Origin of the sequence: Nonomuraea sp. NPDC049504, assembly GCF_040676845.1 — a bacterium.
Classification (GTDB): domain Bacteria; phylum Actinomycetota; class Actinomycetes; order Streptosporangiales; family Streptosporangiaceae; genus Nonomuraea; species Nonomuraea salmonea.
Map to the genome: position 1 here is coordinate 55,775 of NZ_JBFAPT010000014.1, position 109,211 is coordinate 164,985.

The following is a 109,211-nucleotide window of genomic DNA, read 5'->3' on the forward strand; positions in this document are numbered from 1 at the left end:
CCGGCCCCATGGCGGCGGAGTCGTAGTGGGCGGCGATGAGCACGGTGCCGGTGGAGCCGGTGCCGGGCAGGCGGGCGATGATGTTGTCGACCTGGCCGAACGTGGCCAGCCCCGCCGCGGAGCGGGCGCCGACGGCGTGCTGGACCTCGACGTCCAGCCCTGCGGCGCGCAGCTGGGAGGTGAGGTAGGTCCTGGCTCTGGCGGAGGCGGCGCTGCCGATGGGGCGGGGTTCGGTCGCGAACTTCTCGAGGTGGGCACGGGCGCGTTCGGCGCTGAACCGGTCGGCCGGCGCACTGGCCGGCACGGGCTGCATGGTGCTGTCCGCCATGGCCGTCAGCGCGATCACTGCGGCGAGGACGAGGAGGGCGGCGATCCCGGCCACACGTGGCCGTGGCGCGTCGAACAACGTTCCGATCATGGTGAGGAACGGTAGGCCGGGTCCCTCGCCTGGCGGAATGAGGTGCTTACCCGGGCCGGCCTGTGGTTTTCCGCAGGGCCGACCGGGTGAGGCGGTCGGCGAGCGCGATGACGAGGTCGCGGAGCTCGGCGGGCTGCTCGACGGCGAAGGGCAGGTCGAGTGCGGCCAGGACGGGAGGCAACCGGTCGAGGTGGTCGGCGTGGAGCTCGACGCGGGACCAGCCGTCCTGCGGGGGTTCGGTGACGAGGGCGAAGCCGGGCGGCAGGCGGGTGTGGATCTGGGCGGCGGTGCCGTGGATGTGCAGGATGACGTGGTGCCGGTGAGGGGCGGTGGCGAGCCTGGTGAGCAGGTCTTGGGCCGGGTCCTGGAGGCCGGCGGGCGGGGTGAAGGTGCCGGGCCGGGTGGTGGCCTGGGTGATGCGGTCGAGGCGGAACGTGCGCTCTTCGCCGATGGCGGGGTCGGTGCCGGTGACGTACCACTTGCGGTTGTGGGTGACGAGGCCGTGGGGGTGGAGGGTGCGTTCGCTGCGGTGGCCGTCGGCGGCGGTGTAGCGGATGGTGACGGGGCGGTGGTGGCTGACGGCGTCGGCGACGGTGAGCAGAACGCCGGTGTCGGGCGCTGCGTCGGGTGCGGCGGCGGGCCGGGCAGGGGTGGTGAAGGCGAGCGTGCCGAGGAGGGTGTCGAGCCGGTCGGCGAGGCGTCTGGGCAGGACGCGGCGGATCTTGGCGGTGGCGGTCTCCGAGGCCGTGCCGGTGCCCTGTGCGGTGATGAGGCCGAGCAGGACGGCCAGCGCCTCGTCATCGGTGAGCATGAGAGGCGGCAGGCGGTAGCCGGGGGTGAGGCGGTAGCCGCCGTGGCGGCCGCGGACCGATTCGACCGGGATGTCGAGGTCGATGAGGTGGTCGATGTAGCGGCGCACGGTGCGTTCGTTGACGCCGAGGCGGTCGGCCAGCTCGGTGACGGTGCGGGTGCCGCCCGCCTGGAGCAGCTCCAGGAGGGTGAGGACGCGGGTGGTGGGTCGCGGCATGTTCTCAAGTCTGCTGCAGATACCGGGCGGATTCTGCCCGGTATCGGGTCTAGCTTGTAGGGCGTTCGCGATCGACTGATCAGCAGGGAGTTGTCATGGATTTCATCTCGACCCGGATCATCACCGCCGACGTGGCGCGGCTGGTGGGTTTCTACGAGCACGTCACGGGGGTGCGGGCGGCGTGGGCGAACGAGGAGTTCGCCGAGCTCAGGACGGCCACGGGGACGCTGGCGATCGGCGGGGTGCCCACGGTCGCGTTGTTCGCCCCCGGCTCGGCGCGCCCGGCCGAGAACCGCAGCGTCATCGTCGAGTTCCTGGTGGACGACGTGGACGCGACGTTCAAGGGCCTGCCTGAGGACGCCGACGTGGTGAACGAGCCGAAGACGATGCCGTGGGGCAACCGTTCGCTGCTCGTCCGGGACCCCGACGGCAACCTGGTGAACTTCTTCACCCCGGTCACCGACGCCGCCCGGCAGCGGTTCGGCCGGTAGCGGTCAGGGGGTGGCGAGGCGGCGGGCGGCGTGGACGACGGCGGCGCGGCGGCGGGCGGCCTCGGCGCCGTCATCGGGGTCGTCGCCGGAGCCGCCGGGGCCGCCGGGGCTGCCGGTGAGCATGCGGGCGATCTGCGGGGCCGCCGACCAGTAGCTGGCCAGGGACATGACCAGGAACATCAGGTGGGCGGGGTCGAGGGTGGCGTCGATGCGGCCGGCCCGCTGGGCGGCGGCGATGGCGGCGGCCTTGTCGGCATAAAGGGTGGTGCGGGCGAGCTCGTCGGGGATGGCGCCGGTGTCGGCGAGCCCCTCCCACAGGACGAGGCGGGCGAGGTCGGGGTGGGCGCGCTGGTAGTCGTAGGCGCGTCCGGCGAACTCGCCGACGTCGTCGGGGCCGGTGATGTCCAGCGGCACGGCGGCGGCCAGAGCGTCGACCTCGCCGCGGACGATGGTGGCGAACAGGGCGGTCTTGTCGCCGTAGTAGTTGTAGACGCGTTCGCGGTTGACCTGGGCGCGTCTGGCGATGCGGTCGATGGTGGTGCCGTCGGGGCCGTGGGCGGCGAATTCGGCCAGCGCTGCCTGGTAGATGCGGTGTTTGGTGCCTTCGACGTCCCATGCCATGGGGTTCATGATAGTTCCAACACGCGTGTTGCTTTTGGCGCGCGGGCGGGGTTATGGTCGGCGTATCGCCAACACGAGTGTTGGAGTTTGGGGGATCACGCATGACCGCGAAGACCGTACTGATCACCGGCGCCACCAGCGGCGTCGGCGCCCACGCCGCGCGGCTGCTGCTGGAGCGCGGCCACCACGTGGCCGTCACCGGCCGCAACGAGGCGCGGATGAAGACGTTCCTGGAGGAGACCGGTCATCCCGACCGGCTGCTCGGCCTCATCGCCGACGCCGCCGACTGGCAGGACACCCGGCGGGCGGTGGCCGCGACCGTGGAGCGGTTCGGCGCGCTGCACGGCGCGGTGGCCAACGCCGCGTTCACCTCGGCCGACCACGTCCACGGCGGCCGCGTCCCGCTGGCCGAGGGCGACCCCGAACTGTGGCCGCCCATGGTGCTCACCAACGTGCTCGGCCCCGCCCTGCTGGCCAGAGCCGCCCTGACCCACCTGGAGGCGAGCCGAGGGCGGCTGGTGCTGGTCGGCAGCGTGGTCGGGGTGAAGAACAGCCCGGGCAACCTCTACTCGGCCACCAAGTGGGCGGTGACCGGGCTGGCGGAGAACCTGCGCCTGCACGCCACCCACCGCGGCGTCGGCGTCACCCTGGTCAACCCCGGCATCATCGACACGCCGTTCTGGATGGACGGCGAGGTGCCGCCGTTCGCGCTGCCGCCCGGCCCGGTGGCCGAGGCGATCTGCCACGCGCTCGGCCAGCCGGACGGGGTGGACCTCAACACGATCACCGTCCGGCCGATCGGCCAGCCGGCTTGATCAGCTCACGCCAGTTCCCCACCTCCTGCGCGGTCAGGGCGCGAGCGATGATCGCGGCCCGGTCGACGCCGCCGGTCAGGCGCTGGCCGCCGTTCTGGTCGGCGCCGAACCGCAGCGGCCTGGCGGTGCAGCCCGCGATGCCCCCGGAGGTGCCGCCGGAGGTGACCTGGCCGGTGGCGGCGCGCTCGCCGTCCACGTAGAGGGTCAGCGCGCCGGTGCGGTCCAAGGTGACCACCACGTCCAGCCACCGGCCGGTGGGCAGGGCCGCGTCCAGGGTGACGCCGGCGCCGGCGCCGATGAAGCGGACCTTGCCCTCGGGCGTGAGGTCGATGAGCACGCCGTCGGTGCCCGGGTCGCCGGACGGCTGCGAGTCGAACAACCGCCGGTAGCCGCTGCCGCCCACCTTCACCTCGGCGGCGAAAGTGGCCTCGCGCAGCAGGCCGAGCGTGGTGGGCTCGGTGGTCAGGTAGGCGCTCCCGTCCAGCAGCAGGCCGCTGCCCGACGGCGCGGTGGCGTCGTAGGCCGGGTCCCCGCCGGCGATGGTGGCATGGCGGCCGTTGCCCGAGGCGTCCTCGACGGTGGCGCCCTCCCGGGGATCCCAGGCCACCACGGCCGAGCCGCCGGGAGCCGGGGCGCAGGGGTCGAGGGCGAGGACGGCCGTGGCGGCGCCCTTCCACGAGCCGCCGGTGACCGTAGCGGACAGCACGGCGGTGCGCCGGCCGTCGGCGGGGCCCGGCGTGACGGTGAACGCGGCGGTCCGCTTCCCGCCGCCCGGCACGCCCGGCAGGCTGCGGGTGGCCGGCGTGACCGTCCAGCCGCTCGGGGCGGTCAGCGTGACCTCGGCGGCCGGTACGGCCCGCCGCCCCGGCGCCTGCACGCTCACCCCGGCCTCGAAGGCGACGCCGGGCTGGGCGGCGGCGGGCGCCTCCAGGGAGACGGCCGCCTCGTTGCGCAGCGTGTAGCTCTGCCCCGCGCGGGCGTCGAAGGTGAGGGTGTCGCCCTCGCGGCGGGCGTTCACCTCGCGGCCACGCCCGTCCACCAGCCGGTAGCGGCCCTCGACGACCGCGCTCTTGAGCCTCAGCCGGCCGGTCCTGCCCGGATGCAGGGTGACCGTGGCCGGGGCGCCGCCGGACCAGGTGGCGTCCACGGTGACGTCGCCGCGGGCGCGCAGGCCGCGCACCGAGCCGTCCTTCCACGCCGACGGCAGCGCGGGCAGGACGTGCAGCACGTCGTGCTGGCTCTGCAGCAGCATCTCGGCCATGCCCGAGGTCGCGCCGAAGTTGCCGTCGATCTGGAACGGCGGATGGGTGTCCCACAGGTTGTCCAGCGTGGAGCCCTTCAGCTGCTCGGCCAGCATGGTGTGGGCGTGGTCGCCGTCCAGCAGCCGCGCCCAGAAGTTGATCTTCCAGGCCTTGGACCAGCCGGTGCCGCCGTCGCCGCGCGCCTTGAGCGACACCTTGGCCGCCTCGGCCTCCTTCGAGCCCGGCTCGATGCCGTTGCCGGGGTGCAGCGCGTACAGGTGCGAGACGTGCCGGTGCGTGTCGGCCGGGGAGTCCCAGTCGCTCTTCCACTCCTGCAACTGGCCCCACGAGCCGATGCGCAGGCCCGGGTCGAGCTTCTTCAGCGCGGCGCGCGCCTCGGCCTTGAACTCCTCGTCCACGCCGAGCTTCTCGGCGGCGGCCACGGCGTTGCCGAGCACCTCGCCGACGATCTGCTGTGACATCGCGGCGCCCGCGGAGAAGTCGCCGTGCTCGGGGGAGTAGCTAGGGGAGACCACCAGGCTGCCGTCGCGCGGGTCGGTGTGCAGGAAGTCCAGCCAGAACTCCGCCGCCCCCTTGATCACCGGGTACGCCCGCTCGCGCAGGTAGGTCACGTCGCCGGTGAAGCGGTAGGTGTCGTACAGGTGCTGGGTGGTCCAGGCGGCGGCCTCCGGGAACCAGAACGCGGTCGCCCAGTCGTGCACCCCGGTGAAGCCGAACGGGTTGGTCTCGTTGCCGACCACCCAGCCGCCCGCCCCGTAGATGCCGCGGGCGCTCTCGCGGCCGGGCGGCATCAGCGCGGTGATGTAGCGGTCGTACGGCGCGGTCGTCTCGTGCAGATTGGTCTGCTCGGCTAGCCAGTAGTTCATCTGCAGGTTGATGTTGACGTGGTAGTCGGCCGACCAGGGCGGGCTGGTGGAGTGGTTCCACACGCCCTGCAGATTGGCGGGCAGCACGTCGTTCTCGCGGGAGGAGGAGATGAGCAGGTAGCGGCCGTAGGCGAAGAACAGCTTCTCCAGTGCCCGGTCGGCGGGGTCTGCGCCGCCGGTGTAGTTCCTGCGCAGCTCGTCGGTCGGTACGGCGGGCATCGTCCCGCCGAGGTCGAGGCGGACCCGGTCGAACAGGGCCCGGTAGTCGGCGACGTGGGCGCGGCGCAGCGCGGCGTACCCGGCGCCGTCGGCCTCATTCACGGCCTCATTCACGGCCTCATTCACGGCCTCATTCACGGCCTTGTCCACTGCCTTGTCCACTGCCTTGTCCACTGCCTTGTCCACTGCCTTGTCCACTGCCTTGTCCACTGCCTTGTCCACGGCCGCGGTCACCCGTTCGTGCGGGTCCTCGCCGCGGTAGGAGGGGTAGGCGTCGGCGTAGTCGGTGCCGGCCGACAGCACCAGCACCGCGCTGTCGGCGCCCTCGACCCGAACGGCGTCGCCCTGGTCGCTGCGGGTGCCGCCGGTCGTGATCACCTGCACCTGCGCCTCGAAGCGCATGCCGTTGTCCGCCAGCCGGCCCCGGATGGTGAGCCGGCCGCCCGCGGCGGTGACGGTCTTGTCGTCGCGCGGCGAGGTGTGGCGCAGCGTGAACGACACCTGGCCGGGCCGGTCGGCGCCCAGCCGGGCGACGATGACGTTGCCGGGGTTGGAGGCGAAGTACTCGCGCTGGTGCCGGACACCGCCCGCGGTGTAGGCGACGCGGGCCACCGCCTCGGACAGGTCCAGCTCGCGCCGGTAGTCGCTCGCCTCGGCGGCGGGCAGATCGAGGTGCAGGTCGCCGAAGGTCTGGTAGGCGCCGAAGCCGGTCTTGCGCTGGCCGAGCTTGGCGGCGACCTGCTCGGGGGACATCTTCCCCTCGCGGTCGATCTGCTCCTGGACCTCGGCGATCGCGCCCGGGCGTGGGCCGGACCAGTTGCCGAAGTCGTAGCCGGGTGAGCCGGGGCCACCGGTCCACAGCGTCTTCTCGTTGAACTGGATGCGCTCCGACGACACCCCGCCGAAGATCATCGCGCCCAGGGGGCCGTTGCCGATGGGCAGGGCCTGGGTCTCCCAGTCGGTGGCGGGCTCGTCGTACCAGAGGGTCAAGTCATCGGGTGTCTGCACGGTGCTCGCTTCGGGTGCGGGGCCGGCGTGCGCGGCCGCCGGGAGTGCCTGTGGCCACAGCAGCAGCGACAACGCGGTGACGAGTGCGGTGGCGTGTCGTCGTAACGGGGGGTGTGCCACGCGGGGTCCTCCGATCACATGCGGGCTTCCCCGAAGAGATAACACCGGTAACGCGCTCGTCACAAGGGCGGCATCCGATGTTTCACCCGCCGAAGACCCGCCACGTGCGCGGTGACCTGCGCGGTTACCGAGGTCGCCGCTGCAGAGATCCGATGTCAGGAGGATGCGTACGCGGCGGCTTCGCGTCCCTCATCCAGGCCGGCCTCGCCTCGCCCGAGCCGCCGGCTCGAGGGCGTGGTCAGAGCCAGCGCGCAGAGCAGCAGGATCGCACCTGCCGCGATCATCACCCACCGGTAGTCGACGACGGCCACGAGCGCGGCGCCCGCCGCGATGGAGGCCATCTGCGGCACGGTGACGGCGACGTTGCTAGCGGCGGCGGCGCGTCCCTGCAGCCGGGCGGGCGTGAGCCGCTGCCGGGTGGTCACCATCGCGACGGACAACCAGGGGATCGCGACGCCCGCCGCGAACAGCGCGCCCACCGCGACGGGCAGCAGGGGGACGCCGGCCAGGTCGGCGGTCATCGCCAGACCGGCGGAGCCGAGCAGCGCGAGCGCGGCCGCGATCATGGCCACCGGTCCCAGGCGGCGCAGCACCGGCGCGGCGATCAGGCCGCCCAGCACGCTGCCCGCCCCCTGGACGGTCATCAGCACCCCGAAGAACGCGGCGTCCATCCCCAGGCCCTTGTCCACGAGCTCGAACAAGGACGAGTCGAAGACGCCGACGACGCCGAAGGCCGCCGCGCTCACCACCACCATGCGCCACAGCAGCGGGACGCTCCGCAGATGGAGGAGACCGGCGACCGTCTCCCGCCGCCTGCTGTGCTCCGGCCGGCGGGGCTCCGGGGCGGACTCGCGTACCTGGACGGTGCGGAGCACGAGCGCCGTGAGGATGAGGCAGGCGGCGACCCCGACGGCGAGCGCGCCGCCGCCCCAAGCGGCGTACAGGGCGCTGCCGAGGACGGGGGAGAAGATGCGCAGGCCCTGGTCGATCGTGGTCAGCAGGCCGTTGGCCGTGTCGAGGTGGCGGGCCGGCAGCATGTCGCGTACCAGGCCGGTCTGGGCGGCGGAGTTGACCAGGCCCAGCGCGCCGTACGCGAAGGCGACGCCGTACAGCAGCCACAGCTGCCCGGCCGTCTGCACGGCGAGCAGTGTCATGGCGACGACGGCGCCCGCGAGGTTCGCCCAGATCAGTAAGGGTTTTCGGTGCACCTTGTCGGCGAGCAGCCCGATCAGCGGGAAGAGCACCACCGGGGCGGCCAGGGCGAGGAAGACCAGGCCGGCGGCGCTGCTGCTGCCCGACAGGTCCTTGGCCCACACCCCCAGCGTGAGGTAGAGGGCGCTGTCGGCGAGGTTGCCGATGGTCCAGCCGCCGAGCAGCCGCCGGAACGGCGGGTCGGCCAGCGCGGCCCTCACTGCTCCTCCTGCTCGGGCAGGAGGTAGGCGTTGTGGAAGATCCGGACGGGACGTCCCTCCGCGGGGCGCGCGTCCGGTTCCTGCCAGCGTCCGACGTACGGTTTGATCAGCTGGGCGAAGGCGTGCCCGAGCTGTTCGGCCTCCTGCGGTGTCAGCCAGAGCGTGGCGCCCCAGCCCGGCAGCCTGCCCTTCCACTCCTCGGGCACTTTCGCGGTGACGGCGGCCTTCATCCGTGCGGTCTCCCATTCGAGGAAGGCCTGGCTCAGCTCGGAGGCGGCGGAGCGGCCGTCCTCGTCCGGCTGCTCGGCGTCCCAGGTCTGCTCGATGTCGACGAGCCGCCAGGGGCGATCGCGCCTGCTCTGGCCAGGCGCGCGCTCGATGTAGCCGAACTTGGCCAGGACCCGCAGGTGGAAGGAGCAGTTGGACGGGCTCTCCGCCACGAGCTCGGCCAGCCGGGCGGCCGTCGCGGGGCCTTCGATGGCGAGCAGTTCGAGCAGCCGGATGCGCAGAGGGTGGGCGAGCGCACGCATCGCCTTCGGATCCTTGATCTCCACGTCGCCACGCTATATTCGAAAGAACCGTTTCGCAATAGCTCTTTCGAATCGGCCCGGGCGTCAGGTGAGGTCGGTCAGGAGGGCGTCGAGTGCCTCGCGGAGGGCGGTGGCGTTGGCGGGGGAGAACCACGTCGTGCGGATGCGCTCATTCGTGCCGCCCGGTGTCTCGTGATCGGCGGCCAGCCGCTCGAGCGAGCGGGTCTCGTCGGACAGGGAGCGGCCGAGGTCGGCGAACAGGCCCCGTACGTAGCGCTCCGCCTGATCGGGCGCGATGCCGTGGCCGGACGCCCAGGAGCTGAGCGTGGCCAGGTAGGCGTAGTGGGTGGTGAGCGTGGACGTCAGCGCGGAGAAGACGTTGAAGGCGTCCTCGTCGTCCACCGGCAGCGCCCCGCCCAGCCGGTCGAACAGCGCGTCGGCCACCGGGTGCGGCGGGCAGGTGACGGTGACCGAGCGGCGCTCGCGCACGGCGGGCAGCGGGATGGCGCGCACCAGCGGCGCATCGGTGGCGAGCAGGCGGCGCAGCTCGGCGAGGGAGACGCCGGCCATCAGGCTGACGACGACCGTGCCGGCGGCGACGGCCAGACCGGCCAGGGCCTGCCGGTCCTGGGGGCGCACGGCGACGATCAGCACGTCGCAGCCGTCGGCCACCTCCTGGTTGCCGCCGCACACGCGCACGGTGCCGTGGCGGGCGGCCAGGTCGGCGGCCGTGGCCGCGCCGCGCGGCGACAGCAGCACCTCGGGCGGCGGGCCGTCCCCCTCCAGCAGGCCGGTGACGATGGCCCGGGCGATCTCGCCGACGCCGATGATGCCGATGCGCACTACTGCTCCTCGCGGTACGGGTGATGAGGGTGAGGACCATCATCGCGTACGCTCGGCCGGGGTCAGTCGTCGTCGGTGAAGACCACCTCGCGGCGGCGGCGGATCGCCGGCAGCACCGCCACCACCAGCGCCAGCACCGTCAGGGCCAGCAGGGTCGCCGAGATCGGGCGGGTCACGAACACCGACGCGTCGCCGCGCGAGATGATCAGCGCGCGGCGCAGGTTCTCCTCCAGCAACGGGCCGAGCACGAAGCCGAGCAGCAGCGGCGCCGGCTCGCAGCCGCACTTGATGAGGACGTAGCCGAGCAGGCCGAACAGCACGATCGCGTACACGTCGAAGGCGTTGAAGCCCAGCGAGTACGTCCCGATCGCCGCGAACAGCACGATCATCGGGAACAGCACCTGGTACGGGATCCGCAACATCCGCACCCACATGCCGATCAGCGGCAGGTTCAGCAGCACCAGCAGCACGTTGCCGATCCACATCGAGGCGATCAGCCCCCAGAACAGCGCCGGCTCCTCGACGATGACGTTCGGGCCCGGCGTGATGCCGTGCACGATGAACGCCCCCACCATCAGCGCCATCACCGGATGGGCGGGCAGCCCCAGCGTCAGCAGCGGGATGAACGAGGTCTGCGCGGCGGCGTTGTTGGCCGACTCCGGCCCCGCCACGCCCTCGATGGCGCCGTGCCCGAACTCCTCCCGCCGCCGCGAGATCCGCTTCTCCACCGCATACGAGGTGAACGAGGCCAGCACGTGCCCGCCGCCCGGCAGCACGCCCAGCGCCGACCCCAGGCCGGTGCCGCGCAGGATCGGGCCGGCGATGCGCCGCCAGTCCTCCCGGGTCGGCCACAGGTGCCGCACCCGCGACACGATCGCGGTACGGGCCTGCCCGCTCTCCAGGTTGCGCAGGATCTCGGCCACGCCGAACATGCCGACGGCCACCGAGACGAAGTCGATCCCCCCGTACAGCTCGCGCTGGCCGAGCACGAACCGGGGGGTGCCGGTGTAGAGGTCCTGGCCGACCGTGCCCAGCAGGACGCCGAGCGCGATCATCGCCAGCGCCTTGAGCGCCGTGCCGCGGGCCAGCGCGATCGAGACGATGAGGCCGAGCAGCACCAGCGAGAAGTACTCCGCGGGCCCGAACTGCAGCGCCACCCTGGCCAGCGGCGGCGCGGCGACGGCCAGCACGACGGTGGCGACCGTGCCGGCGATGAACGACCCGATCGCGGCCGTGGCCAGCGCCGGGCCCGCGCGGCCCTGCCGGGCCATCTCGTGGCCGTCGAGCGCGGTGACCGCCGCCGACGACTCGCCCGGCAGGTTGATGAGGATGGCGGTGGTCGAGCCGCCGTACTGGGCGCCGTAGTAGATGCCGGCCAGCATGATCAGCGCGGTGACCGGCTCGAACGTGAACGTGATCGGCAGCAGCATCGCCACCGTCGCCGTCGGCCCGATGCCGGGCAGCACGCCGACGGCGGTGCCGAGCAGCACGCCGACGAAGCAGTAGAGGACGTTCTGGATGAGGAGGGCCGTGGAGAAGCCCAGCGCGAGATTGTCGAGAAGGTCCATACCCCAAGATCCGGTTGCGCGTCAGGCGCCCAGCCACGGGCCCACGAGCGGGATCCGCAGCTGCAGTCCGACGACGAAGATGAGGGTGGCGGCCACCGTCAGACCGGCCGCCACCGCGACGGCCGTCAGCAGCCGTACGCGGCCGGCCAGCGCGGTCAGCAGCGCGGTCACCGCCGCCGTGGGCACGAAGCCGAGCCCGCGTACGGTGAAGCCGAAGAACACCAGCGCGATCGTGATCGCGGCGATGGCCCGCCACGGCACGCCGCCGAAGGCGATCACCTCGCCCGCGATCAGGCCCTTGACCACGATCGCCAGGCCGAGACCGGCCACGATGACGCCGACCAGCAGCGGGAAGGCGCCGGGCCCCATCCGCAGCGGGCTGCCCAGCTCGTAGCCGAGCGCGCCCGCCGCGAACACGGCGCCGATGACGACGAAGATCGCGCCGGCCAGGACGTCCGGCCAGGAGCGTCGTGCCCGCATGCTCAGCCGGCCTTGACGCCCGCGTCGGCGATGACCTTGGCCCAGGTGCCGAGCTGCTCCTGCAACTTCGTCCTGTGCGCCTCAGGGGTGGCGTCCTCGGCGGGGACGGGCGCGGTGCCGAGCTTGGCCATCTGGTCGATGACCTTCTGGTCGGCCAGCGCCGTCTTCAACGCCTCCGACAGCTTGCTCACCACGTCGGGCGGGGTGCCCTTCGGGGCGTAGAGGCCGTGCCAGACGCTGACCTCGAGCTGCGGCAGCCCGGCCTCGGCCGTGGTGGGCACGTCCGGCAGGCTGCCGACCCGCTCGGGGGTGGTGACGGCGTACACCTTCACCTCTTTGGCGGAGATCTGGCCGCTGGTGTTGGTGGTCTGGTCGCACATGAAGTCGACCTGCCCGCCGACCAGGTCCGTCAGCGCCGGGCCGGTGCCCTCGTACGGGACCTCCTGCAGCTTGACGCCCGCGGCCGTCTGGAACAGCAGCCCGCACAGGTGGGAGGCGGCGCCGATGCCGGCGTTGGCCAGCGTCACCTTGCTCGCGTTGGCCTTCACGTACGTCACCAGGTCCTGCAGCGTGGCGGGCTCGAAGTCCTTGCGCGCCACCACCGTCATCGGCACCTCGGTGACCAGCCCGACCATCTCGAAGCTCTCCAGCGGCTGGTAGCCGAGATCCTGGTAGAGGGCGGGCGCGGTGGACATGCCGATGTGGTGCATGAGCACGGTGTAGCCGTCGGGCTCGGCGCGCGCCACCTCGCCCGCGCCGACCGTGCCGCCGGCGCCCTCCACGTTCTGCACGACGATCTTGCCGCCGAGCTTGGCGCCCATCGGTTCGGCGATCATGCGGGTGACGGTGTCGGTCGGCCCGCCCGCGCTGAACGGCACCACGAACGTGATCGTGCGGTCGGGGTAGGCACCGCCGCCGCCGCTCGCCGTGCCGCCCGTGCCTCCCGCGCCGCCGTTCCCGGCGCAGGCGGAGACGAGCGCCGCCGCGCCGATCACCGCGATCGCCCGCGCGGCGGTCCGGTACCTGCTGGTCCATGTCATATCGCGACCTCCTCGTCAGCGCATGCCCGTGGGTCGTGTGCGTGCGCGGCCCCGCAGGCTCCTGCGAGGACGCGTCCAGGGGGTGGAGAGGAATGGTTTGTTGAATGCGCCGGATGGGAGAAGAATCGCAAGATTAACGGTTCAACACAAGCGTTGATTTAGGACGTGCCGTGAGCCGCCGGCGGCGCCTTGACGGCGACATCATCCCCGGCGGCGCCCGGCCAGGCAATACGGGCCGTGAAACGATCCGGAAACGACTTCCGGCAATGTCGGCACGGGATTGTGCGGCGCCGCGAACTCTGACAGGCTGCCGAAAGACGCCGACCCGTGGCCGCCTTTCGCCCCGGGGCCCGAAGGGGGACGCAAGGACGATGCCGCGCCCGTACGAAGCCGAGCCCGCGGCGCCGGCCGGGCCCGCGCCACGGCGGGTCGGCGGCCTGCTGGCCGCCTACGTCGTCGCCCACGGCATCCTCATCGTGCACGGGCTCGGGCTGGCGCTGGCCGCCGTCATCGTCAACGCCAACCCCGCGCTCGGCGGCCTCAGCGAGCCCGCGCCGTGGGGCTCCATCATCTTCTACGTCGTCAGCAACGTCTTCCTCGCCGCATACAGCGTCGTGGTGATGCGGCTCATCCTCAACAAACGCAAGTCCGCCGTCGTCAACAACGCCGTCTGGGCCATTTCCACGGTCGTCTTCCTGCTCATCTGGTATTTCCTCGGCATGAAGTCACCGATCGGCGTCGTCATCGATTCGCTGCCCGGCATCGTGGGCATGGCCTATCTCGCGCGGTCGCGCCGGGTGCAAGAAACCCTCGTCCTTTCCTGAGCCCGGCCCCCCCGGAAAATGCGTTGCCCCCGCTCAGGGCCGGATCGTAGGGTTGTGCGCTCGTGGTCACAGTGATGGAACGCGTGCTGCCCGCACGCCTCGGCACAGGTTTTCGATGGTTGCTGGCCTCGAGCTGGCTGACGAATCTCGGCGACGGGCTCGCCGCCGCGGCCGGGCCGCTGCTGATCGCCACGCTCACCCGTGACCCGCTGCTCATCTCCCTGTCGGCCCTGGTCAGCTGGGCGCCGCCGCTGCTGTTCGGCCTGTACGCGGGCGTGCTGTCCGACCGGTACGACCGGCGCACGATCGTCCTCGCCGCCAACGCCGCCCGCGCGGTGGTGCTGGCCGTGCTCGTCGTGTTGCTGCTGACCGGCACCCTCACCGTGACGACGGCGCTCATCGCGCTGTCGCTGCGGTCGGTCGCCGAGGTGTTCGCCGACAACGCCACCTCCACGCTGACGCCCATGCTGGTCGCCCGCGACGACCTGACCGTCGCCAACGCCCGCCTGGGCACCGGGTTCATCACGCTCAACCAGCTCGCCGGGCCGCCCGTCGGCGCGGCGCTGATCGGGCTCGGCCTGACCTGGCCGTTCGCCGGGCAGCTGCTGCTGGTGCTGGCCGGGATGGTGCTGGTCTCGCGGGTCACGCTGCCACCCCACGGCCACCGCGCCCGCACCCTCGACTCTGAGCCAGGTCCCGCGGCCGACCCTGCGGTCGACGCTGAAGCCGATACCGCGGCCGGCCCTCTGGCAGGCGCCGATGCCCGGTCCGGGGGTGGCGTCGTGCGCGAGCTCCTCGACGCCTTCCGGTGGACGATCAGGCACGCCGCCGTCCGCACCCTCGCGCTCACCATCCTGATCTTCAACTTCACCTTCGGCGCCGCCTGGTCCGTGCTCGTCCTCTACACCCAGGAGCAGCTTGGCCTGGGCCCCATCGGCTTCGGCCTGATGACCACCATCAGCGGGATCGGCGGCCTCATCGGCACCAGCCTGTACGGCGCCATCACCCGCAGGGTGAGCCTCGGCGCGCTGATGCGGATCGGGCTCGTCATCGAGACCCTCACCCACCTCGGCCTGGCCCTGACCCACTCGCCGTGGGTCGCCGGCGGCATCTTCCTCGTCTTCGGCGCGCACGCCTTCATCTGGGGCACCACGTCGGTCACCGTCCGCCAGCGCGCCGTCCCCCAGGGGCTGCAGGGCCGGGTGGGCAGTGTCAACACCATCTGCGTCTACTTCGGCCTGGTCGTCGGCTCGCTCATCGGCGGCACCCTGGCCACTCACCTGGGGGTGGCGGCGCCGTTCTGGTTCGCCTTCGCCGGGTCGGCGGCGTTCGTGGTGCTGCTGTGGCGGCAGCTCCTGCACATCGCCCACGACTGAGCGGACGGGCCGCGTTCTCAGGCGTGGTCTCAGGCGCGTTCTCAGGCGCGGAACAGCGCGACTGCGCGGGTGCCGATCTTGAACGCGGTGTCCGGGCGGCGGCCACCGTCCACGGGCACCTTGCGGCCCCGTACCGTCACCGCGAGCACACCGCCCCGCGGCAGCACAGCGGTCAGTGCCTCCACCATGCCGGGGACGCCCGCCGCCGCGCCAGGGCCGCCCCAGTGGGTCTGCTCGCCGTAGGGGACGTCGGTGATCGCGATGTCGGGTGCGCAGGAGCCGAGCGCCTGCCTGAGCCGGCCGGCGTCGAACACGTCCGCCTGGCGGGCCGCGTACGGGACGTCGCCGCCGCCGGTCTCGAGACCGGCGGCGAGCCGGTCGGCGGCCTGGGCCGCGTCACCGTACGCCGGCTTGCCGAACCGGGCGGAGCGCTCGCGCAGGTCGGCGGCACGAGAGGCCAGCCCGGACCCGCTCAGCAGGGCGAGGTTGCGCCCGGCCAGATCGACCGCCCGAGGGTCGAGGTCGGAGGCCAGCACCGAGGCGATGACCGGCCGGTGCAGCAGCGCCGTCACGGTCAGCAGGTAACCGCTGCCGCAGCACGGGTCCCACAGCGTGGCCGGATGCCTGCCGCCGCGCAGGTCCAGCGCCCGCTGAAAGATCTCGCTCGCCAGCCGGACCGGGAACGCGGGAAACCCCGGCGCGGAATGCAGCACCGACCCGCTGGCCAGATCCTGGTAGTCGCGCGCAACGGTCGCATACCGGTAACTCATAGGGACGACCGGCTCTCCCCGCCACGGCACGAGCGGGACCGCTCGACCTCGCCGCGGCGCCGGCGGGAGGTCATGCGGGGCCGGTCCCGCCGGTGCGCCGCTGGCGGGCGGCCTCGTACAGGGTGACGGTGGCGGCGCTGGCGGCGTTGAGCGAGCTGGCGGCGCCGGCCATCGGGATGCGCGCCATGATGTCGCACGCCTGCCGCCACCCCGCGCTCAGCCCGCTGGTCTCGTTGCCGATGACCAGCAGGGTCGGGCCGGTCAGGTCGAGGTCGGCGAGGTCGCGCTCGCCCTTCTCGTCGGTGCCCACCACCGTGAGCGGCAGCCCCCGGGCGCGCAGGTCGTCCACCCAGGCGAGCACCTCGCGGTGCGAGGAGCAGCGCACGACCGGCAGCGCCAGCAGCGACCCGGTGGAGGCCCGCACCGAGCGGGGATCGTAGGGGTCGGCGGCGTGCCCGGTGACGATCAGCCCGGTGCCGCCGAACGCGTCCAGCGACCGGGCCATCGTGCCGATGTTGCCGGGGTTGTTGGGCCGGTCGAACACCGCGCCCAGGAAGGCGGGCCCGACCTTGATGCGCGACAGGTCGTCGTCGGGCAGTTCGGCGACCGCGATCAGCTCGGGAACGTCCTCGTCCTTCTCGCCCAGCTGCCGCAGCAGCTCGGGGGCGGTGGCCACCCGCTCGGCCCCGGCCGCCTCCAGCATCTCCCTGGCCCAGCCCGACAGCGGCCGCTCGGCGTCGAACAGCAGCGCCCGCACCGGCCAGCCGAACTCGACCGCCAGGCTGATCGGCCGTACGCCCTGGACGACGAACTCCCTGGCCCGCTGCCGCTTGTTCCGGTTGCCCAGCAGGGCCTGCCACTGCTGGAAGCGCGCATTCGCCCGCGTGATGCGTACATGCGCCGGCACCGGCTGCCCCCGATCGATCACGCCGTACAGGATAGGAGCAGTTCCACCCGGCACGGCAACTCGATGACCGGACGGCCGGGCGTGCGGGTGTCAGCGCAGGACGGTGCGCAGCTCGCCGAGGACGTCCTGCATGATGGCGTCGAGCGGGCGCTCCTCGTCGATCCAGCGCAGGAACGCGACCCCGAACACCGTGATGCCCGACTGCGCGGCGAGCGTGGCGGCCGGCTCGCCGACGCCACGCGCGCGCAGCGCCTCGGCGATCGTGGCGGCCAGCGACGCCAGCTTGTGCCGCTCGCGCTCCTGCAGGGCGGGGTTGCGGTCGATGACGTCCTGGCGGGTGCGCGACAGGGAGCGGCGCTCGTCGGGGAACGACGACGACACCGCACGCAGGGCGGCGCTCACCATCTCCAGCGGCGACGCCTGCTCGGGCGCGGCCGCCACGCCCTCGAGGAACGCCTTCTCCAGCAGGTCCTGGCCGTGGAAGAGGGCCTCGCGCTTGTCCTTGAAGTGGCGGAAGAACGTGCGCTCGGTCAGCCCGACCGCCTGCGCGATCTCCGCGGCCGTCGTCTCCTCGTAGCCGCGGGTGGCGAACAGCTCGAGCGCCGCACGCTGCAGTCGTTCGGGGGTTCCCGGTTCCCAACGCACCATGCGCCCGAGTCTAGTGATGACAGCGACCGACATGAGGGTTAAGCTATGTCAGTCACTGACGTCAGTCGCTGACATGACTTTGCGAGGAGTACACCCATGCACGTTTTCGTCACCGGAGCCACCGGCTGGATCGGCTCGGCCGTCGTCGACGACCTGCTCGCCACCGGGCACAAGGTCACCGGCCTGGCCAGGTCCGACGCCTCCGCCGCCGCGCTGGAGGCCAAGGGCGCCCACGTCCACCGCGGCGACCTCGACGACCTCGACGGCCTGCGCGCCGGCGCCGAGGCGGCCGAGGCCGTCATCCACCTGGCCAACAAGCACGACTGGAGCGACCTGGCCGGCACCAACGCCGCCGAGCGCGCCGCCGTCCAGACCCTCTGCGACACCCTCGAAGGCAGCGACCGGCCGTTCCTGCTCGCCTCCGGCATCGCCGGCTTCACCGACGGGGTGCTCACCGAGGACGTCCCCTCGCCCTTCCACGGCCCCGACTCGCCGCGCGGCGGCACCGAGAACCTCGCCTTGGGGTACGCCGAACGCGGCGTCCGCGCGGTGAGCCTGCGCTTCGCCCCCACCGTCCACGGCACCGGCGACCACGGCTTCATCTCCGTCATCGCCGGCGTCGCGCGCGACAAGGGCGTCTCCGGCTACCCGGGCGACGGCGCCAACCGCTGGTCCGCCGTCCACGTCTCCGACGCCGCCCGCCTGGTCACGCTCGCACTCGACAAGGCGCCCGCGGGCAGCCGCGTCCACGCCATCGCCGAGCAGGGCGTCACCACCCGCGAGATCGCCGAAGCCATCGGCCGCGTCTTCGGCCTGCCGGTCTCCTCCATCGACCCGGACGACGTCCCCGGCCACTTCGGCTGGATCGCCGCCTTCTTCTCCGGCCACTTCACCGCGTCCAGCGCCATCACCCAGGACCTCCTCGGCTGGCACCCCACCGGCCCGACCCTCATCGAGGACCTGAACGCGGGAGCATACGGCCGGGGCTAGAACCGGGCACGAGCCCGGATCACCACGTACGCCACCCCGACCAGCGCCATGGCAAGCACCAGGTGCACCGCGGTCTCGGCCCACTGCAACGGCCAGAACGGCAGCTCCGACCGCGCACGCAAGGCCCGCGCCACCAGCTGCCCGGCCCCCACCAGCAGCACCGACAGCGGCATCGCGATCCGGGTGTGCCGGGTGGCCGCACCGAGTGCGACACCGAGCGCCAGCGCCAGCAGCGACCTGCCGAACGGGACCGGCCCGTGACTCTCGTAGTACGGCCACGCCATGACCTCACCCCCCACCTCCGGCAGGAACCAGCCCAGCATCCCGGCCAGGACGGCGTTCGCCGCCACGGCCCCGGCCGCCGCCACCGCGACGACGGCCAGCAGCCAGCGCCCCCGCGACACGCTCTGCGTCCAGGCCAGCTTGTGGGTGCCGGCCTCGAACTCGCGGGCGACCAGCGGCGCACCCCAGATCAGGCAGATCGCACCGGCCAGGAAGCCCGACAGCTGGAAGGTGAGCCCGGCCAGGCCCGGTTCCAGCCGCTCGGCCGCCACGCCGGCGCCGTACAGCACGAGCAGCGCCGCGATGGCGGCGGCCTGGGCCCGCTGCCCGCGCCAGGCCACCCACAGCAGCCCGCTCACCGGACCTCCTCGGGATTGCGCAGGTAGTGCAGCACGAGGTTCTCCAGGCCGGTCGCGGGGTGGTCGCGCAGCAGGTCGCCGAAGCCGCCGCACAAACGCACGCGGCCGGCGCCCAGCAGGATCAGGTGATCGCACACCTCGGCCAGGTCGGCCAGGATGTGCGAGGACAGCAGCACGGTGGCGGGCAGGTCGCGGACCACGCTCATCACCTCCATGCGGGTCAGCGGGTCCAGCTCGGCCAGCGGCTCGTCCAGCACCACCAGCCCGGCCCGCTTGCCGACGGCCAGCGCCAGCGCGACCAGCGTGCGCCGGCCGCCGGACAGCCGGTCCACGCGCTCGCGCGAGCCGATGCCGTGCCCGGCCAGCAGCGACCGAGCGGCGGCGCCGTCCCAGCGGGGGTTGGTGGCGGCGCCGAAGCGCAGCAGGTCGGCGACGCTCCAGCGGCGGTAGAGCGGCTTGTCCTGCGCCACGAACGCGACCGCCGCCGGCTCCAGCGGCCCGCCGAAGATCTCGATCCGGCCGGTGGTGGGCTCCAGCAGGCCCGACACCAGGTTCAGCAGTGTCGACTTGCCCGCTCCGTTGGGTCCGACCAGCGCCGCCCTGGCCCCCTCCGGCACCGTGACGCTCGCCTCCCGCAGCGCCCACCGCCGCCCATGACGTCTGCCCAGGTCGTGCGTCTCCAGCGCGTTCACCGCTCCTCCCGTTCGGTCAGCTCGTGCAGGCGGCGCAGTAGTGCCAGGGCCGGCCAGGCGGCGATCAGCCGGTCCGTGGCGAACAGCGCCACCCTCCGCGTCTCCAGCCGGCCGCCGTACCAGGCCGGCAGCGCCGCCACCGCCCGTGCCCGGGCGGCGCGCGACCGCGCCGGCCGGTCCGTCACGTCCCGCGCCGGCAGGCGCGGCTCCTCGGTCTCGGTCATCTCGTCCTTCCGTCACCCAGCACAGTCGGGCGAGCGGCATGAACGGTTCGCGCCAGGTGAGGATCCGGCGGCGTGGTCAGGTCGGCGTGGACGTCGTTGGCCGCCGCCGGCGACCCCGGCAGGCCCGCCTACCGGCCGGACGAGCGGCTCACCCGCACTTTCGCACCCACCCTTGCCCCCGTTCGCGCACGAGACGTCCAGACGCCTCCGGGCCGGCTCCGTTCGACCTCTGAGCGGTCAGGGGCGGGTCAGATCCTGCAAGCCGACCACGCGCAGCAGCTGCAGCCGCTCGTGTGCCTCGGTGCCCGGACGGGCGGTGTGCACGATCAGCCGCTGGTCGTGCTCGGGGCTCAGCATCACCTCGCAGTCCAGCTCCAACAGGCCGACCACCGGGTGGGCGAAGAGCTTGGTGTCGCTGCGGCGCACCGCTACCTCATGATCGCCCCACAGCGCGGCGAACTCCGTGCTGCGGGCGCACAACCGGCGCGCCAGCTCGGCCGCCCGCGCGTTGCCAGGGCGGCGGGCGCAGGTGGCGCGCAGATCCGCCACCGCCGTCCGCGCCGCCCGCTCCCGCTCCTCGGGCGGGAACAGCTCACGCGCGGCGGGCACGGCGAAGAAGCGCCAGATGAGGTTGCGCTCAGCCTCCGGCAGGGCGGACACGTCGCCGTGCAGCGCCTTGCCCATCGCGTTCTGCGCCAGCACGTCGCCCAGATCGTTGACCACCTGCGCCGGCGTGTCCACCAGCCGGTCGAGGATGAGCAGCAGGCCTGGACGCACATGCTCGGTGGCCGGACGGTCGCGTGGCGGCTCCTCGCCGGCCAGGAAGAACAGGTGGTCACGCTCGTCTCGCGACAGCCGCAGCGCGCGGGCCACGGCGGCGAGCATCTGGCGCGACGGCCGCGACCCCCTGGCCTGCTCCAGACGCGTGTAGTGGTCGGTGGACATGCCGGCCAGCTGCGCCACCTCCTCGCGGCGCAGCCCCGGCGTGCGGCGCCGCGCGCCTCGCGACAGGCCCACGTCGGCGGGCATCAGCCGGGTACGGCGATGGCGCAGGAAGTCGGCCAGCTCCGCTCTGTCCACCCCTCCACCATGCCCGATGCCGTGGTGGCGTAGCCAGGGACGGCACGTCCCCGGATAAGGACGTCTCTTCCGCCGCCGCCCGACCCGCCCCAAAGTGGATCCCGGTTCATCCACCGGAAGAAAAGGTTCGTCATGCAGTACCGCACGCTCGGCCGTACCGGCATCAAGGTCAGCTCGTACGGGCTCGGTGCCCTGATGTTCGCCACCTCCGTCGGCAACCCGGATCCGGCCGAGTCCGCCCGCGTCATCCACAAGGCGCTCGACGCCGGCATCAACCTCATCGACACCGCCGACGCCTACGGCGACTCCGAGGAGGTCGTCGGCGGAGCGCTCAAGGGGCGGCGCGATGACGTCGTGCTCGCGACCAAGTACGGCCGCCCCATGGGCGAGGACCCCAACCGGCAAGGGGCCTCCCGCCGCTGGATCCGCACCGCCGTCGAGAACTCCCTGCGCCGCCTCGGCACCGACCACATCGACCTCTATCAGCTGCACGTCCCCGACCCCTGCACCCCCATCGAGGAGACGCTGTCGGCGCTCACCGACCTCATCCGCGAGGGCAAGATCCGCGCGATCGGCACCTCCAACATGCCCGCCTCCGACCTGGTCGAGGCCCAGTGGGTGGCCGAGCGGCGCGGCCTGGCCCGCTTCCACACCGAGCAGCCGCCGTACTCGCTGCTCAACCGCGCCGCCGAACGCGAGGTGCTGCCCGTCGCGCAGCGCCACCACCTGGGCGTCCTGGTGTGGGGGCCGCTCGGGCAGGGCCTGCTGACCGGCCGCGTCCGCCGCGGCCGGCCCAACGAGCTGCGCCGCGCCGGCATCTTCAAGCACCTCAACGACGAGCGCCGCATCGAGGCGGCCGAGCGGTTCGCCGAGCTGGCCGGCGAGGTCGGCCTGCCGCTCCACCACCTGGCGCTGGCGTTCGTGACCGCACACCCCGGGGTGAGCGCCGCGATGGTCGGCGCGCGCACCATGGCCCACCTCGACGACCTGCTCGCCGGCCTGGACGTACGGCTCAGCGCCGACGTGCTCGACCGCATCGACGAGATCGTCCCGCCGGGCACCGACGTCGGCAGGCTCGACCAGGCCTACCAGCCGCCCGCCCTCCAGCAGCCGTCCTTGTGCCGCCGCGCCGCCTGAGCCGGTCAGGGTCGCTGGCGGGCCAAGAGCGCACCGAGAGCCGCGGCGATGAGGGGGAGGCCGATCACGATCGCCGCGATCGTGAGCCAGGGCGTCTCGAACGGGACCCGCGGCGGGTCCTCCCACGAGGTGCTCGCCGTCAACGGCCACAGCAGCGACATCCCGGCGGTACAACCGGCGACCGCGCCGAGCACCGTGCCGCACACGGCGGTCACTCCCGCGCGGGCGGCGCCGAACCACCGGAACGCGATGCCGGTCCGCCGCATGACGCGGGCCTGGCGGACGTCGGCCGCCGCGCCGAAGCCCGCCGCCAGCGCGCACGCGATCGCGGCGACGAGCGACGCGGCGGCGAAGGGCGCCCAGCCCATGGGCGCCTGGAAGCCGCGCTCGACGTGGATCTCGGCCAGCTCGTCGTCGAGTGCGTCGTCGAGACGCCGCTGCTCGCCGGGCGTGGCCCGGTGGACGGCGGGGTCGACGAACAGCTCGCTCGTGGCCAGGGAGTAGCCGAGGTCGCGGACGAGTTCCGAGGGGACGAAGATCGTCTCCACGCCCGGTTCCGTGGCCCGCACGAGGAGCGCGGGGACGGTCTTGGTCTGCGTGCTCTCGTCGTTCTGGTCGAGCTTGTAGCCGATGTCCACCGAGCCGACCGGCACGTCGGCTGACGTGATCACCACCGGCGTGCCCTCGTCGTAGGGCGTCGACGGGTCGCCTGTGAGGTAGCGCAGGAGCTTCTCGTCACCGATGGCCAGGGTCGGGAAGAAGGCGTCCTCAGGAATCTCTACGTTCTTCGCTTCGGCGTTGAAGTACCAGTCGATGTCCGCGATGACCTCGCTCTGGATGATCGGCACGCCCGGCAGTGCCCGCTCCATCGCCGCTCGGACGGTGGCCGTGTCGGCATCCGAGAAGGGTCCCAGCACCGGAGGATTCGACCGGACCAGCAAGGTGCCCGGCTTGCCCAGGGGGACGTACTCGGCTCTGCTCTGCGTCGTCTGGCCGGCCACGACCACCGTCACCCCGATGCCGGCGGCGGTGGCCATCATGGTCAGCGTGATGGCCACCGCCGCCACCGCTCGGCGCTGGGCCAGGTCGCGGACGGCCAGGCGTAAGGGGACCGGCAGCCGTTCGGCGGGCGGGCCGAGGAGCTCCAGGAGCCGCGAAGGCAGCAGGCCGAGACCGGCGACGAGCAGGCCCGCACCGAGGAGGGTCATCACCAGCATCCCGGCGAACTCCATGATTCCGTAGCGGGAATCCTCACGCGCCAGCCACGCGCCGAGCCCCATGGCGGCGACGCCCGCCGACGAGACGATCAGCCCCAGGGTGACGGCCCTGCGGCGGATCCGCTCGTGGCGGTGACGCGGAGCGGAGAACAGCGCGGCAGGAACGGCCAGCGTCGCGATCATCAGCGGAAGAGCCACGAGGATGACGTACATCATCACCGTGGTGAGATGAAGAGCAAGATCGAAAGACATGGCGGAATGGTAGTGGCGGACCGGCCAAAGGCCGGGCAGGCGTCTCCGACCGCCGGGGCCACCCATCCGGCCGACCTGGACCCGCCACTCCGACCGGCGAGTCTCACGGACGGTGACGAAAGGCTGCTTATAGTGTCGATCTCCGGGGTCCGGACAGGGGTGAAGAGACGACATGAGCGGCACGATCACAGTGCTGGGCGCGATCGACCAGGAGTACCTGTTCCAGGCGCGGCAGATGCAGGCGCTGTCGCTCGCCGTGCACATCCCGCTGGTGTGCTTCGGCATCGCCTTCCCCGCCATGGTGCTGTTCTGCGAGTGGCGCCACCTGCGTAGCGGCGACCCGCTGTATCGCACGCTGGCCCGGCGGTGGGCCAAGGTGATGCTGGCGCTGTTCGCGATCGGCGTGGTCACCGGGACGATCCTCAGCTTCGAGCTGGGCCTGCTGTGGCCCGCCTGGATGGCGGGCTTCGGCGAGGTGTTCGGGCTGGGGTTCACGCTGGAGGGCTTCTCGTTCTTCACCGAGGCGATCTTCATCGCGATCTACGTGTACGGCTGGGACCGGCTGCGCCCGCTGCCGCACTTCCTGTCCGGCATCCCCGTGGCGCTCGCGGGCGTCGCAGGCTCGCTGTTCGTCATCTCCGTCAACGGCTGGATGAACCACCCGGCCGGCTTCACCCTGCGCGACGGCCGGGTGGTCGATGCCAGGCCGTGGGAGGCGCTGTTCGGCAACGGGTTCTTCTGGCACGAGTTCGTCCACATGTACGTCGCCGCGTTCGTCGTCGCCGGTTTCCTGGTCGCCGTCCCGTACGCGTGGGGCTTCCTGCGCGGCCGCCGCGACCGCTACCGGCGTACCGCGCTGACGATCGCGCTGTCGGCGGCGGCGGTCGCCGCGCCCGTGCAGGTGATCGTCGGCGACTGGGCCGCCCGCGAGGTCGCCCAGCACCAGCCCGTCAAGCTGGCCGCGCTGGAAGGGCTCGGCCGCACCACCAGCGGCGCCCCCGAGCACCTGCTCGGCTGGTACGACGGCGAGGAGGTCAGGTACGGCGTCGCCATCCCGCGCCTGCTGTCGCTGCTGGCCTTCCACGACCCCGACGCCACCGTGACCGGCCTGAACGCCGTGCCGGTGGCCGACCAGCCGCCGGTCAACGTCGTCCGGCTGGCCTTCCAGGCCATGGTCGGCATCGGCCTGCTACTCAGCCTGCTCAGCGTCATCCACCTCTACACCAGGCTGCGGCACGGCCGATTGCCCCGCTCCCGCTGGTTCCACCGCGCGGTCGTGGCCGCGGGCCCGCTGGCGGTGGTCGCGCTCATCTGCGGCTGGGTCACCACCGAGGTCGGCCGCCAGCCCTGGATCGTGTACGGCGTCATGCGCACGAGTCAGGCCGTCACCGGCGCGCCCGGCATCCCGCTCGGCTACGGCACCCTCATCGTGGTCTACCTGGGGCTGGCCGGCGGCGTCGCGTGGCTGCTGCACCGCTTCAGCCGCGTCCCGATCGAGGCGGACCACCGTGACTGAGCTGCCGATGATCTTCATCCTGGCCGGTCTGGCCGCCTACACCGTGCTCGCCGGCGCGGACTTCGGCGCCGGCCTCTGGACGCTGCTGGCCGGCCGGGGCGAGACGGGGCACCGGGCGATGCGGCACCACGCCAGGCACGCGATGGGGCCGGTGTGGGAGGCCAACCACGTCTGGCTGATCTTCGTGCTGGTGGTGTGCTGGACGGCGTACCCGGTGGCGTTCGGGTCGATCACCTCGACGCTGGCGGTGCCGCTGTTCGCCGCCGCGGTCGGCATCATCCTGCGCGGCGCCGCGTACGCGCTGCGCGGCCGGCTCGAAGGCGCGCCCGGCGAGCGGCCGATCGAGTACCTGTTCGCGCTCTCCTCGATCCTGACCCCGTTCGCGCTGGGCACGGTCGCGGGCGCGATCGCCACGGGACGCGTCCCGGTGGGCAACGCCGCGGGCGACCTGGTCACCAGCTGGCTGAACCCCACCTCGCTGCTCATCGGCGCGCTCGCCGTCGCCGCCGGCGGCTACCTGGCCGCCGTCTACCTCGCCGCCGACGCGCGCAGGGCCGGCTCGCCCCGCCTGGAGCACGACTTCCGCGTCCGCGCGCTCGCGGCGGGCGGCTGCGCAGGCGCGCTGGCGCTGGCCGGCCTCATCGTGGCCCGCTTCGACGCGCCCGCGCTGTTCACCGGGCTGACCACCGGGTGGGGCGCCGTCATGGTCGCTCTTTCCGGTCTGGCCGGCATCGCGACTCTGCTGCTGGTGTGGCGCGAACGCTTCGAGCCGGCCCGCGCGTCGGCCGCGCTCGCGGTGGCGGCCGTCATCGCCGGGTGGGCGCTGGCGCAGCGGCCCCGCTTCCTGCCCGGCCTCACGCTCGACCAGGCCGCCGCGGGGACGCCGACGCTGCGGGCGATCGTCGTCGCGGTCGCGGCGGGCGCGGTCGTGCTGCTGCCCTCGCTGATCCTGCTGTTCCGGCTGTTCCTGCGCGGCGACCTCGACCACGGCGCCCCGGGAGAGGCCGAGCGCCGTACCGGGTTCGCCGCCGAGCGCCGCGCGGGCCGCCGCCGGCTCGGCGGGTTCGCCGTCGTCACCCTGGTCGCGGGCCTGGTCCTGGCCCTCCTCGCCGAGCCCGGCCTGCTGCTCGGGCTCGGCGTCGGGTGTCTCATCGCGGGCGCGGTGGCGACGTTCGCCCTCGCCACCGCGGAGCCGGAACGGCCGTGAGTCAGCGCGGGTCCCGCCGGGTCACGGCGGGCCTGACGGCCCAGTAGCCCGCGCCGTACATGGCCAGCCCGAGCAGGATGAAGCCGCCCGCCACGGGGTAGCGCAGCCCAGGCTCCATGTACGTCGCCAGGAACCAGCTGTGGCGCACCGTGCCGCCGGCCACGAAGGAGGCGGCGACGATGCCCTGGGGCACCAGCGGGACGGCGCCGAGGCCGAAGCACCACCCCGCGATCGTCCTGCGGGTCATGGACAGCCCCTCGAAGCGGGACGTCATGCTCGTCCGCGCCCGGCGGCCGGTCCGCATGACGTCGAGCAGCTCGGTGCCGCGCGAGCGCAGCCGCCGCTCCGCCAGCCGGCCGAACCCCCACCAGCACAGCACCCCGGTCACGACACCGACGGCCAGGCCGGCCCACCCGTACCAGTAGGCCACCAGCCCGGCCGGCAGCCCGGCGAGCAGGACCAGCACGAGCATCAGGTAGGCCAGCCCGGTCAGCCCGCCGTCGTCCTCGCTGATGCGCAGCGGGTTGCCCGCGCGGCGGTGCGGATCGGTGCCGGGCACCAGCAGGTGCACCGACACCAGCGGCACCAGTCCCGCCGCGCCGCCGAGCAGCGCGGGCAGCAGCGCCAGCACGAGCGGCCACGGCCCGCCGGCCACGGCGGTGAACGCCACGGTCAGCACGATCGCCACCGGCGCGTGCGCCGCCAGCCAGGCCAGCTGACGGCCCCGCACGTCGCTGACACCGGGCATCATCAACGTCAGCCACAGCGCGGTGCCGTCGGTGCCGTAGACGTTGGCGGTCATGGCCGCCGCCATCACGACGAAGATCGGCCCCGCGTACGGCAGCAGGTCGTACCAGCCGAGCAGCAGCGGGCTGGCGGCGAAGCAGACGCCGTAGGACAGGGCGAAGGTCAGCTGGTGGTTGCGCACCAGGTCGCGCGACCACGTACGCAGCTCCTTGGCGACGACGGCGCCGGTCGCGCCGCCTGCCGTCATCGGCCGCCTGGCCCGCCCCGACCGCCGCACGGCGCCGGCCCGCTCACCGAGCAGCGCGGCCCACGCGCCCAGCAGCAGCACCACCAGCACGGCCAGCGCCACGAGCGCCCACCACCGGCCCTGGACGGCCAGCAGCCCCCACCCGGAGGGCATGTACCACACCGCGGCGGGCACGCCGGTCTCGTCGAAGAGCACCATGAACACCCAGACCTGGCCGAGCGCCGCCAGGACCGCGCCGTTGAGCAGTCCCGAGGCGATCGCGCCAGGACGCGTCCGCACCGCCAGGCCGACCAGCGCCACGATCACCTTCGACAGCAGCACGATCACCGCCAGCTGCAACGCCATCGCCGGCACCGCCACCAGCGCGTTCGCCACGCCGAGCCGCGCTCCCGCCACCACGAGCCCGGTCAGGGCGACCAGGCTGACCAGCGGCGCGATCCCGACGAAGGCCGCCACCAGCAGGCCGCCCGCCAGCCGGCGCGGCGGCAGGCCGAGCAGCGAGAAGTACTCCGGACGCAACGTCTCGTCCCCGCCGCCCATGAAGACAGGGCCGAGGATCCAGCCGAGCAGCCAGGCCGCGTAGGCGGCGGCCAGCAGGTCGAGGTCGGTGAGGGCAAGGTAGACCGTGCCCGCCGCGAGCAGCAGGCCGAGCGTCGCGCCCGTGCCGGCCGTCTGGGCCCGCTGGCCGCGCAGCTCGTGCCGCAGCAGGGCGACCTTCATGCGGGCCATGGTCAGCTCGACAGCCACGACAACTCCTTGACGCCGTCGCCCGGGTCGCCGACGAGCTCGACGAAGGTGTCCTCCAGCGTGCGCGCGCCGCGTACCTCCTGCAGCGTGCCGGCCGCCGCCACCCGGCCCTTGTCGATCACCGCGACGCGGTCGCACAGCTGCTCGACCAGCGCCATCACGTGGCTGGACAGCACGATCGAGCCGCCGCCCGCCACGAAGCCGCGCAGGATCGTCTTGATCGTGGCGGCCGAGACCGGGTCCACGGCCTCGAAGGGCTCGTCGAGCACCAGCAGCCGCGGCGCGTGCAGCAGCGCCGTCGCCAGCCCGATCTTCTTGCGCATGCCGGTCGAGTATTCGATGATCAGCGTTTTGTCCGCGCCGTCCAGCTCCAGCACGTCCAGCAGGTCGCCGGTTCGCCGCGCCACCACGTCCTTGTCCAGGCCGCGTAACAGGCCGAGGTACGTCAGCACCTCACGCCCCGTCAGCCGCTCGGGCATGGCCAGCCCGTCGGGCAGCACCCCGACGAGGGCCTTGGCCCGCTCAGGCTCCGACCAGACGTCCTGGCCGAAGATGCGGGCGCCACCGGCGTCGGGCCGCAGCAGGCCGACCGCCATGGACAAGGTGGTGGTCTTCCCCGCGCCGTTCTGGCCGACCAGGCCGAAGAACGAGCCGGGCGGGACGGTGAGGTCGATGGCGTCGACGGCGAGGGTGTCGCCGAAGCGCTTGGTCAGCCCGCTGATCTCGAGGGCCGGCGTCATGGTGTTCTCCGGGGGGTGAGGAGGCGTGGCCGGCGTGACCACGTGGTCGCTCTCGGCCATGGACGGCTGCCGGTGGCCTGGCGGGGACGTCGACGTGATGCCGGCGCACGCCGCCTCCCCTCGTGAACGCACAGCCACCCGATGGCGAGAACATGATCCTATGCGGTCGAGCAGGAGAAACTCGATCCCTCAGCGGCGGCTCCTGCTCACCACGACAGGGCGCCGGCGTCCTCCATGAACGTGCCGGCGAAGTGGCGGCCGGTGACGCCGCTGTCGCTGCTCACGTCCAGCGGCACGCCGAACGCGTCCGTCATGCCGACGATCCTGCCGAGCGCCCGCTCGGCGTCGCCCTCACCGCCGTCGGTCATCAGGTGCTGCCGCGTGAGGGACGTACCGCGTTCGACCCCGTCACCGCCGCACCCGCCGCGCCGCCGCAGGGCCGGGGGAGCGGCTGGTGCCGGTCGCCAAGGCCGGCACCTCCAGCGACGTGCTGAGCCGGCTTCTCGACGCGCACGCGGCGGAACCCGGCGCGGCCGAGGCCGAGGTGGTGCTGTGCGGCATCGGCGAGCAGCCCCGCCACCTGCGCGACGACCCTGCCGACGTGGCGCTCATGCACCGGCCCTACGCGTCGCCGCACGCCTCCAGGAGGCCGGATAGGCCGCCCACGGGAGTCCGTGAAAGCGAGGGGGCTGCCGACTATACCCACTGACACAGCCCACCTCGTCGAGAGGCGATCGATGACCAGGCCCCCCACGTGACGGCCCCCGTCAGCTGGACGACTCCACCGAGCTGCTGCTCAAGTACGGGTCGTTCCGCGGGCTGGGGCCGGGCACTCCCTTGGCGCAGCTCGTCGTCCACTCGGCGGGCTGGACCGACGAACAGCCCCACCACGACTGACCGTCCAACGACCGACCGCCCCCAGGCTGACCGCCCCAGGCCTGACGCCCCCAGGCTGACCGCCTCACGACCGACGGCCCGCAGCCCGCCACGCCGCAGCCCTCGCGCGCGTCCGTTCACCCCGCAGGGGTCTCGTCGCCGGTCGGTTGCAGGCCCTTGGCCGGGCGGGTGCCGGGCAGCAACGGGGCCTTGCCCAGGAGCCAGTCGGCCAGGTGGTCGCGTTCGACGAGGATCAGGGGCTCGCGCGCGCCTAACGCCTCCTGCCTGGCCTGGCGGGTGAGGGTGCTGGTGGTGACCAGGACGCCTTTGTGGCCGGCGAAGGTGTTGGCCAGCGCGCCCAGGAAGTTGCGCACGTCGGGCGCGCCGACCGTCTTGGCGTACCGCTTGCACTGGACGGCGATCCGGCCGTGTCCGGGGGCGACGGCGGTGATGTCGACCCCGCCGTCGCCGGCGCCGCCGCGCTCGCGGACCTGGCGGAACCCGTCGGCGATCATCCGCTCGGCGACGAGGTGCTCGAACGCGCGCCCCGTCATGCGATCGACGCGCTCAAGCTCGGCGTTGGCGGCCAGGAAGCGCCGCCGTTCCGCCTCGATCATCCGGTGCCGCAGCACCAGCCCGCCGACGAACAGCACCGCCAGCAGGCCCCCGATCGCGACGGCCCACCCGGGATGCTCCCGGGCGAACCACACGACCGCGACGCCCACCGCGCCGGCCGCCGCGATCGACCCCTGCCGCCGCCCCGCGCCCCGCTTCCTTCGCTTGGAGCCCCTCGCCATGACGCCTCCCCGCATCAGCACCAGCACCAGCACAAGGCGATTGTGCGCGGCGGGACCGACAGAAAGCAGGGCTCACTCGCCGCGGGCCGGGCTCGTCTTCGCCCTCAGCGCCAGCCGAGCGCCGGGGCGACGTGGGTCAGCAGGGAGGACAGCAGGTGGGCGTTGTAGTCGACGCCGAGCTGGCTGGGCACGGTCAGCAGGAGCGTGTCGGCGGCGGCGATCGCCTCGTCGCCGGCCAGCTCCTTGACCAGCACGTCGGGCTCGGCGGCGTACGTGCGCCCGAAGATGGCCCTGGTGGTGGCGTCGATGAAGCCGACCTGGTCGGAGCTGGTGCGCTCGTGCCCGAAGTACGCGCGGTCGGTGTCGTTCACGATCGGCATGATCGACCGGCTCACCGACACGCGCGGCTCGCCCTCGTGCCCTGCCTCCTTCCACGCCTCACGGTAGGCCTGGATCTGCTCGGCCTGCTGGACGTGGAACGGCTTGCCGTTCTCGTCGTCCTTGAGCGTGGAGCTCATGAGGTGCATGCCGAGCCCGGCGGCCCAGCGCGCGGTGGCGTTCGAGCTGGAGCCCCACCAGATGCGCCGCCGCAGCCCCTCGGAGTGCGGTTCGAGGCGCAGCAGGCCGGGCGGGTTGGGGAACATCGGCCGCGGGTTCGGCTCGGCGAACCCCTCTCCCTCCAGCACCTTCAGGAAGACCTCGGCGTGCTTGCGGGCCATGTCCGCCTCGGTCTCGCCCTCGGCCGGGGCGTAGCCGAAGTAGCGCCAGCCGTCGATGACCTGCTCGGGTGATCCGCGGCTGATGCCGAGCTGCAGTCGCCCGCCCGCGATCAGGTCGGCGGCGCCCGCGTCTTCCGCCATGTAGAGCGGGTTCTCGTAGCGCATGTCGATGACGCCCGTGCCGATCTCGATCCGGCTGGTCCGCGCGCCGACGGCGGCCAGCAGCGGGAACGGGCTGGCGAGCTGCTGGGCGAAGTGATGCACCCGGAAGTAGGCGCCGTCGGCACCGAGCTCCTCGGCGGCCACCGCCAGCTCGATGGACTGCAGCAGGGTGTCGGACGCGCTGCGCGCCTTCGAATACGGCGACTCCGACCAATGCCCGAAGCTCAGAAAGCCGATCTTCTTCATGCAGGCTTCAACCTTCCCCTGGTCAAAGACATTCCTGTTAGCATATTTGAACGATCGATCCAGATAGGCTACGGTGGATCCCATGGCAAGGACCAGGGGGTTCGACACCGACGCGGTGGTGGCCCGGGCGATGGACCTGTTCTGGACGCGGGGATACGAGGCCACCTCCATCCGCGACCTGACCCGGCACCTCGGGCTGGGGCAGGGCTCGATCTACGCCGCCTTCGGCGACAAGGACGGCCTCTACCGGGCCGCGCTTGAGCACTATCGCATCACGTACGCGACCGCCGCGCTGCGCACGCTCGAACGCGAGTCCGACGTCCGCGCGGCCGTCCGCGCGCTGCTGACCGAGCGGGTCCGCGTCGCCGTCGAGGGCGGCGGCCGGGGCTGCCTGCTCATCAACGCCGCGACCGAGCGCCTGCCGCACGACCAGCCGACCGGGCGCATCGTCCGCGACGTGCTGGCCGCCAACCAGGAGGCGCTGGCCACCCTGTTGCGGGCGGCGGCGGAGCGCGGCGAGCTGGCGTCGCGGCACGACCCAGAAACTCTCGCGGCTTTCCTGGTGACGTTCCTCAACGGGCTGCTGGTCGGCTCGAAGGTGACCCCCGACGCCCGTGCCCTTGAGCCACTCGTGGAGGTCGCCCTGGGCGTCCTCGAGTGAGTTTTTTCTGCCCTGAATCTGTAACATACGATCCAGAAAGGCTTCATCGACGATGATGTACGACCACCGCGGCGACCCCGTCCGTACGGGCCGCGCCCCCGCCAACGGCACGAGCCTGCACTACCGCACCGCGGGATCAGGCCCCGCCGTGGTGCTCCTGCACGGCGTGCCCAAGACGGGTTACCACTGGCGTCACCTCGTCCCGAAGCTGACGCCCCACCACACCGTCGTCGTCCCCGACCTGCGCGGGCTCGGCGACTCCGCCCGCCCCGCCGGCGGCTACGACTCCGCCACCATGAGCGACGACATCGCCGCCCTCATGGCCCACCTCGGCCACGACGCCTACGCGGTGATCGGCGAGGACTGGGGAGCGGTGATCGGCTACCAGCTCGCCGCCCGGCACCGCGACCAGGTCACCTCCCTGGTCTTCGCCGAGGCGCTGTTCCCCGGGTACGGCTTCGAGGACCACACGGCGCTCACCCCCGAGAACGTCGCCAGTGGCCTGCACCTGTGGCACCTCGGCTTCTACTTCCAGCCCGACGTGCCCGAGATGCTGATCGCCGGGCACGAGCGCGAGCTGATCACGTACATGATCAAGAACGAGCGCAGTCGGCCCGACAGCGCCACCCCCGACGCCATCGAGGAGTACGTGCGCTGCTACTCCATGCCCGGCGGCATCCGCGCGATGCTCGCGATCTACCGGGCCATGCTCGTGGACGCCGAGCAGAACCGGCAGGCGGCGCGGCGCAGGCTCGACATCCCGGTGCTGGCGCTCGGCGGCTCCGCCTTCATCGGCGAGCGGAACGAGACCCAGCTGCGAATGTTCGCCGACGACGTCACCGGACACGTCTTCGACGCCGGGCACGACCTCGCCGAGGAGGTCCCCGACGAGATGGCCGAGGTGGTGCTGCCCTTCCTGGCCCCGGCGGGGCGGTGACGTCAGCTCCAGTGACGGTCCCCGAGCAGCGTCGCCTCGGCGCCGCCGTCGGCGAAGACGATCTGGCCGGTGACGAACCTGTTGGCCGGCCCGGCGAGCCAGCAGATCAGCTCGGCGACCCACTCGGGCCGCCCGGGGAAGCCGCCGTAGGGCTGCGGCGCCACGGCCTGCACGGCGCGGCGCACCTCGTCGTTCTCCGTGATGTACGCGGCGGCGGGCGTGTCCACGACGCCCGGCGCGACGGCGTTGAGCGCGATGCCGCACCCCGCCCACGCGGGTGCGGGCGCGGCCCTGCGCACCCAGCCGTTCAGCGCCCGCTTGGCGATGCCGTAGGCGCCGGACGGGCCGCCCATGTCCGGCTCGGCACGCAGCAGGGCGAGCGCGGCGTCCTCGTCCCCGTCGAGGCACGCCTTCATGATGCGCCCGTCCGCGGGCTCCAGTGAGGACGTGGACGACACCGCCACGGCCCTGGGCGCCGCGCTGCGCGCCAGCAGCGGGCGCAGCCCTTCGAGCGTCGCGACGGCGCCGAAGAAGTTCGTCTCCAGCAGCCCCGTCTTACCGCCGCCCGCCACGGCGAGCACGGCGTCGATCGGCCCGCGCGCGCTCACCTGCTCGACCAGCGACCGCCGCCCCTCGGGGGTGGACAGGTCGGCGCGGACGCCGGCGCCGTCGAGGTCGCAGCCGATCACGGTGGCGCCGCGCTCGCGCAGCAGGGCCGCGGTCGCTGCGCCGATGCCCGACGCCGACCCGGTGACGACGTACGTCCGCCCGGCATGCTCTGTGGTGGTCATCGTCAGGCCCTTCCGTTCTGCCGGGTGCTGCGGTCGAAGTGCTCCACCAGTTCGTTCGCGCAGAGGCCGGGGTCCACGCCGTCGGCGATGAGCGGCGCCACGCCGTCAATCGAGGCCCGCAGCGCCGCCGCCATGATCCGTGTGTCGAACGGGCGGAAGGCGCCGGTCTGCTGTCCCATGTCGAGCAGGCGGGCCAGCCGCTCCTGGGAGTGGACGTCGTGGCGCTCGTAGTCGCTCAGGCCGCCGTTGAGCAGGATCTGCCGCAGTGCCTCCACCTCCTGGGGGTGGTCGGCGATGAACCGCACGTTCGCCCTGATGACGGCGGCGAGCAGCTCGCGGGCGCCGGTCACGCCGTCCAGCGCGGCCAGCATGTAGCGCTCGCTGTCGGCCACGATCTGGTCGGCCACGGCCGCGAGCAGCTCGTCCTTGCCGGAGAAGTGGTAGGTGATCAGCCGCTTGCTGCTGAGCCCGGCCTCGGTGCGGATCGCCTCGAAGGTGGTCGCCCGGTAGCCGCGCCCGGCCAGCAGGGTGATGGCGGTGCGGGTGATCTGCTCCTTGCGCGCCGCTGTCGCCGCCCGGTGCTTATCCATGCGGATAAAGTTATCCCTCCGGATAACGTGCGTCAAACAGCCGGCAGCCCCACGGCGTTGGCGGCGTCCGCCTCGAAGTACTCCGTGGTGGCGTAGGGGCCGACGTGCCGCTCGACGAAGCTCCTGACGCCGTGCCGGCGACCGCTACCGTCCACGCGGCGCCGCGCGGGAGCTGCCCGTACGCCGACTTCAGTGCGTCCCAGAACCGGTCGGCGTCGCTGACCGTGGAGACCGCCACGACGTGCACGCCCGCGCCCTTGTCCGGCGCGCGCGGGAAGACCCGGCAGTCCGCGTGCAGGTACTGCGGGACGCCGTCGCGGACGTCGAACAGGGCGATGGTCCAGGGGTCTTCGACCGGGTCGATGACCAGGAACTGCGTGTCGTCGACGGGGAGCAGCTCGCAGATGCGCTGCTCGGGCTCGGCGGTGAGCGCCGGGTGCACCGTGTACGTCAGGCGCGGCCGCCCGTCCTCCGCCGAGAGGGTGTAGCGGGTGCCGGGGCGCTCGTAGACGCCTTCGTACCGTGACGGGCTTTCCGTCGTCGGACGGGGCAGCTCCGGGATGGCGGGGCCGCCCAGCTCGGGGAGGATGGCGTCGCACACCTCCCTGAAGAACGCCTCCCGCGGACCGGCGTTGGTCAGCAGCACCAGGGCGAGGCCCGCGTCCGGGATCATGCGCAGCCGGGCGCTGTGGCCGACGGTGCTGCCGTCGTGTCCGTAGACCGTCCGGCCGTGCCAGTCGCTCACCATGAGGCCGAGCGCCCATTCTGGCCCGAAGCCGTACGCGTCGGGCACGGGGACACGTGACTCCAGCATCGTCGTGATGGCCTGCTCCGACAGGACGCGGGTGCCGTCCGGCGCCCTGCCGCCGTCGAGCAGGACGTGCGCCATCGTCAGCACGTCCCTGGCGGTCGAGCTGATGCCGCCGCCGGGGCCGAACGCGCGCGGCAGCCGGGGCACGGGCGAGATCACGGGGCCGTCGGGGCCGACCAGGTGGCCCGTCGAGGCGCGGTCCGGGTCGGCCGGCCCGGTGCTGGTGCCGGTCAGGCCCAGGGGGGCGAAGAGGCGGCGCCGCATGACGGCGTCCCACCGCTCGCCGTCGATGACCTCCATGACGCGGGCGAGGATCGCGTACCCGAGGGCCGCGCTGTAGCCGTGGGTGTGGCCCAGGGGGAAGACCTGGGGGGCTCCGGCGATGTTCGCGACCATGCGCTCGTAGACGTCGTCGTCCTCGCCCGGGTCGCCGTACGCCTCCTCGATGCCGTTCGTGTGGTTGAGGAGGTGGCGAGGGGTGAGACCTTCGCTGACCTCCGGGTCGGCGACCCGGAAGGCGGGCAGATGAGTGCGTACCGGCTCGTCCAGGTCGGCCTTGCCTTCGTCGACGAGCTGCATGAAGGCGAGGGCGGTCCAGGTCTTCGTCATGGAACCGCACTGGTAGACGGTGTCGGGCCGCGCCGGCTCGCGGGTCACCGCGTTCCTTACGCCGGCCGCGAGGTCGGTGATCTGCCCGTCCTGCCAGACGCCGATCGCGGCGCTCGGGATCCGGTAGTCGGCGAGGAGCTCTTCTATCCTCGCCCGCACGCTGTTCCACATGGAGCCTCTCCTTTCGAGATGGAGAAAGGCTACGTTGCATTTGCTCATCAATGAAATCAGATAGGCCGTTTTCTGGGAATCGTTGCAGTAGTACTGCTGGTGAATGCAATCGCACCGTTGCCTTCGTTGCAATGTAGGGTGAGTGAACGCAAGGGAGGAGGAGCCTCGATGGCCGGAGGCAGGCTGACCCACGAAGACCGCAGGAACATCGCCGCCTGGCTGGCCGGCGGTCTCGAATACGCCGAGATGGGGCGGCGGCTCGGCAGGGCGACCTCCACCGTCACCCGCGAGGTGGCCCGCAACGGCGGCCCGTCCGGCTACGACCCTGATCGCGCCCAGCAGGACACCGAGCGGCGCATCCGGCGGCCAGGAAAACGTTCCGTCGCCGCGCCCGACGTGCGGCAGAGCGAGGCGGCGCGGCACTTCGCCGACGAGTTCGGCGTCCTGCTGGCCGGCACCGGTCTGCCCCGGATGGCCTCCCGGGTGTTCGTCAGCCTGCTCCTCACCGACTCCGGCAGCCTGACCTCCGCCGACCTCGTCCGCCGGTTACGGGTCAGCCCGGCCTCGGTGTCCAAGGCGATCGGCTACCTCGAAGCGGTCGAGCTGGTCGAACGCGGTAAGGACCCGGGCGGGCGCCGCGAGCGTTACCGGGTGGACGACGACGTCTGGCACCGCGTCTGGCGCGCCGACACCGGCGCCCACGCCCGCGTCGCCGAGGCCGCACAACGCGGAATGCACCTGCTCGGCCCCGAAACCCCACCCGGCACCAGGCTCCGCGCCATGGGTCGGTTCTTCGCCCGGATCAGCCACCACATGGACGGCGACGACCAGCAGCACCATGACGGCGGTCACGGCGGCGGTCACGGCGGCGGTCACGGCGGCGGCCACGGCGCTGACCACGGCGCTGACCACGGCGCTGACCACGGCGCTGACCACGGCGCTGACCACGGCGCTGACCACGGGGGCCGCCCCGGTCGCGGTTTCGGCGGCGCCGCGGTGAGCGACGCGATGACGGTGATCGCGGCCCTTGTGCATGCTGCTCGGCCGCTCACCGTCGACGCCCTCGCGGAGGCGCTGGGCTGGCCTGCTCAGCGGGCCGCCGATGCACTGGACGTGGCCGGGCGGCGTCCTGACCTCTCCTGGCCGCTCGTCCTGAAGCGGCCGGGGTGTGGGACGTATGCCGTCGAGGCGGCGCCTGACCGGCTCAGCGCCGCTCAGCGTGCGGCGCTCGCGGTCACCTCGGGCAGGTCCGGGGGTCCACGGCCGGTTCGGCGTCCGCGACCGTGATCTCGCCGTCGCCGCCCGGCAGCAGGGCGGCGACCGTGCACACGATCTGACCGACGGCCAGCTCCGACAGCTCGCCGGACGAGCCCAACCTGGTCACCACCAGGCGGCCGCCCGGCTCGGAGACGACCGTGAACGGGGCCGCGTCCAGCGGGATGTCCGTGGTGTAGCCCTGCGCCTGCTCCTTCGCCGTCGGGCCGTCGGCGAGCACCGCCAGGACGTCCGCCGGATGCCACCGGCCCCGGGAACGGGTCACCGCCTGCAGCTGGTCGTCCTTCACCAGGTAGAGCCTGGTCGCCCTGGCCGGCGCGACGGCGCCGCTCGGCGGCGGGCCCACGGGGATCACGTCACTCGGCCGCACCCCACATCCCGCGACGGCGACCAGCACCAGCGCCGTCGCCAGTCTCCTCAGTGTCCTGGTCACTCGGCACCGCCATCCTGTTCGGCAGGGGTGCGGGGAAGATGGAGGGTGAAGCGGGCGCCGCCGTCCTGGGCGTTCACGACGGTCAGGTCGCCCTGGTGGAGGCGGGCGTTCTCGCGGGCGATCGCCAGGCCCAGGCCGCTGCCCTCGGATCTGGCGCGGGCCGCGCTGGCCTTGTAGAAGCGGTCGAAGACGTGGGGGAGCACCCCCATGTCCAGGCCGGGGCCGTGGTCGCGGACGTCGAGGGTGACGGACGAGGGATCGGCGGACAGGCGTACCGACACCGGGGGTTCGCCGTGGCGCAGGGCGTTGCCGACCAGGTTCGCGAGGATGACGTCCACGCGGCGGGGGTCCAGGCGGGCCGTCACCCCGGCGGGCAGGTCGGTCTGCACGGACTCGGTCCAGCCGCGCGTCCGCAGCGTGGCGTGGACCAGTTCGGCCACGTCCACGTCGTTCAGCGCGAGAGCCGCGACGCCTGAGTCGAAGCGGCTGATCTCGATGAGGTCGTTCACCAACCCGGTCAGGTTGAGCGTCTCCTGGCTGACCAGCCGCGCGGCCCGCCCGGCGGGCTCGGGCAGCCCGGCCGCCTCCTCGTCCAGCACGTCGGCGACCGCCGTCAGCGCGGCCAGCGGCGTCCGCAGCTCGTGGGAGACGTCGGCCACGAACCTGCGGGCGTCGGCCTCCATCGCGCGCAGCTGCTCGACGTGCCGTTCCAGCTCGGCGGCGGTGTCGTTGAACGTACGGGCCACGTCGGCCAGCTCGTCGGAGCCGCGTACCGCGATCCTCGTCCGCAGCTCGCCCTGGCCCAGCAGCCGCGCCGCCCACCCCAGCTCGCGCACCGGGCGCAGCACGCCACGGGTGGCCACCATGCCGAGCACGACCGCGAACACCAGCGCCGCCGCGCCGGTGAGCCACGCCCACAGGGCGAGCCCGTCGATGCTGCGCTGCTCGGGCAGCAGGCTGTGCGCGGTGTAGACCTCGATGCCGGAGTTGCGGGTCGTCCCGTCCGGCTCGGCGATCAGCAGCGGCGCGCCGATGATCAGCAGAGGCCGGCCCCGCCAGGTCACCCGCTGCCACGCCATCGTGCCGGCGGCGACCGTACGCCGCAGCTCGGCAGGAATGTCCGCCTCATCCAGGTCCGGTTTCGGCGGCGGCCCGCCGGACCGCCATCGTCCCGGCGGGGGGACAGGGCGGCCCGGCGAGCGCTGCCCGCGGAAGAAGGCGACCGCCGAGGAGTTGGTGTCGTGCAGGCCGGCGGCGATCCTCGCGAGGTCGTCCTGGCCGGGCGTGTCGGTGACCAGCGGGAACAGCGTCGCCAGCCGGTCGCGCATCGCGTCCACGGCGGCGTCCTGGGCCCGCTGCAGGATCTCGTTGCGCGCCTTGACGTAGCCGATGCCGGCCACCGCCGCCGCCGTCACCACACACAGCAGCACGAACGCCGACAGCAGCCGGGCACGCAACCCCAAGGACGCCACCGCCATCTACACGGGCCCGAACCGGTAGCCGAACCCGCGGACGGTCTGCACGTACACCGGCGCCGCCGAGTCGTCCTCGATCTTGGCGCGCAACCGCTGCACGCACGCGTCCACCAGCCGCGAGTCGCCGAAGTAACCGTGCTCCCACACCGACTCGAGCAGCTGCTGGCGGCTGTGCACGCGTCCTGGCGTGCCGGACAGCTCCAGCAGCATGCGCAGCTCGGTCGGAGCGAGGCTGACCGGTTCGCCGCGCTTGGTCACCACCAGCCCCGCGCGGTCGATGGTCAGGTCGCGGTAGCGCTCGAGCTCCGCCTGCTCGCGGCCGACGCGCCGCAGCACCGCCCGCATGCGCGCCTCCAGCACCCGCGGCTGCACCGGCTTGACCACGTAGTCGTCGGCGCCCGCCTCCAGCCCGGCCACCACGTCGAAGTCGTCGCCCCGCGCGGTCAGCATGATGATCGGCAGGTCGCCGGCCGCCCTGATGCGGCGGCACACCTCGAACCCGTCGATGCCGGGCAGCATCAGGTCGAGCACGACGACGTCCGGAGGATCCGCACGTAGCCGCTCCAGCCCCTGCTCGCCGGACTCCACCGCGCGCACCCGGTGGCCGTGCCGGCTCAGAGCCAGCTCAAGGCCCTCCCGCACGGCGGGATCATCCTCGATCAGCAACACGCGCGATCCGCCGCCCTGTCTCAAAGGCACACTCCGTCATCCCACCTGCCGGTCAACCCCTCCACTATCGACCGGTCGTGTGCCCGCACGGTCCGCGTCATGTCATGGTCGTGTCACGATCCGGCCGGCGCTGACCAGCCGACACGGGCGTCGTCGAACCATGACATATGACGGACGGCGCGCGCACATTCGCCGCCCATGGTAAGTCGCCATGGACGAACCACACACCCTCCCACCTCGGCTCCGAGACCGGCTGTACGCGGTGGCCACGCTGGTGCTCGCCGTTCTCCTGCTCCCCGTGGCCTTCGCCCGCCGCCCCGGCCGCGCCCGCGAGCTGGCCTGCGGCTGGGCGCTGGGCCTGCGCTTTCCCGCCGAGAACCTGGCCGGGCTCACCGGCGGCGCCAGAGCGGCGTTCAGCGCGGCCCGCACCGAGGCGCTCTGGCGGCACGGCCAGCTCATCGGCCTCACCTCGGGCTACCGCGACCCCGCCGCCCAGCAGCGGCTGTTCGACGAGGAGGTACGCCGCTCCGGCTCCCCGGCCTCGGCGCGCATGCTGGTGCTGCCGCCGGCGGAGTCGTGCCACGTCCAGGGCGTCGCGCTGGACATCAGGCCGCGCGAGGGCGCGCGCTGGCTGGAGGAGCACGGCGCCCGCCACGACCTCTACCGCATGTACGACAACGAGTGGTGGCACTTCGAGCACCACCCCGAGTTCGGCGGCCACCCGCCGCGCCGCCGCCCGCACCCCGGCGATCATTCCGAGACGTCCCGATAGGGTGGGCCGCATGTCGTTGCAACTCGTTCAGGTGAACCTCAAGGCCATGGACGACGCGGCGCTGGGCCGTTTCTGGGCGGAGGCGCTCGGCTGGGGCATGGACAGCGAGGCGCCCGGCGTGACGAACCTCGAGCCCGTCGGCTTCTCCTGGCCCGACCCGTCGGCCGTGTGCATCGACCTCGTCGCCGTCCCCGACCCCGCGACGGTGCGCTACCGCGTCCACCTCGACCTCGCCACCACCTCCGACGCCCACCACGCCGAGCTGGTCGCCCGCCTGAAGGAGCTCGGCGCGACCCCCGCCGACGTCGGGCAGGGCGACGTGCCGTGGACGGTGCTGGCCGACCCCGAGGGCAACGTCTTCTGCGTCCTGGAGCCCCGCGAGATCTACCGCGACACCGGGCCGATCGCCGCGGTGGTCGTCGACTGCGAGGACCCGCGGGCCATGGTCGGCTTCTGGGGCGAGGCGATCGACTGGACCGTGCACGAGCTGACCGACGTCTACGCCAGGCTGCGCTCGTCCAAGGGGGTCGGGCCGTACCTCGAGTTCATCCGCACGTACGGCGAGCCCGCGGCGTGGCACCGCTTCCACCTCGACCTGGCGCCGTACCGGCGCGAGGACAAGGCGGCGGAGGTGGCCCGGCTGCAGGCCCTCGGCGCGACGCTCGCCGACGTGGGGCAGGGCGAGGTGACGTGGACGGTGATGGCCGACCCGATGGGCAACGAGTTCTGCGTCCTCGGTTAGGCGGAGCGCAGCCGGGCCGCCCGCCTGATCAGGTGGTCGCGCTCCGCGAGGCTCGGCGCCGACCTGGCGGCCTCGGCGTAGAGCCGGGCCGCGGTCGCCGGGTCACCGTCGCGTTCGTGCAGGTACGCCGCCACGGCGGTGTAGCGGGGCAGAGCCGGGTCGAGCTCGGCCAGGGCGGCCAGCCCGGCGCGCGGCCCGTCCGCCTCCCCGACCGCGACGGCCCTGTTGAGCCGGGCCACCGGGCTGCCGGTGAGGCGGACGAGCTCGTCGTACCACTCGACGATCTGCACCCAGTCGGTCTCCTCGGCCTTCTGCGCGTCGGCGTGCAGCGCCGCGATCGCCGCCTGCGCCTGGAACTCGCCCAGCCGGTCGCGGGCGAGCGCCGCCTGCAGCACCTCGACGCCCTCGGCGATCATGCGGGTGTCCCACAGCCTCCTGTCCTGCTCGGCGAGCGGGACGAGGCCCCCGCCGCTGTCCGTCCTGGCCGCGCGCCGCGCGTGGTGCAGCAGCATCAGCGCGAGCAGGCCCGCCACCTCCTCGTGGCCGATCATCGCGGCCAGCTGCCTGGTGAGGCGGATCGCCTCCTCGGCGAGGTCCACGTCGCCCGAGTAGCCTTCGTTGAAGACCAGGTAGAGCACGCGCAGCACGGTGGCGACGTCACCCGGCCGGTCGAAGCGGACGTTCGCGACGGTCCGCTTGGCCCTGCTGATGCGCTGCGCCATCGTCGCCTCGGGCACCAGGTACGCCTGTGCGATCTGCCGCGTGCTCAGCCCGCCGACCGCGCGCAGCGTGAGCGCCACGGCGGACGACGGCGTCAGCGACGGATGCGCGCACAGGAAGTACAGCCGCAGCGTGTCGTCCAGCGCCGTGCCCGGGCCGGGCGGCGGCTCGACCTCCACGCGCGCCTCGCGGTTCCTGCGCGAGGTGTCGGCGCGGGCGGCGTCGAGGAACTTGCGCCAGGCCACCGTGACCAGCCACCCCTGCGGGTCGCGCGGCGCGCCGTCCGGCCAGGCGTGTACGGCCTCGACCAGGGCTTCCTGCACGGCGTCCTCGGCCGCCGCGAAATCCGCTCCGCGACGGACGAGGATGCCGATCACGATGGGGGTGAGGGTGCGCAGCAGGGCCTCGTCCACCATGCGATCACTCCGTGATGGTCTCGGGCTCGGTGAGGAACGGCCGCACCTCAAGCCACTCGTGGATCGGCTCGCCACCCGCGCCCGGCGCCGCCGACAGCTCGGCGGCCAGCTCGAGCGCCCGCTCCTGGCTGTCGACGTCGATCACCATCCAGCCGGCGATCAGGTCCTTCGTCTCGGCGAACGGGCCGTCGGTGACCGGCGGCCGCCCCTCGCCGTCGTAGCGGACGAACGTGCCCTCGGGGGAGAGCGCCTGGGCGTCGACGAACTCGCCGGTGCTCTCCAGCCGGGCGGCGAAGTCACGCATGTACTGGATGTGGGCCGTGACCTCCTCCGGCGTCCACTTGTCCATCGGCACGTCGTTGACCGCCGCCGGAGCGCCTCGGTAGTGCTTGAGCAGCAGGTATTTGGCCATCGTGGTCTCCTTCGTCCGTCCGCGTCGTCGCGGTGTTCACAGCGGGGACGGAGCCGCCGCCGCGTTCTCGACATCCCGCCGCGAACTTTTTCGAGGGTGCTCAGTGCGGCAGGTCCTCGCGGACGAGGGCGCGGGCGAGCGGCTCTCCCGTCGCCCGCGCGTACGCCTGCCGGGCGCGTACCTCGGAGAGGGTGCGCGGCCGGTAGCCGGGCCCGGTGCAGCAGCTCCTGTGGAAGCGGACGCCCGCGTGCAGCAGCACCGACAGCACCCGCCACCCCTCGGTGTCCCGCCTGGCGGGGGCCGCGAACGCCGACCCCGCATGAATCAGCTCGCCGCCGCATCCCGGGCAGCTGCGCGGCTCGCTCCCCCGGGGCGGGTAGGGCTGCTTGTACGAGGCGCGGCACGGCAAGCAGACGAACGACGTCTTCCCATGGCTCATGCGCCCACCCTAGGCCCCGCCGACGGCCTTGATCGCCCCAACTGCCGCAGCCCGGGCCCCGGTCAGGTCGGGAGGGACATCAGCAGGTGCTCGGCGGTCGGCCTCATCCGCGGGTCCTGATCGAAGCAGGCGGTCATCAGGGCGCCGAGCGGCTCGGGAATGTCGTGCAGGCCGGGCCGGTGATGCAGGATCGCCTGGTAGATCTGCACATCGGTCGAGCCACCGAAGGCCAGACGGCCGGTGGCCGCGAAGTACATCGACGACGCCCAGCTGAAGACGTCCGACGGGAAACTGATCTGACCGCCGGACACCTGCTCAGGCGACATGTACGGCGGCGTCCCCTTGAGCCCGCCGGACGTGATCGTGATGTGGTCCAGGGCCTTGGCGATGCCGAAGTCGATGACCCGCGGACCGTCAGGACCGAGCAGCACGTTGGCGGGCTTGAAGTCGCGATGGACGACCCCGGCGGCGTGGATGGCCTTGAGCGCCGCCGACGTCGCGATGGCGAGCCGGATCAGCCCGCCGCCGTCGAGCGGGCCGTCGTCGCGTACGCGTTGCTGCAGCGACCGGCCGGGCACGTACTCGCTGACGATGAACGCGGTGTCGCCCTCGATGCCCATGTCGAGAATGGGGGCCGTGGAGAACGGCGGGACCCGCCGGGCGGCGTCCACTTCCCGCATGAACAACAGCCGCTCCCTGTCACCTCCGTGGAACCGCTCCGCCTTCACGGCGACCTGCCGGCCGTCCGGCGCCCTGCCGAGGTAGACGACGCCCTGGCCGCCCTGGCTGATCTTCTCCAGCAGCGTGTACGACCCGACCCTGCCGAGGCCGACAGACGATCGGGTACGCGTGGCGGTCGCCCACGGATCGCTCGCTGGAGCAGAACCGGTGGTCTCCGGGCTCTTCACCTTGGGAAGGAAAACCTCCTTGCGCAGGAAGAACGCATGGACGGTCCCGCCGACGCACATTCCGAGCACCCAGAGCCACATGGCGATCGTGTCGCGCAGCCGATCCTCCGGAGGCGGGTTCACTCCAGGCGCGAGGATCATGACGAGGATGAAATAGCCGAGATAACCACTCGCGGCCAGCCACAGTTTCTGCCGCGCCAATCGTGCGGCCGCCGAGCCGATGACAAAGATCGTGCCGATGCCGAAACTGAGCAACGGCACAAGAGCCCACGCAATGCTGAGCGCCTGCCGGAGAGGGGTCAGCGTGTTCGGGGTAAGCTGCGACGACACATTAAGGATGATACGGAGACGTCAGCGGGTGAGCGCCCCGGATGCTGGTCATCGACAATCGGTATGAACTCGATCCCGAATCGTGCCGCGAAGGTGGCATGGGGGAAGTGTGGACCGGCTATGACAAGCGCTTGGATCGTTCGGTAGCTGTGAAAATCATTCGCGTTGACCGGCTTTCCGAGGGACAACCGAAACGCGAGCTCATTCGCCGCTTCGTACGAGAGGCAAGGGCGACGGCACGACTGGAGCATCCCGGCGTTCCAGCGGTATACGACTGCGGCACATGGGGCGAAGACCTTTATATGGTGTTGCAACTCGTCAACGGTCGTTCGCTTGACGAGATCATGCACGCGGCGGGCGCGGTGCCCGCGCCTTGGGCCGTGGCGATCGCCGCACAGGTGTGCTCGGTGCTCGCCGTCGCGCACGACCATCAACTGGTGCACCGCGACATCACGCCCGCCAATCTCATGCTCTGCCGTGACGGCTCGGTCAAAGTTCTGGATTTCGGCGTCGCCGCCTTGTTGACGCCCTCGGCCACCCAACTCACCGAAACCGGAATCGTGCTGGGCACGCCTCGCTACATGGCTCCTGAACAGGCGAGGTCGGGCACGACCAGCCCGCAGAGCGACCTCTATTCGCTGGGAGTCGTCCTGCGGGAGATGCTGACCGGGCCGGCAGGGGCCGCCGGCCCGACCGAGCCCGCCACCCATGACGACTCCCTCCTGGCCGGCTCCGTGCAAGGGCTGCTCACCACGCTGCTCACCAAGCTGCTCGCGACCTCACCGGCCGAGCGGCCGCCCTCCGCGACGGCCGTCCACGAGATCCTGGCCGGGCTCTGCGGCGACCTGCCGCCGTTCCCCGGCTACGTGGACACCGGCAGCCCGCATCCGCTGCGGATGTATGCGGCCGCCCTCGGCCGCCTGACCTGAACAGGCGTCAACCCCCGTTCGTGGTGGACGTGGCGAAGCCTCCGCCGTCGTCCAGATCGGGAGCGAGCGGGCTGCCCGAGAAGAACCGCTGACCCGACTGGCGCACCACGACCCCGCCGGCGAGCACGAGCTCGTCCTTGTCGCCGACGAAGACCTGCTCACCGTGAGCCAGACGCCGTTCGGCGGGCGATCCGAAACGTTTGACCGCCGTACCGTTCTTCGACCCGAGATCGACCGCCGTGACCCGCGCCCCCTTCGCCGACGCGGTGACCTGGAGCTGCACATGCTGCCTGCTCACGCGCCCGGCGGCACGCGAGAAAGGCAGGCCGCTCGCGGCGAGGTTGATCCCGTACGGCAGGCTTCCGCGGCCGATGACGATCGCGCCATTCTCCCCCATGGGAAAGCGGAGGAGCTCCTGCCCGGTGTCACGATCCGCGATCACGATCACCACGGTCAGACCGCGCGATCCGAGCTCTTCCAGCGGCTGCGCGCAGGACGGGCACAACACCGCGCCTCCGGGGCCGAGCTTCGGCCAGGACAGCAGCCGGTCGGGTGACGACATCGCTTCCAGACAGGAGAGCGTCGTACAGCGCCATTCCGAGCGCAGAACACGCTTATGCGAGGATCTGCGGACATCTATCTTGAATTGGTAGCCGAGTTCCTTGGCCTCCTCGCGGCGCGACATCTCCTGCTGCGGAACTGCGCGAATGCCGCTCGGTACGAGGCGCAAGCCGTCACTTTCCTGAGTCCAGGTGAGAAACCGCTCAGGCGCGGTCACGATCCAAGGGTGCGCACGGCGGTGATCGATGAACTGGTCGGCGCTGATGACGTGGAGCCCTTTGTCCTGAGCGAGCGCGAGAATGTCCGGGTCGGCGTAGGAAACCAGGTTGAGGTCACCCGAATCGACCAGCTGAAGGCATCGATCAGCGTCCTGCTGCGAAAGCTGGTGCAGAAGTGAGAGGTCACCGATCAAAGTGAGAGGTGCGGTATCCCCATGCAGGCGCTGCCACGCTTGCCGGACCAGATCCAGTCTCGACAGCAGCGGTTCTTGCCGGCCGAGAGGATCGATGCGCGGCGACCAGCAGACGTTCGACACATCGACGGCAGCGCCCACAACCTTCATTTCGAGGACACCTCACGTCTTTGGGGGTGTTATTTCGGCTTGCCGCCCCCTATTTTTCCGGTGTCACGGGCTGTGCGAGGGCTTTTTCCAACCATTGCGTCGCGGATTCGACGTAGCGCTCGATCACGTCGGGCGGCTCTCCGGCGGCGAGCGCGGCGGCGACCTGCTCGATGCCGAACGTCGCCGCCCAGGCGCGGGCCCTGCGGTAGGTGGCGGCGTCGACGGCCTGCCGCAACGTGTCCCAGCCGTGCCAGGCCAGGCAGGCGGCGTCGATCGCCGGGTCGAAGGGCTGGGCGAGGTCCCAGTCGAGGACGCCGATGAGCTCGCCGCCGGCACTCCAGTGCATGTTGCCCGCCGCCAGGTCTCCGTGCACCAGCGACGGCGGCACGTCGTCGAGGCCGAGAGCGGCGTCCACCCTGCGCCGTGCCTCCGTGCGGAGGCGGGCCGGCAGGCGGGGGACGACCTCCTCGGTGAGGAGTTCCGCCCAGCGGTCCCGGTCCGCGTACGCGTGCGGCTCGTCGAGCACGTCCGCGAGGCGCGTCACGTCCACGGACGCCAGCGCCTCCAGGACGTGCCTGAGCTTCGCCGGGTCGCCGCTGCCCTTGGTCAGGGAGGGCGGGTCGGGGAGGGCGGGGTCGGGGCAGGTCATCGGGCAAGGTTAGCGGCGTACCTTCACCGCGGTTTGAGCGCGAGGAAGGTGACGGCGGCCAGCGCGGCGGCGAGCGCCAGGGCCGGGAGCAGGAGCGGGGCCGCGTCGGCGAACGTGACGCCGCCCGAGCCGGCGACCGCGTTGGAGCCGAGGTTGATGGTCCGCGTGTTGAGGCCCTGCGGCAGCACATGGCTCAGCGGGCGGAGCGTGACCGAGGTGACGGTCGCCACCCCCGCGACGCAGCCGAACAGGCAGATCGCCACCGGTGCGGCGAACGATCTCAGCAGCATCGACAGCAGCGACTGGAGCGCGATCAGCGGGAGCGCGGCGACCACCGTCAGCGCCCCCGCCAGGACGAAGTCCACGGGCATGACGCCGTCGAGGCCCACCACGAAGGCGCCGGAGACGAAGATCCCGGCCACCAGCACGACCTGCATGAACGCCACCGGCACCGCGATCACCGCGATCTTGGCCAGGACCAGCTCCAGCGGGCGGCGGGTGGCGGTGAGGAGCAGGTTCCAGTTCGTGCCGCGGTGTTCCACGCGCCAGGCGGTGGCGGCCAGCACACCGACGCCCATGGAGAAGAACAGCAGGCCGTAGAACAGGGTGATCTGGGACGCCAAGGTCGTCCAGTCCCGCTGGAACACCTCCTCGTTGTTGCGGAAGTTGATGGTGCCGGTGGTCACGGCCAGCAGCGGCAGGATGAGCGCGATGAGCCAGCTGCTCGAACGCTTGAGCTTGCGCAGTTCCGCACGGAGCACGAGGGTCACCTTTCGACGCGGTCGAGGCCGCGCGTGGCCAGGGCGAAGACGAGGGCGACGAGGATCAGGAAGGTGGCGATCCAGGCGTACGGGGGAGGGGCGTAGACGACGTCGCCGCCGCGCTGGGTGGCGTACGAGATGACCGCGTAATAGCCCCACGGGACGAACCGGGCGAACGGGCCGGGCGCCAGCAGGCTGAACACGGCGAGGAAGGCGCCGAGCAGGCCCACGCCGACGCTGACGAGCTGGTTCTCCACGACGGCGGCGAGCCAGACGTGCAGCGCCACGAACGCGAGGTCCACGAGGAACAGCAGGACCGTGTACCCGAGCCACGGACCGAGGTCGAGCGGCCCCCGGATGCCCGCGACCAGCCCTGCCCCGACCACCAGCAGCGACTGCGCGGCGACGGCGGGGAACAGCACCAGTCCGAGCGCGGCGAGCTTGGCCCGGCACAACGCGCCGGGGGAGTGGCCCGCGGTGGCGGCGAGCGTCCAGCCCACGCCCGCGTGTTCGATGTCGGTCAGCCGGCTGGCCAGCACCGCGGCGAGGAGCGGCGAGGTCATCGCGGCCATGAACGTGTAGCTGAGCAGGAGTGACGCCCACGGCATGGCCGCGGGGTCGCCGGAGAACAGTGAGGCGCTCGACAGCGCGACCACGGCGATCACGAGGACGATCAGGGTCGGCGCCGTACGCAGCCGGCGCATCTTACGGAACTCGAGGCGGATCACAGCAGGCCGTCCCGCCCGGTGAGGTCCATGAACACGTCCTCCAGGCTCTGCGCGACGCGCCTGACCTCGTGGATGCGCACGCCGGCTGTGGCCAGGCGGTGGACGATCTCCGCCGTACGGTCCTTGCCGACCCCGCTCAACCTGATGCCCCCGTCGACGAGCGTGCCGGTCACCCCCTCGGCCAGCGCCTTCCGCGCGTCGGGGGTCTCGATGACCAGGTCGGGTACGGAGTGCTCGAAGAGCCGGTCGCGGGTGCCTTGGAAGATCATCCGGCCCTGGCTCAGGATTGCCAGCACCGAGGCCATCTTGTCGATCTCGTCGAGCAGGTGGCTGGAGACCATCACCGTGATGCCCTCGCCCGCGAGCCTGACCAGCAGCGTCCTGATCTCCTCGATGCCGGCCGGGTCGAGGCCGTTGGTGGGCTCGTCCAGGATCAGCAGGGCCGGGTCGCGGGCCAGCGCCATGGCGATGCCGAGGCGCTGCTTCATCCCGAGCGAGTAGGTGCGGACGAGTTTGTGCTGGTGCTGGGTCAGCCGGACAGTGGCCAGCGCATGGTCGATCTGTTCGGTGGACAGGCCGAGCATGTCCTGGACGATGCGCAGGTTCTCCCGGCCTGACAGGTGCGCGTAGCCGGGCGGCGCCTCGATCATCGAGCCGATCGACGGCAGCAGCTTCGTGCGGGAGGCCCTGGTCAGCGGCCGGCCGAACAGGCGGATGTCGCCGCTGGTCGGCTGGGTCAGGCCGAGCAGCATCTTCATGGTGGTGGACTTGCCGGAGCCGTTGGGGCCCAGGAAGCCGTACACGACACCCTGGGGGACGCGCAGATTGAGCCCGTCCACCGCCACGTGTCCTTTGAAGGTCTTCGTCAGGTTCTCGGTGTGGATGATCGTGTTCACGGGCGGCTCACTAGGTTGATCATGGTGTCCACCTTTCCGGGGGTGTGGCCGGGGCGGATCATGCCGTGGCCTGAAATATCGGTTCATACCGTGGCATGAACCGGGTTGTGGCCTGCGTCGATACGGTGGGCACCGTGAGTGCCACCATCACCGCGTCCCGGCCGGGCAGGACGCAAGCCCGGCGTCCCTGGGCGGCCGACGGCGTCGTGGCCGCGGCGGCGGGGGTGGCCGGCGTGCTCGGCAGCCCGACGGTCTCGTTCGCCACCCCGACACAGACGGCCTACACGCTGCTGGTCATCGGCGGGTGCGCGGCGCTGCTGCTCCGCCGCCGGGCGCCGCGGCTCTGCCTCGGGCTCCTCGTCCTGCTGCTGGCCGTGCACCTGCCGCTGGTCCAGATGGGCCCGTACGCGGGCGTCGTCTGCCTCATCGGCGCCTGCACCACGCAGACGCGGCTCGACGCGGGCTGGCGATGGGGGTTCCTCGCCCTGTTCTACGCGGTGGCCACGGGCGGCATCGTCACCGCGCTGTCGGCGGCCGATGGTGCGGTGCAGCCCGTTCCGCTGGTGGCGGCGTACGCCCTGCTCACGGTCGCGGCGCTGATCGGGGCGACACGACGGAACGCCGCCGAGCGGTACCGCCTGGCCGTCGAGCGGGCCGACATCCTCGAGACCCGGCACGAGATCGAACGGCGGCTCGCGGCGCTGGAGGAGCGCAGCAGGATCGCGCGCGAGATGCACGACATTCTCGGACACTCGCTGAACGCCGTGGCCGTCCTGTCCGAGGGCGCCCGCCACGCCGTACGGTCCGATCCTGAGCGCGCCGACGCGGCCTTGGCCGACATCGGCAGGCTCAGCCGGTCCGCCGTGGACGAGGTACGCGACCTCATCGACGTGCTGCGTACCGAGGACGATCACGCGGACCGCGCGCCTGCGCCCTCGCTCGCGGACCTGCCCGAGCTGGTGAGCGGGTTCCGTTCCACCGGGACCGTCATCAGGACGCGGGTGGACGGCGACCCCGGCTCGCTGCCCGGGCATCTCGGGCGCACGGCGTACCGGATCGTCCAGGAGGCGATCACGAACGCCGTCAAGCACGCGCCCGGGGCGGCCATCACGATCCGCGTCACCATCGGCGACGCCGACGTGGACCTCCTCGTCACCAACGCCCGCCCGGCCGCTCCAAGGAGGGCCGGCGACGGACAAGGGCATGGGCTCATCGGCATCCGCGAGCGCGTCCGCGCCGCTGGCGGCACCGTGGAAGCCGGCCCCGACCCCGCCACCGGCGGCTGGCGACTTCACGCCCGCCTGCTGAGGAGGCGGCCATGCTGACCAGCGCTAGCCTGCTGAGGAGACGGCCATGCTGACCATCGGGCTGGCCGACGACGAGGCGCTGTTCACCATGGGGCTGTCGATGATCATCGACGCGCAGCCCGGCATGCGGGTCCTCTGGCAGGCGATCGACGGCGCCGACGCCATCAGACGCCACGACGCCCAGCGGCCTGACGTGCTGCTGCTCGACATCCAGATGCCCGGCACCGACGGACTCGCCGTCACCGAGCGACTCGTCAAGGCCGGCACCACCACGAAGATCATCATCCTGACGACGTTCGAAGCCGACGCCTACGTCCTCACCGCGGTAGAGTCGGGCGCCGCCGGGTTCCTGCTCAAGAACACCCCGCCCGACCAGCTCATCGCCGCGATCCACACCGCGCACCGCGGCGACGCGGTCATCTCGCCCGGCCCCACCCGCCGCCTCTTCGCCGCCTTCCGCGACCCGGCGCCCGCACGCGACGATGCGGCCCGGCACGATCGTCAGGCGGCGGAACAGCTGACCGCGCGCGAGCGCGACGTTCTGACCCTGATCGCCGCCGGACTCACCAACAGGGAGATCTGCGACCGGCTCAGCCTGTCGATGCCGACCGTCAAGACCCACGTCGGCAACCTGATCGCCAAGACCGGCGCCCGCGACCGCGTCCAGCTCGTGCTGTTCGCCCTGAGAACGGGGCTCGCCACGGTCTAGCGCCGGGAACCCCTGCCCGTCCATGACGGCCTCGAACAGCGCCTCCTGGGTGGGGAAGTGCCGGTAGACCGTGCCTGCGCCGGTACGAAGGTGTCCGGGCGACTCCTACCTCGACTACCCCAACCCGCTCGGCGCCACGGTCGTCGCCACCGGCGAGCCGTTCGCGTCGGCGTACATCATGGTGATCACCGTCCGCGACGGGCTCATCGTGCGCTCGCGGGACTACGGCATCCCGGTGGCCGCGGCCTGACGTGCACGGGGAGCGGCGGCGAGGTCGGCGAGGAGGCTCAATGCCGCCGCGTCGGGTGAGCCGGGGACGGCGGTGAAGACCGCCAGGCGCTGGCCCTCGTCCTGCGGCAGCTCCATCACCTCGTTGCCGAGTGTCATCGAGCCCACCAGCGGATGCCGGAACGTACGCGCCGGCGGATCGCACCGGTGAACGGGGTGAGCCGCCCACAGCGCGGCGAACTCCGCGCTCTTGACGGTCAGCTCGCCGATCAGCTCGGCCAGCTCGGGATCGTCGGGGTAGCGGGCGGCGGTCATGCGCAGCTCGGCGACGGTGTCGCGGGCCTTGGCGCGCCAGTCGGCGTACAGCTCGCGGGTGTGCGGATCGAGGAAGACCAGGCGCGCGACGTTGGGACGGTCGGGCGCCTGGTAGGGCAGGTGGCCGGCCAGCAGGGCGTGCGCGGTGCGGTTCCAGGCCAGGACGTCGGTGCGGCGGCCGATGACCAGGGCGGGCACGTCCCCGAACGCGTCGATCATCAGCCGGACGTTCGGGCGCAGCCGCTCGGGACGCGGGCGGCGGCGCCGCCGCGGCCGGTGGCGGGCCAGGTGGTGCAGGTGGGCGCGTTCGGTCTCGTCGAGCCGCAGGACGCGGGCGATCGCGTCGAGCACGGCGTCGGAGGCGTTGGGGCTCAGGCCCTGCTCCAGGCGGGCGTAGTAGCCGGCGCTGACGCCCGCGAGCTGGGCCAGCTCCTCGCGCCGCAGCCCGGGGACGCGCCGCCGGCCGCCGTAGTCGGGCAGGCCGACGTCCTCGGGACGCAGCCTGGCCCGCCTGGCCCGCAGGAATTCGCCGAGTTCCGTTCCCATGCCTCCAGGATGCCGCCTGCCGCCGCGCGCCGCCTGCACCTGGCAGGTGTACGCACGGCAGGGACTGGGTCGCGGACCGCCTCCAGGCCCAGGCTGGGCGGGTCCCCGTATCACCCGCTGGAGGCGAACCCATGGCAGTGACCGGACGTTTCTCCCGGCTCGACTGGCTGATCCTGAGCACCTTGTGCGGTGCCACGTTCATGACAGGTCTGGATTTTTCGGTAGTTACCGTGGCCCTTCCGGAAATCGGGCGCGATTTGCGCTTTGGGAGCGCCGGCTCGCTGCAATGGGTGGCCACCGCCTGCCTGCTGCCGACGGCGAGCCTGCTGCCCTTCTTCGGCCGCGTCGCCGACCTGGCCGGACGCCGCAGGCTGTTCATCACAGGGGTAGCCCTGTTCACCGGCTGCTCGCTGCTCGCGGGCCTGGCGACCGGCCCCGCCATGCTGATCGCGGCCCGCGTCGGCCAGGGCACGTCGGCGGCCATGATCGCGCCGACCGCCATCGCGCTCATGACCACCCTGTTCCCCGAGGGCCCGCAGCGGGCGAAGGCGCTCGGCGTCAACGGAGCGGTGCTGTCGCTGGGCTTCGTGCTCGGCACGCTCGGCGGCGGCGTGATCACCAGCGGCCTGAGCTGGCGCTGGACCATGGTGATCCTGGTCGTCATCGGCACACTGGTGCTGGCAGGCGCGCTCACCCTGCTGTCCGGCACGCCCGACCCGCGCGTCCCCGCCCACCTCGACGTGCCGGGCGCGGTGCTGGCGAGCATCGGCCTGTTCGCCCTGGTGTACGGCGTCACCACGCCCGCCGGCTGGGCCGTCGGCCTGGCGGTGGTGTGCCTCAGCGCGTTCCTCGTCGTGGAGCGGCGGCACCCCGCACCCCTGATCCCGCTGCCGCTGCTGAACCGGCCGACCGTGAAATGGAGCATGCTGGCCGGGCTCATCACGCTCGGCATGTGCGGCGGCACGACGGTCCTGCTCAGCTTGTACATGCAGGACGTGCTGGGCTACTCGCCCCTCGCCACCGGTACGGGCTTCCTCGCCGAGGGCCTCACCGCGCTCGTCGCCGGCCTGCTCGCGGCCCGGCTGATCGGCGCGTACGGCAAGGTCCGGATCCTGGCGGCCGGCCTGGCCGTCCAGGGGCTCGGCACCGCCGCGATGGTCCTGCTCCCGGCGAGCGGCGGCCTGGGCCTGCTTCTGGTGACGTCCGGCGCCATGGGCTTCGGGCACGTGCTGGCCGTGGTCGCGTTCATCTCGACCATGACCTCGGGCCTGCCGGACGGCGAGCAGGGCGTCGCGGCCGGCCTGTCACAACTCCCGCAGTTCCTGGGCGCCATCGGCACGGCCGGCCTGGCGGCGATCGCCGAACGCGTCCGGCGAGGCGCTGTCGGCGATACCCACGCTGGGCGGCCTGCACGCGGCGATGCTCACGGCAGGGCTCGTCTGCATCGCCGGCGCCGTCCTCGCGATGTTGCTCCTGCACCCGAACCCGGCGACTGTCGAGCGCTCCCACGCCACCTTCTGAATGGTAATTTCGGTTCTCAGGTGTGCGTCGGCAATTCGCTGCGTGAGCTCTGACAGCCACGCCGACGAAAGGTCCCTTCGTGAACCCTCTCTGGCCGGACAACTTACACGAGCCCGTTGTGGCCCTCGTCACGTTCCTCGTCATTCTGTTCGTCGTCGGAAAACTGCTGGTTCCGCGCTTGCAGAAGACGCTGGCCGAGCGGGCGGACGCGATCGGCGGTGGAATCAGGAGGGCGGAGGAGATCCAGGCCGAGGTCCGGAATCTGCAGCGGCAACACCACGAGCAGATGGAGGAGGCCCGGCGCGAAGCGGCGCGGCTGCGGGAGGAGGCCCGCGAGCAGGGCGCGCAGATCAGGGCCGAGCTCCGCGCGCAGGCCCAGGCCGAGGCCCGCCACCTCATAGAAGCGGCACACGCCCAGATAGCGGCCGACAGACAGGCGGCATTCACCGACCTCCGCACGGACCTCGGCCGCCTGTCGACCGACCTGGCAGGCCGCATCATCGGGGAGTCATTAGAGGAGGCCGTGCGGCGTACCGGCGTGGTGGAGCGATTCCTGGACGAGCTGGAGAATCGCTCGGTCTCGTGAGGACGGTCACCGAGAAACCAGGCCTGACCAGCCAGTACGCCAGCACCGGCCCGGCCGCCCCCGCGCCGGAGATGAGCACGCGCACGAGGAACCACCCCTTCGGAACGACAGATGCGGGGGTCCAGCGTCACCGGCCCGGCGCCCGGGAAGGATTGGACGATCGTTCCTCAGTCGGCGGGCGTCAGGAAGTCCTGCAGCTCGCGGTGCCTGAACTGGTACGTCGCGCCGCTGACCCGCAGCAGCCTCGCCTCGCACGCCCAGTCGAGGAAGCTCCACAACCGCAGCGGCAGCAGCCCCCGCGTGGCCGCGACGATGAGGCCGATCATCGTACGGGTCCACGCCACGGCGCCGAAGCTCAATCCGAAGGAGGCACCCCCGACGACCGCGCACAGCAGCGACACGACCAGATCCTGGCTCATCACGAACACCAGGAACGCCGCGATCCCGCCGGTCAGCCCGAAGGCCAGCCCGATGGTCGGGTTGCGGTGCAGGGCCTCGCGCGGGTGGGCCAGCTCGGCGTCCATGCTCCACCCACCAGTAGTGATCTTGAAGACGACCCCGAGCGCGAACGCCAGCACGAACGCCCCGCCCAGCCCCGCGACCAATTCCACCGGCCCGGCGCGCGCCAGCCGCAGCGGCGCCAGCCCGGTGAGCGCCCCGCACAGCCCGAAACCCATCAGCGTGATCGGCTCGGCGCGGATCGCCTCGGCGACCGTCATGCGCCCGGCGCCGACCCAGCCCGCGGCGGTCAGCCCGATGACCGTCCCGAGCGCCAGTCCGCCGGTGCCGCCCGCGACGACGGCGAACAGCGGCCCGAACACCGTCCCGCCGGTGAGCAGCAGCCCGGCCAGCCCGCCCAGCACGCCGACGGGCAGCCCGGCCAGCGCACCGAGCAGCGCACCGATCAGCCGCCGCCGTCGCGGTACGTTGGCCCGCCCGCCCGCGGCGGCCGGCCACGCCGACAGCGACAGGCCGGTCACGATCGCCACCCAGGACGTCATGAGCGCCAAGGTGAGCGCCTGCTCGGCGCCCCCGCCCACGCCCCCGCCAACGTCACCGCCAACGTCTCCGGCCGCCGAGCCGGTCCAGAACGCGACCATGGCGACGACCGCGAGCGTCACCGCGCACACGCCGTGCAGCGCCCGCACCAGGAACCGGCCGCCGATCGGCCACAGCAGGTGGGGGACGAGGTCGATCGCCGTCAGCCCCGGCGGCGGCCGGTCGGCGCCCGCGCTGTGCCCGGCCTGCCGGCGCAGGTGCGCCGCCATGTGCTCCAGCCACGCCCGCACCTGCTCCGGCTGGTACGCGGTCCCGTACGCGGCCCTGGGCGTCAGCCGGGTCGCGGCCGGCACATACGCCTCCAGCAGCCGCCGGGCGATCACCTCGGCCCCGGCGCGCGAGTCGGCGTGCGGGTCGACCCGCAGCAGCTCGTACGGGTCCGCGCCGGACTCCACGGCCGTCGCGGTCAGCAGCAGCCGCCACGGCGTCGCGAGCGCGAGGTGCACGGCCCGGCCGTCAGGCCCCGACAGCGCCGCCTGGATGCCGTCGCGATGGTCGGCACACGGGTGGCCGTCGGGCCAGCGCGCCTTCAGGTAGACGGCGATCTGCTCCACGCTCAGGTCGTGCAGCCGGATCACGGTCGCGTTGTCCAGCCACACGCCGGCCGCGCGCAGCTCGGCGTGCCGGTCGGCGCGGCAGGTGACGACGACCGCCCCTGCCCGGCGCCCGGACAGGTCGCTGTAGCGGTTGAGCTCGGCCAGCAGGCCCATCGCGCGGCGGGGCGGGCCGGCGGGCGGGCCGGGGTCCAGCTCGTCCAGCCCGTCCACCACGGGCAGGACCCGGCGGTCGCGTACGAGCCGGTGCGCGTCGCCGGCCGCGAGCCCGAAGTCCTGCACGAGCTGCTCGGCCAGCCAGCTCTCGAAGGGCCTGCCCGGGGTCCAGCGGGCGGCGTTCAGGCGGACCGGGACCGTACGCGGGGGGCGGCCGGTGGCCAGCGGCGACTCCAGGAGCTGCAGCACCAGCTCGATCGCCAGGACCGTCTTCCCGGCGCCCGACTCGCCGACGACCAGCAGCCGCTGGGGGTGCAGGGCGGTGAAGAACCGGCCGATGGTGTGCAGGTCGTCCAGGCTTGGGCCGAAGGAGACGGGTGCGATGTCGTAACCGCCCAGCAGCCCCTTGCGTGCCCTGTCCTCCTCGCGCAGCACCCGGCGTACGAGCAGGTCGACCGCCGGGTCGCGGTCGGAGCCCGCGTAGGGGGCCACCGGCGAAGGGGCCTCCGGCGTAGGGGCTTCTGGGGAAGGAGCATCTGAGCAAGAGGCCGGTGGGGGAGTGGCCGGTGGGGGAATGGCGGGGCCGGCGAGGGCGGCCCTGGCCGCGCGCCAGCGTTCCAGCTCCCCGCCGATCAGCTCCTCGGGATGCTCGCAGGACCGCAGGCAGGCCGTGACGAACGCCCGAACGAACTCCCAGCGCGGCAGCCGATCGGTCTGCCGCAGCACGTGCGAGGTCGTGCTCTTCGGCAGCGCGTCCACCAGGGCGCCGTCCGCCGCCGCGACCTGCCCGCCCAGCGCCCGTAGCCGGCTCAGCGACGGCTCGCCCGCCCACTGCCTGAGCCGTACCAGCGCCGCGACGAACTCCGCCGCGTCACCCGCCTGCGCCGGATCGGGCGGGAGGGGACGATCCTCGCTCACTGCTCTCCCGTCCTGACCAGCGCCCACGTGAACGTCGCCCGCCCCCGCCACCGGCCGGGGACGCACACCCCCTCCACAGTCTGGACGTGCCGCGCCTCCATGAGGAAGTTGCGCGCCTCGTCGGCCTCCACCAGGTCACGCCCCACCGCGATGGGCACGAACCCGTGCCGGGGAATGTAGACCCAGCGCCCGCGGTCCCAGTCGTAGGGGTCGAACCAGCGGTGCCGTACGGTGCCGGACACCCGCACCTCCCGCCCCTCCCTGGTCAGCACGAACGAGCCCTGCGAGCGCAGCAGGCTCATGCGGCTGACGTAGAACAGCTCGGTGCCGATGAAGGCGTTGATACGGGCGTCCCAGTAGTCGTGCAGCCAGGCCGACCCGTGCTCCTCCAGCGTGCCGGCCCGGCGCAGGAGCTGGCGTTCGAAGCGGCGCTGGTTCTTGCGCTCGGCCTTCTTGATCACCTTGAACGAGCGCAGCCAGCGCAGCGACATCGTCCGCGACTCGCCGACGCCGTCCATGAAGTGTTCGAGGAAGTCGGAGGCGATCGGATGGAAGTCGCGGCCCCCGTCGATGATCGACCGGAACAGGCCCACCAGCTCGGGCACCGGCCTGCCCGTCCGCCGTCTCAGCCCTCGCAGGAACATGCCGGCCCTTCCCCTGATGTGATGGGTGCGATCGAGCGTCACGTACACGTCGGGCGGAACTCCTCCTCGGGCACGAGCGTCGCCCACTCGCCACGGGTGAGCCAGCGGCCGGCGTTGGCGCAGGCCGCGGCCACGAGGTCGGCGGGCGTGCGGGCGTCCCACAGCCGCGCGGTCCCGTCGCCGGAGACCGAGGCCACCTTCGTGCCGTCGGGGGAGTAGGCGAGCGCGGCCACGCCGCGCGTGTGGCCGGTCATCGGCTGGCCGAGCGGCCGGTACACGCGCAGGTCCCACAGCAGCACGTCGCCGCTCTGCAGCCCGGTGGCCAGCACCTGGCCGTCCGGGCTGAACGCGACCGTGGTGGGCGCGGCGTCCTTCGGCACCAGGGCGACGCCCTTGGTGCGGCGGCGCGGCACGTCCCACAGCCGCACGGCGTTGTCGTCCGCCGTGTACGCCAGGACCGTGCCGTCGGGGCTGAAGTCCAGGTCGTTGACCAGCCCGCCGGCGACCGCGGGCGGCGTGCCCTCGATCTGGCGGCGGGTGGCGACGTCGAAGAGCCGTACCCGGGCGTCGAAGCCCGCGCTGGCCAGCGTCCTGCCGTCGGGGCTGATGGCCATGCCGGTGATGACGTCGGTGTGGTCGTCCACGCGGATGCGGGGCCCGAACTCGCGGCGGGTCGCGACGTCCCAGAACGCGATCTCCTGCTCGTGCTGCACGGCCACGAACCTGCCGTCGGGGCTGAACGCGGCCACGCCCTTGAACACGGGGTCATGGGCGAGCACCCGGCGGCTCGCGAGGTCCCAGATCCGCAGGCCGTCCATGGCGGACGTCAGCAGCGTGCGCCCGTCGGGCGTGAACATCATGCTGATCACCGGGCCGCGGGCGCCGGGCGCGCGCAGCGGCGGGCCGATGGGACGCTGGGTGGCGACGTCCCGCAACAGCACGTCGGGGTCGCGGGCGCCGGGGCCCGCGGTCGCCAGCGTCCGTCCGTCGCGGCTCAGCGCGACCGCGTGCTGCGCCCGCACCGGCGTGCCGACCTGCAGGTGGACCTGCGGCTCCGCGAGGCGGACGACGCCGTCGGCGCTCGCGGCGGCCAGCAGCCTGCCGTCGGCGCTGAACGCCACCCGCCCCACGCCCGCGTAGTTGGCCTGCAGCGCGGTGACCTGCTGCCGGCTGGCCGTGTCCCACAGCACGGTACGGCCGGAGGTCCCGCCGGTGGCGATCCTGGTGCCGTCGGGGCTGAAGGCCACCGAGGAGAAGCCGCCTTCGCGGTCCTTGAGCGCGCCCGTGCGCCGGCCCGACGCCGTGTCCCACAGGAACGCGCCGTCGCCGCCGGCGGTCGCGAGCGTCCTGGCGTCGGGGCTGAGCGCGATGTCGTAGAGGGGACCCTCGTCCTGCTCGGCGAACGGGGCGCCGAGCGGGCGGGCGGTGACGGGGTCCCAGAGCCGTACGGTCAGGCCCCGGGCGACGGCCATGGCGCTGCCGTCCCGGGTGAACACCACCCGCTGCACGATGCTCGCCAGCTCGGGCCCGTGGTCGGGGCGTCCCATGGCGGGGCCGCTCGGGCGGTGGGTGACGGGGTCCCACCGCCGGACGACGCCGCGGAAGTCGCCCGTCACGAACGTCCCGCCGTCGGGACTGTAGGCCAGCGCCGACACGACCGCCTCATGCTTCAGATCGGGGCCCAGCACGCGGCGGGTGGCCACGTCGTAGAAGCGGACGGTGCTGATGCACCCGGTGGCGAGGGTCCTGCCGTCGGGGCTGAGCGCCACCTGGACGCCGGAGCACTCGAACTCGGCGCGGGTGATCGGGGCGCCGAGCTGTTTGCGGGTGGCGACGTCCCAGATGCGGGCGGTGCCGTCGTCGCCGCCGGTCACCGCGATCCTGCCGTCGGCGCTGAGCGCGAGTGACCTGATGCCGCGCGCGTGCCCGGTGAGCTGGCCCCTGCCGGTGCCGGTCGCGGCGGTCAGCAGGCGGTTGCGCGCCTCGTCGGTCGGAGCGATCTTCCAGGCTGCGACGGCCAGCATCGAGGCCAGGGCGACGTCGCCGGTGACCTCGCTCTGCGCGGCGAGCTGGCGGGAGAGCGCCACTCTGCGCTGGCGTCCCGCCTCGTCCGCGGCGCCGGCGGCGAGGGCGGCGGCGATGAGGGCGAGCACCGACAGCGTCGCGAGGCTCGCTACGGCGAGCCTGCGGCGGCGGCTCGTGCGCCGCTCCTCCTTCTCGGATGCCGCGACGAAGCCGTCCACGACGGGCCCGGGAGGCGGGAAGCTGTCGGGATCGCGCTCCCAGCGGGGCCTGCTGTCCTGCACGGCGAGCAGCCGCGCCCCCCGATAGAGGAACGCGGGGTCACGATGGTGGTCGGCCCACTGGGCGGCGGCCTCCACCAGCCGGTCGTAGACCCCCTGCGCGGCCAGGTCGGGCTCCAGCCACTGCCGCAGCGTGGGCCAGGCCGTCAGCAGCGCGTCGTGGGAGATCTCGGCGCCGTCCTCGTGCAGGGTGAGCAGCCGCCGGTCGGCGAACGCCGACAGCAGCGCCCCTACCTGCTCGCGCCGCTGCGGGGTGTGCGCCGAGGCGGCGGCGTGGATCTCGGCCAGCCGCGCCCCGCGCCGCGCCACCCGGCCGCCGGCCGTGATGAGGGTCAGCCGGCGGAAGATCCGCAGCGCGGCCTTGCGGTCCTCCGGTGACAGCCGCCCGAGCACCTCGTCGGCCGTGCGGCGCACCGAGTCGCGGACCCGGCCCGTCTCCTCGTAGCCGCGCAGGGTCAGCGTGCCGTCCGTACGGCGTTCCCAGGTGTTGCGCAGCGCCTGCGAGAGCAGGGGCAGCGCGCCGGCCGGCGGACGGTCGCCCGAGCCAGTCCGCAGCTCGGCGAGCATGGTCTCCACCAGGCCAGGCTCGATCCGCAGCCCCGCCGCGGCGGCCGGGCCGGTGATGGCGAGGCGCAGGTCGGCCTCCGTCATCGGCTCGACGATGACCTGCCCGTCCTGGATGGCCTCGGCGAAGCGCGGGTAGGCGGCGCAGCGGTCCCAGTGGTCCGCGCGGACCCCGACGATCACGCCGGCGCCGTGCGGGCCGCCGGTGAGGGCGTGCAGCGTGGCCACGTACGCCTGGCGCTCGTGCTCGTCGCCCACCAGCGTGAACAGCTCCTCGAACTGGTCGGCCACCAGGAGCGGCCGCCCGTCCACCTCGTCGAGCAGCCGCCACGGCTCGGCGCGCAGCCGCGCGGCCACCGTCTCGGCGTCGCCGCCGAACTCCTTGGCCCAGACCTCGGCCAGCGTGCGGAACGGCGTCGCGGTCGGCGTGGTGAGCAGGCACCGCCACTTTCGCGGCCCGGCGGCCGGGAGCTCGCCCTTGTCCACCGCGGGGAGCAGGCCCGCGCGTAACAGGGACGACTTGCCGACGCCCGAGGCGCCCGAGACGAGCAGGACGGAGCCGCGTCCTGTCAGCCGCCGGCCGAGCCGGTCGAGAAGATCGCGGGTCGCCCGCGTACGGCCGAAGAACAGCTCGGACATTCCCGCTTCGAACGGAGCGAGACCCTGGTAGGGGCAGATGTCGTTGGGATGACCGCCCCACTCGCCCATGGCGGTCATTCTGACAAAGGGGGCCACCGGCATCAAACGGGTTGCGTCCGATTTCGTCCAATGTCGTCCCATCCGTGGTCTGAACGGCTCGAACGCGGTTCTGATGGACGTGCTGCCACTTGATCGAGGGGCCCGGCCCGGCGCCGGAGCCCTCCATGGGGGATCGCGGGAGACGTCTTGTACTCGGCACGATGCACTCTGCCCGGCGCCGCAGGGGAGACCGGCGACGGGCACGCGGCGGGCGCGCTGCTACGGGGATGGCGCAAGCGCGCGCTGCTGACCCAGGAACAACTCGCCGAGAAGGCGGGACTCAACGTCAGGACCGTGCGGCGGCTGGAGAGCGGGGGGCTCCAGCCGCGCAGCAGGTCCGTGCTGCTGATCGCGCAGGCGCTCGGGCTGTGCGGCGAGGAGCGCGAGCAGCTGGCCGCCGCCGCCCGTGGCGCGCCCGCCGCTCCGGCCGACGAGCCGGCCGTCAGCCCGATCGTCCCCCGCCAGCTGCCCGCCGGCCTCGCGGCGCTGGCCGGCCGCGAGCACGAGCTGACGATCGTCGAGAACGCGCACCGCGCGGAACCGGCGCCGGTCGTCGCCATCGACGGTATGGCGGGAACGGGCAAGACGGCGCTCGCGGTGCACGCCGCCCACCGGCTCGCGCCCGGCTTCCCCGACGGGCAGCTCTACGTGGACCTGCACGGCCACACGCCCGGCACCGCCCCGGTCGAGCCCGCCGAGGCCCTGGCCAGAATGGCGCGCGCACTCGGCGTGCCCCGTGCGGACGTCCCCGACCAGCTCGACGATCGCGCGGCGCTCTACCGCAGCGTGCTGGCGCGGCGCCGGGTGCTGGTCGTGCTGGACGACGCCGCCGACGAGGACCAGATCCAGCCGCTGCTGCCCGCGGGCCCCGGCTGCCGGGTCATCGTCACCAGCCGGCGGCGGCTGGGCGGGCTGGGGGACGTCCGCGCGCTGTCGCTGGACGTCCTGCCCCCTGCGGCGGCGGTCGCCCTGTTCGCCGAGGTCGCCGGGCGGGAGCGGGTGGCGGGGGCGCCGCGCGGCGAGCTGCATGAGGTGGTGGCCCGGTGCGGGGCGCTGCCGCTGGCCGTCCGCATCGCCGCCGAGCGGCTGCGGGCGCGCCCGACGTGGCGGGTGCGGGACCTGCTCGACCGGCTCGCCGGTGACCGGCTGGCCGCACTGAAGGCGGGACGGCACGACGTCGCCGCCGCCCTCGACCGGTCCTACGACCGGCTGCCGGCCGACCTGCGGCGCGCGTACCGGCTGCTGGGGGCGCGCACCGGCGCCGGCGCGAACGTGGATCCGCGCACCGCCGCCACCCTGCTGGGCACGAGCGCGCCGCACGCCGAACGGCTGCTGGAGCGGCTGCTGGACGCGCACCTGCTCCGCGAGGCCGCGCCAGGGCGGTACCTGTTCCACGACCTCGTCCGTGACCACGCCTGCCGGGCGAGCCGCGTGGCGTGACCGTCAGCGGGGGCGGGGTTCGCGGCCGGGCGGCTGGCGTACCTGCCGATCCGGCTCCTCGCGCGGCGGGTTGGGCCGGGTGACCTGCTCCTCGCCCAGCTCGACCCGCTCGCCGCAGTGCAGCACCGTGATCGGCGGGCCGTCCAGCAGCCGGTACGTCGTCGCCTCCCGCGTGGCGCTGACGCACACCAGGCTGCCTCGGTACCGCAGCCGGAAGCCCAGCCGGGTGATGCCCGCGGGCAGGCACGGCGCGAAGCGCAGCCGCCCACCGCCCGCGCGCATCCCGCCGAACCCCGACACCAGCGCGATCCACGCCCCCGCCAGCGAGGCCATGTGCACGCCGTCCATCGTGTTCTTCTCCAGGTCGGCGAGGTCCATCAGCGCCGCCTCGCCGAGGTAGCGGTAGGCCAGGTCGAGGTACCCGACCTCGGCGGCCATGACCGCCTGCGTACACGCCGACAGGGACGAGTCGCGCACGGTCAGCGCCTCGTAGTAGGCGAAGTTCGCGGCCTTCTGCTCGGCCGTGAAGGCGTCGTGGCGCAGGTGCATGGCGAGCACGACGTCCGCCTGCTTGACCACCTGCCGCCGGTAGAGGTCGAAGTACGGGAAGTGCAGCAGCAGCGGGTAACGGTCGCCGGTGGCGTCGAAGTCCCAGAGCGCGTGCTGGGTGAAGCCCTCGCTCTGCTGATGCACGCCGAGCCGCTCGTCGAAGGGGACGGTCATCGCCTCCGCCCCCGCGCGCCAGGTGCGGATCTCCTCCTCGGTGACGCCGAGCCGCCCCGCAGGGCCGGGATGGCGTTCCGCCGCGTCGGCCGCCGCGCGCAGGTTCTGCTGGGCCAGCAGGTTCGTGTACACGTTGTTGTCCACGACCGCGGTGTACTCGTCGGGCCCGGTCACGCCGTCGATGCGATAGCGCCCCGACGCGTCGTGGTGGCCCAGCGAGCACCACAGCCGGGCCGTCTCGACCAGCAGCGGCAGGCCGGTCTCGCGGTCGAAGACGGCGTCGTCGAGGGCGTCCACGTACTGGGTGACGGCGTGCGCGATGTCGGCGTTGACGTGGAAGGCCGCGGTGCCCGCCGGCCAGTAGCCGGAGCACTCCTCGCCGTGGATCGTCCGCCAGGGGAAGGCGGCGCCGCCCAGCCCGAGCTGCGTGGCCCGCTCCCTGGCCAGGGGCAGCGTGGAGCGCCGCCACGACAGGACGTCCGCGACGGCCGGGGGATAGGTGTAGGTGAGCACCGGCAGCACGAAGATCTCGGTGTCCCAGAACGTGTGCCCGTCGTACCCGGTGCCGGTCAGGCCCTTGGCCGGGATCGGCCGCGACTCCAGCCGCGCGGCCGACTGCAGCAGGTGGAACATCCCGAAACGGACGGCCTGCTGCACCTCGTCGTCGCCCTCCACCTCGACGTCGGCGCCGTCCCAGAAGGCGTCGAGGAAGCGCCGCTGGCCGGCGCGGAGGCCGTCCCAGCCGGTCAGGCGGGCCGCCGCCAGCGCCGCCGCCACCTGGTCGTGCAGCGCGGCCCGCGAGCGCCGGCGCGACCAGCCGTAGGAGAAGAGCTTGACCACCCGCAGCGTCTGGCCGGGCGACAGGTGGGTGGCGACGGTCAGGCGGCTGACGTCGTCGCCGCCGCGCCCCTCGGTCAGCGTCTCGTCGGGGCCCTCGATCTCGTGCCACATGCCGGCCGCCAGCCGCAGCCCGCTCTCCCTGGTGCGGTGCACCATGATGCCCAGGCCGTCGTCGCCGGTGACGTTCTCCTCCTCGATGAGGGGGGAGCGCAGCGGAGCCGCGGCCCGCGGGTCGCCGGAGGCGGCCGTGCGGGTCTCGTTGGCGATCAGCTCCGACTGGACGACGACGCGGATCGGGCGGTCCACGGCCTGGACCTCATAGTTGATCGCGGCGATCGCGCGATGGGTGAACGACACCAGCCGGGTCGAGGTGATGCGTACCGGGGCGCCGGTCGGGGAGCTCCAGTGCGCGGTGCGGGTGAGCGTGCCGGCCCGCAGGTCCAGCACCCGCTCGTGCTGGTGCAGGGTGCCGTAGCGCAGGTCGAACGGCTCGTCGCCGACCAGCAGCCTGATCACCTTGCCGTTGGTGACGTTGACCACCGTCTGGCCCGACTCCGGGTAGCCGTAACCCGCCTCCGCGTACGGCAGCGGGCGCAGCTCGTAGCAGCCGTTGAGGTACGTGCCCGGCTCGGCGTGCGGCTCGCCCTCGTCCAGGTTGCCGCGCAGCCCGATGTGCCCGTTGGACAGCGCGAACAGCGACTCGGTCTGCGCCAGCACGCCGAGGTCGAGGCGGTGCTCGCGCAGGGCCCACGGCTCGATCGTGAACGCCGGATGCCGGATCATCACGCGTCCTTCAGCAGCTCGGCCAGGTCGGTGACCACGATGTCCGCGCCGTTGTCGCGCAGCTCGTCCGCCTGTCCCACGCGATCGACGCCCACGACGAAGCCGAACCTGCCGGCCCGGCCCGCCGCCACCCCCGCCAGCGCGTCCTCGAACACCGCCGCCTGCCCCGGCTCCAGCTTCAGCGCCTCGGCCGCCGCCAGGTACATGTCGGGGGCCGGCTTGCCCGCCAGCCGCCGCTCCCGCGCCACCACGCCGTCGACCCTGGCCTCGAACCGCCCGGCGATGCCCGCCGCCTCCAGCACCTGCGCGGTGTTCGCGCTGGACGACACCACCGCCGTACGCAGCCCCGCCCGCCGCACCTCGTCCACGTAGCGGACCGAGCCGGGGAACACCTGTACGCCGTCCCGCTCGATGACGGCCTGGACGAGCTGGTTCTTGCGGTTGCTCAGCCCCTGCACGGTCATCGCGTCAGGCGGGTCGTCGGGCGTCCCCTCCGGCAGCTCGATGCCGCGCGATCGCAGGAAGCTGCGCGCGCCGTCCGCGCGCTTCTTGCCGTCCACGTAGCGGTCGTAGTCGGCGGCGGCGTCGAACGGCACGAACGGCGCCCCCGTCCGGCCGGCCCACTTGTGCAGGAACTCGTCGAACATCGACTTCCAGGCGGCGGCATGGACGGTGGCGGTGCGCGTCAGCACACCGTCCATGTCGAACAGGCATCCGCGAACGCCCTCAGGCAACCCCAGCATGCATCCTCCACCTGCGCCCCTACCCGCCCGACCTGCGAATATCCGGGACCACGCCGGCCTCGTAGGCCGCGATGACCAGATGCACCCGCGTGCGCGCGCCGAGCTTCAGCAGCAGGCTGCTGACGTGCGTCTTGACCGTGCTCATCGAGAGGTGGAGGGTGCGGGCGATCTCCGCGTTCGACAGGCCGCGCGCCACCAGGACGAGCACCTCACGCTCGCGCTCGGTGATGTCGAGCCGGCGGGCCGGCGGGCGTACGTGCCGCTCGATCAGCCGCCGGGTGGCGCTGGGCGCGAGCAGGGCGTCGCCGGACGCGATGATCTGCACGCTCCTGGTCAGCTCCGCCGGCGGGGTGTCCTTGAGCAGGAAGCCCGCGGCGCCGGCCTGGAGTGCTCCGTAGACGTACTCGTCGAGGTCGAAGGTGGTCACGATGAGCACGCGGGCCCGCGGGTGCGCGGCGCAGATGCGGCGGGTCGCCTCGATGCCGTCCATCTCGGGCATCCGTACGTCCATCAGCACCAGGTCGGGCGGCTCGCTCGCGGCGACGGCCACGGCCTGCGTGCCCGTCGCGGCCTCCGCGTACACCGTGAACCCCGGCACGCCGTCGATCAGCCGGCGGAAGCTCGTCCTGATGAGCGGCTGGTCGTCGGCCACCAGCACCTTGATCACAGCGGTAGCCTCGCCCTCACCTGGAATCCGCGCACGGGGCGGACGCCCGCCTCGAACTCGCCGCCGAAGGCGCGCACGCGCTCGCGCAGTCCCGTCAGCCCGTGGCCGTAGGGCCGCTCACGCGCGTTCCCGCCGTCGTCGGCGACCTCCACGACCAGTTCCTCGTCGCGCCGCTCGATCAGCACCGTCGCCCGCCCGGCCATGGCGTGCCTGAGCACGTTGGTGAGCGCCTCCTGCACGATCCGGTAGACCGTGAGCTCCATCTCGCCCTGGACCTCGCCGTTCACGCGCAGCTCGACGTCCAGGCCCGCGGCCCTGGTCTTCGCGACGAGGTCGTCGAGGTCGGCGAGCCCAGGAGCGGGTGTCAGGTCCGCCGGGCCGTCGTCGCGCAGCACGCCGAGCAGGCGCCTGGTCTCGCGCAGCGCCGACCTGCTGGTCTCCTCGATCGAGCCCAGCGTGCGGCGCATCTCCTCGGGGTCGCCGACGTGCCGCTCGACGCCGGCCTGTACGGCGATGGTGCTCAGGCCGTGGCCGATGACGTCGTGCAGCTCGCGGGCGATGCGCAGCCGTTCGCGCGCCGCCTCCGTACGGGCCCGCTCCTCGGCCTGGGCGGCCAGCTGCTCGGTGTAGAGCCGGCGCTGCCGTACGGCGGTGCCGGTGGACCAGGCCGCGACCACGATGGCCGGCACCAGCCCGACGTGGTCGAGGCTCTGACTCCCCAGAGGGAGCTCCACCACCCCATGGAGCGTGACCGCCACCGCCACCAGCAGCTCCGGCACCGCCCTGCGCCGGGTGGCGAGCGTGTAGAGCACGAGCGGCAGCCCGAACGGATCCGCGTGCGGGATGAGGAACTCCTGCATCCCCAGCCCGCCGGCCAGCACCACGGCGAACACCGCCCGCGGCCACCGTCGCCGGACCGCGAGCGGCAGGCTGGTGGCCAGCGCCACCGCGAAGTCGAGCAGGCCGGGCGGCACGGGATTACGCCAGTGGATGAGCCCGAGGAAGCCGGCCGCCAGCAGCAGGGCCGCCACGGTGTCAACGGACACCCAGACGAGGTCCGGTATCCGGCTCAGCAGGGGCAGCCGGGGCTGATCACGCACATCATCGACCCTAACCAGCGGGCCTGGAAGCGCGTATCGGTCTCAGGACCGATACGCGGGCCGGGTCTCCCGGGGGATCGTGGTCGGCATGATCGAAGTCATCGGGTTGACCAAGCGCTTCGGAGGGAGCGCCGCAGTCGACGATCTCTCCTTCACCGTGACGCCCGGGAAGATCACCGGGTTCCTGGGGCCGAACGGCGCGGGCAAGACCACGACCCTGCGTGTCATCCTCGGGCTCGACCGGCCCACCTCCGGCCTGGCCACCGTGCACGGCGTGCCGTACGCGCGCCTGAAAAGACCCCTCACCCACGTCGGCGCGGTGCTCGACGCCACCGCCGTGCAGGGCGGGCGGCGCGCCGAGGAGCACCTGCGGTGGCTGGCGAGGACCAACGGGATCTCCCCCGCGCGCATCGGCGGGCTCATGGAGCTGGTCGGGCTCGCCGGCGCCGGGCGCAAGCGGGTGGGCGGCTTCTCCCTCGGGATGAAGCAGCGGCTGGCGCTGGCCGCCGCGCTGCTCGGCGACCCCGAGGTGCTGCTGCTCGACGAGCCGCTCAACGGGCTCGACCCCGAGGGCATCAGGTGGCTGCGCGGGCTGCTGAAGTCGCTGGCGGCCGAGGGACGGACCGTGCTGGTCTCCAGCCACCTCATGCACGAGATGGCGGTCACCGCCGATCACCTCGTCGTCATCGCGGGCGGGCGGCTGCTGGCCGACATGGAGATCGGCCGGTTCGTCCGGCCCGGGATGTCGCTGGAGGAGACGTTCATGCGGGTCATCGAGGGGAGCACGGCGTGAACGCGGTCGCCGCCGAATGGATCAAGCTGCGCTCGTTGCGTTCCACCTGGTGGTCGCTCGGGGCGGGGGTGCTGACGGCGCTCGCGCTCACCGTGCTCGGCGCCTACGCGGTGATCTCACGCTGGGACCCTGGCCAGGCGGGCGAGCAGGCCGCGATGGGGATCGTCGTGGCCGTCTACGTCGGAGTCGTGCTGGCCCAGCTGCCCCTCGGCATGCTCGGCGCCATGTCGATCACCGGCGAGCACGCCTCCGGCATGATCGACACGACGTTCGTCGCCACGCCGTCGCGCTCGCGGGTGCTGCTCGCCAAGGCGTGCGTGCTCGGCGGGCTCGCCGTCGCCGCCTCGCTGCTCATCGCGATCCCCGGCTACCTGTACGGGCAGGCGGTGGCCGCCGAGTTCCACCCGACGTCGCCACCGGCCGGAGCCTGGGCGGTGGTCGCCGGCGGTACGCTGATGATCGTCATGACCACGCTGCTCGGGCTGGCGCTCGGCGCGCTCTTCCGCAACGGCGCCGTGGCGATCTCCGTGCTGGTGGTGCTCCTCGGGCTGGTCCCCTTCGCCGGTCAGGTGCTGCCGGGCGGTGACGTGGCCAATCGCGTCCTGCCGGGCTATCCCGCGCTCCAGCTCATCGAGCAGGTGCCCGACATCATGCCGGACCCGGCCGCCTTCGCCCTGCTGGCCGCCTGGACCATCATCCCGCTGCTGCTCGCGATCCGCGCCAATGTCGGTGGGCGTCTGTACCGTCCCCGATCATGACCTGGTCCACCTTCTTCCCGGAGAAGTTCCCGCCGCACCCGCCCGCCGCCGAGACGGGGAGGAGCACCTGCCCGACCTCCTGCTGGTCGGGCACTGGGACGAGGGGTGGGTGCTGCTCAACCCGCGCGTCAGGACCGCGAGGGGGAGCGGGAGGCGTGGTTCCACGTCCCCTGGCTGCCCGGCGCGAACCGCTACCGGACGTTCCTGGAGCTCATGGAGGACGAGCATCGCAGGGCCGGGGCGGCGTGGCCTGATCGGCTTGCCATATCGTTTTTCGATGCTATCGTTTTTCGATAGCATCGAAAAACGATATGGAACGGAGTTCAGCTGATGGCTGCACTGCATGGCACCCTCGGTCGAGCGGCCCGGCGACCCGCGGTCTTCGCGGTTCTCGTCGCGGTGACCGGGGTCATCACGGGGATGGTGCTCTACTCCAGGGCCGGCCTCTTCGGCCTGACCTATCCGCACGTGGTGGCCCAGTCGCCCGCCGGTTACGGCATCGGCCTGGACGAGCCGGCCTTCGCCGCGGAGGCCCTGCCCGGTGTCAAGGCGATGGCGGGCGATCTCCACTTCGTGGACGGCACGCCCGACGCCGGCCAGTACATCCTGCAGGCCCTGACCACCCTCCCCGGCTTCGTCGTGACGGCCGTCGCGTTCTTCCTGCTCTGGCGGCTGCTGTGGCGGGCGCGCGAAGGCGCCTACCTGCCGCAGGTCGCGCGCCAGGTGCGAGTTCTGGGCTGGTGGCTGCTCGCCGGTGGCCTGCTGGCCCCGCAGATCGAGCACGTCGCGATGATGGCGCTGCTGGACACGATGGCCGCGAACGAGTCCCACTATCTCCCCCGGGAGATCCCCGTGATCGTGCCGCTCGTCGGGGTCGGGCTGCTGGCGCTGGCGAGCGTCCTGCGCACGGGCGTGCGCATGCGGGACGACCTGGAAGGCACCGTCTGATGCCGGCCGAGACGGACCCCCACGACACCCACGACAACCACGCCATCACGGTCCACCTCGACCGGCTCCTGGAAGAGCGCGGCATGACGCTCACCGAGCTCGCCGACCGGGTGGGGGTGACCGTGGCCAACCTGTCCATTCTGAAGAACGGCCGGGCCAAGGCCATCAGGTTCACCACCCTGACCAGGCTCTGCGAGGTCCTCGACTGCCAGCCGGGCGACCTGCTGAGCCACCGCCGGGCGGAGTGACCGCCGCACCACGTGGAAGGCCCTTTTCCGGACGGTGCCCGTTGCGCGAGGATGCCGGGGTGACGTCCATCAAGGCGCGGCCCAGGATGATCCTGCTGTGCGGGCTGCCCGGGTCAGGGAAGACGACGCTGGCCAGACGGCTGGCGCGGGAGGTGCCCGCCGTACGCCTGTCTCCGGACGAGTGGCTGGAGGCCCTCGGCATCGACCTGTTCGACGAGCCCACCCGCGCCCGCCTCGAGCGGCGCTTCGCCGGGCACGCCCAGGAGCTGTTGCGGCTCGGCCAGAGCGTGGTCATGGAGTTCGGCTTCTGGACACGGGGCGAGCGGGACGCGATGCGGGCGGTCGGGCGTGCCGCCGGCGCGCCCGTCGAGCTGCGCTACCTGTCGGCGCCGTTCGACGAGCTGTGCCGCCGCGTCGAGGCCCGCAACGGCCAGCCGGGGGTGGCCGTGATCAGCCGGGCGCGCATGGAGAGGTACGTGACGCTCTTCGAGGCCCCTGACGACGCCGAGCTCGCGCTCTACGCCCCGCCGCTCGCGGGCTCACCTGCTCGCGAGGGCCTCGCCGGCGCTGATGATGCCGCTCAGCGCTGAGCGTACGTCATTGGGCTCGGTGATCTTGGTGTCGATGCGGCGGCGTTCGTCCTCGAAGGCGGCCCTCCGGCCACGTGGGTCGTCGTGTTGGCGGAGCTGAAGCAGTTCCAGACCTCGGCTTGTGCGGGGGTGGGAAGGGCATCTCCAGGTCGTTTGTCAGGGCCTGCTTCTTCGGGGGAGGAGGAGCGGGGTCGCCAGCAGGAGGACGCCGGCCACGGCGATGGCGGGGCGGGGGTCGATGAGGCCGCCCAGCACGCCCCAGGCGGCAGTCAGCAGCGCGGTCGTGACCCTGGTCGTCACCGACCAGGCGGACAGCGTACGGGCGATGCGATCGGACGGGGTGCGGGCGAGCCGGTGGGTGGCGAGGAGGGGGTTGAAGACGGCGCAGCAGAAGATCAGCCCGAGCTGGACGCCCATCACCAGCAGCAGCCCGCCGGTGCCGGGCCCGACGAAGGCCAGGCCCAGGGGCCAGAGCGCGCGCAGCGTCCCGGCCGCGACCATGACCCGGTGTGCCCCGTACCGGGCGGCGAGCGGCCTGGCCAGCCGCGCCCCGAGCAGCCCGCCGATCGCGGGCGCGGCGAAGGCGAGGCCGTACTGCCAGGACGTGAACCCGAGCGGGCCCAGCATCAGCACGGCGAGCAGCGCGTCCATGGCCATCAGCAGGCCGTTGAACAGGGCGGTGTTGAGGAAGAGCGGACGCAGCGCCGCGTCGGCGAGGATGAACCGCCACCCCTCCAGCAGGTCACGGGCTCGCGGCGCCGCACCCGGCCGGGGCTCCGGGCGCGGCTCGCCGCCGCCGGTCGCGCGCAGGCACAGGGCCGAGAGGAGGTGACTGACCGCGTCGGCCACCACCGTCGCCACCGGTCCGAGCAGGGCGATCGCGGCGCCGCCCAGGGGCGGGCCGGCGATCGTGGTCGTCCAGGTCGTCGACTCCAGGCGGGCGTTGGCGGCCAGCAGGTGCTCGGCCGGGAGCAGGGTCTTCAGGTACGCGCCTGAGGCCGCGCGGAAGGTGAGGTCGGCCGCCGCCACGACGACCGAGACCAGCAGGAGCTGGACGAAGGAGAGCACGCCCAGCGCGTACGCGGCAGGGATCGTCAGCAGGGCCGCGAACCGGACCAGATCGGTCCCGACCAGCACCGGCCGCTTGCGGCGGAACTCCACCCACGGCCCCAGCGGCACCGCCAGTGCCGCGCCCGCCAGCGCGCCCACCGAGGACAGTGCCGCGACCTGCGCCGGTCCCGCGTGCAGCACCTGGATCGCGATCAGCGGGAACGCGCCGAAGGCGAGCCACGTGCCGAGCGCGCTGGTGCCGTACGCGGCCCAGAACCACCTGAACTGCCGCATGACGCTCCTTGCTCGTTGGATGATCGCCAGCAGCAAAGCGCGTGCGGGACAGGAAGATCAAACAACTCCGGGTACAACGCTGGGTTGTACGGTGACGGCATGGACCTCGACGCCGTACGCACCTTCGTGACCGCCGCCGACGCGGGCCAGTTCCAGGAGGCCGCCGCCTAGCTGAGGGTCACCCAGCAGGCCGTCTCCAAGCGGATCGCCGCCCTGGAACGCACCCTCGGCGTACGGCTGTTCATCCGCGCACCGCGCGGCGCCGAGCTCACCATCGACGGTCAGGCGTTCCTGCCGCACGCCCGTGAGTTGTTGCGGGCCGCCGAGCGAGCGGTCGCGTCCGTGCGCACCGGCCGCCGCCCGCTGCGCGTCGACATGCTCGCCTCGCGCAGCGCGGCGTCGGGCGTGATGCGGGCGTTCCATCGCGCGTACCCGGAGATCGAGCTGGACGTGGTGATGCTGTTCGGCATCGACGACGCCGTCGCCGCCATCAGGTCGGGCGCCATCGACGCGTCGTTCCGCGCCGTCACGATGCCGGGCCGGCCCCTGCCGGACGACGTGACGGCGGAACGCGTCCTCGACGAGCCGCTGCAGCTGCTCGTCGGCCCCGCCCACAAGCTGGCCGGCGCGAGATCGGTCACGGTCGCTCAGCTCGCCGGGCACCGGATCTGGATGCCGGGCATCGTCCCCGGCACCGAATGGGCCACCTTCTACGACGACCTCGTCGCGGAGTTCGGCCTGACCATCGAGGTGACCGGGCCCAACTTCGGCTCGGACGCGCTCCTCGACACCATCGCCGACACCCCGGCCCTGGCCACGTTCATGGGGGAGCGCACCCGCCTGGTCTGGCCCGAGGGCCACGGCCTGCGCCGCATCCCCGTCACCTGCCCCACCCCCGTCTACCCGCACGCGCTGCTGTGGCGCCGCCACGACCCCCACCCCGCGCTCGCCACCCTGCGCGTCTACCTCGCCACCACGGCGGCCGGCCAGGACACGGCCGGAACCTGGACGCCGAGCTGGGCGATCCCGCGCTGACTTCTCAGGGCGCGCCGAGGACGTCCGGGGTGACCAGGGCGCGGGCGGCGGCGGCGAAATAGTCGTCGGAGGCGGCGTCGGCCAGGCCGAGGATGACGCCCTGGCTCAGCCCGACCAGCAGCGCCCGCAGCGCGGTGGCCAGCCGTTGCGCCTGCCGGGGCGTGAGGGTGCCGCCGTCGTGGGAGCGGCCGGACAACAACCCGGTCAGGCGTTCCTCGTGGGCTCGTACGGAGGCGGCGAGCTTGGGCCGCAACTCGGGATCGCGCAGCGCGAGGTCCTGCAGGCTGATCTCGAACGACAGCCGGCGCAGCGCGTCGGGGTCGTCGCACGTGCGGCGGTAGTGGCGGGCGAAGACCTCCACCGCCTCGATCGCTCCGAGCGAGGGGGAGACCGCCTGCTCCAGGCCGTCGTAGTGCGGCGCCAGGTAGTCGGTGACCAGGGCGATCAGCAGGCCGTTCTTGCTGCCGAAGAGCGAGTAGACGGCGCCGGTGGTCAGTCCTGCCCGCTCGGCGATCTCGTCCAGCCTGGCCCGATGGCCGTCGCGGGCGACGAGGCGGTGCGCGGCCTCCAGCAGGGCCTGCCGGTTCCTGTCCTTGGCCTCCGCCCTCGTTTTTCTCATAATCCCATTATTACCGTAATCTCGTTACGAAAGTCAGCCGACAAGGAAGAAGTGCCACGTGGACATCACCTCCGCCATCGCCGCGGAACGTACGGAACTGGCGGCGCTCCTGGACGACCTGCCGCCCGAGCAGTGGGACGCGCCCACCCTGTGCGCGGGCTGGCGCGTACGGGAGGTCGCGGCGCACATGTCGATGGGCTTCCGCTACCCGCTGCCCAAGATGCTGTGGGAGCTGGTCAAGGCGGGCGGCGGCGTCAACAGAATGGCCGACCGGCGGGCCCGCCTCGACGCGGCCGCCATGTCCACGTCCGAGATGGCCGCCGCGCTCCGCGACAACGCCCGCCACCCCTGGCGGCCACCGGTCGGCGGCATCGCGGCGGCGCTCGGCCACGACGTCGTGCACGGCCTGGACATCACCGTCGCCCTCGGCCTCGGCCGCCGCGTCCCAGAAGAGCGCGTACGCCTCCTCCTGGAGCAGGTCACCCCCAGGACCGCGCGGTTCTTCGGCGCCGACCTCGGCGGTGTGCAGCTGCGCGCCGACGACCTCGACTGGTCCTTCGGCACCGGCGTCCCGCTGACCGGCTCGGCGCAGGACCTCCTCCTGCTGACCTACGGCCGCAAGCTGCCGCCCGGTCACCTGCGCGGCGAGGTGAGCGACCGCTACGTGGCCGCCTGAGCGTCGAAGGTCAGGAGCAGAGCCGGCGGGCCACGCGCAGGTCGGTGACGAGGATGTTGACCCAGCCGCCTTCGAGCGCCGCCCTGATCGCGGGCAGCTTCCGCAGGCCGCCCGCGACGGCGATGCGCCGCCCGACGGCGCCGAAGGAGGCGGTGTCGATGCCGATGACGCGCCGGTCGAGGTCGGAGGCGACGGGTTTGCCGGTGGCGTCGAAGAAGTGCAGGCAGACCTCGCCGACTCCGCCGACGGCGCGGAGCTCCTCGCGGTCGGTGTCCCTGACGGGCGCGGAGGCCGGCTCGCCGATGCCGACGAGGGCGACGGTCACCTCACGCCACTGCGCCTGCACCTCGGCCAGGTCGGGGTCCTGGAGCAGCGCCTCGCGCGTCGCGGCGGTGGCGACCAGGCCGGGCAGCGGCACGAAGACGGGGTGGGCGTAGGTGAGGTCGGCCAGGCGGGCGATGAGCCGGGTGGCGCGCACCTGGTCGCCGGCGGTGCCGACGCCGCCCACGAGCTGGATCACCCGGTCGGCGACCTGGACGTTCTTCTGCGGCAGGCGCTGCACCACCGCCTGCAGCGTCTGGCTCCACGCGGCGAGGCCGATCACGTCGCCGCCGGTGAAGGTGACGTCGAGGTAGGCGGCCGCCGCCGTCGCGAGTGAGGGGACGACGTCGTCCTGGTAGTCCTCGACGTCGACCACCACGGCGTCGCGCAGCGCGTAGCGGCGCTGCAACTCCTCCTCCAGCTCGGTGTGCACGCCCTCGGGGAGCGTGACCACCGTGCGGACCAGGCCCCGCGTGACCGCCTCCTTCAGCAGGCGGGACACGCGCGGCTGGGAGAGGTGGAGCGCGGCGGCGATCTCCGGCTGGCGGATGCCCTGTTCGTGGTACATGCGGGCGACGCGGGCAAGGAGCCGCAGATGATCCTTGGAGACGTCGCCCACTCCATCCGAGTCCCGGACCACCGTACCCGCCCTTCACGCCGCTGATCGTCGCTCCAAGTTTAGGGGCGGGCGGGCGTGCGGTCGTGACGCCTACTTCCTGGCGAACACCCCGAACTCGTCGGCGTTGCCGGCGGTGACCGGCTCGCAGTCGATCGCCTGCCTCTCCTCCTGGCCGGTGATGTGGCCGGCGGCGTCGAACGTCTCGGGCGCGGCGGCCGCCGTGGTCATCCGGCGTTCCTCTCCTGCGCGGGTAGGGCTCTGCGGACGGCCTGGTGCCAGGCGCGCTTCCTGGCGCGGCGCTCCGCCTCGCCGAGCTCAGGCTCGTAGGTGTCGGCGGGCCTGGGCCGGCGTTCGAGCTCGCCGAGGGTCCAGAGGCCGGCCGTCAGCCCGGCGGCGTCGGCCGCGCCCAGCGCGGACAGGTCGTGCTCGCCCGAGCGGGCGACGACGCGTCCGCTCAGGTCGGCCTGGAGCCGCATCAGCCGGTCGCTGTGGGTGAGCCCGCCGTCCGTCATGAGCACGCGGACCTGCCCGACGGCCTGCTCGATCGCGGCCAGGACGTCCTCGATCTGGAAGGCGACCGCCTCCAGGGCGGCGGCGGCGAGCTGGGGGCGCCGGGTGCCCAGGGAGAAGCCGGTGATGACGGGGGTGGCGCCGGGGTCCCACCAGGGGGCGCCGAGCCCGCCGAAGGCGGGGACGAAGTGCACGCCGTCGGCGGACTCCGCCTCCTTGAGCAGCTCAGGGACGGGGACGCCGAACAGGTCGGCGAGCCAGCTCACCATCCGGCCGGTGGCGCGGATGTTGCCCTCGACGCACAGCGCGGGGCCGTCGCCGAGGTCCCAGGCGATGCTGCGGCACAGGCCCCGCACCTCGCCGACCTCGCCGACCTCGCCGACCTCGCCGGTCCGGCCGGTCTGGCCGGTCCGGCCGGTCTGGCCGGTCCGGCCGGTCTGGCCGGTTCGGCCGGACCGGCTGATGGCCATCACCGACGAGCCGGTGCCGTACGTCGCCTTGACCACGCCCGGCCGCCACCCGGCGTGGGCGAACATCGCGGCGTGCGAGTCGCCCATGACCGCCAGCACCGGCACCCCGTCCGGCAGCGGCGCCAGCCCGCGGGCGGCGGGGAAGGTGGCGCACGAGGGCACCACCCGCGGCAGCACCTCGCGCGGCACGCCGAACAGCTCGAGCAGCCGGTCGTCCCAGTCGCCGGTGGCGACGTCGAGGAGCTGGGTGCGCGAGGCGTTGCCGGCCTCGATGAGGTGCTCGCCGCCGAAACGGCTGAGCAGCCACGAGTCGACCGTGCCCAGGCACAGCTCGCCTGCCCGCCGCCGGTCGGGGTCGTAGGTGTCGAGCAGCCAGCGCGCCTTGAGCGCGGAGAACATCGGATCGAGCGGCAGGCCGCTCACCGAGCGGACCAGCTCGGCGGCGCCGGCCAGCTCGTGGCAGCGGCCGGCGGTGCGCTGGTCCTGCCAGCTCAGCAGCGGCCCGACGGGCTCGCCGGTGCGGCGTTCCCAGAGCACCAGCGACTCGCGCTGGTTGCTGATCCCGATGCCCGCGACGCGTCCCGCGCCGGCGGGTGTGACGCACTCGGCGACCGCCCGCCGCACGCTCTGCCACAGCTCGGCCGGGTCCTGCTCCACCCAGCCGGGGCGCGGCTGCGACTCGGACAGGGGAGCGACCGCGCGGGAGACGACCCGGCCGCGCGCGTCTACCAGGAGCGCCTTGGTAGAGCTTGTGCCCTGGTCGACGGCCAGGATGAGCGGATCAGCCATGGCGCAGCAGGCTCCGTGCGGCATCGGCGATGCCCTCAGGCGACATGCCGTAGCGGTCGAGCAGGTACGCCGCCGAGCCGGTCGGCGCGAACTCGGGGATGCCGAGGATCGCGACCCGGGCCGGATGGTGCTGGACGACGGTCTCGGCGACGGCGCCTCCGAGGCCGCCGGCGATGGTCGACTCCTCGATCGTCACGATGCCGGCGGTCTCCCGCGCCGCGGCCACGACCGCCTCCGTGTCCAGGGGCTTGACCGTCGGCATCGACAGCACCCGGGCCGAGACGCCCTCGCCTTCCAGCCGTTCCGCGGCGACCAGCGCCCGCCACAGCACGGTGCCGTTGGCGATCAGCGTGACGTCTCCGCCGTCGCGCAGGGTGACCGCCCTGCCGGGGACGAAGGCGTAGTCGTCGGGGTTGACCTGCGGCACGCTCATGCGGCTGACCCGGACGAACACCGGCCCTTCGACGGCGGCGGCCCAGCGCAGCGCGGCGCTGGTCTCGACCGGGTCGGACGGGACGATGACGGTGAGGTTGGCGATGGCCCGCAGCCAGGCGATGTCCTCGATGGAGTGGTGCGTCGGTCCCAGCTCGCCGTAGGCGACGCCGGGGCTCATGCCGCACAGCTTGACGTTGTGGTTGGAGTAGGCGACGTCGGCCTTGATCTGCTCCAGCGCGCGGGCGGTGAGGAAGCAGGAGGCGGCGGAGACGAACGGGATGCGCCCGCCGTTGGCCAGCCCGGCGGCCACGCCGACCATGTCCTGCTCGGCGATCCCGACGTTGATCAGCCGGTCGGGGAACGACCGGCGGAAGCCGGCCAGCTTGCTGGAGCCGACCGAGTCGTTGACCACGCCGACGATCCGCTGGTCGGCGCCGGCCAGCTCGGACAGGGTCGCGACGTAGGCGTCCCTGCAGTCGAAGCGGGGCAGGTCGGCGACCGAGGTGCGCGGCATCAATGCTCCTTCTCCAGCTCGCTCAGCGCCTGCCGGTACTGCGCCTCGTCCGGCACCTTGTGGTGCCAGGCGACGTTGCCGCTCATGAACGAGATCGGATGTCCCTTGTTGGTGTGGGCGATCACGAACGTGGGCCTGCCCGGCCGGTACGGCACCGACGACAGCACGTCCAGCAGCTCTCCGTGGTCGTGCCCGTTGACCTCGGCCACGGCCAGGCCGAACGCGGCCGCCTTGTCCGCGAGCGGGTCGAGGTCGTTGGTCTCCTTGACGGTGGCGCCCTGCTGGAGCCGGTTGCGGTCGACGATGACGGTGAGGCGTTCGAGCTGGTGCTGGGAGGCGGCCATCATCGCCTCCCAGTTGCTGCCCTCCTGCAGCTCACCGTCGCCGACCAGCACGTACGTCCGGCGCAGCGACACGTCCAGCTTGGCCGACAGCGCGTGCCCCACGGCCACCGGCAGGCCGTGCCCGAGCGGCCCCGTGTTGGCTTCCACCGCGGCGACCTTCGTGCGGTTGGGATGCCCGTTCAGCGCCGACAGCGGTTGCAGGAACGTCGCCAGCTCGGCCACCGGCAGGAAGCCGAACGCCGCCAGCGTGGTGTAGAGCGCGCCCGCGACGTGCCCCTTGCTGAGGATGAAGCGGTCGCGCTCGGGGTCGGCGACCCGTTCCGGGCTGATGTCCAGCACCGCCCCGTACAGGGTGGTCAGGATGTCGATGGCGGAGAAGTCGCCGCCGATGTGCCCCGCTCCCGTGTGGTGGATGAGCTTGAGGTCCTGGATCCTGATCTGCCTGGCCGCCTCGGCGAGATGCGCGATCTGCTCCGCGCGGCCGGCGCGCCGGTCCACCCTGCCGAACACCGGCAGCGTGACGTGGCCGCGCACGGCCTCGGCGAGGTCGGTCATGCCTCCTCCAGGCCCGCCATCGAGGTCAGCAGCGCGTTCTGGACGAGCCGCTGGGCGGCCAGCGCGTCGTGCGCGGCCTGTGCCTGGGCGAGCGCCTCGTCGTCCAGGACGCCGAGCGCGCGGTCGATCGCCTTCAGGAAGCGGATGGCCTGCTTGGCGGCCTGGACGCTGTCCTCGCGGAAGGGGAACTGGTCGAGCTGCCAGACGCCGTCCCAGTTGTTCCTGCGCAGCGTGTGGAAGAACTCGAACGTCTCCACCAGGTGCACCGAGCCGACGACCATGTCGTCGTCCCAGCCGCGCATGTTGTCGTTGACGTCGATGGCGAACAGCCGGCCGTGGTCGATGGCGAGCTGGGCGGCGTCGGCCGGGGTCTCCTGGCCGTAGAGCGAGTGGCCGAAGTCGAGCAGGATGCCCAGGTTGGGCAGGCCGATGCGCTCGATGCCGAGCAGCGTGCGGGCCACGCCCGGGAAGATGATCTTCACGCGGGGCTCGCGCGGCTTGTACTCGATCACATAGTTGATCTCGGGGTGCGCGGAGCACAGCTCGGTCAGGCCGTCGAGGGCGAGCTGCCAGACGTCGTGGTAGTTCACCTGGAACGGGTAGTCCCAGCCGTCCTGGCCCGGCCACAGCTTCACGTACGAGCAGCCCAGCTCCAGGGCCACCTCGGTGGCGTCGTGCATCAACGCGATGGCCTTCTTGCGCACGGCCGGATCGGGGTTGGTGAACGAGCCCTTGACGAAGTCGCGCGTATAGATCTCAGGGGTGATCGCGATCGCGCTCAAATGGTTCGTGGCCAGGGCGGCCTTGACGTCGTCCAAAGTGCCGTCGAACCCGGCGAACGGCCAGTTCAAGTCCACCACCGACAGCTCGCCCACGGCTCCCGCCCGGTCGATCTGCTCCAGCAGCCCGACCGGCGGCCCGTAGCCGTCGGTGGCGTAACGGTCCTTGTAGGTGGCGAAGTGCCAGATACCCGCGCCGAAGGTCGGCATGGTCATCACTCCCTTATCCCTTGGTGGCGCCGGCGGTGAGGCCGGCGACGATCCACCGCTGCAGCAGCGTGTACGCGATGAGGATGGGCACGACCGCGATGAGGATCCCCGCGGCCAGGCCGGTGTTGTTGTTGGAGAACTGGCCCTGGAAGTTGAGCAGCCCGACGGGCAGGGTCTTGTTGGCGTCGGAGTTCAGCAGGATCAGGGCGAACAAGAACTCGTTCCAGGTGGCCACGGCGTCCAGGATCAGCACCGTGACCAGGGCGGGCGCCGACAACGGGAGCACGATCCGCCAGAAGATCCGCCAGTCGCCCGCGCCGTCCACCCGCGCCGCCTCCACGATCTCGTCCGGGAGCCGGCGGAAGAACGACTGCAGGACGAGCACCTCGAACGGGATGCCGAAGGCTAGGTAGGGGCCGATCAGGCCGAGCACGCTGTCGGTCGCGCCGGTGGTCTTCATCATGATGAACACCGGCACGATTGCGATGTAGATGGGGATCGTCAGGCCGAGGAAGACCGTGAACATCACGGTCCTGCGGAACTTCATCCGCAGCTTCGCCAGCGCGAACCCGAGCATCGCCGAGATCAGCACGCCCAGCGGCACCTTCAGGATCAGCAGCAGGGCGCTGTTGCGGTAGGTGGTGGCGAAGTCGCCGATGTCCCATGCGTCGGCGAAGTTCGCCCACGTGAACTCCGACGGCCAGGCCAGCGGGCCGTTGCCGATGAAGTCGGCCAGCGGCCGGACCGCGGTCACGACCAGCAGCGCGAGCGGCGAGATCCAGAACACGGCCGCCGCGGCCAGCACGACGGTCAGCGCGAGACCGCCCTTGCCCTTCTTCTTCGCCGGCGGCGCCGCCGGGGCGACGGCCCGCGCCGCCGGCGCGGAGACGATCGAGGTCATGCCGTGGGCTCCCTCGTCTGGGACCGGACGTACGGGATGCCGACCGCGATCGCCACCAGGGTGATCACGACGGCGATCGCCGTGCCGTAGCCGGTCTGGTAGTACTGGAAGACGTTGGCGTACATCCAGGTCCCCATCACCTGGGTGGCCGTGCCAGGGCCGCCGTACGTCATGGCGTAGACCAGGTCGAAGACCTTGAACGAGTCGATCAGCGACAGCGCCAGCACGATGTAGTGGGCCGAGCGCAGGCCCGGCATGGTGACGTGCCAGAACTGCTCCCAGCGGCCGGCCCCGTCCACGCGCGCGGCCTCGTACAGCTGGCCCGGGATGCCCTGGAGGGCGGCCAGGTAGAGCAGCATCGGGAAGCCCGTGCGCAGCCACACCGCCGGCACCATCACCGCCCACAGTGCGGTGGAGTCCTGCCCGAGCCAGGGCTGGGCCAGGCCGCCGAGGCCGATGACCTCCAGGAAGGAGTTGATGGCGCCGTGCTGGGGGTTGTAGAGCCAGCCCCAGATCGAGGCGATCGACACCAGCGGCAGCACGCCGGGCGCGTAGAAGATCAGGCGCAGCACGGGCTTGCCCCGCACCTTGCCGTTCAGCAGCAGCGCCAGCGCCAGGCCGAGCGTCACGGGCACGACGATCGTGACCACGGACCACAGGAGGTTGTTCCTGGCCGCGGTGAGCACCACGGGGTCGCTCAGCATCTGGGCGTAGTTGTCCAGGCCGACGAGGTTGTAGCCGGGGCTGAGGCCGTCCCAGTCGGTGAAGCTGAACCACAGCGACGACGCGGCCGGATAGATGAGGAAGATCAGGTAGACGGCGAGCGCGGGGATGGCGAACAGCCAGGGCCGCCAGCTCCCTTTGCTGCTCCCTCTCTGGGGGGTCACGGTGGTCATGAGCCGTCCCTGATCAGTTGCGGGCCCATGCGGAGACGATCTCCTGCATCTTCCTGGCCGCCTCGGCCGGCGGCGTCTTGCCCTGCAGCAGGTCGCTCTGCACGCTGAAGTACTGGTCCGACTGCTGCTTGGGGAACGCCTGGTCCTGGATCGTGTAGAAGGGACTGTCGCCGTACTTCTCGCCCCACTCCGCCGACAGCGGCAGCTCGGCGGCGTCGGGCTCGGCGCCCTTCACGGTGGACGAGGTGACCTGCATGGCCTTCTGGCTGTCCGGCTTGAGCAGGAAGTCCAGCAGCGCCGCGGCCCTGTCCTTGTTTCCCCTCGCGTTGACCATGTAGCCCTCGACGAAGCCGGAGTGGCGGGCCGGGGTCTGGTCCGTGGGCAGCTGGAAGGTCCCGAACTGCTCGGGCTTCTTCTTCGCCGCCAGGATGGCCGACACCTCCGTCCACTGGCCCTCGATGTCGTAGGCGACCTTGCCCTGGACGTACCAGGTGCCGACGTCCGCCGGGTCGAGGCCCAGCGCGCCCTCGGGCAGCCACTTCTGGTCCTGCCACTTCTTGAACAGGGTGAACGCCTCGACGACCTCCGGCCGGTCCCAGCTCTCCTGGCCCAGCAGCAGCTTGTCGTGCAGCTCGGGTCCCGCCGTGTGCTCCAGGAGGTATTCGAACAGGCGCATGATGTGCCAGCCGTACTTGCCGCCCAGCCCACACGGGGTGATGCCGGCGGCGACGAGCCGCTCGTTCATCTCCTCCAGCTCGGCGTACGACGTGGGCGGGGCCTCGACCCCGGCCTTGGCCAGCAGTTCCTTGTTGTACCAGGCGCCCAGCCCGCGCGCCACGAACGGCACGCCCGCCTTGACGCCGTCGAACGTCATGCCCGCGATCGCCGCGGTGTTGAGCGTCGCGTCCCAGCCGTACTTCTGGTAGTAGGGCGTGAGGTCGGCGGCCTGCTTGGCCTTGGCGAAGGGCGCGCCGAGCTGCCCGCCCCAGATCCGCCAGAGGTCGGGGCCGCTGCCGCCGAGCAGCTCGGTCCGCAGCTTGTCGGGGAACTGGGCGGCGCCTGAGCCGGGCAGGTTGTCGACCGTGGTGGTGGTGCCGTTCTGCTCGTCGAACTTCTTGACCTGCGCCTTGATCAGGCCGATATTGGCGTCGTCGTCGTAGGTGAACAGGCGCAGCTTGTCGGACGGAGTGGCCGCCGTGGTGCCGCCGCCGACCGAGGCGCCGGTGCAGGCGCTGACGGCGAGTCCGGTCACCGCGACGGACGACAGGGCGAGGAATCCGCGGCGGGTGTACGAGGTGGGGGTCATGTCGGATCTCCCTTGTGCAGCAGGACCTAGGGGCGGGTTCCGCCGAAGGCCCGGATCTTCGCGAACATGTCCGCCAGCAGGAAGCGCACGTCGACCTCCTCACAGACCCGGATCGGGTGGTTCGATCCGGGCAGGTAGGAGCCGTCGGCGCCGAAGCGGGGAGCGGGCCGTACGCGCAGGTTGCCGCTCTGCGGGAAGAGCATCAGCGCGATCGCCGGGGAGTCGCCCAGGGAACGGGACTCGATCGGCCCGGGATGGTGGGTGGCGTTCCACTCGCGGAGCTGGTCGATCAGGTAGCGGCCCAGCGGTCCCGCAGCGCCGATCTTCTCCTCCAGCTCGGCGTAGCTCACCGAGACCTTGGTGTAGACGTCGCGGGGCACCTGCCACAGCGTGATGCCGGAGCCGAACACCACGTTGGCGGCGTGGATGTCGTTGGAGAGGTTGAACTCGACCTGGGCGCCCTCGTCGTAGCCGCGGTACCCGGGCCCGCCGATCCAGATCACGACCACGGGACGGCTGACGAGCTCGGGGTCCAGCAGGATCGCGCTGGCCATGTCGGTCAGCGGGCCGAGGAAGGACACGTAGAGCGGGTCGTCCTCGCTCGCGAGCTTCGACTCCTCGATGATCAGCCGGGCGCCGGGGGAGTCCACCGGGGTCCGCTCGTCCGGCAGGGCGGTCGCGGCGCCGTTCGCCACGGGGACGGAGCCGGTCATCTTGAGCAGGTCGAGCAGGAGGTCGATCTCCTCGCGCGACTCCTCCATGCTGCGCGGCGAGCGCCGGGTGCCGAAGTGGGCCGGAATCAGTCCTCGAACGTCGAAGGTGGGGGACAGGAGGCCGTGCACGATGGCGAACTGGTCGTCGGCCTCGTTCTTGGCGTCCGTGTTGATGATGACTCTGCGCTGGCGCATCGCAGTCTCCCGGTAGTGCATAATTATGCGGTAGTGCATAATTTCCCGTGCTCGTAGATTGGCTGATCCGCGCGATGCGTGTCAATAACGTTGAGCAACCTTCGGCGGTGCGAACTGCTTCTTCTCGCCGTAACCCGCGACGGCGTGCCGCGAGCCACCCCTGCTCGGGATCACGAAGTGACCTTCCGGATGGACAATGTCAGGCGACGAGACCGCACGACGGCGAGGGGGACGGGTCCTGATGGCTGTGAACGCGGGCGGCGCCGGCCGGTTCGCCACCGACGGCCGGGTGCGGCTGATCACCAAGGTCGCGCACATGTACCACGAGCTCGGCATCCGGCAGGCCGACATCGCCGACGCGCTGCACATCTCGCAGACGAAGGTCTCCAGGCTGCTCAAGCGGGCCGGCGAGATCGGCATCGTCCGTACGGTGGTCGTCGTCTCCCAGGGCGTGCACCTGACCCTGGAGCAGGAGCTGGAGACCCGCTACGGGCTGCGCGAGGCGGTCGTCGTCGACGTCGAGGGCGACGAGTCGGAGATCATCGCCGGCATCGGCTCCGCCGGGGCCGCGTACCTCGAATCGACCCTGGCGGGCGGCGAGCGGATCGGCATCTCACCGTGGAGTCAGACCCTGCTGTCGGTGGCCGAGCGGCTGCACCCCCTGCGCGTGCCGGGCGCCGACCGCGTGGTGCAGCTGCTCGGCGGCGTCGGTGAGGGCGCCGTCCAGGCCAAGGCCAACCGCCTGCTCGGCCACCTCGCCGAGCTGATCGGCGCCGAGCCGCTCTACGTCCAGGCTCCCGGTCTGGTCGGCAGCCCCGAGATCCGCCAGAGCCTGATCGGCGACGCGGCCATGCAGCCGGTGGCCGAGGAGTGGCAGCGGCTGACGATGGCGCTGGTGGGCATCGGCAGCGTGCAGCCCTCGCCGCTGCTGCGCGACAGCGGCAACGCGATCGCCCCCGCCGACCAGGACCACCTCATCGCCGCCCACGCGGTCGGCGACGTCTGCCAGCGCTTCTTCGACGCGACGGGCGAGCTGATCCACAGCGACCTCGACAGCCGCGTCGTCGGCATCGACCCGGAGGTGCTGCGCGCGATCCCGCGCCGCATCGGCATGGCGGGCGGCGAGCGCAAGCACGCGGCCATCCGCGCGGCGATCACCGGCGGCTGGGTCAACGTCATCATCACCGACGTCACGACGGCCCGCGCCCTGCTCGACGGAGACCCGCCGGCCTGACGGGGACGTACGGGGGTGTACACCGTAAACCCGCATGGTTTACGGTGTACACCATGACGACTGCAGCGGAGCGGATCGCCGACGCCGCGCGCGGCATCCTCGTCGGCGAAGGCGCCGAGGCCGTGACCATGCGGCGGGTGGCCGGGCTGGCCGGGGTGTCGCCCATGGCGGCCTACAAGCACTTCCCGAGCCGGCAGGCGCTGCTCGACAAGGTGGCCGAGCGGGCCTTCCGCGAGCTGGCCGAGGGCTGGGGGAGCCGGGCGCCGGGCGGGCCCTGGGAGGAGCGGGCGTTCGGGCTGCTGGAGGACTTCCTCGACTTCGCCCTGGGGCAGCCCCATCTGTACACGTTCCTCATGACCGACCGCCGCGAGCGGGCCAGGCGCTTCCCCGAGGACTTCCGCGGTGACGTCCCGCCGTTCGGGCTGCTCGTCGCGCTGGTCGAGGAGGGCATGCGGGAGAAGGTGCTGCGCGAGGACGACCCGCTGGAGGTGACGCTGACGCTGACGGCCTCCGTCCAAGGGCTCGTGCAGCTCTATCTCGGCGGCCGGATCGGCCTGGCGGAGGACGGCTTCCGCGAGCTGTGCCGGCGTACGGTGCGCAGGATCTTCGATGGCGTCCGTTAAGTGGTGGGCGGCGTCGGCCGTCCTGGCGCTCGTGGTAGTGGCGGCGGGGGCCGGAGCCTGGTACGGCAGCGACCAGTCGATCAAGGTCGTGCACTACGGCACCGGCAACGCCCAGGTGCTCGCCGTCCAGGGCGGCACCGTGACGCTCGCGAGGACGCCGCAGACCGCCGCGCCCGGCACGTACTGGTTGGAGTGGAGCGGCGCGCACACGATGCTCGGCGACGTCGTGTCCGAGACGCCGGGCCGCGTCACCCGCGAGGTGCTGCGCGGCCCCGTCCCCTCGGCCGGCACCCCCGGCCACTTCGGCAACGTGCCGCCGGGCGATCCGAAGGTCGCCTGGGGGATCGACTACACCGAAATCATGGTGCCCACCGAGCTGGGACCGGCGCCCGCCTGGTACGTGCCGGGCGACGGCACCACGTGGGTCGTCGCCGTGCACGGGCAGAACGGGCGGCGCAAGGCCGAGCTGAAGATCCTGCCCGTGGTGCACGAGCTGGGGCTGCCGTTCCTGGCCATCACGTACCGCAACGACGAAGGCGCCCCGCCCTCGCACGACGGCCTGCTGCACCTGGGCGACGCGGAGTGGCGCGACCTGGAGGCGGCGTTGCGGCACGCCACGACCATGGGGGCGCAGCGCTTCATCCTGTACGGCACCTCGATGGGCGGCCAGATCGTCGGCCAGCTCCTCGGCCGGTCACCGCTCGCGACCCTGGTCGACCGCGTCATCATGGACGCGCCCATGATCGACGTACGGATGACCGCGGAACAGGGCGCGCGCAACGCCGGCCTGCCCGCGTTCGTGGCCGGGCCGGCCGGGCTGGTCACCGAGTGGCGCACCGGCGTCGACACCGATCGGCTCAGCCTGATCCGCCACCCGCCCCGGGTCAGGCCGCCCCTCCTGCTGATCCACACCGTTCCGGACACCGAGCACCCGATCCAGGAGGCGTACGACCTCGTCACCACGGGCGCCCGGCTGGGCTGGCCGATCCGGTTCGAGCCGTTCGAGCGGGGCGGGCACACCGAGGCGTGGAACGTGGACCGCGCCCGCTACGACCGGCTCGTCCGCGACTTCCTCAGCGGCCGGAGTGGTGCTCGGTCAGGCGGGTGAGGAGGTCGACGAAGGTCCGCCGGTCGGTGGCGGACAGCGGGGCGAGGTAGTCGTCCTGGGCGGCGGTGAGCAGCCGGTCGAGGTCGGCGAGCTGCTTCCGGCCGGCCGGGGTGATGGTGATGACGTTGCGGCGGCGGTCGCCCGGGTCGGGCGCACGTTGGAGGAAGCCCTGGTCGGCGAGGTCGTTGACGGCCGCGACCACGTCGCTGCGGTCGATGCCGGTGCGGCGGCCGAGCTCGGCCTGGCTGGCCGGGCCGAACTCCTCCAGGGTGGCGAGCAGGGCGTAGTGGTAGCGGCGGGCCCCGGCCCCGGCGAGCGCCTGGTCCACGAGCCGGTTGGCGATCAGCGCCGCACCGTTGGTCAGCCTGGTCGGCAGCCTGCGCAGCCGCTCCGCCGGCGGCCCTTCGGGAGTGTTCACGAGCCGACCCTAACAAATGGTTGGCGGGACCCACGAATACTGTTAACGTTGGTGCAGCCAACATTGGCCCAACCAACTAGTATGGGAGTGGATCCATGCCCGCCTTCAGCACCCAGGTGATCGGCCAGACCGAGAAGGCCCTCAACGCCCTCCTCGACCGCCTGCTGGCCGGGACCGGCATCACCGAACCGCAGTGGGTGACGCTGACCCTGACCGTCGTCAGCGAAGGAACGCCGTCCGCGGACGCCCTCACCGAACGCGTCGCCCACTCCCTGAAGGCCGACCAGGCCACCGTGCACCGGCTCCTCGCCGAGCTGACGGCGGCCGGCCTGGTCCGCACCAGGCAGGACGGCGTCGTCGAGCCGACCGAGCACGGCAAGACCGAGTGGACGAGGGTCCGCGCCGCCATCACCGACGTCACCGGCCGGCTGTGGGGCGACCTGCCGCCGGAGGACCTGGCCACCGCGGGCCGCGTCCTCGGCACCGTCCTGTCCCGCGCGAACACGCTGCTGTCCGCCGGCTGAACGAGTGGCCCACCTCACAGGGCCGCGCCGTCACAAGGGCCGGGGCGCCGCCGTCTCGTGGTCGTCAGCATGCCGCGAACGACGCGAGAGGACGGATGATGACACAGGCTCTGGAACTGCCCCTGCACATGCGGAGGAACGGGCTGGACCCGGTCGGGGAGCTGGCCCTGGCCCGCGACGGCGAGGGCGTGGTGCGGGTGATGACGCCGTTCGGCGTGCCCGCGTACGTGGTCTGCCGCTACGAGGACGTCCGCCGGGTGCTGGCGGACCCGGCCCGGTTCAGCAGCGCCCTGACCCCCATCCCCGGCACCGAGCGGATGGACGCCGAGGAGCGCGCCAGGATGCGGGCCGGGCAGCTGCTCGCCGCCGATCCGCCCGAGCACACCCGGCTGCGCCGGATGCTCACCCCCGAGTTCACCGTACGGCGCATGCGCAGGCTGGAGCCGCGGATCGCCGAGATCGTCGAGGCGGCGCTGGACGACCTGGAGCGGGCCGGCAAGCCGGCCGACCTGGTGGAGCACGTCGCGCTGCCGGTGCCGTCGCTGGTGATCTGCGAGCTGCTGGGCGTGCCGCCCGCCGACCGCGCGGCGTTCCACGCGCGTTCGGTACGCCTGCTGGACACCTCCCTGCCGATCGAGCAGCGCGTCCAGGAGCAGCGGGAGGAACGGGCGTACATGGCCGGCCTGGTCGCCCGCGCCCAGGCGGACCCGGGCGATGACCTGCTGGGCATGCTCGTCCGCGAGCACGGCCACGACCTCACCACCGACGAGCTGATCGGCATCGCCGGGCTGTTGCTGCTGGCCGGCCACGAGACGACCGCCAACATGCTCGGCCTCGGCACCCTGGCCCTGCTGTGCCACCCCGGTCAGGCGGCGCTGATCCGCGACGACCCGGCCATGGTCGAGCCCGCCGTCGAGGAGCTGCTGCGCTGGCTGTCCATCGTGCAGTCACTGCCGCCGCGCACGACCACGACGGACGTGGAGATCGCCGGTCAGCGGATCCCGGCGGGTTCGCTGGTGATCTGCTCGTTCCCCGCCGCCAACCGCGACCCCGCCCTGGTGGACGACCCCGAGACCCTCGACGTCACCAGGGGAGCGGCCGGCCACGTCGCCTTCGGCCATGGCGTACACCACTGCCTCGGAGCGCCGCTGGCGAGGATGGAGCTGCGCATCGCCTTCCCCGCCCTCCTGCGCCGCTTCCCCGCCCTCGCCCTCGCCGAGGACCGGCTTGACTTCCGCGCCTCCAGCATCGTGTACGGCCTGCACCGGCTCCGCGTAACCTGGTGATCTTGACTCTCACGCCACGTCAGGCGGCACAGTGACCGCATGACCACTTCAGAGCACACCGTCGGCGCCATCGCCGAGCTGACCGGCGTCTCGGTCCGCACGCTGCACCACTACGACGAGATCGGCCTGTTGGAGCCGAGCGAGCGCAGCCCCGCCGGCTACCGGCTCTACTCGGCGGACGACCTGCGCAGGCTGCAGCGCGTCCTGTTCTACCGGGAGCTCGGTTTCGGCCTCGACGCGATCGGCGCGATTCTGGCCGACCCCGCCCGCGGGGACGCCGACCGGCTGGAGGAGCAGCGCGCGCTGCTCCTCCAGCGCATCGAGCGGCAGCGGGCCATGGTCGCCGCCATCGACAGGGAGCTGCACGCGCGCAGGCTCGGCCTCACCCTCACCCCGCGGGAACGGCTGGAGATCCTCGGCGGCACCCGGCTGGAGGACCGCGCCGATCGGGCGGAGGAGCGGTTCGGCGGGTCTGAGCTGTGGGAGCAGCGTCGGCGGCGCGCGTCGGCGTACTCGGCGGCGGACTGGGCGGAGATCCGCGACGAGCAGGCGGGCATCCATCAGCGGCTGCTCGACGCGATGAACGCCGGCCTGCCCGCCGGCGACCCCGCCGTCATGGACCTGGCAGAGGAGCACCGGCTGCACCTGCACCGGCGCTTCCACGACTGCGGCCACGACGTGCATCGGGGGCTGGCGCGGGCGTACCTCGCCAACGAGCGCGTCGGCCGCAACTACGATGACATGGCGCCCGGCCTGTCCCAGTACGTCCACGACGCCATCATGGCCAACGCCGACCGCGCCCAGCGTCAGAGGTTGTGAAAGAAGTTGCCGCCGAAGCTGCTGACGACGAACTCGCTGTCGGTCGTGCGCGAGGTGTTGCTGACGAGCAAGGTGGCGCCGATGCCGAAGGCGATGTCCGGCTGGCGGACGACGAAGACGTGCACCTCCACCAGCTCGTTGTTCTGCCGCGCGTGGTGGAGGACGGGGTCTGGATGCTGAGACCCTTCGAGGATCGGCCGCGCGGCGCCTGACGGCATGAGTACCCCATGCTCAGTTCCCCGCGTCAGGCGCGTGATCGCGGGCAAAGAGTCGAAATCGAACCGTTGACCCATCGGGTTGCAGTGTGACATTGTACTGCCTCAAGACAGCTCATCACCTGCGAAAACATACGCACCATGAGATAGAGGTGCAAGTGAAGTCACTGTCCATTCCCCAACGGACGCTGGTGATCGCAGCCGGTGCGCTCCTGAGTCTCGCGCTCGCGGGCTGCAACTCCGACGTGTCCCAGGTCTACTCCTCCAGCACTCCGTCCAGCGCCAAGACCGGCCCGGTGAAGATCGCCCTGCTGGCCTCCTCCAGCCAGAACGGCTTCAACAAGGCCGTCTACGACGGCGCCGTCGCCAAGGCGAAAGAGTACGGCGACGTCGAGGTGACCATCTTCGACGGCAAGTTCGACAGCCAGACCCAGTTCAACCAGGTCCAGAACGTCGCCAGCCAGGGCACCTACGACGGCATCCTGCTGGTCCCCAACGACAACGTGGGCATCGCCGCTGCGATCCCGGCAGCCGCCCAGGCCAAGATCCCGGTCGTCACCACGCTCTTCCCCGTCGGCCCCAACCTGACCGAGCTGAAACCCCAGGTGGACGGCATCGTGTCCACGGTCGCCGCGAACACGGAGGAGAACTCCAAGAAGCTCGCCGAAGGCGCGGTGAAGTACTGCGAGGACAAGGACCCGTGCCGGGTCGCGATCCTCATCGGCCAGCTCCAGTTCCCGTTCGACAACCTGCGCAACAAGGCCTACCGCTCGGTCCTGGACGGGCACCCCAACATCAAGGTGGTGGCCACCGGCCAGGGCAACTACGACCGCGACACCTCACTGAAGGCCATGCAGAACATCCTGCAGGCCAACCCCGAGCTCGACGTGCTGCTGTCCAACGCCGACCAGCAGACCATCGGCGCCCAGGTCGCGCTGGAGAGCGCGGGAGTCGACCTGAGCACGATGTACGTCACGGGCGGCGGCGGCAACCAGGAGGCCATCAAGCAGGTACGCGCCGGCAAATGGGCCGCCGACCAGGTGGACTTCCCCAACAGCATGGGCAAGGCCGCCGTCGAGCAGCTGGTCAACGCCGTGCGCGGCAAGCCGGTCACCCCGGTCGTCGACGCCAACACGCTGGGCCCCGTACCGGTGATCGTCACCAAGGAGATCCTCGGCGAGCACCCCGACTTCGCGGGCGAGTGGGCCGATTGATGGACGGACCGACCCCGGCGGTGGCCGTCACCGTCCGCGACCTGTCCGTCCGCTTCGGCTCCACCCAGGCACTCGACGCGGTCTCGCTGTCCCTGCTCGAAGGCGAGGTGCACGGCCTCGTCGGCGAGAACGGCGCCGGCAAGTCCACGCTCGGCAAGGTCGTCGGCGGGCTCTACCAGCCGGACTCGGGCGAGCTGGAGGTGTTCGGCCGGGCGGTGCACCGCTGGGACACCAGGCGGGCGCAGGACGCCGGCGTCGTGATCATCGCCCAGGAGCTGTGCCTGGTCCCGGCGCTGACCGTGGCGGAGAACGTGTTCCTCGGCAGGGAACGCCGCACGTTCGGCGTCCTGCACGGGGACCTGCGCGCCCGCTACCGGGAGCTGGAGGAGATCTGCGGCTTCGGGCTGCCCGCCGACGCGCCCGTCCACACGCTGCCGATCGCCGACCAGCAGAAGGTGGAGATCATGCGGGCGCTCGCCCGCGACGCGCGCGTCATCGTGATGGACGAGCCGACGTCCTCGCTGACCGCCGATGAGAGCGAGCGCCTGCACGAGATCATGCGCTGGCTGCGCGAACGCGGCACCACCGTCGTCTACGTCACCCACTTCCTGGACGACGTGCTCGCCAACTGCGACCGCGTCACCGTCATGCGGGACGGCCGGGTCATCAGGACGGCTCCGGCCGCGCAGGAGACCAAGGCCGGCCTGGTCGAGGCCATGCTCGGCGAGCCCGTCGACATGCTGCTGCCCGACCGGCCGCCGGCGCCGCCCCCTGACACGCCGCCGGTGGCCGAGATGCGCGACGTGCGCGGCGGCGCCGTCCGGGGCGTGTCGCTGCGGGTGCGGCCCGGCGAGATCGTCGGGCTGGCGGGGCTGGTCGGCAGCGGCCGTACGGAGATCGCCCGCGCGCTGTTCGGTTGCGACCCCGTCGAGTCGGGGGAGGTGCTGTTCCGCGGCGAGCCGGTCACCGGCGCCTCGCCGCGCGCGTCGATCGCCCGCGGCATGGCCATGATCCCCGAGGACCGCCGCGCCCAGGGCCTGGTGCTGCTGCGCCCGGTCCTGGAGAACGTCACGCTGCCGCACCTGGGCCGCTTCTCCCGCGCCGGGGTGCTGTCGCGCGGCGGCGAGCGCGCCGCGGTGCGCGAGCTGGTCGAACGCCTCGGCGTACGCCCGGCCGCGCTCGACGGCGACGTGTCGGTCTACTCCGGCGGCAACCAGCAGAAGGTGCTGTTCGCCAAATGGCTGCTCGGCCGGCCCGAGCTGCTCATCCTCGACGAGCCCACCAGGGGCGTGGACGTGGGCGCCAAGTCCCGCATCTACCAGCTCATCGTCGAGATCGCCGCGGCCGGCACCGGCATCCTGCTCATCTCGTCGGAGCTGGAGGAGGTCGCCGGCCTCAGCCACCGGATCCACCTCGTCCGCGGCGGCACGGTCATCGGCGAGGTGCCGGGCCCGGGGGCGTCCGTGGACGGGCTCCTGCAGCGCCTCTTCGAGGTCGAGCCACCCCCAGCGACAGAAGGAACCCCATGACCGCCACCGCACAGGCGCGAGCGGGGTCCGGCGTGAACGTGCCGGCCCTGGTCCGCCACTACGCCGTCCTGATCATGCTCGTGGCGCTCTTCGTGGCGCTGAGCGTGTCGACGTCGTCGTTCCTCACCCTCACGAACCTGCTGAACATCCTCAACCAGAACGCCCCGCTGGCGATCATCGCGGTGGCCGGGACGCTCGTCGTCATCTGCGGCGGCTTCGACCTGTCCACCGGGGCCATCTTCAGCGTCGCGAACGTGGTGGCCGCCTGGGTCGCGCTGCATCTGAACAGCCCCGTGCTCGGCCTGATCGCCGCGCCCCTCGCCGGCGCCGCGCTCGGGCTGGTGAACGGCGCCGCGATCACCCGGCTGCGCATCCACTCGTTCCTCGCCACGCTGGCCTCCAGCCTCGTGTACGGCGGGCTCGCCGTGCTGATCACCGGCGGCTTCCTCATCAGCGTCCCGGCGGGCGGGTTCACCGCGCTCGGCCGGGGCGGCATCGGCCCGGTCTACTACGCGATCGTCATCCTGGCCCTCTTCGCGCTGCTGTCCGGGTTCCTGCTGAACCGCACGACCTTTGGCAGGTACGTCCTGTCCGTCGGCGGCAACGCCGAGGCCGCCGAGCTGTCCGGCATCCGGGTGAACCGCATCAAGCTGTACACGTTCCTCTACAGCGGCCTGGCCGCCGGCATCGCCGCCGCGATCGGGGTCTCGCGGATCGGCACCGGGCAGCCGCAGGCCGGCGACGGCATGCAGCTGCTCGCCATCGCCGCGGTCATCCTCGGCGGCACCAGCATCTACGGCGGCGTCGGCGCGATCTGGCGCTCGGTCTGCGGTGTGTACCTGCTGGCGCTGATCGACAACGGGTTCGACATCCTCAACGCGAACCCGTTCTTCAAGGACCTGACGACCGGCGTGGTCATCCTGGCCGCGGTGGCGCTGAGCGTGGCGAGCAGACGACGATGATCGACCTGTCCGTCCTGGTGCTGCCCGACCGGGATCCCGGGGCCTTCGCCGCCGACGTACGGGCCGCGGAGCAGCTCGGCGTCCGCACCGTCTGGACCTACGACCACCTGACCTGGACCCCCTTGAAGGACCGGCCCTGGCACGCCGCCGTGCCGATGCTGGCGGCGGCGGCCGTGTCCACCACCCGGGTGCGCCTGGGCACCCAGGTGGCCACGCCCAACTACCGGCACCCCGTCACGTTCGCCAAGGAGATCATGACGCTCGACCACCTGAGCGGCGGCCGGCTGGACATCGGCGTCGGAGCAGGCGCCGAGGGCGCGGACGCCGCCGTGCTCGGCGACCCGCCGCGCTCGCTCCCCGAGCGGGCCGACCGGTTCGCCGAATGGCTCGGCCTGCTCGACCACCTGCTCACCCACGACGTCAGCACCGTACGCGGCGAGCGCTACAGCGCCGTGGAGGCCAGGCAGATCCCCGGCTGCCTGCAGCGCCCGCGCGTGCCGCTGACCGTCGCCGCGACGGGGTCCCGCGCGATGGCGCTGGCCGCGCGGCACGGCCAGGGCTGGGTGACCTACGGCGCCTACCGCAGGCAGGACGCGCCGGCGGACTGGTTCGCCGCCGTGGAGAAGCAGGGGCGCAGGCTGGACGCGGTGCTGGCCGCCGCGTCTGATTCCGGCCGCCGCCCGCCGGGCGCGCTGCGCCGGATCGCGCAGGTGGCCCTGGACATGACCTGGCCGTTCGAGAGCCCAGGCCGCTACGCCGACTTCGCCGGCCGGCTGCGCGACGCGGGCTTCGACGAGATCACTCTGCACTGGCCGCGCGGGGACGACGCGAGGGGGATGCCGTCCGAGGCGCTGGAGCACGTCGCGGCCACGCACGCACTACCGAGAAAGGCGGAACGATGAGCAGGCTTGCGATCGACGTCGGCGGCACGTTCACCGATGTGGTGGAGCTGAACCCGGACACGGGCGCGCTCAGCTTCGGCAAGGTCCCGACCACCCCCGACGCGCCGGCGCGCGGCGTCATGGACGCCTTCGGCCTGGCCGAGTCCGGCACGCCGGCCATCACGATGTTCACGCACGGGACGACGCTCGGGCTGAACGCGCTGCTCACCCGCACGGGCGCGCGCACCGCCGTGATCGGTACGAAGAGGTTCCGCGACGTCTACCTGCTCGGCCGTACCGACCGCAGGACCAACTACGACATCACCTACCGCAAGCCGCCCGCGCTGCTGGAGCGCTACGACACGTTCGAGGTGCGCGAGCGGTGCAGGTTCGACGGGAGCGTGCACACGCCGTTCGACGTCGATGACGCCCGCCGGGTGGCCGAGGTCGTCGCCGAGCGCGGGTACGGCTCGGTGGCGGTGGCGTTCCTGCACTCCTACGCCAACCCCGAGCACGAGCTGCGCATGCGGGAGGTGCTGGCCGAGATCGCCCCCGACGTCGCGGTCACCCTGTCGCACGAGCTGTCCAGGGAGTACCGCGAGTACGAGCGGACCAGCACCGCCGTGCTGGACGCGTACGTCAAGCCGATCGTCCACCGCTACCTGCGCGAGCTGGAGGGCGAGCTGGCCGGCGGCGGCTTCTCAGGACGGTTCCTGATGACCCGCTCGGGCGGCGGCGCGATGACCGCGCAGGCGGCCCGCGAGCAGCCGGTGAGCCTCATCCTGTCGGGCCCCGCGGGCGGCGTCATCGGCGCGGCGGCGCTGTCCAGACTGCTGGACGAGCCCAACCTCATCACCATCGACATGGGCGGCACCAGCCTCGACGCCTCCCTGATCCTCGACCACGAGCCCGTCCTCTACCAAGGCGCGGAGTTCGAGGGGCTGCCGATCAACACCCCGTCGCTCTACATCCACACCATCGGCGCCGGGGGCGGCTCCATCGCCTGGCTGGACGAGGCGGACGCGCTGCAGGTCGGCCCGCAGAGCGCGGGCGCGGCTCCGGGCCCCGCCTCGTACGGCAGGGGCGGCACCGCGCCGACCTTCACCGACGCCGCCCTGGTGCTCGGCCACCTCGGCTCCGACAGCCCGCTCGGCGGCAAGCTGGCCCTCGACCGCGAGCTGGCCGACAAGGCGCTGCAGCCCATCGCCACCCGGCTCGGCCTGACCACCGAGGCGCTGGCCCGCGGCATCGTGCAGATCTCCACCATGAAGATCATGGGAGCGGTCCGCGCGATCACCGTGGAGCTGGGCCGCGACCCGAAGGACTTCGCGCTGCTGTCCTTCGGCGGGGGAGGGGGCCTGGTGGCCGTCGAGGTGGCCAGGGAGCTGGGCATCTCGACCGTGATCGTGCCGCCGGGGCAGGGCGCGTTCTCCGCGTTCGGGATGCTGCTCGCGGACGTGCAGCACGACTTCGCCCGTACCCTCGTCACGCCGCTGGCCACGCTCGACGCGGCCGCCGCCGACGCCGTCTACCGGGAGATGGAGGCGGCGGCGGTCGAGCAGCTCGCATCGGAGGGCTTCGGCCCTGACCGGCGCGCGCTCACGCGCACGCTCGACGTCCGCTACCAGGGGCAGGAGCACTCGGTCACGGTCGCCTTCCCCGATGATCCCGCCGCGTTCGCCACCGACGTCGCCGCCGCGTTCGCCGAGCTGCACGAGCGGCAGTACGGCCACACGATGGACGACCCGGTCGAGGTCACCACCCTGCGCCTGCGCGCCACCGGCACCGTCGACAAACCGGAGCTGCCGACCGTGGCGGAGCGTACGTCGGGCGAGCCCCACCCGGCCGGCACCCGCCAGGTCCATCTGTCGGCGGACGAGCCGGCCGTCGAATACCGCGTCTACACGCGCGAGGACCTGCTGGCCGGCGACGTCGTCGCAGGGCCCGCGGTGATCACCGAGCACACGGCCACGTCCGTCATCCACGCCGGCGACTCCCTGCGCGTCGGCCGCTACGGCGAACTGGTCATTTCCGTGAACGACAGGACCGGGAGGCAGCAGTGAGCCCCACCACCACGACGGACTCCATCACGACGGAGATCATCCGGCACGGCCTGCTCGCCGCCGCCGACGAGATGGCCCGCAACCTGTGCCGCACCGCGTACAACACGGTCGTGTACGAGATCCACGACTACGGGATCGGCATCCACGACGCCCAGGGCGACGTGGTGGCCGACGCGCCGGGCATCGCGGTGTTCACCCGGGGCAACGACCACGGCATCAAGCGGGCGGTCGAGTTCCTCGGCCGGGACGCGCTGGAGCCGGGTGACGTGTTCATCCTCAACTATCCGTACTGGGCCTCGGCCCACACCCTCGACCCGCTGGTGTTCGCCCCCATCCACCACGAGGACGAGCTGATCGGCTTCGCCTCCTGCCGGATCCACGTGCTCGACCTCAAGCAGAAGGACCCCGGCTACGTCCTGGACTCCACCGACATGTACCAGGAGGGGCTGTTCTTCCCCTGCTCCAAGCTCTACCGGCGCGGGGTGCAGAACGACGACGTGTTCAACATCATCCGCTTCAACAGCCGGATGCCGGAGCGGACCATCGGCGACATCCAGGCGCAGGTCTCCGCGTGCGTGACCGGCGTGCGCCGCACCCAGCAGATCGCCGCCAAGTACGGCGCCGGCGTGCTGACCGCCGCGATGGACGCCATCAACGACCACGGCGAGCGCCTCGCCCGGCTGGCCCTGGCCAAGCTGCCGAAGGGCACGTGGACGGCGCACGACTTCGTGGACAGCGACGGCGTGGACGCCGACCGCCTCATCAAGATGAACGTCACCGTGACCATCGGCGACGACGAGATGGTCATCGACTGGACCGGCAGCGAGCGCGACGTCAAAGGCCCCATCAACCTGCCCGTCGGGCAGACGGAGGCGTTCTGCAGCCTCGTCTTCAAGGCCCTGACCACGCCGGACACGCCGGTCGTCGCGGGCAACTTCCGGCCGCTGCGGGTGGTCACCGAGCCAGGTTCGGTCATGCACGCGGTGCCGCCCATGCCGACGTTCACGCTGTGGACCGGGCTGCTCGGCGGCGAGGTCGTGCTGAAGGCCCTGGCCCAGGGCATGCCCGACCGGGTGCCCGCCTGCTCGGGCGGTGACGTGTGCTCGATGATGGGGCTCGGCGTCAACCCGCGTACCGGGGAGGCGTGGCTGGAGGCCACCAACGAGGCCGTCGGGTTCGGCGCGCACGCGGGCGGCGACGGCGAGGACGGCATCATGCACCTGTCGGAGCCGGGCTGCCGCAACAATCCGGTGGAGGTGCTGGAGACCAAGTCGCCGATGTTCATCGAGTCGTACGGCTACCGCCCCGACAGCGGCGGTCCCGGCCGGCACCGCGGCGGCGTCGGCGTGGGCCGTACGTACCGCTTCACCGCTCCTTCGACGGGCATCTGCCTGGTCTACAAGACCAGGACGCAGCCGTGGTCGATCGGCGACGGCCTGCCCGGCGAGAGCAACCACGTCATCCTCAACCCCGGCACCGGCCGCGAGGTCCGGCAGGGCGGCAGCTACAACCGCCTGGACGCGGGGGAGGTGCTGGTCAACAACACCGGCGGCGGTGGCGGCTACGGCGACCCGTTCGAACGCGAGCCCGCTCAGGTGGCCGCGGACGTCCGCAACGGCTTCGTCAGCGTGCAGTCCGCGGCCCGCGACTACGCCGTGGTGGTGGACCCGGTCACGTTCGAGGTGAACCAGGAGGCCACCAGGCGGCTGCGCGTCGGCGCCGCAGGTCCCGCCCGGCGAGGATGAGCCAGAGGTACGGCACCGGCAGCATCGTCCGCCAGAACAGGTGCGCCTGGTCCCCGTGACCGAAGCCGCGGGCCGGCGGCCAGAGCCACACCTGACTCGGCGCGTCGTACCTGCGGGCCAGCCGGAGCAGGGGCAGGGCCTGGCCGATGAGCCAGAGCCCCACCACCGTACGAGCCTGGCCGCGCACGTCGCAGGTCGCGCCGGGCCGGGGACGCCGCGCGCCGCCGGAAGGGGAACGATCTCCCCTCCTCTCTCTCGCACATATCGGGCCAACCGGTTCTCCGCTTGAGATTGCTAGTCATTTCAGTCATGATTGAAATAACTAGCAACAAAGGGGGATGAGCCATGGAGCACGTGACCTTCAACAGCCTCGGCACCCGGTGCGCAGCGCCCTGCCCTACCCGCAGGGCCGTCCCGGAGTGCCGCGCCGGCGTCTACGAGCCGGTGGCCGCCATGGCACAGTGAACCGGCCGACGATCACCACAGAAGGACACGGACGATGACCACTGAGGAAGAGCGGAACCGCACGCTGCGCTGGGTCGAGCGGGTGGCGGCGTTCTGCGTCGAGGAGTGGGGGCTGCCGCCCATCACCGGGCGCATCCTCGGCTGGCTGATGATCTGCGACCCGGCCGAGCAGTCCGCCGGTCAGATCGCGGACGTCATCCAGGCCAGCCGGGCCTCGCTCACCTCCAACATGCGCTTCCTCACGGCCATCGGCCTGGTCAAGAAGGTCCGCAGGCCGGGCGATCGCACCGCCTACCACCGCATCGAGGACGACGCCTGGCAGAAGGTCATCCAGCGCAAGCTGGAGAGCCTGAGCGCGTTCGGCGAGATCGCCGACGAGGGGCTCGCCATCGCGGGCGGCGACGAGCGGCGCGCCGAGCGGATCAAGGCCGCTCACGACTCGCTGACCTGGCTGCAGGACCTCGCCACCCGCCATCCCCTACGCCGCTGAGGAACCACCATGCACCCCCGACTCGGGCTGATCCAGGAAACGCTGCTGCTCACCCTTCATGCCAAGGCCCTGGACGCCGGGCGGCCCGCCCCCATCCTGGGCGACACGCTGTCGGCCGAGCTGGCCGCCGGCATCGACTACGACTTCGCCAAACTGAAGATCAAGCCCAGCCTGGTCGTCACCACGGCCCTGCGCACCAGGAGGCTCGACGACGCGGTCCGCGCGTACGTCGCCGCCCATCCCGGCTGCGTGGTGCTCGACCTGGGCTGCGGGCTCGACCCCAGGGTGCACCGCTGCGACCCGCCGCCCGGCGTCGACTGGTACGACGTCGACTTCCCCGAGGTGGTGAAGCTGCGCGACGCCTGCCTGCCCGGCCGCTCCCACCTCGTGGGAGCCGACCTCACCGGCTCCGACTGGCTGCAGGAGATCCCCGCCGACCGGCCCGCGATGATCGTCGCCGAGGGGCTGCTGCCCTTCATGCCCGGCGACACCTTCCAGGCCATGGCCCGCGCGCTGACCGGCCACCTGCCCTCGGGCGAGCTCGCGCTCAACGGCTACACCCGCTTCGCGGCCTAGGCCATGAAGTACCACCCGACCATCAGGGCGCTCGGCATCCGCGCCGCCCAGGGCTTCGACGACCCGCGCGAGCCGGAGTCCTGGGGCGCCGGCCTCGCACTGGAGGAGGAGCAGATCCTCACCCGCGCCCCGGAGACGGCGAGCTTCCCGCAGCCCCTGCGCGCGCTGACCCGGCTCACCGCCCGCAGCACCGCGCTGTCGCGGCAAGGCGTCAGGGTGCTGCGCTACCGGTTCTGACGCCGGTGTGCCGGGCGCACACGTGCGGGGCGGCGAAAGTGTGGCGGGCGGCGCTGGAACGGCCGCCGGGATCCGGCGACGATGGCGGGCGTCGCCGGTGCCCTGCGGACAGGAGATTCGATGCGTTACCTCTGGACGGTCGCGGTGCTGCTCACCGCGCTGCTGGTGCCGGTGCCCGCCCAGGCGGCGACCCCGTCGTACCTGACCCTGGAGGCCACCTACACCAGCGTCGCGAACGGCTGGTCGAGGGTGGAGCGCTACCTCGACACCACCTCCGGCTTCACCCAGGAGAGCTACCCGCCGGACGGCCGCGGCGACCAGGACGGTCAGCGGCTGACCTTCTTCGGCGGCGTCAGGCGGCCCTTCTCCGGCCGGTTCCTGCTCTACTACGCGCCCGGCTGGAACACCAACCCGAAGAGCACGCCGGTGCTGCTGGTGCACGGCGCCAACGACAACCCCGACAGGGCCTGGGCCAACCCCGGCGAGTCGGGCGGCTTCGGTTGCGGGGCCATCACCTGTCCGCGTACCGGGCTGATGCAGCGCCTGGTCGACGCGGGTCACCGGGTGTTCGCGATCGGGTTCGCCCACAAGGAGGGCGACAACTTCATGCAGGCCCAGCAGGTCGGCGACGCCATCGCGGTCATCAAGGACAGGCTCGGCGTCTCGTCCGTGGACCTGGTGGGGTGGAGCAAGGGCATGATGTCCACGCGCATGTACGTCTCGTCCGTCAAGCCGGGCTGGGGCCGCTCGTACGCAGGCGACGTCCGCAAGCTCGTCACGATCGGCGGCCCCAACGCCGGCTACGACTACCCGTTCGCGCACGGCTGGGCGCACGACCTGTCGATCTGGCCCGAGTGCGGCGGCCAGGTCAACTCGCCCGCGCCGCACACCCACATGACCTGCTACGGCGTCTACGCCTACCGTCCCGAGTTCTCGTTCGTGCCGACCGGCGGGTACGACGCCTACCCGGGGCAGCGGCAGATGCTGGCCCGCTTCGACGGCACGTACGGGATCGACCAGACCCAGCAGGACTGGTACACCACCTACTACGGCGGTCAGGGCTTCTTCACCGCGGGGCCGGGCATCCAGGCGGCGATCGACGCCGGGTCGCTGATCTCGCGCATCCAGCAGGCGGGGGTGCCGTCGTCGGTGGCGACGTACCTGCTGGCCGGCGGGTCGCCCACGGTCGTCGGCATCTACAACGAGAACCGCGGGCCCAGCGACGGCGTCGTGTTCACCACCAGCGCGCTGTCCAGGACCGGCATCGGCAACGTGGCCGGCACCGCGCTCGTCGCCACCGCCAACCACCTGACGCTCGGCTGGCATTCCTCGGTCGCCTCGCAGGTGGCGAGCTGGCTCAACTGAGGCGGCGACCGCCCGCCGCGACGACCGCCCAGCCGGCCGCCGCCGTGGCGGCCACCAGCAGGGCCAGCGCGCCCAGCGTCCGGCCGTCGGGGTGGATCAGCGGCTGACCGCGTACGGCCTGCCACGTCACCAGGACGATCAGCCCCGCGTACGCCGCGGCGGCCACGAGCGTCAGGCCCACCCGGGTCCGCTCGGCACGCAGCCGGGCGACCCGGCCGGCCGGCAGCCCGAGCACCAGCGCCACGGCCAGCATGACCTGCAGCCCGTGCAGGCCGACGAAGTGCGGGATGCGCAGGTCGCCGCCGACCGTGCTCCAGCCGGTGAGCGGCAGCCCGGGGCCGCCGTCCGGGACGCCCACGTTGTGCTGGGAGGCCAGGGGGACCGCGTGGCCGGCCGCGTCGATGGCCGTCCACACCTCGGCGGACCTCGCCGGGATCCAGAACCCGAGGCCGATCCCGGCGATCACGAAGGCCAGGCCCGCGCGGATCGCCCAGGCGAGCACCCGGTCGCCGACCCGCTGGAAGATCAGCAGCCCGGCGAGGACGAAGTTCGCGAGCATGAGCAGCTGCACGCCGATGCCGAAGACCAGCATGATGCCGTCGGTGAACGGGTCGTCCGCCTGGTTGAAGTGGCTGAACGTGCCGCGCGCCGCCTGCACCACGACGACGCCGACGTCCACCATGCCGGTGACGGCCAGCAGCGTCGCCATCCACCAGGTCCAGCGGCCCGCCTTGTGCGGCAGGCTCAGCAGCCAGGCGAGGGTGAGGCCGTACACGATGAACGACACGGCGAACTTGAGGGGTTTGGCCCAGACGGACGCGCCGAGCAGGACGCGGTCGTCGGTCACCATGCCGACGGCCGAGACGGCCAGCAGCAGCGTCATGGAGGCGACCATCAGCAGGAGCGGGCGGTGCAGGCGCCGCACCGCGGGACGGACGGGTTCGAGGACCTCGGGCATCGGCCTGCCCTTTCGAAGCGGGAGCCGCAGGGGGGGAAGGAACAGCCTCCACGCTAGGAATCGGGGTGGTTCCGCCCCACCCCGGCGACCCCCCAACCGCAGGACGGCCAGCCCTTCCCCTAGGGGTAGGGCCAGCCGTACCGACCACCTCGGAACTCGTCCGCCGCCTCGCGCCAGGACCCGTCAGGCGGCGGTCACACCGCTGAGGCGGAGGCCAGGTAGTCGCCGTGCTCCAGGTCGTCGAGCAGGGCCGGGCGGACGGGGGACCAGCCGAGCAGCTCCTGGGTGAGGCGGCTGGAGGCGGGGCCGTCGAAGGCGTACACCTTGGCCATGAACGGGGTGACGTAGTGGGTGGCGGCCTCCTCCGGGGTGAGCGAGACCGCCGGGACGCCCAGGCGGCGGCCGATGACCTCGGCGATGTCCCTGAACGTGACGCCCGTCTCGGCCACACCGTGCAGCACGCTGCCCGCGGGCGCCTGCTCCAGTGCCAGCCGGAACAGCACCGCCGCGTCGAGCCGGTGCACCGCGGGCCACCGGTTCGCGCCGTCTCCCACGTACGCCGAGACGCCCTTCTCCCGCGCGGTGGCGATCAGCATGGGGATGAACCCGTGGTCCTTGGGCCCGTGGACGGTGGGAGCGAGCCGCATCGCGATCGCCCGCACCCCTCGCGCGGCGAAGTCGAGACACGCCCGCTCGCCGGCGATGCGGAAGGAGGCGAGCCCGTCGGGGTCGGGCTCGTCCTTCTCGGTGAACTCCCGCCCCTCGGGCATGACCAGCGTGCCCGAGGTCATGATGAGCGGCCTGCCGGAGTGCTCCAGCGGCCGGCCGAGCGTCTCGATCGCGGTGACGTCGCGCCGCTTCATGGCGTCGGGGTCGGAGAAGTCACCGCCGTACGCCATGTGCAGGACCCCGTCGGCGGCCTCGGCGCCGGCGCGCAGGACGTCGAGGTCGTCCAGGGAGCCGCGGACCGGCTCGGCGCCCAGCGACCTCAGCAGGGCGGCCGTGGTGTCGGAGCGGGCCAGGCCGGTCACGGTGTGACCGGCGGCGACGAGCTCGGCGACGACGGCGGGGCCGGTCTGGCCGGTGCCGCCGGTGACGAAGACATGCATGACACTCTCCCGATGATGTCAGTGACTGGCGTTTCTTAGTGCCAGTGACTGACCATACGTAGTGTCAGTGACTGGCGTCAAGTGAGGTCAGTGGCTGACATATGAGGTATTCTTCCTGCGTGCCACGTAGCGGAGCAGAAGCGCGCCGCCGCCTCCGGGAGGCGGCTCTGGAGCTGTACCTGGAGCGCGGGTACGACGGGACGACCACCGCCGAGATCGCCGCCAGGGCCGGCGTCAACGAACGCACGTTCTTCCGCCACTTCCCCGACAAGCGCGAGGTGCTCTTCGACGGCGAGGCCGACCTGCGCACGGCCGTGGTCGAGGCGATGGCCGCGGCGCCCGGCGGCCTCGGCCCCCTCGACGTGCTGAAACACGCCTTCCGCGAGGCCCGGCACATCCCCGAGAGCACCCGGCCCTTCGCCGAGCCGCGGCTCCAGATCATCGCCGCGACGCCGGCGCTGCGCGAGCGCGACCTCGCCAAGGGCGCGTCGATGGCCGAGGCCATGGCGGAGGCGCTGCGGAAACGCGGCGTCCCCGAACGGCCGGCCATCCTGGCTGCCCGCGCCGGCTGGGCCGCCTTTCACGAGGCGCTCCAGGCCTGGATCGACGACCCGTCACAAAGCCTGGACGCGCACCTCGTCCAGACCTTCGACGACCTGCGCGCCCTCTAGGTGCTGCATCGCGTACGAGCGCCACGGACGCCACCGGTCCGCGCCCGAGACGCCCGGGAGGACGACGTCCGGATCGCGCAGGGCACGCATCCTGATCACGGCGGCCGCGCGCTCGGGTAGCCCGGCCGCCTGCTCGGGGTCGGTCTCGATGCCCAGCTCCGCCAGCACTTCGGCGCGGGGAAAGGTACGGGTCACGCCGCCGGCGGGTGCGGCGAGCGGCTTGCCGTACCGGGCGACCAGCTCCGCCAGGCGCTCGGGGCCGAGCAACTCGCGGGCGAGCAGTTCGGCGGCGTCCACCGTGCCGGGGACGCGACGCCCCGGAGCGGCGGCGGCCAGGGGGCCCAGCCGGTGGTCGATGGCCTGCTGGTCGGCGTCCAGGTCGAGCAGGCGGCGGCAGCGGCCCACGGCGGCCTGGAGGTCGCGCAGGTCGTCCAGGCGCAGTTCGCAGGCCACGTGCGCGGGTGCATCCGACAATGTGACGACGCCGGTGCCGTACGGCAGGACCAGCGAGCGCCGGTAGACGCCGTCCACGTACGCGGACATGCCGGGCACCGCCTCCGCGCCCAGCGCCGCCAGCATGAAGGCCACGTCCATCGGCGGCCGGTACGGCAGGCGCAGCGCGATCACGCCGGGCGTGCTCGATCCGGCCCTGGCGCGCAACGCCGTCGGCGTGGTGCCGTACAGCTGCCTGATGGTGTCGTTGAACTGCCGCACGCTGCCGAACCCCGAGGCGAACACGACGTCGCCCACCGGCAGGCCGGTCGACTCCAGCAGGACGCGGGCCGTCTGGGCCCGCTGCGCCCGCGCCAGCGCCTGCGGCGACGCCCCCACCTCGGCGAAGAGCTGGCGGTGCACCTGCCGCGGGCTGTATCCGAGCCGGGCCGCCAGACCGGCGACCCCCTCCCTGTCCACGACGCCGTCCTCGATCAGCCGCATCGCCCTGCCCACCAGGTCGGCGCGCAGATTCCACTCGGGGGAGCCGGGGGCGGCGTCCGGCAGGCAGCGCTTGCACGCACGAAAGCCGTTGACCTGCGCGGACGCGGCCGTCGGGAACAGCCGCAGATGCTCGCGTCTGGGCATGGCCGCCGGGCAGCTGGGGCGGCAGTAGATGCGGGTGGTCGTGACGGCGACGAAGACCCAGCCGTCGAAGCGCGGGTCCCTGCTCTCCATCGCCGCGTAGACGGCGTCCTCACCCATCACCCCTCCCAGGGTGCCATGGGCCGCGTGGCCGGGCTGGCGGGCATCGGACGGCGAGCAGGCGACGGCGGCCGATGGCCGCCAGCGCATCGCGGCGCTCGTCGCCAGCCTTGATCGCATGTCGATCGTCACTCACTACCGGCGCCCGCTGTCGGGCCGCGATTTCCGGTTGCTCTGGTTCGGTTCGTCGGTGTCGCTGGTGGGCGACGGGATGACGTTCGTCGCGCTGGCCTGGCTGGTGCTCGCCCAGCCCGGCGGCACTGCCAGGCTGGGGCTGCTGGCCGTGTGCCACACCCTGCCCGTCTTCGTCGGCGGCCTGCTGGCCGGGCCGGTGCTCGACCGGTTCGACAAGCGGCACGTCCTCGCCGCCGACAGCGTGATCAGGGGAGCCGCGATGGCGGCCGTGCCCGTCATGGCGGTGGTGGGCGAGGTGCCTGAGGCGCTGCCGTATGTGGTGGCCGCGGTCTACGGGCTGTTCAAGATGGTGCCGCTGGCCGCGTTCCCCGCAGCCATCCCTGATCTGGTCCGTGAGGAGGACCGTGACGCGGCCAACGCGCTGGAGTCCCTGAGCTTCAGCCTGGCGGGCATGATCGGCCCGGCGCTCGGCGGCCTGCTGATCGCCGGGGTGGGGGCCGAGGCCGTCCTGGCCTTCGACGCGGTGTCGTACGGGGCGCTCGCCGCCTGCGCGCTCCTCGTACGCCGCCGGCTCGCGCCCGCGCCGTCCAAGGCGGGGAGCACGCGGCCGGCCGGGCTGCTGCGCGATCGGGTGCTGGTGGTCACGACCGTGGCGTTCATGGCCTTCAACGTCGCCCTCGGCATGCTGATGGTCGTCGGGCCGTGGCTGGCGAAGACACAGCTGCCCGGCGGGCCGCAGGCGCTGGGGTTCCTGCTCGCCGCCTTGTCGGCCGGTGAGCTGGTGGGCGCGGCGGCGGCGGGTGCCCGATCGCCCGGCTCCCGGCCGCTGCGGGCGATCGGGCTGGTCCAGGCCGTCGCGGCCATGGGTTTCCTCGCCGTGCTGGCCGCGCCGCACCTCGAAGGGGTCGCCGCCGGGTTCCTGGTGATCGGGATGTTCAGCGCGCCCATGACGGTGTGGGCGCAGACCGTGCGGATGGCCCGCATCCCCGCCGAGTGGCGGGGGCGCGGGTTCGCCTGGCTGCGTACGCTCATGCAGGCCACGCCGCCCCTCGGCGCCGCGCTGGTGACGCCGCTGCTCGACGCGGGCAGGCTCGTCCCGGCCGTGCTCGCCATGACAGGGCTCGCGCTCGTGCCCGCCTCCTGGCTACTCCTGCACCGACCAGCGGCCGGTGAACAGCTCATCGCCCGGAGGTGACCCGGGCAGCGGGTCGTGGCCTGGCCGCAGGCCGTCGAGCGCTATCGCGATCAGCCGCCGGCGGGCCTCGGCGGCGGCGGGCAGCAGGTCGTCCCTGCCCTGCTTGCGCAGCTGATCGACCACGGGGGAGCGGCCGAGCTGCTCGATGAGCAGGGAGATGTCGATCGCGGTCACGTCGGCGCGCAGGTCGCCGGACGCGTGCGCGCGGCGTACCAGCTCGTCGAGGAGCTCGTCGCCGCGACGGGACTTCGCGCTCATCTCCTCGGTCACCTCGATGGTGCCGGCGACGGGCGCGAGCGAGCCCTGCCCGAACTCGATGCAGCTGCGGACGAACCCCGTCAGACCCGCCCACGGGTCGGGATCGGCCAGGCCCTGCTCGGCCGCCTCGTTCCAGTGATCGAGGGAAAGCAGGCTGAGCCGCTGGAACAGCTCCTCCTTGGTCTGGTAGCGGCGGTAGAGGCTGCCGACGCCGACGCCCGCCCTGGCCGCGATGGCGGCGACGGACGCGTGGGCGCCGTCCTCCGCCAGCACGTCGCGGGCGGCCTGCAGCAAGGCGTGGTCGTTGCGTTCCGCGCGGTCTTTTCGCGTGCTCATCGTCACGGATCCTAGCAGTTGCGGAGCGATTCGCTCCGCAGTAACGTGCAGAGCGGAGCGAATCGCTCCGCTAGCAGAGGAGGAGCATCATGAACGCCGACATCGAGGCCATCGAGCGGGTCGTCCGCGACGCCGAGGAACTGCAGAGCGACGTGGCAGGGTTCACCGGGCTGCTGACCGAGGAGGTGGCGCTGGTCAACTTCGCCGGCGTCCGGCTGCGCGGGCGTGACCAGGTCAAGGAGGTGATGTCCAAGGCGCTGAGCACGCCGCTGAAGGACGTGCTGACCGAGAACGAGCTGCTCGGCGTGACCTTCCTGCGGCCCGACGTGGCGCTGGCCCACCTGGTCAAGCACGTCAACGACGGGCGGAAGGGGGCGCTGACGTTCGCACTGGTCAAGGAGGACGGCGACTGGCGGATCGCGCTGGCGCAGACCACCCCGATGGTCGCGGCCTGAGCGCGTCAGGTCTCCGTGGCGGTGGCCGCCCGGTGGGCCTCGAGCGTCGGGCACGGCACGCACACCTGGTGATCGCACCGCCGGCACGTGGTGTGCAGGCTGCGCCCGTCGCCGCCGTGACCGCGCAGGATCGTCTCCAGGATGCCGGACAGCTGCTCGCGCTGGGTCTCGCTGAGCGGGGCGAGCAGCGCGGCGAGCGCCTCCTGCCGGGCGGTCAGCACGTCGCCGACCACCTTCCGGCCCTCCGGCGTGAGCGAGACGAGGACGCGGCGCCGGTCGGCGTCGTCGTCGCCCGCGCGGCGGGTCGCCCAGCCCGCCTCTTCCAGGCGGTTGACCAGCCGGGTGGTGCCCGAGTGGGTGAGGAACAACGCCCTGCTCAGCTCGTCGACGAACAGGTCTCCG

The 109,211-nt window shown here is 72.4% G+C and carries 112 protein-coding genes and 1 pseudogene (2 of these 113 running past the window's edge); 47 read left to right on the plus strand and 66 right to left on the minus strand.

The features are described from left to right. Both AB0K28_RS25940 and AB0K28_RS25945 read right to left on the minus strand, forming a co-directional pair. Positions 1–418, minus strand: partial view of a M20/M25/M40 family metallo-hydrolase gene (locus tag AB0K28_RS25940; RefSeq protein ID WP_364374787.1) — the beginning only. Its footprint begins 1,901 nt before the window's first position; only the first 418 of its 2,319 coding nucleotides appear in the window; its start codon is at positions 416–418; its stop codon lies beyond the left edge, outside the window. A 46-nt stretch (positions 419–464) separates the two neighbouring features. Continuing rightward, positions 465–1,445, minus strand: coding sequence for a YafY family protein (locus AB0K28_RS25945; RefSeq protein WP_364374790.1), 981 nt, complete (start codon positions 1,443–1,445; stop codon positions 465–467). Positions 1,446–1,540: 95 nt separating this feature from the next. Between AB0K28_RS25945 and AB0K28_RS25950 the strand changes: the two genes are divergently transcribed. Beyond that, entirely contained in the window at positions 1,541–1,936 is a 396-nt protein-coding gene (locus tag AB0K28_RS25950) for a VOC family protein (RefSeq protein ID WP_364374792.1), read from the plus strand. A 3-nt stretch (positions 1,937–1,939) separates the two neighbouring features. Here AB0K28_RS25950 and AB0K28_RS25955 read toward each other — a convergent pair whose 3' ends face one another. Continuing rightward, complete coding sequence (locus AB0K28_RS25955; RefSeq protein WP_364374795.1) at positions 1,940–2,557, minus strand: TetR family transcriptional regulator; 618 nt, start codon at positions 2,555–2,557, stop codon at positions 1,940–1,942. 101 nt (positions 2,558–2,658) lie between these two features. Between AB0K28_RS25955 and AB0K28_RS25960 the strand changes: the two genes are divergently transcribed. Next, positions 2,659–3,372: an SDR family oxidoreductase gene (locus tag AB0K28_RS25960; protein WP_345406052.1), complete on the plus strand. Its 714-nt coding sequence runs from the start codon at positions 2,659–2,661 to the stop codon at positions 3,370–3,372. On the opposite strand, the gene AB0K28_RS25965 is transcribed toward AB0K28_RS25960, so the two are convergent. From AB0K28_RS25965 to AB0K28_RS25995, 7 genes are all read right to left on the minus strand, one after another. Next, positions 3,341–6,847, minus strand: a complete 3,507-nt coding sequence (locus AB0K28_RS25965; RefSeq protein WP_364374798.1) for a glycoside hydrolase N-terminal domain-containing protein — start codon at positions 6,845–6,847, stop codon at positions 3,341–3,343. The two genes, AB0K28_RS25960 and AB0K28_RS25965, sit on opposite strands and share 32 nt — an antisense overlap. Before the next feature lie 155 nt (positions 6,848–7,002). After that, positions 7,003–8,259: an MFS transporter gene (locus tag AB0K28_RS25970; protein ID WP_364374801.1), complete on the minus strand. Its 1,257-nt coding sequence runs from the start codon at positions 8,257–8,259 to the stop codon at positions 7,003–7,005. After that, positions 8,256–8,813 carry a winged helix-turn-helix domain-containing protein gene (locus AB0K28_RS25975; RefSeq protein ID WP_345406061.1) on the minus strand — a complete coding sequence of 186 codons (558 nt, stop codon included), beginning with the start codon at positions 8,811–8,813 and terminating at the stop codon, positions 8,256–8,258. Before AB0K28_RS25975 ends, AB0K28_RS25970 begins: the two co-directional genes overlap by 4 nt. A gap of 60 nt (positions 8,814–8,873) precedes the next feature. Continuing rightward, the gene (locus AB0K28_RS25980; protein WP_364374803.1) at positions 8,874–9,632 is read right to left on the minus strand and encodes an NAD(P)-binding domain-containing protein; all 759 of its coding nucleotides are present in this window, start codon (positions 9,630–9,632) and stop codon (positions 8,874–8,876) included. Between the two features lie 62 nt (positions 9,633–9,694). Beyond that, complete coding sequence (locus AB0K28_RS25985) at positions 9,695–11,200, minus strand: tripartite tricarboxylate transporter permease (RefSeq protein WP_364374806.1); 1,506 nt, start codon at positions 11,198–11,200, stop codon at positions 9,695–9,697. A 21-nt stretch (positions 11,201–11,221) separates the two neighbouring features. Then, the gene (locus AB0K28_RS25990) at positions 11,222–11,680 is read right to left on the minus strand and encodes a tripartite tricarboxylate transporter TctB family protein (protein WP_345406070.1); all 459 of its coding nucleotides are present in this window, start codon (positions 11,678–11,680) and stop codon (positions 11,222–11,224) included. 2 nt (positions 11,681–11,682) lie between these two features. Further along, positions 11,683–12,720 (minus strand): tripartite tricarboxylate transporter substrate-binding protein, encoded by a 1,038-nt coding sequence (locus AB0K28_RS25995; protein WP_345406073.1) that lies wholly within the window; start codon positions 12,718–12,720, stop codon positions 11,683–11,685. Between the two features lie 371 nt (positions 12,721–13,091). Between AB0K28_RS25995 and AB0K28_RS26000 the strand changes: the two genes are divergently transcribed. Then, positions 13,092–13,544: a hypothetical protein gene (locus AB0K28_RS26000; RefSeq protein ID WP_345406076.1), complete on the plus strand. Its 453-nt coding sequence runs from the start codon at positions 13,092–13,094 to the stop codon at positions 13,542–13,544. 62 nt (positions 13,545–13,606) lie between these two features. Continuing rightward, the gene (locus tag AB0K28_RS26005; RefSeq protein WP_364374811.1) at positions 13,607–14,920 is read left to right on the plus strand and encodes an MFS transporter; all 1,314 of its coding nucleotides are present in this window, start codon (positions 13,607–13,609) and stop codon (positions 14,918–14,920) included. Between the two features lie 41 nt (positions 14,921–14,961). Here AB0K28_RS26005 and AB0K28_RS26010 read toward each other — a convergent pair whose 3' ends face one another. The 3 genes from AB0K28_RS26010 to AB0K28_RS26020 form a co-directional block, all read right to left on the minus strand. Beyond that, the gene (locus AB0K28_RS26010; protein ID WP_364374814.1) at positions 14,962–15,690 is read right to left on the minus strand and encodes an rRNA methyltransferase; all 729 of its coding nucleotides are present in this window, start codon (positions 15,688–15,690) and stop codon (positions 14,962–14,964) included. A 70-nt stretch (positions 15,691–15,760) separates the two neighbouring features. Further along, a complete protein-coding gene (locus tag AB0K28_RS26015) occupies positions 15,761–16,618 on the minus strand; it encodes a TrmH family RNA methyltransferase (RefSeq protein WP_364374817.1) in 858 nt (285 codons plus the stop codon). Positions 16,619–16,687: 69 nt separating this feature from the next. Further along, positions 16,688–17,245 (minus strand): helix-turn-helix domain-containing protein, encoded by a 558-nt coding sequence (locus AB0K28_RS26020; RefSeq protein WP_345406085.1) that lies wholly within the window; start codon positions 17,243–17,245, stop codon positions 16,688–16,690. A 96-nt stretch (positions 17,246–17,341) separates the two neighbouring features. On the opposite strand from AB0K28_RS26020, the gene AB0K28_RS26025 reads away from it, so the two are divergent. Next, positions 17,342–18,235 carry an SDR family oxidoreductase gene (locus AB0K28_RS26025; RefSeq protein WP_364374820.1) on the plus strand — a complete coding sequence of 298 codons (894 nt, stop codon included), beginning with the start codon at positions 17,342–17,344 and terminating at the stop codon, positions 18,233–18,235. Here the strand turns inward: AB0K28_RS26025 and AB0K28_RS26030 are convergent. The 4 genes from AB0K28_RS26030 to AB0K28_RS26045 all read right to left on the minus strand — a co-directional run bounded on the left by AB0K28_RS26030 (position 18,232) and on the right by AB0K28_RS26045 (position 20,872). Next, on the minus strand, positions 18,232–18,876 hold the full coding sequence (locus tag AB0K28_RS26030) for a hypothetical protein (RefSeq protein WP_364374823.1): 645 nt from the start codon (positions 18,874–18,876) through the stop codon (positions 18,232–18,234). The two genes, AB0K28_RS26025 and AB0K28_RS26030, sit on opposite strands and share 4 nt — an antisense overlap. Beyond that, entirely contained in the window at positions 18,873–19,568 is a 696-nt protein-coding gene (locus tag AB0K28_RS26035) for an ABC transporter ATP-binding protein (RefSeq protein ID WP_364374826.1), read from the minus strand. The genes AB0K28_RS26030 and AB0K28_RS26035 overlap by 4 nt, the downstream gene beginning before the upstream one ends. After that, on the minus strand, positions 19,565–19,792 hold the full coding sequence (locus AB0K28_RS26040; RefSeq protein WP_364374829.1) for a hypothetical protein: 228 nt from the start codon (positions 19,790–19,792) through the stop codon (positions 19,565–19,567). The genes AB0K28_RS26035 and AB0K28_RS26040 overlap by 4 nt, the downstream gene beginning before the upstream one ends. Before the next feature lie 237 nt (positions 19,793–20,029). Continuing rightward, positions 20,030–20,872: a helix-turn-helix transcriptional regulator gene (locus tag AB0K28_RS26045; protein WP_364374832.1), complete on the minus strand. Its 843-nt coding sequence runs from the start codon at positions 20,870–20,872 to the stop codon at positions 20,030–20,032. Positions 20,873–21,004: 132 nt separating this feature from the next. Between AB0K28_RS26045 and AB0K28_RS26050 the strand changes: the two genes are divergently transcribed. Continuing rightward, a complete protein-coding gene (locus AB0K28_RS26050; protein ID WP_364374835.1) occupies positions 21,005–22,009 on the plus strand; it encodes an aldo/keto reductase in 1,005 nt (334 codons plus the stop codon). Positions 22,010–22,014: 5 nt separating this feature from the next. On the opposite strand, the gene AB0K28_RS26055 is transcribed toward AB0K28_RS26050, so the two are convergent. Then, positions 22,015–23,478, minus strand: coding sequence for a hypothetical protein (locus AB0K28_RS26055; RefSeq protein WP_364374838.1), 1,464 nt, complete (start codon positions 23,476–23,478; stop codon positions 22,015–22,017). A gap of 172 nt (positions 23,479–23,650) precedes the next feature. Here AB0K28_RS26055 and AB0K28_RS26060 point away from each other — a divergent pair, with 172 nt between their 5' ends. Beyond that, positions 23,651–24,994, plus strand: coding sequence for a cytochrome ubiquinol oxidase subunit I (locus AB0K28_RS26060; protein WP_345406100.1), 1,344 nt, complete (start codon positions 23,651–23,653; stop codon positions 24,992–24,994). After that, the gene (locus tag AB0K28_RS26065; RefSeq protein ID WP_364374841.1) at positions 24,987–26,201 is read left to right on the plus strand and encodes a cytochrome d ubiquinol oxidase subunit II; all 1,215 of its coding nucleotides are present in this window, start codon (positions 24,987–24,989) and stop codon (positions 26,199–26,201) included. Before AB0K28_RS26060 ends, AB0K28_RS26065 begins: the two co-directional genes overlap by 8 nt. Position 26,202: 1 nt before the next feature. On the opposite strand, the gene AB0K28_RS26070 is transcribed toward AB0K28_RS26065, so the two are convergent. The 3 genes from AB0K28_RS26070 to AB0K28_RS26080 all read right to left on the minus strand — a co-directional run bounded on the left by AB0K28_RS26070 (position 26,203) and on the right by AB0K28_RS26080 (position 29,050). Continuing rightward, on the minus strand, positions 26,203–27,942 hold the full coding sequence (locus AB0K28_RS26070) for a hypothetical protein (RefSeq protein ID WP_364374844.1): 1,740 nt from the start codon (positions 27,940–27,942) through the stop codon (positions 26,203–26,205). Continuing rightward, positions 27,927–28,682, minus strand: a complete 756-nt coding sequence (locus AB0K28_RS26075) for an ABC transporter ATP-binding protein (protein ID WP_364374847.1) — start codon at positions 28,680–28,682, stop codon at positions 27,927–27,929. The genes AB0K28_RS26070 and AB0K28_RS26075 overlap by 16 nt, the downstream gene beginning before the upstream one ends. Before the next feature lie 206 nt (positions 28,683–28,888). Beyond that, positions 28,889–29,050, minus strand: coding sequence for a hypothetical protein (locus AB0K28_RS26080; RefSeq protein ID WP_345406113.1), 162 nt, complete (start codon positions 29,048–29,050; stop codon positions 28,889–28,891). An 86-nt stretch (positions 29,051–29,136) separates the two neighbouring features. Here AB0K28_RS26080 and AB0K28_RS26085 point away from each other — a divergent pair, with 86 nt between their 5' ends. Further along, positions 29,137–29,391 (plus strand): hypothetical protein, encoded by a 255-nt coding sequence (locus tag AB0K28_RS26085; RefSeq protein ID WP_345406115.1) that lies wholly within the window; start codon positions 29,137–29,139, stop codon positions 29,389–29,391. Between the two features lie 304 nt (positions 29,392–29,695). Here the strand turns inward: AB0K28_RS26085 and AB0K28_RS26090 are convergent, their stop codons facing one another. Both AB0K28_RS26090 and AB0K28_RS26095 read right to left on the minus strand, forming a co-directional pair. Then, complete coding sequence (locus AB0K28_RS26090) at positions 29,696–30,388, minus strand: restriction endonuclease (protein ID WP_364374852.1); 693 nt, start codon at positions 30,386–30,388, stop codon at positions 29,696–29,698. A gap of 71 nt (positions 30,389–30,459) precedes the next feature. Continuing rightward, a complete protein-coding gene (locus AB0K28_RS26095; protein WP_345406124.1) occupies positions 30,460–31,482 on the minus strand; it encodes an LLM class flavin-dependent oxidoreductase in 1,023 nt (340 codons plus the stop codon). Positions 31,483–31,564: 82 nt separating this feature from the next. Between AB0K28_RS26095 and AB0K28_RS26100 the strand changes: the two genes are divergently transcribed. After that, positions 31,565–32,143 (plus strand): TetR/AcrR family transcriptional regulator, encoded by a 579-nt coding sequence (locus tag AB0K28_RS26100; protein ID WP_364374855.1) that lies wholly within the window; start codon positions 31,565–31,567, stop codon positions 32,141–32,143. Positions 32,144–32,195: 52 nt separating this feature from the next. Further along, positions 32,196–33,080 carry an alpha/beta fold hydrolase gene (locus AB0K28_RS26105; protein ID WP_364374858.1) on the plus strand — a complete coding sequence of 295 codons (885 nt, stop codon included), beginning with the start codon at positions 32,196–32,198 and terminating at the stop codon, positions 33,078–33,080. 2 nt (positions 33,081–33,082) lie between these two features. Here the strand turns inward: AB0K28_RS26105 and AB0K28_RS26110 are convergent, their stop codons facing one another. The 3 genes from AB0K28_RS26110 to AB0K28_RS26120 are packed head-to-tail and all read right to left on the minus strand — an operon-like array spanning position 33,083 to position 36,052. Beyond that, the gene (locus AB0K28_RS26110) at positions 33,083–33,871 is read right to left on the minus strand and encodes an SDR family oxidoreductase (protein ID WP_364374861.1); all 789 of its coding nucleotides are present in this window, start codon (positions 33,869–33,871) and stop codon (positions 33,083–33,085) included. 2 nt (positions 33,872–33,873) lie between these two features. After that, positions 33,874–34,461 carry a TetR/AcrR family transcriptional regulator gene (locus AB0K28_RS26115; protein WP_364374864.1) on the minus strand — a complete coding sequence of 196 codons (588 nt, stop codon included), beginning with the start codon at positions 34,459–34,461 and terminating at the stop codon, positions 33,874–33,876. Positions 34,462–34,471: 10 nt separating this feature from the next. Next, on the minus strand, positions 34,472–36,052 hold the full coding sequence (locus AB0K28_RS26120; RefSeq protein WP_364374867.1) for a serine hydrolase domain-containing protein: 1,581 nt from the start codon (positions 36,050–36,052) through the stop codon (positions 34,472–34,474). A 168-nt stretch (positions 36,053–36,220) separates the two neighbouring features. On the opposite strand from AB0K28_RS26120, the gene AB0K28_RS26125 reads away from it, so the two are divergent. Next, positions 36,221–37,339 (plus strand): MarR family transcriptional regulator, encoded by a 1,119-nt coding sequence (locus AB0K28_RS26125; protein ID WP_364374870.1) that lies wholly within the window; start codon positions 36,221–36,223, stop codon positions 37,337–37,339. Here AB0K28_RS26125 and AB0K28_RS26130 read toward each other — a convergent pair. From AB0K28_RS26130 to AB0K28_RS26140, 3 genes are read right to left on the minus strand one after another with little or no spacing between them, the layout of a single operon-like run. Then, positions 37,287–37,760 (minus strand): hypothetical protein, encoded by a 474-nt coding sequence (locus AB0K28_RS26130; RefSeq protein ID WP_345406143.1) that lies wholly within the window; start codon positions 37,758–37,760, stop codon positions 37,287–37,289. The two genes, AB0K28_RS26125 and AB0K28_RS26130, sit on opposite strands and share 53 nt — an antisense overlap. Further along, positions 37,757–39,232 carry a HAMP domain-containing sensor histidine kinase gene (locus AB0K28_RS26135; protein WP_364374873.1) on the minus strand — a complete coding sequence of 492 codons (1,476 nt, stop codon included), beginning with the start codon at positions 39,230–39,232 and terminating at the stop codon, positions 37,757–37,759. Before AB0K28_RS26135 ends, AB0K28_RS26130 begins: the two co-directional genes overlap by 4 nt. A gap of 6 nt (positions 39,233–39,238) precedes the next feature. Beyond that, the gene (locus tag AB0K28_RS26140) at positions 39,239–39,904 is read right to left on the minus strand and encodes a response regulator transcription factor (RefSeq protein WP_364374876.1); all 666 of its coding nucleotides are present in this window, start codon (positions 39,902–39,904) and stop codon (positions 39,239–39,241) included. A 211-nt stretch (positions 39,905–40,115) separates the two neighbouring features. On the opposite strand from AB0K28_RS26140, the gene vanY-N reads away from it, so the two are divergent. Next, positions 40,116–40,676, plus strand: a complete 561-nt coding sequence (vanY-N, locus tag AB0K28_RS26145) for a D,D-peptidase/D,D-carboxypeptidase VanY-N (RefSeq protein ID WP_345406153.1) — start codon at positions 40,116–40,118, stop codon at positions 40,674–40,676. A gap of 10 nt (positions 40,677–40,686) precedes the next feature. Beyond that, positions 40,687–41,418, plus strand: coding sequence for a VOC family protein (locus AB0K28_RS26150; protein WP_364374879.1), 732 nt, complete (start codon positions 40,687–40,689; stop codon positions 41,416–41,418). On the opposite strand, the gene AB0K28_RS26155 is transcribed toward AB0K28_RS26150, so the two are convergent. The 4 genes from AB0K28_RS26155 to AB0K28_RS26170 form a co-directional block, all read right to left on the minus strand. Continuing rightward, on the minus strand, positions 41,415–42,551 hold the full coding sequence (locus AB0K28_RS26155) for a DUF6596 domain-containing protein (RefSeq protein WP_364375270.1): 1,137 nt from the start codon (positions 42,549–42,551) through the stop codon (positions 41,415–41,417). The two genes, AB0K28_RS26150 and AB0K28_RS26155, sit on opposite strands and share 4 nt — an antisense overlap. A 7-nt stretch (positions 42,552–42,558) precedes the next feature. Next, a complete protein-coding gene (locus AB0K28_RS26160) occupies positions 42,559–42,966 on the minus strand; it encodes a YciI family protein (RefSeq protein WP_345406158.1) in 408 nt (135 codons plus the stop codon). Positions 42,967–43,066: 100 nt separating this feature from the next. Continuing rightward, on the minus strand, positions 43,067–43,405 hold the full coding sequence (locus tag AB0K28_RS26165) for a hypothetical protein (protein ID WP_364374882.1): 339 nt from the start codon (positions 43,403–43,405) through the stop codon (positions 43,067–43,069). A gap of 62 nt (positions 43,406–43,467) precedes the next feature. After that, a complete protein-coding gene (locus AB0K28_RS26170; RefSeq protein WP_364374885.1) occupies positions 43,468–44,643 on the minus strand; it encodes a serine/threonine-protein kinase in 1,176 nt (391 codons plus the stop codon). A gap of 41 nt (positions 44,644–44,684) precedes the next feature. Between AB0K28_RS26170 and AB0K28_RS26175 the strand changes: the two genes are divergently transcribed. Continuing rightward, entirely contained in the window at positions 44,685–45,572 is an 888-nt protein-coding gene (locus tag AB0K28_RS26175) for a serine/threonine-protein kinase (protein WP_364374888.1), read from the plus strand. A 7-nt stretch (positions 45,573–45,579) separates the two neighbouring features. Here the strand turns inward: AB0K28_RS26175 and AB0K28_RS26180 are convergent, their stop codons facing one another. Genes AB0K28_RS26180 through AB0K28_RS26200 form a run of 5 tightly spaced genes read right to left on the minus strand, consistent with a single transcriptional unit; the run spans position 45,580 to position 49,729 of the window. After that, positions 45,580–46,695: an FHA domain-containing protein gene (locus tag AB0K28_RS26180; protein ID WP_364374891.1), complete on the minus strand. Its 1,116-nt coding sequence runs from the start codon at positions 46,693–46,695 to the stop codon at positions 45,580–45,582. Between the two features lie 49 nt (positions 46,696–46,744). After that, complete coding sequence (locus AB0K28_RS26185) at positions 46,745–47,344, minus strand: phosphotransferase (protein WP_364374894.1); 600 nt, start codon at positions 47,342–47,344, stop codon at positions 46,745–46,747. Positions 47,345–47,367: 23 nt separating this feature from the next. After that, positions 47,368–48,105, minus strand: coding sequence for an ABC transporter permease (locus AB0K28_RS26190; protein ID WP_364374897.1), 738 nt, complete (start codon positions 48,103–48,105; stop codon positions 47,368–47,370). 5 nt (positions 48,106–48,110) lie between these two features. Beyond that, positions 48,111–48,833, minus strand: coding sequence for an ABC transporter permease (locus AB0K28_RS26195; RefSeq protein ID WP_364374900.1), 723 nt, complete (start codon positions 48,831–48,833; stop codon positions 48,111–48,113). Continuing rightward, complete coding sequence (locus AB0K28_RS26200; protein WP_364374903.1) at positions 48,830–49,729, minus strand: ABC transporter ATP-binding protein; 900 nt, start codon at positions 49,727–49,729, stop codon at positions 48,830–48,832. Before AB0K28_RS26200 ends, AB0K28_RS26195 begins: the two co-directional genes overlap by 4 nt. A 134-nt stretch (positions 49,730–49,863) precedes the next feature. Here AB0K28_RS26200 and AB0K28_RS26205 point away from each other — a divergent pair, with 134 nt between their 5' ends. From AB0K28_RS26205 to AB0K28_RS26215, 3 genes are all read left to right on the plus strand, one after another. Then, entirely contained in the window at positions 49,864–51,054 is a 1,191-nt protein-coding gene (locus AB0K28_RS26205; protein WP_364374906.1) for a histidine kinase, read from the plus strand. 28 nt (positions 51,055–51,082) lie between these two features. After that, positions 51,083–51,745, plus strand: a complete 663-nt coding sequence (locus AB0K28_RS26210) for a response regulator transcription factor (protein WP_364374909.1) — start codon at positions 51,083–51,085, stop codon at positions 51,743–51,745. Between the two features lie 70 nt (positions 51,746–51,815). Further along, positions 51,816–51,995 (plus strand): hypothetical protein, encoded by a 180-nt coding sequence (locus AB0K28_RS26215; RefSeq protein WP_364374912.1) that lies wholly within the window; start codon positions 51,816–51,818, stop codon positions 51,993–51,995. Here the strand turns inward: AB0K28_RS26215 and AB0K28_RS26220 are convergent. Next, positions 51,968–52,834 carry a helix-turn-helix transcriptional regulator gene (locus tag AB0K28_RS26220; RefSeq protein ID WP_364374915.1) on the minus strand — a complete coding sequence of 289 codons (867 nt, stop codon included), beginning with the start codon at positions 52,832–52,834 and terminating at the stop codon, positions 51,968–51,970. The two genes, AB0K28_RS26215 and AB0K28_RS26220, sit on opposite strands and share 28 nt — an antisense overlap. Before the next feature lie 230 nt (positions 52,835–53,064). Between AB0K28_RS26220 and AB0K28_RS26225 the strand changes: the two genes are divergently transcribed. Continuing rightward, complete coding sequence (locus tag AB0K28_RS26225) at positions 53,065–54,408, plus strand: MFS transporter (protein WP_364374918.1); 1,344 nt, start codon at positions 53,065–53,067, stop codon at positions 54,406–54,408. 65 nt (positions 54,409–54,473) lie between these two features. Beyond that, a complete protein-coding gene (locus tag AB0K28_RS26230; RefSeq protein ID WP_364374921.1) occupies positions 54,474–54,941 on the plus strand; it encodes a F0F1 ATP synthase subunit B in 468 nt (155 codons plus the stop codon). A 167-nt stretch (positions 54,942–55,108) separates the two neighbouring features. Here AB0K28_RS26230 and AB0K28_RS26235 read toward each other — a convergent pair whose 3' ends face one another. The 3 genes from AB0K28_RS26235 to AB0K28_RS26245 are packed head-to-tail and all read right to left on the minus strand — an operon-like array spanning position 55,109 to position 61,847. Next, the gene (locus tag AB0K28_RS26235) at positions 55,109–57,628 is read right to left on the minus strand and encodes an NACHT domain-containing protein (RefSeq protein ID WP_364374924.1); all 2,520 of its coding nucleotides are present in this window, start codon (positions 57,626–57,628) and stop codon (positions 55,109–55,111) included. Continuing rightward, a complete protein-coding gene (locus AB0K28_RS26240) occupies positions 57,625–58,320 on the minus strand; it encodes a hypothetical protein (RefSeq protein WP_364374926.1) in 696 nt (231 codons plus the stop codon). The genes AB0K28_RS26235 and AB0K28_RS26240 overlap by 4 nt, the downstream gene beginning before the upstream one ends. After that, on the minus strand, positions 58,311–61,847 hold the full coding sequence (locus tag AB0K28_RS26245) for an AAA family ATPase (RefSeq protein WP_364374929.1): 3,537 nt from the start codon (positions 61,845–61,847) through the stop codon (positions 58,311–58,313). Before AB0K28_RS26245 ends, AB0K28_RS26240 begins: the two co-directional genes overlap by 10 nt. Before the next feature lie 177 nt (positions 61,848–62,024). On the opposite strand from AB0K28_RS26245, the gene AB0K28_RS26250 reads away from it, so the two are divergent. Next, positions 62,025–63,317 carry an NB-ARC domain-containing protein gene (locus AB0K28_RS26250; protein ID WP_364374932.1) on the plus strand — a complete coding sequence of 431 codons (1,293 nt, stop codon included), beginning with the start codon at positions 62,025–62,027 and terminating at the stop codon, positions 63,315–63,317. A gap of 3 nt (positions 63,318–63,320) precedes the next feature. Here AB0K28_RS26250 and AB0K28_RS26255 read toward each other — a convergent pair whose 3' ends face one another. The 4 genes from AB0K28_RS26255 to AB0K28_RS26270 are packed head-to-tail and all read right to left on the minus strand — an operon-like array spanning position 63,321 to position 68,173. After that, on the minus strand, positions 63,321–65,663 hold the full coding sequence (locus AB0K28_RS26255; RefSeq protein ID WP_364374935.1) for a glycosyl hydrolase family 65 protein: 2,343 nt from the start codon (positions 65,661–65,663) through the stop codon (positions 63,321–63,323). Next, the gene (locus tag AB0K28_RS26260; protein WP_364374938.1) at positions 65,663–66,406 is read right to left on the minus strand and encodes a beta-phosphoglucomutase family hydrolase; all 744 of its coding nucleotides are present in this window, start codon (positions 66,404–66,406) and stop codon (positions 65,663–65,665) included. Before AB0K28_RS26260 ends, AB0K28_RS26255 begins: the two co-directional genes overlap by 1 nt. Before the next feature lie 19 nt (positions 66,407–66,425). Then, positions 66,426–67,073 carry a response regulator transcription factor gene (locus tag AB0K28_RS26265; RefSeq protein ID WP_345406237.1) on the minus strand — a complete coding sequence of 216 codons (648 nt, stop codon included), beginning with the start codon at positions 67,071–67,073 and terminating at the stop codon, positions 66,426–66,428. Further along, entirely contained in the window at positions 67,070–68,173 is a 1,104-nt protein-coding gene (locus AB0K28_RS26270; RefSeq protein WP_364374941.1) for a sensor histidine kinase, read from the minus strand. The genes AB0K28_RS26265 and AB0K28_RS26270 overlap by 4 nt, the downstream gene beginning before the upstream one ends. Positions 68,174–68,261: 88 nt before the next feature. Between AB0K28_RS26270 and AB0K28_RS26275 the strand changes: the two are divergent. From AB0K28_RS26275 to AB0K28_RS26295, 5 genes and pseudogenes are all read left to right on the plus strand, one after another. Then, positions 68,262–68,885, plus strand: a pseudogene (locus tag AB0K28_RS26275) (ATP-binding cassette domain-containing protein); the annotation flags it as partial. A 77-nt stretch (positions 68,886–68,962) separates the two neighbouring features. After that, positions 68,963–69,724 carry an ABC transporter permease gene (locus AB0K28_RS26280; RefSeq protein WP_345406243.1) on the plus strand — a complete coding sequence of 254 codons (762 nt, stop codon included), beginning with the start codon at positions 68,963–68,965 and terminating at the stop codon, positions 69,722–69,724. A 330-nt stretch (positions 69,725–70,054) separates the two neighbouring features. Then, positions 70,055–70,672, plus strand: coding sequence for a DUF2975 domain-containing protein (locus AB0K28_RS26285; protein WP_364374944.1), 618 nt, complete (start codon positions 70,055–70,057; stop codon positions 70,670–70,672). Continuing rightward, positions 70,672–70,920 (plus strand): helix-turn-helix transcriptional regulator, encoded by a 249-nt coding sequence (locus tag AB0K28_RS26290; RefSeq protein WP_364374947.1) that lies wholly within the window; start codon positions 70,672–70,674, stop codon positions 70,918–70,920. Before AB0K28_RS26285 ends, AB0K28_RS26290 begins: the two co-directional genes overlap by 1 nt. Positions 70,921–70,979: 59 nt before the next feature. After that, entirely contained in the window at positions 70,980–71,510 is a 531-nt protein-coding gene (locus AB0K28_RS26295; protein WP_364374950.1) for an ATP-binding protein, read from the plus strand. A gap of 156 nt (positions 71,511–71,666) precedes the next feature. Here the strand turns inward: AB0K28_RS26295 and AB0K28_RS26300 are convergent, their stop codons facing one another. After that, positions 71,667–72,854, minus strand: a complete 1,188-nt coding sequence (locus AB0K28_RS26300; protein ID WP_364374953.1) for an MFS transporter — start codon at positions 72,852–72,854, stop codon at positions 71,667–71,669. A gap of 57 nt (positions 72,855–72,911) precedes the next feature. Further along, positions 72,912–73,154: a hypothetical protein gene (locus AB0K28_RS26305; protein ID WP_364374956.1), complete on the minus strand. Its 243-nt coding sequence runs from the start codon at positions 73,152–73,154 to the stop codon at positions 72,912–72,914. Between AB0K28_RS26305 and AB0K28_RS26310 the strand changes: the two genes are divergently transcribed. Beyond that, a complete protein-coding gene (locus AB0K28_RS26310) occupies positions 73,068–73,889 on the plus strand; it encodes a LysR family transcriptional regulator (RefSeq protein ID WP_364375273.1) in 822 nt (273 codons plus the stop codon). The two genes, AB0K28_RS26305 and AB0K28_RS26310, sit on opposite strands and share 87 nt — an antisense overlap. Before the next feature lie 4 nt (positions 73,890–73,893). On the opposite strand, the gene AB0K28_RS26315 is transcribed toward AB0K28_RS26310, so the two are convergent. Then, the gene (locus AB0K28_RS26315) at positions 73,894–74,508 is read right to left on the minus strand and encodes a TetR/AcrR family transcriptional regulator (protein ID WP_364374959.1); all 615 of its coding nucleotides are present in this window, start codon (positions 74,506–74,508) and stop codon (positions 73,894–73,896) included. 58 nt (positions 74,509–74,566) lie between these two features. On the opposite strand from AB0K28_RS26315, the gene AB0K28_RS26320 reads away from it, so the two are divergent. Beyond that, positions 74,567–75,184: a maleylpyruvate isomerase family mycothiol-dependent enzyme gene (locus tag AB0K28_RS26320; RefSeq protein WP_364374962.1), complete on the plus strand. Its 618-nt coding sequence runs from the start codon at positions 74,567–74,569 to the stop codon at positions 75,182–75,184. 10 nt (positions 75,185–75,194) lie between these two features. Here AB0K28_RS26320 and AB0K28_RS26325 read toward each other — a convergent pair whose 3' ends face one another. From AB0K28_RS26325 to AB0K28_RS26370, 10 genes are all read right to left on the minus strand, one after another. Beyond that, on the minus strand, positions 75,195–76,145 hold the full coding sequence (locus AB0K28_RS26325; protein WP_364374965.1) for a sugar-binding transcriptional regulator: 951 nt from the start codon (positions 76,143–76,145) through the stop codon (positions 75,195–75,197). A 69-nt stretch (positions 76,146–76,214) separates the two neighbouring features. Beyond that, positions 76,215–76,352 (minus strand): hypothetical protein, encoded by a 138-nt coding sequence (locus AB0K28_RS26330; RefSeq protein ID WP_364374968.1) that lies wholly within the window; start codon positions 76,350–76,352, stop codon positions 76,215–76,217. Continuing rightward, entirely contained in the window at positions 76,349–77,893 is a 1,545-nt protein-coding gene (locus AB0K28_RS26335) for an FGGY family carbohydrate kinase (RefSeq protein WP_364374971.1), read from the minus strand. Before AB0K28_RS26335 ends, AB0K28_RS26330 begins: the two co-directional genes overlap by 4 nt. Further along, positions 77,886–78,842, minus strand: a complete 957-nt coding sequence (locus tag AB0K28_RS26340; protein WP_364374974.1) for a transketolase family protein — start codon at positions 78,840–78,842, stop codon at positions 77,886–77,888. The genes AB0K28_RS26335 and AB0K28_RS26340 overlap by 8 nt, the downstream gene beginning before the upstream one ends. Continuing rightward, positions 78,842–79,741 carry a transketolase gene (locus tag AB0K28_RS26345; RefSeq protein WP_364374976.1) on the minus strand — a complete coding sequence of 300 codons (900 nt, stop codon included), beginning with the start codon at positions 79,739–79,741 and terminating at the stop codon, positions 78,842–78,844. Before AB0K28_RS26345 ends, AB0K28_RS26340 begins: the two co-directional genes overlap by 1 nt. After that, a complete protein-coding gene (locus tag AB0K28_RS26350) occupies positions 79,738–80,736 on the minus strand; it encodes a sugar phosphate isomerase/epimerase family protein (protein ID WP_345406285.1) in 999 nt (332 codons plus the stop codon). The genes AB0K28_RS26345 and AB0K28_RS26350 overlap by 4 nt, the downstream gene beginning before the upstream one ends. Positions 80,737–80,743: 7 nt before the next feature. Further along, positions 80,744–81,631, minus strand: a complete 888-nt coding sequence (locus AB0K28_RS26355; protein ID WP_364374980.1) for a carbohydrate ABC transporter permease — start codon at positions 81,629–81,631, stop codon at positions 80,744–80,746. After that, positions 81,628–82,527 carry a sugar ABC transporter permease gene (locus tag AB0K28_RS26360; RefSeq protein ID WP_364374983.1) on the minus strand — a complete coding sequence of 300 codons (900 nt, stop codon included), beginning with the start codon at positions 82,525–82,527 and terminating at the stop codon, positions 81,628–81,630. Before AB0K28_RS26360 ends, AB0K28_RS26355 begins: the two co-directional genes overlap by 4 nt. Positions 82,528–82,540: 13 nt before the next feature. Then, on the minus strand, positions 82,541–83,833 hold the full coding sequence (locus AB0K28_RS26365) for an ABC transporter substrate-binding protein (protein ID WP_364374986.1): 1,293 nt from the start codon (positions 83,831–83,833) through the stop codon (positions 82,541–82,543). Between the two features lie 26 nt (positions 83,834–83,859). After that, positions 83,860–84,741: a nucleoside hydrolase gene (locus AB0K28_RS26370; RefSeq protein WP_364374989.1), complete on the minus strand. Its 882-nt coding sequence runs from the start codon at positions 84,739–84,741 to the stop codon at positions 83,860–83,862. A 241-nt stretch (positions 84,742–84,982) separates the two neighbouring features. Between AB0K28_RS26370 and AB0K28_RS26375 the strand changes: the two genes are divergently transcribed. The 3 genes from AB0K28_RS26375 to AB0K28_RS26385 are packed head-to-tail and all read left to right on the plus strand — an operon-like array spanning position 84,983 to position 87,706. Continuing rightward, positions 84,983–85,975 carry a sugar-binding transcriptional regulator gene (locus tag AB0K28_RS26375; RefSeq protein ID WP_345406303.1) on the plus strand — a complete coding sequence of 331 codons (993 nt, stop codon included), beginning with the start codon at positions 84,983–84,985 and terminating at the stop codon, positions 85,973–85,975. A 53-nt stretch (positions 85,976–86,028) separates the two neighbouring features. Further along, positions 86,029–86,598 (plus strand): TetR/AcrR family transcriptional regulator, encoded by a 570-nt coding sequence (locus AB0K28_RS26380; RefSeq protein WP_345406306.1) that lies wholly within the window; start codon positions 86,029–86,031, stop codon positions 86,596–86,598. Continuing rightward, positions 86,585–87,706, plus strand: a complete 1,122-nt coding sequence (locus AB0K28_RS26385) for a prolyl oligopeptidase family serine peptidase (RefSeq protein ID WP_364374993.1) — start codon at positions 86,585–86,587, stop codon at positions 87,704–87,706. Before AB0K28_RS26380 ends, AB0K28_RS26385 begins: the two co-directional genes overlap by 14 nt. On the opposite strand, the gene AB0K28_RS26390 is transcribed toward AB0K28_RS26385, so the two are convergent. Beyond that, complete coding sequence (locus AB0K28_RS26390; RefSeq protein WP_345406318.1) at positions 87,672–88,124, minus strand: MarR family transcriptional regulator; 453 nt, start codon at positions 88,122–88,124, stop codon at positions 87,672–87,674. The genes AB0K28_RS26385 and AB0K28_RS26390 overlap by 35 nt on opposite strands. 95 nt (positions 88,125–88,219) lie before the next feature. Between AB0K28_RS26390 and AB0K28_RS26395 the strand changes: the two genes are divergently transcribed. The 3 genes from AB0K28_RS26395 (at position 88,220) to AB0K28_RS26405 (ending at position 90,753) form a co-directional block, all read left to right on the plus strand. Further along, a complete protein-coding gene (locus tag AB0K28_RS26395; protein ID WP_364374996.1) occupies positions 88,220–88,648 on the plus strand; it encodes a MarR family winged helix-turn-helix transcriptional regulator in 429 nt (142 codons plus the stop codon). A 95-nt stretch (positions 88,649–88,743) separates the two neighbouring features. After that, entirely contained in the window at positions 88,744–89,934 is a 1,191-nt protein-coding gene (locus AB0K28_RS26400) for a cytochrome P450 (RefSeq protein WP_364374999.1), read from the plus strand. A gap of 39 nt (positions 89,935–89,973) precedes the next feature. Next, a complete protein-coding gene (locus tag AB0K28_RS26405) occupies positions 89,974–90,753 on the plus strand; it encodes a MerR family transcriptional regulator (protein ID WP_345406327.1) in 780 nt (259 codons plus the stop codon). On the opposite strand, the gene AB0K28_RS26410 is transcribed toward AB0K28_RS26405, so the two are convergent. Next, on the minus strand, positions 90,741–91,046 hold the full coding sequence (locus AB0K28_RS26410; protein WP_364375002.1) for a hypothetical protein: 306 nt from the start codon (positions 91,044–91,046) through the stop codon (positions 90,741–90,743). The genes AB0K28_RS26405 and AB0K28_RS26410 overlap by 13 nt on opposite strands. A 113-nt stretch (positions 91,047–91,159) precedes the next feature. Here AB0K28_RS26410 and AB0K28_RS26415 point away from each other — a divergent pair, with 113 nt between their 5' ends. The 10 genes from AB0K28_RS26415 to AB0K28_RS26460 all read left to right on the plus strand — a co-directional run bounded on the left by AB0K28_RS26415 (position 91,160) and on the right by AB0K28_RS26460 (position 102,495). Next, positions 91,160–92,182: a sugar ABC transporter substrate-binding protein gene (locus AB0K28_RS26415; RefSeq protein WP_364375005.1), complete on the plus strand. Its 1,023-nt coding sequence runs from the start codon at positions 91,160–91,162 to the stop codon at positions 92,180–92,182. Further along, positions 92,182–93,711, plus strand: coding sequence for a sugar ABC transporter ATP-binding protein (locus AB0K28_RS26420; RefSeq protein WP_364375007.1), 1,530 nt, complete (start codon positions 92,182–92,184; stop codon positions 93,709–93,711). Before AB0K28_RS26415 ends, AB0K28_RS26420 begins: the two co-directional genes overlap by 1 nt. Beyond that, positions 93,708–94,673: an ABC transporter permease gene (locus AB0K28_RS26425; RefSeq protein ID WP_345406343.1), complete on the plus strand. Its 966-nt coding sequence runs from the start codon at positions 93,708–93,710 to the stop codon at positions 94,671–94,673. The genes AB0K28_RS26420 and AB0K28_RS26425 overlap by 4 nt, the downstream gene beginning before the upstream one ends. Next, a complete protein-coding gene (locus AB0K28_RS26430; RefSeq protein ID WP_364375010.1) occupies positions 94,670–95,575 on the plus strand; it encodes an LLM class flavin-dependent oxidoreductase in 906 nt (301 codons plus the stop codon). The genes AB0K28_RS26425 and AB0K28_RS26430 overlap by 4 nt, the downstream gene beginning before the upstream one ends. Further along, positions 95,572–97,617, plus strand: a complete 2,046-nt coding sequence (locus tag AB0K28_RS26435) for a hydantoinase/oxoprolinase family protein (RefSeq protein ID WP_364375013.1) — start codon at positions 95,572–95,574, stop codon at positions 97,615–97,617. Before AB0K28_RS26430 ends, AB0K28_RS26435 begins: the two co-directional genes overlap by 4 nt. Further along, positions 97,614–99,362, plus strand: a complete 1,749-nt coding sequence (locus tag AB0K28_RS26440) for a hydantoinase B/oxoprolinase family protein (protein ID WP_364375016.1) — start codon at positions 97,614–97,616, stop codon at positions 99,360–99,362. The genes AB0K28_RS26435 and AB0K28_RS26440 overlap by 4 nt, the downstream gene beginning before the upstream one ends. 499 nt (positions 99,363–99,861) lie before the next feature. Continuing rightward, entirely contained in the window at positions 99,862–100,317 is a 456-nt protein-coding gene (locus tag AB0K28_RS26445; RefSeq protein WP_364375019.1) for a transcriptional regulator, read from the plus strand. 9 nt (positions 100,318–100,326) lie between these two features. Further along, positions 100,327–100,893, plus strand: coding sequence for a class I SAM-dependent methyltransferase (locus AB0K28_RS26450; protein WP_364375022.1), 567 nt, complete (start codon positions 100,327–100,329; stop codon positions 100,891–100,893). A gap of 3 nt (positions 100,894–100,896) precedes the next feature. Continuing rightward, on the plus strand, positions 100,897–101,130 hold the full coding sequence (locus AB0K28_RS26455) for a hypothetical protein (RefSeq protein ID WP_364375025.1): 234 nt from the start codon (positions 100,897–100,899) through the stop codon (positions 101,128–101,130). Between the two features lie 120 nt (positions 101,131–101,250). Beyond that, positions 101,251–102,495, plus strand: coding sequence for a hypothetical protein (locus tag AB0K28_RS26460; RefSeq protein ID WP_364375028.1), 1,245 nt, complete (start codon positions 101,251–101,253; stop codon positions 102,493–102,495). Here AB0K28_RS26460 and AB0K28_RS26465 read toward each other — a convergent pair. Both AB0K28_RS26465 and AB0K28_RS26470 read right to left on the minus strand, forming a co-directional pair. Next, positions 102,488–103,453 (minus strand): hypothetical protein, encoded by a 966-nt coding sequence (locus AB0K28_RS26465; RefSeq protein WP_364375031.1) that lies wholly within the window; start codon positions 103,451–103,453, stop codon positions 102,488–102,490. The genes AB0K28_RS26460 and AB0K28_RS26465 overlap by 8 nt on opposite strands. Positions 103,454–103,647: 194 nt before the next feature. Then, positions 103,648–104,562 (minus strand): SDR family oxidoreductase, encoded by a 915-nt coding sequence (locus AB0K28_RS26470; protein WP_364375034.1) that lies wholly within the window; start codon positions 104,560–104,562, stop codon positions 103,648–103,650. A gap of 119 nt (positions 104,563–104,681) precedes the next feature. Here AB0K28_RS26470 and AB0K28_RS26475 point away from each other — a divergent pair, with 119 nt between their 5' ends. Next, entirely contained in the window at positions 104,682–105,233 is a 552-nt protein-coding gene (locus tag AB0K28_RS26475) for a helix-turn-helix domain-containing protein (RefSeq protein WP_364375037.1), read from the plus strand. Here AB0K28_RS26475 and AB0K28_RS26480 read toward each other — a convergent pair. Further along, complete coding sequence (locus AB0K28_RS26480; RefSeq protein ID WP_364375040.1) at positions 105,177–106,550, minus strand: DNA-3-methyladenine glycosylase 2 family protein; 1,374 nt, start codon at positions 106,548–106,550, stop codon at positions 105,177–105,179. The genes AB0K28_RS26475 and AB0K28_RS26480 overlap by 57 nt on opposite strands. Here AB0K28_RS26480 and AB0K28_RS26485 point away from each other — a divergent pair. Further along, entirely contained in the window at positions 106,549–107,760 is a 1,212-nt protein-coding gene (locus AB0K28_RS26485; protein ID WP_364375043.1) for an MFS transporter, read from the plus strand. The two genes, AB0K28_RS26480 and AB0K28_RS26485, sit on opposite strands and share 2 nt — an antisense overlap. Here the strand turns inward: AB0K28_RS26485 and AB0K28_RS26490 are convergent. Next, positions 107,710–108,354: a TetR/AcrR family transcriptional regulator gene (locus tag AB0K28_RS26490; RefSeq protein WP_364375046.1), complete on the minus strand. Its 645-nt coding sequence runs from the start codon at positions 108,352–108,354 to the stop codon at positions 107,710–107,712. The genes AB0K28_RS26485 and AB0K28_RS26490 overlap by 51 nt on opposite strands. 89 nt (positions 108,355–108,443) lie before the next feature. On the opposite strand from AB0K28_RS26490, the gene AB0K28_RS26495 reads away from it, so the two are divergent. Next, complete coding sequence (locus tag AB0K28_RS26495) at positions 108,444–108,809, plus strand: SgcJ/EcaC family oxidoreductase (RefSeq protein WP_345406382.1); 366 nt, start codon at positions 108,444–108,446, stop codon at positions 108,807–108,809. Between the two features lie 5 nt (positions 108,810–108,814). On the opposite strand, the gene AB0K28_RS26500 is transcribed toward AB0K28_RS26495, so the two are convergent. Beyond that, positions 108,815–109,211, minus strand: the 3' portion of a protein-coding gene (locus AB0K28_RS26500; protein WP_364375049.1) for a MarR family transcriptional regulator. The gene runs 137 nt beyond the window's last position; only the last 397 of its 534 coding nucleotides appear in the window; the start codon falls outside the window, past its right edge; the stop codon is at positions 108,815–108,817.

What these genes read in the sequence shown, in the direction of transcription:
- AB0K28_RS26405 (WP_345406327.1), top strand. Translation starts at nt 89,974, where the DNA reads ATGACCACTTCAGAGCACACCGTCGGCGCCATCGCCGAGCTGACCGGC.
- AB0K28_RS26470 (WP_364375034.1), bottom strand. Translation starts at nt 104,562, where the DNA reads ATGCATGTCTTCGTCACCGGCGGCACCGGCCAGACCGGCCCCGCCGTC.
- AB0K28_RS26445 (WP_364375019.1), top strand. Translation starts at nt 99,862, where the DNA reads ATGACCACTGAGGAAGAGCGGAACCGCACGCTGCGCTGGGTCGAGCGG.
- AB0K28_RS26360 (WP_364374983.1), bottom strand. Translation starts at nt 82,527, where the DNA reads ATGACCACCGTGACCCCCCAGAGAGGGAGCAGCAAAGGGAGCTGGCGG.
- AB0K28_RS25985 (WP_364374806.1), bottom strand. Translation starts at nt 11,200, where the DNA reads ATGGACCTTCTCGACAATCTCGCGCTGGGCTTCTCCACGGCCCTCCTC.
- AB0K28_RS25950 (WP_364374792.1), top strand. Translation starts at nt 1,541, where the DNA reads ATGGATTTCATCTCGACCCGGATCATCACCGCCGACGTGGCGCGGCTG.
- AB0K28_RS26490 (WP_364375046.1), bottom strand. Translation starts at nt 108,354, where the DNA reads ATGAGCACGCGAAAAGACCGCGCGGAACGCAACGACCACGCCTTGCTG.
- AB0K28_RS26285 (WP_364374944.1), top strand. Translation starts at nt 70,055, where the DNA reads ATGGCTGCACTGCATGGCACCCTCGGTCGAGCGGCCCGGCGACCCGCG.
- AB0K28_RS26165 (WP_364374882.1), bottom strand. Translation starts at nt 43,405, where the DNA reads ATGAGCCATGGGAAGACGTCGTTCGTCTGCTTGCCGTGCCGCGCCTCG.
- AB0K28_RS26420 (WP_364375007.1), top strand. Translation starts at nt 92,182, where the DNA reads ATGGACGGACCGACCCCGGCGGTGGCCGTCACCGTCCGCGACCTGTCC.
- AB0K28_RS26375 (WP_345406303.1), top strand. Translation starts at nt 84,983, where the DNA reads ATGGCTGTGAACGCGGGCGGCGCCGGCCGGTTCGCCACCGACGGCCGG.
- AB0K28_RS26025 (WP_364374820.1), top strand. Translation starts at nt 17,342, where the DNA reads ATGCACGTTTTCGTCACCGGAGCCACCGGCTGGATCGGCTCGGCCGTC.
- AB0K28_RS26210 (WP_364374909.1), top strand. Translation starts at nt 51,083, where the DNA reads ATGCTGACCATCGGGCTGGCCGACGACGAGGCGCTGTTCACCATGGGG.
- AB0K28_RS26175 (WP_364374888.1), top strand. Translation starts at nt 44,685, where the DNA reads ATGCTGGTCATCGACAATCGGTATGAACTCGATCCCGAATCGTGCCGC.
- AB0K28_RS26115 (WP_364374864.1), bottom strand. Translation starts at nt 34,461, where the DNA reads ATGGATAAGCACCGGGCGGCGACAGCGGCGCGCAAGGAGCAGATCACC.
- AB0K28_RS26400 (WP_364374999.1), top strand. Translation starts at nt 88,744, where the DNA reads ATGATGACACAGGCTCTGGAACTGCCCCTGCACATGCGGAGGAACGGG.
- AB0K28_RS25990 (WP_345406070.1), bottom strand. Translation starts at nt 11,680, where the DNA reads ATGCGGGCACGACGCTCCTGGCCGGACGTCCTGGCCGGCGCGATCTTC.
- AB0K28_RS26425 (WP_345406343.1), top strand. Translation starts at nt 93,708, where the DNA reads ATGACCGCCACCGCACAGGCGCGAGCGGGGTCCGGCGTGAACGTGCCG.
- AB0K28_RS26055 (WP_364374838.1), bottom strand. Translation starts at nt 23,478, where the DNA reads ATGTCTTTCGATCTTGCTCTTCATCTCACCACGGTGATGATGTACGTC.
- AB0K28_RS26435 (WP_364375013.1), top strand. Translation starts at nt 95,572, where the DNA reads ATGAGCAGGCTTGCGATCGACGTCGGCGGCACGTTCACCGATGTGGTG.
- AB0K28_RS26125 (WP_364374870.1), top strand. Translation starts at nt 36,221, where the DNA reads ATGGCCGGAGGCAGGCTGACCCACGAAGACCGCAGGAACATCGCCGCC.
- AB0K28_RS26330 (WP_364374968.1), bottom strand. Translation starts at nt 76,352, where the DNA reads ATGACCACGGCGGCCGCCGCGCCCGAGACGTTCGACGCCGCCGGCCAC.
- AB0K28_RS26340 (WP_364374974.1), bottom strand. Translation starts at nt 78,842, where the DNA reads ATGCCGCGCACCTCGGTCGCCGACCTGCCCCGCTTCGACTGCAGGGAC.
- AB0K28_RS26380 (WP_345406306.1), top strand. Translation starts at nt 86,029, where the DNA reads ATGACGACTGCAGCGGAGCGGATCGCCGACGCCGCGCGCGGCATCCTC.
- AB0K28_RS26150 (WP_364374879.1), top strand. Translation starts at nt 40,687, where the DNA reads ATGTCGTTGCAACTCGTTCAGGTGAACCTCAAGGCCATGGACGACGCG.
- AB0K28_RS26075 (WP_364374847.1), bottom strand. Translation starts at nt 28,682, where the DNA reads ATGACGCCGGCCCTCGAGATCAGCGGGCTGACCAAGCGCTTCGGCGAC.
- AB0K28_RS26385 (WP_364374993.1), top strand. Translation starts at nt 86,585, where the DNA reads ATGGCGTCCGTTAAGTGGTGGGCGGCGTCGGCCGTCCTGGCGCTCGTG.
- AB0K28_RS26465 (WP_364375031.1), bottom strand. Translation starts at nt 103,453, where the DNA reads ATGCCCGAGGTCCTCGAACCCGTCCGTCCCGCGGTGCGGCGCCTGCAC.
- AB0K28_RS26300 (WP_364374953.1), bottom strand. Translation starts at nt 72,854, where the DNA reads ATGCGGCAGTTCAGGTGGTTCTGGGCCGCGTACGGCACCAGCGCGCTC.
- AB0K28_RS26185 (WP_364374894.1), bottom strand. Translation starts at nt 47,344, where the DNA reads ATGACCTGCCCCGACCCCGCCCTCCCCGACCCGCCCTCCCTGACCAAG.
- AB0K28_RS26095 (WP_345406124.1), bottom strand. Translation starts at nt 31,482, where the DNA reads ATGAAGAAGATCGGCTTTCTGAGCTTCGGGCATTGGTCGGAGTCGCCG.
- AB0K28_RS26160 (WP_345406158.1), bottom strand. Translation starts at nt 42,966, where the DNA reads ATGGCCAAATACCTGCTGCTCAAGCACTACCGAGGCGCTCCGGCGGCG.
- AB0K28_RS26345 (WP_364374976.1), bottom strand. Translation starts at nt 79,741, where the DNA reads ATGACCGACCTCGCCGAGGCCGTGCGCGGCCACGTCACGCTGCCGGTG.
- AB0K28_RS26455 (WP_364375025.1), top strand. Translation starts at nt 100,897, where the DNA reads ATGAAGTACCACCCGACCATCAGGGCGCTCGGCATCCGCGCCGCCCAG.
- AB0K28_RS26220 (WP_364374915.1), bottom strand. Translation starts at nt 52,834, where the DNA reads ATGGGAACGGAACTCGGCGAATTCCTGCGGGCCAGGCGGGCCAGGCTG.
- AB0K28_RS25955 (WP_364374795.1), bottom strand. Translation starts at nt 2,557, where the DNA reads ATGGCATGGGACGTCGAAGGCACCAAACACCGCATCTACCAGGCAGCG.
- AB0K28_RS26485 (WP_364375043.1), top strand. Translation starts at nt 106,549, where the DNA reads ATGTCGATCGTCACTCACTACCGGCGCCCGCTGTCGGGCCGCGATTTC.
- AB0K28_RS26000 (WP_345406076.1), top strand. Translation starts at nt 13,092, where the DNA reads ATGCCGCGCCCGTACGAAGCCGAGCCCGCGGCGCCGGCCGGGCCCGCG.
- AB0K28_RS26355 (WP_364374980.1), bottom strand. Translation starts at nt 81,631, where the DNA reads ATGACCTCGATCGTCTCCGCGCCGGCGGCGCGGGCCGTCGCCCCGGCG.
- AB0K28_RS26290 (WP_364374947.1), top strand. Translation starts at nt 70,672, where the DNA reads ATGCCGGCCGAGACGGACCCCCACGACACCCACGACAACCACGCCATC.
- AB0K28_RS26430 (WP_364375010.1), top strand. Translation starts at nt 94,670, where the DNA reads ATGATCGACCTGTCCGTCCTGGTGCTGCCCGACCGGGATCCCGGGGCC.
- AB0K28_RS25960 (WP_345406052.1), top strand. Translation starts at nt 2,659, where the DNA reads ATGACCGCGAAGACCGTACTGATCACCGGCGCCACCAGCGGCGTCGGC.
- AB0K28_RS26395 (WP_364374996.1), top strand. Translation starts at nt 88,220, where the DNA reads ATGCCCGCCTTCAGCACCCAGGTGATCGGCCAGACCGAGAAGGCCCTC.
- AB0K28_RS26245 (WP_364374929.1), bottom strand. Translation starts at nt 61,847, where the DNA reads ATGGGCGAGTGGGGCGGTCATCCCAACGACATCTGCCCCTACCAGGGT.
- AB0K28_RS26180 (WP_364374891.1), bottom strand. Translation starts at nt 46,695, where the DNA reads ATGAAGGTTGTGGGCGCTGCCGTCGATGTGTCGAACGTCTGCTGGTCG.
- AB0K28_RS26010 (WP_364374814.1), bottom strand. Translation starts at nt 15,690, where the DNA reads ATGAGTTACCGGTATGCGACCGTTGCGCGCGACTACCAGGATCTGGCC.
- AB0K28_RS26335 (WP_364374971.1), bottom strand. Translation starts at nt 77,893, where the DNA reads ATGGCTGATCCGCTCATCCTGGCCGTCGACCAGGGCACAAGCTCTACC.
- AB0K28_RS26260 (WP_364374938.1), bottom strand. Translation starts at nt 66,406, where the DNA reads ATGCTGGGGTTGCCTGAGGGCGTTCGCGGATGCCTGTTCGACATGGAC.
- AB0K28_RS26450 (WP_364375022.1), top strand. Translation starts at nt 100,327, where the DNA reads ATGCACCCCCGACTCGGGCTGATCCAGGAAACGCTGCTGCTCACCCTT.
- AB0K28_RS26060 (WP_345406100.1), top strand. Translation starts at nt 23,651, where the DNA reads ATGAGCGGCACGATCACAGTGCTGGGCGCGATCGACCAGGAGTACCTG.
- AB0K28_RS26350 (WP_345406285.1), bottom strand. Translation starts at nt 80,736, where the DNA reads ATGACCATGCCGACCTTCGGCGCGGGTATCTGGCACTTCGCCACCTAC.
- AB0K28_RS26460 (WP_364375028.1), top strand. Translation starts at nt 101,251, where the DNA reads ATGCGTTACCTCTGGACGGTCGCGGTGCTGCTCACCGCGCTGCTGGTG.
- AB0K28_RS26040 (WP_364374829.1), bottom strand. Translation starts at nt 19,792, where the DNA reads ATGACCGAGACCGAGGAGCCGCGCCTGCCGGCGCGGGACGTGACGGAC.
- AB0K28_RS26495 (WP_345406382.1), top strand. Translation starts at nt 108,444, where the DNA reads ATGAACGCCGACATCGAGGCCATCGAGCGGGTCGTCCGCGACGCCGAG.
- AB0K28_RS26110 (WP_364374861.1), bottom strand. Translation starts at nt 33,871, where the DNA reads ATGACCACCACAGAGCATGCCGGGCGGACGTACGTCGTCACCGGGTCG.
- AB0K28_RS25945 (WP_364374790.1), bottom strand. Translation starts at nt 1,445, where the DNA reads ATGCCGCGACCCACCACCCGCGTCCTCACCCTCCTGGAGCTGCTCCAG.
- AB0K28_RS26120 (WP_364374867.1), bottom strand. Translation starts at nt 36,052, where the DNA reads ATGTGGAACAGCGTGCGGGCGAGGATAGAAGAGCTCCTCGCCGACTAC.
- AB0K28_RS26050 (WP_364374835.1), top strand. Translation starts at nt 21,005, where the DNA reads ATGCAGTACCGCACGCTCGGCCGTACCGGCATCAAGGTCAGCTCGTAC.
- AB0K28_RS26410 (WP_364375002.1), bottom strand. Translation starts at nt 91,046, where the DNA reads ATGGGTCAACGGTTCGATTTCGACTCTTTGCCCGCGATCACGCGCCTG.
- AB0K28_RS26365 (WP_364374986.1), bottom strand. Translation starts at nt 83,833, where the DNA reads ATGACCCCCACCTCGTACACCCGCCGCGGATTCCTCGCCCTGTCGTCC.
- AB0K28_RS26100 (WP_364374855.1), top strand. Translation starts at nt 31,565, where the DNA reads ATGGCAAGGACCAGGGGGTTCGACACCGACGCGGTGGTGGCCCGGGCG.
- vanY-N (WP_345406153.1), top strand. Translation starts at nt 40,116, where the DNA reads ATGGACGAACCACACACCCTCCCACCTCGGCTCCGAGACCGGCTGTAC.
- AB0K28_RS26315 (WP_364374959.1), bottom strand. Translation starts at nt 74,508, where the DNA reads ATGAGAAAAACGAGGGCGGAGGCCAAGGACAGGAACCGGCAGGCCCTG.
- AB0K28_RS26255 (WP_364374935.1), bottom strand. Translation starts at nt 65,663, where the DNA reads ATGATCCGGCATCCGGCGTTCACGATCGAGCCGTGGGCCCTGCGCGAG.
- AB0K28_RS25995 (WP_345406073.1), bottom strand. Translation starts at nt 12,720, where the DNA reads ATGACATGGACCAGCAGGTACCGGACCGCCGCGCGGGCGATCGCGGTG.
- AB0K28_RS26020 (WP_345406085.1), bottom strand. Translation starts at nt 17,245, where the DNA reads ATGGTGCGTTGGGAACCGGGAACCCCCGAACGACTGCAGCGTGCGGCG.
- AB0K28_RS26080 (WP_345406113.1), bottom strand. Translation starts at nt 29,050, where the DNA reads ATGACCGACGGCGGTGAGGGCGACGCCGAGCGGGCGCTCGGCAGGATC.
- AB0K28_RS26105 (WP_364374858.1), top strand. Translation starts at nt 32,196, where the DNA reads ATGATGTACGACCACCGCGGCGACCCCGTCCGTACGGGCCGCGCCCCC.
- AB0K28_RS26370 (WP_364374989.1), bottom strand. Translation starts at nt 84,741, where the DNA reads ATGCGCCAGCGCAGAGTCATCATCAACACGGACGCCAAGAACGAGGCC.
- AB0K28_RS26480 (WP_364375040.1), bottom strand. Translation starts at nt 106,550, where the DNA reads ATGCGATCAAGGCTGGCGACGAGCGCCGCGATGCGCTGGCGGCCATCG.